Below are 104,579 nucleotides of genomic sequence, written 5' to 3'. Positions count from 1 at the left end.
GCAGGCAGCGTTTGCTTGTGAAAAGACACAAGCCAAGTGCTACAAACTTGGCGACCCTACGGGGATTCGAACCCCGGTACTCACCGTGAAAGGGTGATGTCCTAGGCCTCTAGACGATAGGGTCAAACCTGGGAACTAACCGTTCTCTAACTCTCAGTGGTGGAGGTAAACGGGATCGAACCGATGACCTCTTGCATGCCATGCAAGCGCTCTCCCAGCTGAGCTATACCCCCACTGAATGACCACATTCACACTGTGACTGTCATCATTTCCTGAGCCTTGAATTATAGACAGGTTTTTAAGGCTTCAGCAATCTCGCTGCGATTTTTTCGCGGCCTACGAGCTCGAGCACCGCATCGACCGATGGCGTGTGGGCCGTTCCCACGGTCAGCACGCGCACTGGCATGGCCAGCTGCGGCATCTTGAGCGAATGGGCGGCGAGCACTTCCTTGAAGGCGGCAGAGATTGCAGCCTTGTCCCACGCACAGGTGGTCAAGGCCTGCGACAGTGCACCGATGGCAGGCCACACGGCTTCGGTCACGTGCTTGGCGTACTCCTCGGGGTTGGGCGCCACATCGCCGTAGAACACGAAAGCCCAGTCCGCCAATGCCACGGTCGTGTCGCAACGGTCCTTGAAAAGCGCGCAGATGCGCGGCAGGCGGCCATCGGCCAGCTCTGCCGCAGAAATGCCCCGCTGTTCCAGCAGCGGCGCCACGAGGGCGGCCAGGGCGTCGTCCGCCATGGCTTTGAGATGCTGCGCGTTCACCCACCGCAGCTTGGCTTCGTCGAACTGGGCGGCGCTGCGCCCCAGATGGTCGAGATTGAACCACTGCAAGAACTGCTCGCGGCTGAAGATCTCGTCGTCGCCGTGGCTCCAGCCCAGCCGGGCCAGGTAGTTCACCATGGCTTCGGGCAGATAGCCTTCGTCCCGGTACTGGGTCACGGGCTTGGCGCCATTGCGCTTGCTCATCTTCTCGCCCTGCTCGTTGAGCACGGTGGGCAGGTGGGCATACACCGGGGGCTGCTTTCCGAGGGCCTCGAAGATGTTGATCTGACGGGGGGTGTTGTTGACGTGATCGTCCCCACGGATCACATGCGTGATCGCCATGTCGATGTCATCGACCACCACGCAGAAGTTGTAAGTCGGCGTGCCATCGGGCCGCGCGATCACCAGATCGTCGAGCTCGTCGTTGCGGATCTCGATGCGGCCCTTGACCTTGTCATCCCAGACGACGGAGCCGCCAAGCGGGTTGCGAAAGCGCAGCACCGGCTGCACGCCGTCAGGCACGGCCGGCAGGGTCTTGCCGGGCTCGGGGCGCCACGTGCCGTCGTAGCGCGGCTTTTCCTTGGCCTGCATCTGCCGTTCGCGCAGCGCGTCGAGTTCCGGCACGCTCATGTAGCAGGGATAGACATGGCCGGCCTCCTGCAGCTGGGCCAGCACTTCCTTGTAGCGGTCCATGCGCTGCATCTGGTAGAACGGGCCTTCGTCGGGCTGCATGCCGAGCCATTCCATGCCTTCCAGAATCACGTCCACGGCGGCCTGGCTGGACCGCTCCAGGTCGGTGTCCTCGATGCGCAGGATGAAGTCGCCACCCGTCGCGCGGGCGAACGCCCAGGGGTACAGGGCGGAGCGGATGTTCCCCAGATGGATGAACCCTGTGGGCGAGGGAGCGAAACGCGTGCGAACGCGCTGGGTCAGGTTGGCTTCGGTCATTGCAGGGTATCCAGGCCGCGCGCGAGGTCGGCCTTCAAATCTTCGATGTGTTCCAGCCCGACCGCCACGCGGATCAGGCCTTGCCCCAGGCCGGCGGCCTGGCGCTGCTCTTCGGTCAGGCGGCCATGCGAGGTGCTGGCGGGATGGGTGATGGTGGTCTTGGTGTCGCCGAGATTGGCCGTGATGCTGCACACCCGCGTGCTGTCGATCACATGGAATGCCTGTGCACGGGCCGAGGCCGGATCGCCCTCTTTCACCTTGACGTCGAACGACAGCACGGCGCCGCCGAGGCCGGATTGCTGGCGCATGGCCAGCGCATGCTGGGGATGGGACGCCAGCCCCGGGTAGTACACGCGCGCCACATGTGGATGCGATTCGAGCCAGGTGGCCAGCTGCAGCGCGTTGGCGCTCTGCGCCTTCATGCGGATGGACAAGGTTTCCATGCCCTTCAGAACCACCCATGCATTGAAGGGCGACAGGTTCATGCCCGCGCTGCGGATCATGGGCGCGAGCTTGTCGTCGATGAGAGCGCGGGGTCCACACACGGCCCCCGCCATCACCCGGCCCTGTCCGTCGAGGAACTTGGTGCCCGAGTGCAGGACCAGATCCGCACCCCATTTGGCGGGCTGCTGCAAGGCGGGAGAGGCGAAGCAGTTGTCCACGGCAAGCAGCACGCCGGCTTCATGGGCGATGTCGGCCAGCGCCTGGATATCGCACAGATCGGTCAGCGGATTGGTGGGGGTTTCCGCAAACATGAGCCGCGTTTCCGGGCGCAGCGCGGCCTTCCATGCGGCCGCATCGGTCTGCGGCACGAACGTGGTATGCACGCCGAAACGCGACAGTTCTCCGCCGATGAGCTTGATGGTCGAGCCGAACATCGACCGGGAGCAGATCACATGGTCGCCGGTCTTGAGCAGTGCCAGGCACATGAGCAGGATGGCCGACATGCCGGTGGCGGTGCCGATCGCGGACTCGGTGCCTTCCAGGGCGGCCAGACGCCGCTCGAAGCTCGTGACCGTGGGATTGCCGGTCCGGGTGTAGGTATAGCCCTCTTCCTCGCCGGCAAACCGGCGCGCCGCCGTCGCCGCGTCGGGCTGCACGAAGCTGCTGCTCAGGTAGAGCGCCTCGGAATGCTCGCCGTACACGCTGCGGGGAATGGCTTCGCGCACCGCCAGCGTGTCGGGGTGCAGACCTTCGGGAAGGGTTCGGGCATTTAAGGGGGAGTTCATGGCGTGAAGATCCAAGCGAATAGCGGTCAGGCGTCCTGCGCGTTGGGCAGGGCCAGGCGGGAAGTGTCTTCCTCCTGCGGCTCCTCCGCGCCCACACGCCCTTCGTTCAGCCGCGCGATGTCCTGCGCGGTGATGTCGCCCGTGACGTACACACCGTCGAAGCATGACGCGTCGAAGCCTTCGATGCGCCCGTTCAGTGCGCCCACTGCCTTCTTCATGCCGTTGACGTCCTGATAGATCAAGGCATCGCAGCCGATGGACTGCCGCACTTCTTCGACCGTGCGGCCATGGGCCACCAGTTCATTGCTCGTGGGCATATCGATGCCGTACACGTTGGGGTAGCGCACCGGCGGCGCGGCGCTGGCCAGGTAGACCTTGCGGGCGCCCGCATCGCGCGCCATCTGCACGATCTCGCGCGAGGTGGTGCCACGCACGATGGAGTCGTCCACCAGCAGCACGTTGCGGCCCTTGAACTCGCTGGCGATGACGTTCAACTTTTGCCGCACGGACTTCTTGCGAACGCCCTGCCCCGGCATGATGAAGGTGCGCCCCACATAGCGGTTCTTCACGAAGCCCTCGCGGTACGGAATGCCCAGCAGATGCGCCAGTTGCGTGGCGCTCGGGCGGCTCGATTCCGGAATGGGAATGATCACGTCGATCTCGTTGGGCGGCACCGTGGAGACCACGCGCTTGGCCAATGCCTCGCCCAGGTTCAGGCGGGCCTGGTACACCGAGATGCCGTCCAGCACCGAATCCGGACGCGCCAGGTAGACGAACTCGAAGATGCAGGGGTTGAGTTGCGGCGCATCGGCGCACTGCTGCGCATGCACCGTGCCGTCGTCCGTGATGAACACGGCCTCGCCCGGCTGGATATCGCGCTCGAACACGTGGTTGGTGCCTTCCAGGGCCACCGACTCGCTGCCGACCATCACGGTGCCTTCCGGGCTGCGGCCCATGCACAGTGGGCGGATGCCGTGGGGATCGCGGAAGGCGACCAGCCCATGGCCGGCGATCAGCGCGATCACGGCGTAGGAGCCCTTGACGCGGCGGTGGACGGCACGCACGGCCGCGAACACGTCCTCGGTCTGCAACGGCACACCGCGGGTGGCGCGCTCCAGCTCATGCGCGAACACGTTGAGCAGCACTTCGGAGTCGCTCTCGGTGTTGGTATGGCGGTGGTCGGTTGAAAACAGTTCGGCGCGCAGCGATTGCGCATTGGTCAGGTTGCCGTTGTGCACCAGCACCAGGCCGAAGGGGGCGTTCACGTAGAACGGCTGGGCCTCTTCCTCGCTGTAGGCATTGCCCGCCGTGGGGTAGCGCACCTGCCCCAGGCCGACCGTGCCCGGCAACGCACGCATGTTGCGCGTACGAAACACGTCGCGCACCATGCCCTTGGCCTTGTGCATGAAGAACTTGCGCCCCTGCTGGGTGACGATGCCCGCCGCATCCTGGCCCCGGTGCTGCAGGAGCAGCAGAGCGTCATAGACCAGTTGGTTGACAGGAGCCGTGCTGACCACGCCGACGATTCCACACATATTCGCGTTCCATCCAAAGGCGGGCGATCCCGCAATAAAAAATCAGTGCAGCGCCACCGGGGTGGCACCGCGTCCCTGTCATGAAGGCAGATGCCTTCCCAGCGCTGGCGGCAAAGCCGGCTTCAAAACTTCCAGCATCCCCGTCAATATGGGGGCGGCCTGCGACTCTTTCCACCACAGCCCCTCCTGCAAGGGGGTCCACAGCACCACGAGCGATGCCGCCAGCAGCAACACCATGCCCCGCAACGCGCCAAATGCGGCCCCGAGCGTGCGGTCCACGGGGCGCAGGCCCACCGCTTCGATCAATTTCTTGGCCAGCCAGGCCAGGAATCCACAGGCAAACAGCGTGCCGATGAACGCCAGCGCAAAGCCCGCCGCATGCCGGACGGACTCGGCCGAATCGGAAATCGGCAGCCACCGCCCCACGTCCTCGGCCCACCACTGGGCCATGAAAAAGGCCATGACCCAGCCCGCCAGCGACAGCACCTCATAAATCAGCCCGCGCCAGGCCCCCAGCACCAGGGACCCCAGCAGCACCGCCAAGAAAATCCAGTCCAGCGATGCCATGTACGCACGCGAGCCGTCGGCCGGCTACAGCGCCAGGACCGAAGCCGACAGGCCCAGGCCCTTCACGCGCGCAGCCGCCTTGTCCGCTTCGGCGCGGGAGGCATAGGGGCCGACCCTGACGCGGGTGCGTTTACCGTCCTTGGTGTCCACCACCTGGGTGTAGGTCTTGAGGCCGGCGCGCTCCAGCGACTGGCGCACTTCGCGGGCCTTGTCGGCATCGGCGAAGGCACCCACCTGCACGATCAGCCGGCCCTCTTCGCTTTTGGAGGCTGCCGCGGCCGGCGCCGGGGTATCGCGCCCTTCGAGCAAGGCCCGCGCACGCGCCGCGTCTTCCGAGCGCTGCGGTTTGGCCTCGGGCTTGGGTTCAGGTTTGGTTTCTGGTTTCGATTCGTGAACCTGCGGCTTCGGCTCCGGCCGGGGCACCGGCTTGGGCTCGGCCCGCACCTCGGGCTTGGACGCCGCTGCAGGCGCGGGCGCAGGGGCGTGCACCGGAGCAGACGCCGCCGGCTTGGGCGCGTTGCGGCTGGACGGCACGACCTCTTCGCCTTCGGCCAGCCCCCCGGCCGACGCCATGGCCGGGGCCGAAGCTGCCGGACGGGCCGGCGCGGCCTCGGGCACCACCAGGGGAGCCACCTTGTTGCGATCGGGAATGTCGATGGGAATATCGACCGGGATGGGGCGCGGCTGGGTGTCGAACAGGATGGGGAAACCCACCACCCCCAGCAACACCAGCACCGCTGCGCCGATCAGCCGGTGCCGTGCGCGCCGACGCATGGCCTCGATGCTCTCAGCCTGGGCATTGCGCGAACGCTTGCCCGCGGGTTTATCGGGTTGCTCCTTGCTGCCGGGCCACCGAAACTTGAAAAATGCCATGGAGTGCAGAATCGTGCGGACCTTATGCGCCCAGATGCTTGGCCTGCAGGCGAGGCGTCCCATTGGTCAGAACGCCGCCCACCGTGTAGAACGAGCCAAAGACCACGATTCTATCAGCCGGCTCCGCGGCATCGACGGCCGCCTGCAGTGCCTGCTGGGGGTCCACGTGCAGGCTGGTGGGCACGGTGCGGCGCCCCCCGGCCACGATCTGCAGGGCGTTCCATTTCTGCTGCAGGCCCGCGGCGCTCTCGGCGCGGGGCGTGGGCAGATCGGTGAAATACCAGCGGTCCACCAGCGGACCGATCTTGGCCAGCATGGGGCCGAGGTCCTTGTCGGCCATGGCGCCCAGCACGGCATGCGTGGTGGGGAAGAACCCCATCGCGTCCAGGTTGGCGGTCAGCGCCGCCACCGAATGGGGGTTGTGCGCCACATCCAGCACCAGGGTCGGCTGGCCGGGAACGATCTGGAAGCGCCCCGGCAGCTCCACCATGGCCAGCCCGTTGCGCACCGCCTGGGCGGTGACCGGAAGCCGGTCGCGCAGGGCCTCGAGCGCTGCCAGGGCGCCGGAGGCATTGACGAGCTGGTTGGCGCCCCGCAAGGAAGGGTAGGCCATGCCGGCGTAGCGGCGGCCCCGCCCGGCCCAGCTCCACTGCTGCTTGTCGCCCGAAAAGTTGAAGTCATGGCCGAAGCGCCACAGGTCGGCGCCGATCTCCAGAGCATGGTCGAGCACGCTCTGCGGCGCCATGGGATCGCTCACCACCACGGGGCGGCCCGTGCGCATGATGCCGGCCTTCTCGCGCCCGATGGTTTCGCGGTCGGGCCCCAGGAATTCGGTGTGGTCGATGTCGATGCTGGTGATGACGGCGCAGTCCGTGTCGATCACGTTGGTGGCGTCCAGCCGCCCGCCCAGGCCGACCTCGAGGATGGCCACATCAAGCCGCGACAGGCTCATGAGCCGCAGGATCGCCAGGGTGGTGAACTCGAAGTACGACAGCGAAATGTCCTCGCCATCCAGGGTCCTGGCGCTTTCCACGGCGGCGAAGTGCGCGACCAGATCCGAAGCGGCGACGATCTCGCCGTGGATGCGGCACCGCTCCTCGAAGTGCACCAGGTGCGGCGACGTGTACACCCCGGTGCGGTAGCCCGACTGCAGCGCCACCGCTTCGAGCATGGCGCAGGTGGAGCCCTTGCCGTTGGTGCCGGCCACGGTGATGACCGGGCAGTCGAACCGCAGATCCATGCGCCGGGCCACAGCACGCACGCGGTCCAGGCCCATGTCGATGTTTTTCGGGTGCAGGCGCTCGCAATGGCCGAGCCAGCCTTCCAGGGTGTCGAAATTGGTGTGCATACGGGGCCGGATTGTCGCCGAGCGCGGCTTGCACGATGATCTGCGCCATGAGTACCCCCACCCGTCCCCCCGCCCGTCCCCCCGCCCACGCCGCCGCCCGCCCGGCCACCACCGTGCTCTACGGCATTCCCAACTGCGACACCGTCAAGAAGGCCCGCGCCTGGCTCGCCGCCCAGGGCGTTGCGCACCAGTTCCACGACTTCAAGAAGCAGGGCGTGCCAGCCGATCGCCTGCCGCATTGGGCCGATGCGGTGGGCTGGGAAAAGCTGCTCAACCGCCAGGGAACGACCTGGCGCAAGCTGGATGCGGACACCCAGGCCGCCGTGCACGACGCAGGCAGCGCCGCCGAGGTGATGAAGGCGCAGCCCAGCGTCATCAAGCGCCCGGTCGTGGAATGGGCGGACGGCCACATCACCGTGGGTTTCAACGAAGCCGATTGGAACGAAGCCGCCACCGCGCGCTCCAAGCCCTGAAACGGCACAAATCCTTACCCAGATTTACGGCCCCCGGCTGCAGGCTTGACACGGCGACCCTAAACTTTTTCTCAGCCTGATGCGTTGTACACCGACCGAAAGGAGCTTCTCCATGAAGAAAATCATCTTGTTGACCGCGCTGGCTGCCGTTGCAGCCGGTGCCAGCGCCCAGGAACAGGGCCGCGTCCTCTCCGCCACCCCCATCACCGAGCAGGTGGCCATTCCCCAGCAGGTGTGCGGTAACGAAACCATCTACGGCGAATCCCGGCCGACCGGCGCCGGGGCGGTGCTGGGTGCCATCGCCGGCGGGGCCACCGGCAACGCGATCGGCAAGGGCAGCGGACGCGCCGCCGCCACCGCCATCGGGCTGATCGGCGGGGCCGTGCTGGGCAACAACATCGAGGGCACCCGGCCCGAGTACCAGAACGTGCAGCGCTGCTCCACCCAGACGTACTACGAGAACCGCACCATGGGCTACAACGTGCTGTACGAGTACGCGGGCCGCCAGTACACCACCCGCACGCAGCACGACCCGGGCGCCTGGATTCCCGTGAGCGTGCAGCCCATCGCCAGCGCACCGCCGGCCCCCGCCTACTCCGGCGGCTACGCCCAGCCGGGCGTGGTGGTCTCCACCTACCCTGGCCCGCCCGCCTACGTGACGCCCCCGTCCACCACGGTCATCGAATACCACGACAGCTACGGCCGCCCCTACTACCCGCCCCGCCCGCGCGATCCCTACTGGCGCTGAAGGGACCACCGGCCGGACGGCCAACCCATCCAGCAGGGAGCCTTCGGGCTCCCTTTTTCGTGGGGCGCGCCTTCGGCCCGGCGTTTTGGGGCGCCGCCTCGCACGGGGAACGGAGGGCGGCCGCAGCGTTCAACCTAGAATCTTCGGTTTTCCCCCTTCCTCTTCCTTTCAAGCGCATCCATGACCACCGAAACCATCGACGGCGTGTCCGTCACCACCCAAGCCAACGTGTATTTCGACGGCAAATGCGTGAGCCACAACATCACGTTTCCGGACGGCACGAAGAAATCGGTGGGCGTGATCCTGCCCGCCACGCTGACCTTCAATACCGGCGCGCCCGAGATCATGGAATGCGTGGGCGGCGCGTGCGAGTACAAGCTCGACGGCACCGACGCCTGGGTGAAGTCCGGCGCGGGCGAGAAATTCAGCGTGCCCGGCCAGTCGAAGTTCGAGATCCGCGTCGCCAGCGCCTACCACTACATCTGCCACTTCGGCTGAACCGCAAGGCACCGCACATGGCCACCATCCTCCAGAACCTGCCCCTGAACCAGAAGGTCGGCATCGCCTTCTCCGGCGGTCTCGACACCAGCGCCGCGCTGCGCTGGATGAAGAACAAGGGCGCCCTGCCCTACGCCTACACGGCCAACCTGGGCCAGCCCGACGAGCCGGACTACGACGCCATCCCCGCCAAGGCGATGGAATACGGCGCCGAAAAAGCCCGCCTGGTGGACTGCCGCACGCAGCTCGCCCATGAAGGCATCGCCGCGCTGCAGGCCGGCGCCTTCCACATCAGCACGGCCGGCATCACCTACTTCAACACCACGCCGCTGGGCCGCGCCGTCACCGGCACCATGCTGGTGGCAGCCATGAAGGAAGACGACGTCCACATCTGGGGCGACGGCTCGACCTTCAAGGGCAACGACATCGAGCGCTTTTACCGCTACGGCCTGCTCACCAACCCCTCGCTCAAGATCTACAAGCCCTGGCTGGACCAGCTGTTCATCGACGAGCTGGGCGGCCGCGCCGAAATGTCGGCCTTCATGACGAAGGAAGGCTTCGGCTACAAGATGAGCGCCGAAAAGGCCTACAGCACCGACAGCAACATGCTGGGCGCGACGCACGAGGCCAAGGACCTGGAGTTCCTGAACAGCGGCATCCGCATCGTGAACCCCATCATGGGGGTGGCGTTCTGGAAGGACGATGTCCAGGTCAAGTCCGAGGAAGTGTCCGTGCGCTTCGAGGAAGGCCAGCCCGTCGCCCTGAACGGCGTCGAGTACAACGACCCCGTGGCGCTGATCCTGGAAGCCAACCGCATCGGCGGCCGCCACGGCCTGGGGATGAGCGACCAGATCGAGAACCGCATCATCGAAGCCAAGAGCCGCGGCATCTACGAAGCCCCGGGCCTGGCGCTGCTGCACATCGCCTACGAGCGCCTGGTGACCGGCATCCACAACGAAGACACCATCGAGCAGTACCGCATGAACGGCCTGAAGCTGGGCCGCCTGCTGTACCAGGGCCGCTGGTTCGACCCGCAGGCCATCATGCTGCGCGAGACCGCCCAGCGCTGGGTGGCGCGCGCCGTGACCGGCACGGTGACGCTGGAGCTGCGCCGCGGCAACGACTACTCGCTGCTCAACACCGAGTCGCCCAACCTGACCTATGCGCCTGAGCGCCTGTCGATGGAAAAGGTGGAAGACGCGCCGTTCAGCCCCGCGGACCGCATCGGCCAGCTGACCATGCGCAACCTGGACATCATCGACACGCGCCACAAGCTGGGCGTCTACGCCCAGTCCGGCCTGCTGTCGCTGGGCGGCAATGCCGCGCTGGCGCAGCTGGGCGACGGCAGCGAGAAAAAGTAACGCCAGGCATCGAAAAGGCCTCCAGCGCTACCGCAACATGCGCTGGCAGCTATGAAAACAAGAGCAACCGCCCCGCCACCCGGCCGGGCGGTTTTCTTTTTTTGGCAGGCGGCGCGGATTCCTGTCACAAACCGGCCCGGCCACCCGTCTTGAAGGCATGAACGCCGACATTCCCCTCGCCCCGGACCCGCACACCGCCACGTTCCTTCAGCACCGCCCGCGCCTCCTGGGCGTGGCCTACCGCATGCTGGGCAGCCGCGCCGATGCGCAGGATGTGCTGCAGGACGCCTGGCTGCGCTGGCAGTCCACGCCGGCCGAGCGCGTGCAGACGGCCGAGGCCTGGCTGGTGACCACCGTCACCCGCCTGTGCGTGGACCGGCTGCGCGCCACCCGCACCGAGCGCGAGGCCTACAGCGGCCCGTGGCTGCCCGAACCCTGGCTGGACCGCGACGCCACCGCGCCGGCGGCCGATGCGCGTGCCGAGCTGGCATCCGATCTGTCCATCGCGCTGCTGGTGGTGCTGGAACGCCTGTCGCCCGACGAGCGCGCCGCCTTCCTGCTGCACGACGTGTTCGACAGCGACTACGGCGAGATCGCCACCGTGCTGGACCGCAGCGAGGCGGCCTGCCGCCAGCTGGTGCACCGCGCCCGCACCCAGGTGCGCCGGGAGAAGGTGCGCTTTTCGGCCACGCCGGACGCCGCGCGGGCCCTGCTGCACCGCTTCATGGACGCGATGCGCGCCCAGGACCACGGCGCCCTGCTCGCCCTCTTCGCGCCGGACGCCACCTGGACGCCCGATGCGGGCGGCAAGGTCCAGGCCGCCACCAAGGTGGTGCGCGGCCCCCTGGCCCTGGCCCGGCTGGCGGCGGGTCTGTGGCGCGTGTACCTGCGCAACCTCGCCGTGCAAGAGGTGCAGATCAACGGCACGCCGGGCCTGGTGCTACGCGAGGGCGGCACGCCGCGCGTGGCGCTGGCCTTGCAGACCGACGGCACGCACATCCACGGCATCTACGCCGTGCTGAACCCGGACAAGCTGCGCGGGCTGTAGGCCCCGCCGCCGCCCGGCCCACTTTTCACGATCCGTTCCCATGGCATGGCACCCGCGCCGAGTGCGGGCCGCGCCATGGGCCACGGTTTTCCCACCCGCTCCTTCCTTCAACCACCCACCGCCACGAAAGGCTCCCCATGTCCCAAGCCCGCATCGACCTCATGAAAAACCACCCCGCCACCGCGAACGCCATGATGGCGCTGGAGAACCAGTTGCGCGCTGGCGCCCTGCCCCTTGCCCTCAAGGAGCTGCTGAAGATGCGCGTGTCGCAGATCAACGGCTGCGCGTTCTGCATCGACCTGCACGTGGGCGTGGCCCGCCGGCATGGCGAGACCGACCGGCGCCTGCACCTGCTGGCCGCCTGGCGCGAGGCCGGCCTGTTCGATGCCCGCGAACGCGCCGCGCTGGCCTGGGCCGAATCGCTGACCCGCCTGGCCACCACGCAGGACGTGCCGGACGCGGTCTATGACATGGTGGCGGCGCAGTTCTCGGAGGCGGAGATCGTCGAGCTGTCGCTGGCCGTCGTCGCCATCAACGGCTGGAACCGGTTCCAGGTCGCCTTCCGCGCGCCACCGGCGGGCGGCGCCGGCGCCTGAGCGCCCCGTTCGGGCCGTCGCACCAAAAAAAAGAGCCCGATCGGCCTCATGCCCTAGTCAAACATGCCATTGATGCTATTAATAGCATAGCAATCTCTCCGCGACGGCTTTGCAGCCGCTTCGCGGCAGAACCGGCCGCACGCGCCGTGCCTAGACCACCACCGGCTCCGGCTCCAGCCGGATGCCGAAGCGCTCGTACACGCTGGTCTGGATGGCCTTGGCCAGCGTCATCACCTCACCACCGGTCACGCTGTCGGCGCCCCGGCCGCGGTTGACCAGCACCAGCGCCTGCTTTTCGTACACGCCGGCCTTGCCCACGCTCTTGCCCTTCCAGCCGCAGGCATCGATCAGCCAGCCCGCCGCCAGCTTGATGGTGCCGTCGGGCATGGGGTAGTGCACGATGCGCGGCTCGCGGGCGATGATGTCCGAGCACTGGTCGGGCGTGACCGTGGGGTTCTTGAAGAAGCTGCCGGCGTTGCCCACCACCGCCGGGTCGGGCAGCTTGGCGCGGCGCACCTCGCACACCCATTCGAAGATCTGCTGCGCCGTGGGCTCGGCCACCCCGGCCTCGGCCCGCTTGCGCTCCAGGTCCAGGTAGCCCAGCTCGGGCTTCCAGGGCTTGGGCAGGCGAAAACGCACGTGCGTGATGGCCGCGCGCCCCGCCAGGCCCATGCCGCGCGGCCCGCTGCCCTCGGCGGCGCCCGCGGGGGCGGCGGGGGCCTGGTGCTTGAAGACGGAATCGCGGTAGCCGAACGCGCATTGGGCGGCATCGAGCGTGAACGGCTGGCCCGTCGCCAGGTCGATGGCGTCCAGGGAATCGAAGCGGTCCTGCAGCTCGACGCCGTAGGCGCCGATGTTCTGCACGGGCGCCGCGCCCACGGTGCCGGGGATGAGCGCCAGGTTTTCCAGCCCGGGAAAGCCGTGCGCCAGGGTCCAGGCGACGGCGTCGTGCCAGGACTCGCCGGCACCGGCCTCCACGATGAAGGCCTGGGGGGTTTCCTGCACCAGCCGCAGGCCCTTGATCTCCATCTTGAGGACCACGGGCTTGACGTCGCCCGTGAGGACGATGTTGCTGCCGCCGCCCAGCACGAAGACGGGCGAGCCCGCCAGCTGCGGGTCGGACACCAGGGCGCGCACGTCATCGACCGAGCGGGCACGCACCAGCGTGTGGGCGCGGGCCACGATGCCGAAGGTATTGCAGTGCTGCAGGGGAGCGTTTTTCTCGACTAACATCGACCGGATTGTCGCACCCGGCCCCTTTTCGCGGCCGGGTTCTCCCCCAGTTTCCGAGAGTGATGCCATGCCTTCTTTTGACACCGTTTGTGAAGCCAACCTCGTAGAAGTGAAGAACGCGGTCGAAAACACCGCCAAGGAAATCGGCACGCGCTTCGACTTCAAGGGCACGTCCGCCGCCATCGAGATCAAGGACAAGGAGATCACGCTGTTCGGCGATGCCGACTTCCAGCTCACCCAGGTGGAAGACATCCTGCGCAACAAGCTCACCAAGCGCAACGTGGACGTGCGCTTTCTCGACATGGAAAAGCCGCAGAAGGTCGGCGGCGACAAGGTCAAGCAGGTCGTGAAGGTGCGCAACGGCATCGAGAGCGAGCTGGCCAAGAAGATCCAGAAGCTCCTCAAGGAAAGCAAGCTCAAGGTGCAGGCCGCCATCCAGGAAGAGAAAGTGCGCGTGACCGGCGCCAAGCGCGACGACCTGCAGGCCGCCATGGCGCTGCTGCGCAAGGAAGTGGTGGACATTCCACTGTCGTTCGACAACTTCCGCGACTGACACCGACTTCCCCGCCGCCTGCCGCATCACCGCCCTCCCCCCCAGGCTGCCCCTCCATGCTCCTGCGCGCCCTCCCCCTCGCTGCCGCCCTGGCGCTTGCGCCATGGCAGGCGCACGCCCAGGCGGTGGCGCTGTCCGGCATCCTGGGCGGCAAGGCGCTGCTGGTCGTCAACGGTGGCGCGCCGCGCGGCGTGGGCCCGGGTGAAAGCCACCAGGGCGTGAAGGTGGTCTCGGTCGGCCGCGAGGAGGCGGTGGTCGAGCTGGCCGGCGCGCGGCGCACGTTGATCCTGGGCGAGGCCCCGGTCAGCGTGGGCAGCCGCGGCGCCGCCGGCACGGGCCGGCGCGTGGTGCTCACCGCCGACAGCCGCGGGCATTTCGTGAACAGCGGCACCATCAACGGCCGGCCGATGCAGTACCTGGTGGACACCGGTGCCAGTACCGTGGCCATCGGCCAGCCGGAGGCGGAACGCATGGGCCTGGCCTACCGCAGCGGGCAGCCCGTGGTGCTCGGCACGGCCAACGGCACGGCCCAGGGCTGGCGGATCAAGCTCGATTCGGTGCGCATCGGCGACGTCGAGGTGCTCGGCGTGGACGCCGTCGTCACGCCCCAGGCCATGCCCTTCGTGCTGCTGGGCAACAGTTTCCTGAACGAGTTCCAGATGAGCCGCATCAACGACCAGATGGTGCTGGAAAAGCGCCAGTAGCCCGCGCCCCATGCCCCACAGCCCCCCCAGCGCCGGCGAGCCGTCCGACAGCGAATACGAAGACCTGCTCGGACTGTGGTCGGACCTGGAATCCGCCCTGGCGGTGATCCTCTCGCGGCCCCTGCAGGTGCACGACTTTCCCGCCAAGGTGCGCCAGTGCGACCGGTGGCTGCAGGAACTGGTGGCGCACGACATCGACGCGGCGCTGTACCTGATGTTCCAGCTGGCCTCCACCTCCACGGTAGGCTACAGCACCTCGCACGCCCTGGTGTGCGGCACGCTGTGCCACATCCTCGCGCACGAACTGCAGCTGCCTTCCCTGGAGCGCGACAGCCTGGTGCGGGCCGCGATCACCATGAACATCGGCATGACCGCGCTGCAGGACGAGCTGGCCAGCCAGCGCGAGCGGCCCAGCCCCGCGCAGCAGGAGGCCATCGAGGCGCACCCGCTGCGCAGCATGACCCTGCTGGAGCAGCTGGACGTGAAGGACCCGCTCTGGCTGGACGTCGTGGGCCAGCACCATGCGCCGTTGGCCGAGACGCAGCCGCTGGCGGGCATGCCCGCCGAGGACCGGCTCAGCCGCATCCTGGGGACGATCGACCGCTACGCCGCGATGATCAGCCCGCGCAAGTCGCGTGCGGGCCGCAGCGCCACGGACTCGGTGCGCGCCATCGTGGGCCAGGACGTGGACCGGCGCGACGAAGTCACCTATGCGCTGGTGCGCGCCGTCGGGCTGTGCCCGCCCGGCACCTTCGTGCGGCTGGACAACGGCGAGACCGCGCTGGTGCTGCGCCGCAGCGAGAAGGTCAACGCCCCCCTGGTGGCCAGCCTGCTCGACCGCGACGGTGAGCACCTGGCCCAGCCCCGGCTACACCAGACGGCCAGCGGCCGGCCACGCATCCAGTCGGCGCTGGCCCGACCCGCGGTGAAGGTGGAGATCAACCACCGCACGCTGGTGCGCCTGGGCCACTACGCGGCCCAGCACAGCAGCGGGCTGATGGGGTTGGTGAGCACGGCCGGCCGGCCCTGACCGGGCGGCTACCCCCCGCCTGGCTCCGTTCCCTTCGATTCAGGGCTTTTTCTTCTTCTGGCCCAGCCGGGATTCGGTGCCGGCCATGAGGCGGCGGATGTTTTCGCGGTGCCGCCACACCAGCAGCGCCGACATGGCGGCGATGGCCACGCCGATGGTCGCCTCGGTGTACCAGAGCACGCCGCCGAACATCACGTAGTACAGCGGCGCGAACACCGCCGCCGCGAGCGACGCGCCCGAAGAGTAGCGAAAGAAGAACGCGATGATGACCCAGGTCAGCAGCGTGGCCAGCCCCAGCCATGGGCTGATGCCGACCAGCACGCCCAGCGCCGTGGCCACGCCCTTGCCGCCCTCGAAGCGGAAGAACACGGGCCACAGATGCCCGAGGAATGCCGCCAGGCCCACCAGCGCCACCGTGCCGTCCTCCAGGCCATGGGGCTTGCCGAAGGCCTGCACCAGCACCACGGGCAGCCAGCCCTTGACCGCATCGAGCAGCAGCGTGATCACGGCCGCGGCCTTGGAGCCGGAGCGCAGCACGTTGGTGGCGCCGGGGTTCTTGCTGCCATAGGTGCGGGGATCGTTCAGGCCCATGGTGCGGCTCACGATGACGGCGAACGACAGGGAGCCCAGCAGGTAGGCGGCCAGGGTGGCCAGGAGGCAATAGACGGTGGTCAAGGTAGGAATTCCTTCAGGATGCGGGCGTCACGAGAGGCCGGTGGCGGGCGCCACGGGGGGCCGGTGGCCGGCGCCCCGAAGGCGCGGCCCCGGTTCGGCGGGGCGGCCTATTCTGCCAGCGCGCACTGCACCGGTTTGGCACCGAGCTGCTGCACGCACACCTGCGGATCGATCTGCACCAGAAAGCCCCGGCGGCCGCCGTTGATGGCGATGCGCGGCAGCGCGAGGATGCTTTCCTCGATGTACACCGGCATGTCGCGCCGCGTGCCGAACGGCGAGGTGCCGCCCACCAGGTACCCGCTGTGGCGGTTGGCCACCTCGGGCTGGCAGGGTTCGACCGACTTGGCGCCGATCTGGCGGGCCAGGTTCTTGGTTGACACCTTGCGGTCGCCGTGCATGAGCACGATGAGGGGTTTCGCATCCTGGTCCTGCATCACCAGCGTCTTGACGACGACGTGCTCGTCCAACCCCAGGCTGGCCGCGCTGTGCGCGGTGCCGCCGTGCTCCACGTAGTCGTAGGGGTGCTCGGTGAAGGCCACGCCCTGGCGCCGCAGCCACTGGGTGGCCGGGGTTTCGCTCACATGGGCGGCCTTGGCGGCCTTCTTGCTCACAGTGCCGGGTCTCGCAGTTCCCAGCGGACCGCGTCGATGGCCGCGAGCAGTTCGGGCGAGAGCACCGTGCCCCAGGCATCGAGGTCTTCGTCCAGCTGGGCCAGCGAGGTCACGCCGATGATGGTGCTGGCCACCTGCCACTTGGTGTAGCAGAACGCCAGCGCCATCTGCGTGGGCGTGAGGCCGTGCTCGCGCGCCAGCGCGTTGTAGCGGCGCGAGGCCTCCAGCGCCTCGGGGCGGCCCCAGCGCTGCTTGCGCACCGATTCGTAGCTGGCGATGCGCGCGCCCTTCGGCGCACCGGCGCCGGTCGTGCCGCTGGCGTCGTACTTGCCCGTCAGCAGCCCGAAGCCCAGGGGCGAATACGCCAGCAGCGACACGCCCAGGCGGTGGCAGGACTCGTCCATGCCGTTTTCCCAGGTGCGGTTGATGAGGCAGTACGGGTTCTGCACCGTGGCCACGCGCGGCAGGCCGTGCTGCTCGGCCAGCCGCACGAACTCGTGCACGCCGTAAGGCGTTTCGTTGGACAGGCCGATGGCACGCACCTTGCCGGCCTGCACCAGCCCGGCCAGCGCCTGCAGCTGGTCGTGGATGGGGGTGGCCGAGGTTTCCTTGGCGGGGTCGTAGTACACCGTGCCGAACGCGGGCACGTGGCGCTCGGGCCAGTGGATCTGATAGAGGTCGATCACGTCGGTCTGCAGGCGGCGCAGGCTGGCGTCGCACGAGGCCACGATGTCGGCCGGGGTCATTCCCTTGCCTTCGCGCACCCAGGGCATGCCGCGCGAGGGGCCCGCCACCTTGGTGGCCAGCACCGTCTTTTCGCGGGCGCCGGGGCGGCTGGCGAACCAGCGGCCGATGATGGTCTCGGTGGCGCCACAGGTCTCGGCGCGCGCCGGCACGGCGTACATCTCGGCGGTGTCGATGAAGTTCACGCCCCGCTCCAGCGAGCGGTCGAGAATGGCATGGGCCGTGGCTTCGTCCACCTGTTCGCCGAACGTCATGGTGCCCAGGCAGATGGGCGTGACCTGGAGCGCGCTGGCGCCCAATGGGATTTTTTGCATGGAGAGAAGACCTACAAGCTGCGGATGGGCTGGGCAGAATAATGGATTTTCCCTGTTCCCGCAGCGAGCGCACCGCATGCCCGAAGGCCCGCAGCAGGGCCCCGAACGAGCGGGCCGCCCGCTTGTCCCAGCCTTGACTGACGCCGCCGCGCCCTGCACGAATAATCGCCCGATGTACCAGCCCGCCCGCGCCTCCCAGAGCGAATTCGTCCCCGTCCGCACCCTGCAGTACCACGTTCGCCGCTGGAACGGCGAGGCGTCGCCCGCCTCCGCTTCCCCATCTTCCCCTTCTCGGCCCCCGCTGGTGCTGATGCACGGCTGGATGGACGTGGGCGCGTCCTACCAGTTCGTGGTGGACGCGCTGTCGCAGGCGTTCTTCGCCGGCCGCACGGTCATCGCGCCCGACTGGCGGGGCTTCGGCCTGAGTCGCCTGCCCGCGCCCTGCGACCACTACGTGTTCGCCGACTACCTGGCCGACCTGGACCACCTGCTGGACCACTACGCGCCCGGCCAGCCGGTCGATCTGGTGGGCCACAGCATGGGCGGCAACGTGTGCATGGCCTATGCCGGCGTGCGGCCCGCGCGCATCCGCCGGCTGGTGAACCTGGAAGGCTTCGGCCTGCCGGCCACCACGCCCGACCAGGCCCCCCGTCGCTACGCGCAGTGGATGGACGAGATCCGGGCGCTGGAGCGCGGCGAGAAATCGCTCAAGGCCTACGACAGCGCCGACGGCGTGGCCCAGCGCCTCATCAAGACCAACCCGCGCCTGTCCGCCGACAAGGCCGCCTGGCTGGCCCGCCAGTGGGCCGCGCCCGACGCGCAGGGCCGCTGGCGCATCCTGGGCGATGCGGCGCACAAGATCACCAGTTCGCAGATCTACCGCGTGGAGGAAGCGCTGGCCCTGTACGACGGCATCACCGCGCCCACCCTCGCGGTGGAGGCCAGCGACGACAGCATGGGCCTGTGGTGGAAGGACCGCTACGACCTGCCCGAATACCACGCCCGCCTGCGCCACGTGCGCGATTGCCGCACCGCCGTGGTCCAGGACGCCGGGCACATGCTGCACCACGACCAGCCCGGCGCGGTGGCGGCGCTGATCGAGTCGTTCCTGAGCACCCCTGAATAAAACAGGCCGCCAGCGCATATTCCACTAGGGCGTCTTGCTATCATTTTTGAAATAGCGGCCGGTTTTGCGCCCCGGCAACGGGGCCGGCCGGCTGCGCCCTGCGCCCCGTGGAAGGGCATTGGGGGCGTGCGGCGCATCGCGTGAGAAAATCGCCGGTTATTCCACCGAACACTCAGGACACGCACCATGGACGCAGAACGCATCAACCTCATCGGCAACACCCTCTCCGACCTGACCGTGCGCACGCAAGAGTTACGGAGGTATCTTTGACTTCGATGCCAAATTCGAACGCCTGCGCACGGTAAACGCCTCGCTGGAAGACCCCACGGTCTGGAACGACCCCAAGAAGGCCCAGGAGCTGGGCAAGGAAAAGAAGAGCCTGGACGGCGTGGTGCTCACGCTGGAGCGGCTCACGCGCGAGCTGGCCGACAACACCGAGCTCTTCGACATGAGCAAGGAAGAAGGCGACGACGACGGCCTGATGACCATCGAGGCCGAGACCGCCAAGCTCAAGCCCGAGATCGAGATGCTCGAGTTCCGCCGCATGTTCAGCAACGAGGCCGATCCGCTCAACTGCTTCGTGGACATCCAGGCCGGCGCCGGCGGCACCGAGGCCTGCGACTGGGCGGGCATGCTGCTGCGCCAGTACCTCAAGTACGCCGAGCGCAAGGGCTTCAAGACCACGGTGGAAGACGAAACCCCGGGCGACGTGGCCGGCATCAAGAGCGCCACGATCAAGATCGAGGGCGAATACGCCTATGGCCTGCTGCGCACCGAGACGGGCGTGCACCGGCTGGTGCGCAAGAGCCCGTTCGACTCATCCGGCGGGCGCCACACCAGCTTCGCCAGCCTGTTCGTCTATCCGGAGATCGACGACTCGATCCAGATCGACATCAACCCGGCCGATGTGCGCACCGACACCTTCCGCGCCAGCGGCGCCGGCGGCCAGCACATCAACAAGACCGATTCGGCCGTGCGTTTGACGCACATTCCAACCGGCATCGTCGTTCAGTGCCAGGATGGCCGCAGCCAGCACAGCAACCGCGACGTGGCATGGCAGCGCCTGCGCTCGCGCCTGTACGACTTCGAGATGCGCAAGCGCCAGGAAGAGCAGCAAAAGCTGGAAGACACCAAGACCGATGTCGGCTGGGGCCACCAGATCCGCAGCTACGTGCTGGACAACAGCCGCATCAAGGACCTGCGCACCAACGTCGAAATCTCCGCCACCCAGAAGGTGCTGGACGGCGATCTCGACGCCTTCATCGAAGCCTCCCTCAAGCAGGGCGTGTAACGCGCCCGGAAAGCCCCAAGCCATGATGAGAGAAGGACACGCCACGGCCATCCACCGTGCCGACTACACCGCCCCCGCGTTCTGGATCGACACGGTGGACCTCACGTTCGACCTGGACCCGGCCAAGACCCGGGTGCTCAACAAGATGCGGCTGCGCCGCAACGCGGACGTGCCCGCGGGCGCGCTGCGGCTCGATGGCGACGAGCTGAACCTGGCGCGCGTGCTGGTCAACGGCGCGGGCACCTCGTTCAAGATGGAAGGCGGCCAGCTGGTGCTGGAGAACCTGCCGGAGGGCCACGAGCCCTTCGACCTGGAGATCTTCACCACCTGCTCTCCGACCAAGAACACGCAGCTGTCGGGCCTGTACGTGAGCCAGGGCACCTTCTTCACCCAGTGCGAGGCCGAGGGCTTTCGGCGCATCACCTACTTCCTGGACCGGCCGGACGTGATGGCCAGCTTCACCGTGCTGCTGCGCGCCGACAAGGCCGCCTACCCGGTGCTGCTGTCCAACGGCAACCTGATCGACCACGGCCCGCTGGACGATGGCCCCAACGGCGCGCGCCATTTCGCCAAGTGGCAGGACCCGCACAAGAAGCCCTGCTACCTGTTCGCGCTGGTGGCCGGCAAGCTCGTGGCGCGCGAGCAGCGCATCCGCTCGCGCTCCGGCGCCGACCACCTGCTTCAGGTGTACGTGCGCCCGGGCGACCTGGAGAAGACCGAGCACGCCATGAACTCCCTCATGGCCAGCGTGGCCTGGGACGAGGCGCGCTTCGGCCTGCCGCTGGATCTGGAGCGCTTCATGATCGTCGCCACCAGCGACTTCAACATGGGCGCGATGGAGAACAAGGGCCTGAACATCTTCAACACGAAGTACGTGCTGGCCAGCCAGGCCACGGCGACCGATGTGGATTTCGGCAACATCGAAAGCGTGGTGGGCCACGAGTACTTCCACAACTGGACCGGCAACCGCGTCACCTGCCGCGACTGGTTCCAGCTGTCGCTCAAGGAAGGCCTCACGGTCTTTCGGGACCAGGAGTTCAGCCAGGACCTGTCGGGCAGCCCCTCGGCCCGCGCCGTCAAGCGCATCGAGGACGTGCGCGTGCTGCGCACCGCGCAGTTCCCGGAAGACGCCGGCCCCATGGCGCACCCGGTGCGGCCCGACAGCTACGTCGAGATCAACAACTTCTACACCGTCACCATCTACGAAAAGGGTGCAGAGGTCGTGCGCATGATGCACACGCTGGTGGGCCGCGAAGGCTTCGCGCGCGGCATGAAGCTGTACTTCGAGCGCCACGACGGACAGGCGGTCACCTGCGACGATTTCGCGCAGGCCATCGCCGATGCCAACCCGGACAGCGACCTGGCCCGCCTGCTGCCGCAGTTCAAGCGCTGGTATTCGCAGGCCGGCACGCCGCGCGTGCAGGCCACGGGCGTGTACGACGCCGCCGCGCGCACCTACACGCTCACGCTGTCGCAAAGCCTCGCGCCCACGCCCGGCCAGCCGCTCAAGGAGCCCGCCGTGATCCCGGTGGCCCTGGGCCTGCTGGGCGCGGACGGCAGCGCACTGCCGCTGCAACTGGAGGGCGAGGCCGCCGCGGGCGGCGCGGACCGCACCGTGGTGCTGACCGAGGCCACCCATGCGTTCACCTTCGTGAACGTGGGCTCCCAGCCCGTGCCGTCGCTGCTGCGCGGGTTCAGCGCCCCCGTGGTGCTGGACATCGACTACAGCGATGCCGAACTGCTCGCCCTGCTGGCGCACGACACCGACGCCTTCAACCGTTGGGAGGCCGGCCAGCGCCTGGCCCTGCGCATCGCTATTAAAACCATAGCGGACGAGGCAATCAATCCGCCGGCAGGCGCGCCCATCGATCAAACCATCGTGCCCGACAGCTTCGTGGAGGCCATGCGCGGCGTGCTGCGCCACCCCGCGCTGGACGCGGCCTTCAAGGAACTGGTGCTCAGCCTGCCCTCCGAGGGCTACATCGCCGAGCACCTGGACGTGGTGGACCCGCAGCGTGTGCACGCCGTGCGCGAAGCAATGCGCGCGCAGCTCGCCGTCGCGCTGCAGCCGGAGTGGGAAGCCATCTGGGCGCAGCACCACGACACGGGCGCCTACCGCCCCGATGCGATCTCGGCCGGCCGCCGCGCGCTGTCGGGCCTGGCGCTGTCCATGCTGTGCCTGGCGGCCCGCACCACGGGCGACAGCGTGTGGCCGGGCAAGGCGTACCAGCGCTTCAAGGACGCCGGCAACATGACCGACCGCTTCAACGCCCTCACGGCGCTGGTGTACAGCGGCCATGCCCTGGCCGAGCCGGCGCTCGCGCGCTTTCACGCCCTGTTCAAGGACGAGGCCCTGGTGCTGGACAAATGGTTCTCGCTGCAGGCGGGCGCGCCCGACCGCGGCGGGCAGGTGCTGGCCGCCGTGCAGCAGCTCATGAAACACGCGGACTTCAGCCTCAAGAACCCGAACCGCGCACGCAGCGTGATCTTCAGCTACTGCAGCGCCAACCCCGGGGGCTTTCACCGGCTGGACGGCGCGGGCTACCAGTTCTGGGCCGACCGGGTGCTGGAGCTGGACACGCTCAACCCGCAGGTGGCGGCGCGGCTGGCCCGGGCGCTCGACCGCTGGAAGAAGCTGGCCGATCCCTACCGCGGCGCAGCGCGCGACGCCATCGCCCGCGTGGCGGCCAAGCCCGACCTGTCCAACGATGTGCGCGAGGTGGTCACCCGCGCGCTGGCCGACTGATCACGTCCAAAAAATAGGAAACCCCCTCCATGGCAAAAACCATCAGCCTCACCCGCTACCTCGTCGAACAGCAGCGGGTGGACGGCCTCATCCCCTCGCAGCTGCGCCTGCTGCTCGAAGTGGTCGCCCGTGCCTGCAAGAGCATCAGCCACGCCGTGAACAAGGGCGCGCTGGGCGGCGTGCTGGGCACGGCCGCCAGCGAGAACGTGCAGGGCGAGATCCAGAAGAAGCTGGACATCATCGCCAACGAAGTGCTCATCGAAGCCAACGAATGGGGCGGCCACCTCGCCGCCATGGCATCTGAAGAGATGGACAGCATCTACGTGGTGCCCAACCGCTATCCGCAGGGCGAGTACCTGCTGCTGTTCGATCCGCTCGACGGCTCCTCCAACATCGACGTGAACGTGAGCATCGGCACCATCTTCAGCGTGCTGAAAAAGCCCGAAGGCCACCCCGGCGTCATGACCGAGGACTTCCTGCAGGCCGGCACCCAGCAGGTGGCCGCGGGCTACTGCATCTACGGCCCCCAGACCACGCTGGTGCTGACCGTGGGCGACGGCGTCGCCATGTTCACGCTGGACCGCGAGCAGGGCTCGTTCGTGCTGGTGGAAGAGAACGTGCGCATTCCCGAGGACACCAAGGAATTCGCCATCAACATGAGCAACATGCGCCACTGGGACACCCCGGTCAAGCGCTACATCGACGAATGCCTGGCCGGCACCGAAGGCCCGCGCGGCAAGGACTTCAACATGCGCTGGATCGCCAGCATGGTGGCCGACGTGCACCGCATCCTCACGCGCGGCGGCGTGTTCCTGTACCCCTGGGACAAGCGCGAACCCAACAAGCCCGGCAAGCTGCGCCTGATGTACGAGGCCAATCCCATGAGCTGGCTCGTCGAGCAGGCCGGCGGCGCCGCCACCAACGGCAAGCAGCGCATCCTGGACATCCAGCCCACGCAGTTGCACGAGCGCGTCAGCGTGGTCCTGGGCTCAAAAAATGAAGTGGAACGCGTGACACGCTACCATTCCGATATATAATTCGAGTCTTCGCCGGTGTAGCTCAGTCGGTAGAGCAGCTCATTCGTAATGAGAAGGTCGGGTGTTCGATTCATCTCTCCGGCACCAAATAGAAACCCCTGATTCGCAAGAGTCAGGGGTTTTTCTTTTGGGACTTGCATTGCGTGTGCCGGCGCTGCACAGCATCCCGGCATCCAGCGGCTGAGCGGCGGCGACCAACGTGCGTTGCCAGCACGATCCCCACAGCCAATCCAATGATCGATGGGGCCCATGGCACTGCCCCAGCGGCGTGTCGGCCGAAGGCGAACCCGCGCAGGCCCGTGGCTTGGCGTCCTACGGCAGGGGGTAGACCACCCGTGCAGCATGGCCTTCCCCACACACCATCGACAAGGAAATCCCATGACCACCACCCGTGCACCCCGAGACGCCTGCTCCCTGCTCGATGCGGACCATCGCGCCGTCAAGAAAATGTTCAAGGAATACGAATCGCTGATGGAGTCCCGCTCCAAGGCGGCCGCCACCCAGCGGTTCGAACTGGCGCGCCAGATCTGCCGCGAGTTGACCGTGCATGCGCAGATCGAAGAAGAGATCTTCTACCCCGCCCTGCGCGATGCCATCAAGGACACCGACCTCCTCGCCGAAGCCGAAGTGGAGCACGCCAGCGCCAAGGACCTGATCGCGCAGATCGAGGCCGCCAGCGCCGCCGATGAAATGTTCGATGCCAAGGTGACCGTGCTGGGCGAGTACATCGATCACCACGTGAAGGAAGAGCGCAACGAGATCTTTCCGAAGGCACGTGCCGCCCGCAAGCTCGACCTCGTGGCCATGCGCGAAACGCTCGAAGCCCGCAAGGAAGAGCTGATGGCGGGTGAAGAAGCAATGGCCTGACGACCCTGGCGGGTCGCCCTCCCTCAGGGCGGCCTTGCCGCGACCCGCGGGGTCGGCGCCGCGAGGCGCTTACCGCCCTCTCTGACCGCCCTGACCAAGGTCTGCCCGCATCGCTGAAAGCCTGCGGGCCGAGCCGTCAGATGCGGCCCATCTCCGCCGCCGCAGCGCTCGCATGCAGGCAGATCGCGGCCGCCGCACCCACATTCAACGACTCTTCCCCGCCCGGCTGGGCAATGCGGATCAGACGGCTCGCGCGCTCCTGCAGCGCTGGCGACACGCCCTGCCCTTCATGCCCCATGACCCAGCCGCAAGGCCAGGGCAGTTGCGCCCGGTGCAGGAATTCCCCGCCGTGCGAACTGGTCGCCAGCAGGGGCAGGCCGAGCGCATCGATGTCCGTCGCATCGAGTCCCTCCACCAGCCGCAGGCCGAAGTGGGCCCCCATGCCGGCCCGCAGCACCTTGGCGCTCCACAGCGCCGCAGTGCCCTTGATGGCCGCGATCTGACCGAAACCGAATGCCGATGCACTGCGCAGGATGGACCCCACATTGCCGGCGTCCTGCAGGCGGTCGAGCACCACGGTGGACACGCCGGGCACCAACGCGGCGGCTGCAGGCATCTCCAGCACGAAGCCCATGCGCGCTGGGGATTCGAGGCCGCTCACGTCCGCCCAGAGAGGATCGGCAATCACTATGTTTTTGATAGCAGCATGCCGGTAGCTTTCTTGCGCTTCAGGCCAAAAAGACTCCGCATACACGGCCACCGCCGGCTGCAGCCCCCGGGCCAGCGCCGCACGGCACAGGTGGTCGCCTTCCAGCCAGACCCGGCCCTGCTTGCGGTAAGCGCTGCTGTCCTGCGCCAGGCGCCGCAGGTCCTTGACGAACGCGTTGTCGCGCGACTGAACGAAGGTGACGTTGTCCGAGGTCATGCCGGCTGCCATTCCGCCTGCACCAGGCCCTGCGGCGCCGGCAACGCGTGCGCCCCATCCACGGTAGGCACCGCAGGCAGCGGGAGCACCGCCGCGTTGCCCCGTACGAGGGCCGCGGCCACGGGCGAAAACGAGCGGCGGTGGTGCGGGCAAGCGCCATGCTGCTGCAGCGCCGCCATGTGCTCGGCCGTCCCATATCCCTTGTGGCCGGCAAAGCCGTATTGGGGATATTCCAGGTGCAATTGCGCGCACCAGCGGTCGCGCGTGACCTTGGCCAGGATCGACGCCGCAGAAATGGCCTGCACCAGTGCATCGCCCTTGACGATGGCGTCCGCGGGCACTTCCAGCACGGGCAGCCGGTTGCCATCCACCAGCACACGCACGGGCTTCAGGCGCAGCCCCTGCACCGCGCGCTGCATGGCCAGCATGGTCGCCTGCAGGATGTTGATGGTGTCGATCTCTTGCACGCTGGCCTCGGCCACCGCGCAGCACAGGGCCTTGGCGCGGATCTCGTCGTACAGCGCTTCGCGGCGCGCAGCGGTCAAGGTCTTGGAATCGGCCAGACCGGCGATCGGATTCAGATCGTCAAGGATCACGGCGGCGGCCACCACCGGGCCGGCCAGCGGCCCGCGCCCAGCCTCATCCACCCCGGCCACCAGGCCCGGGGGATGCCACGGCAGGGCCGCCTGCTCAGGCGGCAAGGATTTTCTGGATCGCATCGGCGGCCAATCGGGGGGTGTCGCGGCGCAGGGTTTCGTGCAGCGCGGTAAAGCGCTGCTCCAGCGCCGCCAGCGTGTCGGGAGATTGCGTAGGCGCGTCGAGCCACTGCGTCACTGCCGCGGCCAGCGCCTCGGGGGTGGCAGCGTCCTGGATCAGCTCGGGCACGATGAATTCGCCGCAAAGGATGTTGGGCAGCCCCACCCACGGCTGCAATTGCTTGCGCCGCATGAGGCGCCAGCTGATGGGGTGCATGTGGTAGCCGATCACCATGGGCCGCTTGAACAGGGCTGCCTCCAGGGTGGCCGTGCCGCTGGCGATCAGCGTGCAGTCGCAGGCCGCCAGCACGGTGTGCGACTGGCCTTCGACGACCTGCACGGCCTCGGCCATGCCGCATTCGCGCACCACCTGCTCGATGCGCTCACGCAGCGCCGGCACAGCCGGGATGACCATGCGCAGCGCCGGGCGCGCCTGGCGCAGCAAGGCAGCCGCCCGCAGGAACGGCGTGGCGATGTAGTCCACCTCGGCCGAACGGCTGCCCGGCAGGATGGCCAACACCTCGTCGCCGGGGGCCAACCCAAGCCGGGCACGCGCCGCCTCGCGGTCCGGCTGCATGGGAATCACATTGGCCAGCGGATGGCCGACGTAAGTGGCCGCAATGCCGTGGCGGGCCAGGAGCGCGGGCTCGAACGGGAAGATGCACAGCACGTGGTCGGCGCTGCGCTTGATTTTCTCGATGCGTTCGGCACGCCAGGCCCAGATCGAAGGGCACACGAAGTGCACCGTCTTGATGCCGGCCACGCGCAGGTCGGATTCGAGCCCCAGGTTGAAGTCGGGCGCATCCACGCCGATGAAGACCTGCGGCGGGTCCGCGAGCAGCCGCCGCCTCAATTGCTTGCGGATCTGCACGATGCCCCAGAGCCGGCGCAGCAGCTCGACGCTGTAGCCGTGCACGGCCAGGCGCTCGCTGGGCCACCAGGCGGTGAAGCCCCGCCGCTGCATCTGCGGCCCGCCGATGCCCTGCCCCACCACGCCAGGCCACTGTGCCTGCAGGCCGTCGAGCAGCAGGCCCGCCAGCAGATCGCCAGAGGTTTCGCCTGCCACCATCGCGATGCGCGGTGCCGGTTGGAGGGAGGGCGCCATCGCGGTCAGCGCGCGATGCCGCGCGAGGAGTTGGCGATGAAATCCAGCAGCAGCGCGATGTCGGGCGCGGCCTCGCCGTGGACCGACGGCAGTTCGGCGATCGCCTGCCGCGCCGCGTCCAGCGTGAGGCCCTGGCGATACAGCAGGCGGTGCGCCTGCTTGATCGCGGCGAGCCGGTCGGCCGAGAACCCGCGCCGGCGCAGGCCTTCGAGGTTCAACCCGCGCACGGACAGCGGGTTGCCGTCCACCATCATGAAGGGGGGCACGTCCTGCGAGATGTGGCTGGCGAACCCCGCCATGACATGCGCGCCCACCTTGGTGAACTGGTGCACGCCCGTGAGGCCGCCGATGATGGCGTGGTCACCCACGTGCACATGGCCGGCCAGCGTGGCGTTGTTGGCCAGAACGGTGTGGTGGCCGACCACGCAGTCGTGGGCAATGTGCACATAGGCCATCACCCAGTTGTCGTTGCCGATCGTGGTCACGCCCCGGTCCTGCGCCGTGCCGGTGTTGAACGTGCAGAACTCGCGGATCGTGTTGCGGTCGCCGATGCGCAGCTCGGTGGGCTCGCCGGCGTACTTCTTGTCCTGCGGCGCGGCGCCCAGGGAGGCGAACTGGAAGATCCGGTTGTCTTCGCCGATCGTGGTGCGCCCTTCGATGACGCAGTGCGCGCCCACCGAGGTGCGCGCACCGATCGTCACGTGCGGGCCGATCACCGCATAGGGGCCGATGGCCGCGGAGGCGTCGATCCGCGCTGCGGGGTCGACGATGGCTGTGGAGTGGATGCTGCTGGTCACGTGCCGCCCTGCCCTCGCAGCGTCAGCCCACGGTGCGCATGGTGCACATGATCTCGGCCTCGCAGGCCACGCTGTCGCCCACGCGTGCCAGGCCCTTGAACTTGTAGATGCCGCCCTTGATACGGTCCAGATCCACTTCCAGGATGAGCTGGTCGCCCGGCTCCACGGGGCGCTTGAAACGCGCACCGTCGATGCCGACGAAATAGAACACCTTGTCGTCGCCGGGCGCCTCGCCCATCATGTCGAACGACAGCAGGCCCGCGGCCTGCGCCAGGGCCTCGAGCATGAGCACGCCGGGCATCACGGGCCGGCTCGGGAAATGCCCCGTGAAGAAAGGCTCGTTGATCGTGACGTTCTTGAGCGCCTGGATGCGCTTGCCCCTTTCGAGTTCGACCACGCGGTCCACCAGCAGAAACGGATAGCGGTGCGGCAAGAGCTTGAGAATTTGGTGGATATCCATCATTGGAAGATGCGGTCTAACCGTCTTTTCGAGTTTGTTCGAGGGCCTTGATCCGTTCGCGCAGGCTGTGAAGCTGCTTGAGCGTGGCCGCGTTTTTTTCCCACTTCGCATTTTCGTCGATGGGGAACATGCCGGTGTATTGACCCGGCCGGGTCAGCGATCGCGTGACCACCGTGGCCGCCGACACGTGCACGTGGTCGGCCAATTCGAGATGCCCCAGCACGATGCCTCCGCCCCCCACCGTGCAATGCGCGCCGATGGTCGCGCTGCCCGCCACCCCTACGCACCCCGCCATGGCGGAATGCCGGCCGATGCGCACGTTGTGGCCGATCTGGATGAGGTTGTCGAGCTTCACGCCATCTTCGATGACCGTGTTTTCCAGTGCGCCGCGGTCGATGCAGGTGTTGGCGCCGATCTCGACGTCGTTGCCGATGTGCACGGCCCCCAGCTGCTCGATCTTGATCCACTCGCCGCCCTGCGGAGCGAAGCCGAAGCCGTCGGCCCCGATCACCACGCCGGCATGCACGATGCAGCGATCGCCGATGTGGCAGTCCTCGCCCAGCGTCACCCGCGATTTGAGCACCGTGCCCGCGCCCACGCGCGCACCGCGCTCCACCACGCACAGCGGGCCGATGAAGGCCGTGGAATGCACCGTGGCGTCCGGGTCCACCACCGCGCTGGGATGGATGCCCTGCGGCACCGCCACGGCGTGCGCGCGCTTCCACAGCTGCGTGGCACGCGCGAAATACACGTACGGCTCGTCCGCGACGATGCACGGCCCCCGGGCCAGCCCGGCCTCGCGCATCGATGGCGCCACAATGACACAGGCCGCCCGGGAGGCGGCCAGTTGCTGCTGGTAGCGCGGATGGCTTAAAAAAGCCAGGTCACCGGGACCTGCAGACTCCAGGGGAGCGATGCGGTGGATCTCTCCGTCCCTCTCGCCCCCCTCCAGCGTGCCGCCCAGCGCATCGACGATCTGCCCCAGAGAGAGGCTCACGCCGCGCGCCCCGTCAGCCGACGGCCATCACTTGGCGGGCGTGGCAGCAGCGGCATTCAGTGCCTTGATCACTTTGTCGGTGATGTCGTGCTTGGGGTTGATGTAGACGGCTTCCTGAAGGATCACGTCGTACTTCTCGGCCTCGGCGACCTGCTTGACGACCTTGTTGGCGCGTTCCAGCACCTGGCCCAGCTCTTCGTTCTTGCGGGCGCCCAGGTCTTCCTGGAACTCACGGCGCTTGCGCTGGAAGTCGCGGTCCTGGTCGACCAGCTGGCGCTGGCGGGCCGTGCGCTGGCTCTCGGCCATCGTGGGCGCTTCGCGCTCGAACTTCTCGGTGGCGGACTTCAGGCTGTTGCCCTGCTCCACGAGGTCCTTCTCACGACGGGAGAACTCCTGCTCCAGCTTGGCCTGGGCCGCCTTGGCGGTGCTGGCCTCGCGGAAGATGCGGTCGGTGTTGACGAAGCCGGCCTTGAACTCCTGCGCCTGTGCAGGCACGGCTGCACCGAGCGTGCCCAGCAAGAGAACGAGGGGAATATGGCGGGAGAGAGATTTCATTAGAAAGACGTTCCGATCTGGAATTGCAGTTTCTGGATTCTATCGCCGGCGAACTTGCGCACCGGTTGCGCAAAAGCGAGGCGAAGCGGACCGAGCGGAGAAATCCAGCTCAGGCCCAGGCCGGCAGAGACACGCATGTCGCTGAGGGTGACCTTTTCATCTTCGCCATACACGTTGCCCGCATCCACGAAAGTGAACACGCGCAGCGTGCGGTCGTTGCCCGCACCTGGGAACGGTGCGATCAACTCGGCATTGAGCGTGACCTTCTTCGGTCCGCCCAGCGACGCACCCGTCACGTCGCGTGGACCCAGCGTGCCCTGGTCGAAACCACGCACGGAGCCCAGGCCGCCCGAGTAGTAGTTCTTGAACACCGGGAACGGCCGGCCGTTCATGCCCTTGCCCCAGCCGAACTCGCTGTTGAAGGCCATGGTGAACTTCTTGTTCAGCGGCACATACTGCTGGAACTGGTAATTGCCGCGGACATAGCGCGCATCGCCGGCCACCGACCATTCGGTGTTCAGGCGCTGGTAGCGGCCCGAATTGGGTGCCAAGGCGCTGTCGCGGTCATCGCGCGACCAGCCGATCGTGAGCGGAATCGCGGTGCTGCTGGAGCCGTAGGTCGTGGCATACGACAGGTACGCAGCGGGAATGTTGGTGCCCAGCTTGATCCGCGTCTGTTCGAGGCCGCCCCCGAAGAACACGGTATCGGTTTCGCTGAAGGGGATGCCGAAACGCACACTGGTACCCGCAGTGATCAGCTCGTAGTTGCCGCCCTGGTCCTCGTACGGCTTGTCAGTGCGGTAGTACAGATCGAGCGTGCGCGAGATGCCGTCCCGCGTGAAGTACGGGTTGGTGGTGCTGAACACCAGCGTGCGGCGGTATTTGCTGGTGTTGACGTCCACCCCGAGGTAGTTGCCCGAACCGAACACATTCTCTTGCTTGATGCTGAACGACAGCGAGACCTTTTCCGCACTTGAGAAGCCCGCGCCCAGCTGCAGCGAACCGGTGGGCTTTTCGGCCACGTTCACCACCAGGTCCACCTGATCGGCCGAGCCCGGCACTTCCTGCGTTTCCACATTGACTTCGGTGAAGAAGCCCAGGCGGTCCACGCGGTCACGGGACAGCTTGATCTTGTCGCCGTCGTACCAGGAGGCTTCGTACTGGCGGAACTCGCGGCGGATCACTTCGTCGCGCGTGCGGTTGTTGCCGCTCACGTTGATGCGGCGCACGTAGGCACGGCGGGCCGGCTCGGCGCGCAGCACCAGGGCCACGCGGTTGTTCTCGCGGTCCACTTCGGGCACCGCTTCGACGCGCGCGAACGCGAAGCCGAAATTGCCGAAGTAGTCGGTGAATGCCTTGGTGGTTTCGGCCACCTTGTCGGCGTTGTAGGGCTCGCCGGGCTGAATGGTGATCAGCGACTTGAACTCGTCGTCGCGGTCCAGGTAATTGCCTTCGATCTTCACGCCGGAGACCACATAGCGCTGGCCTTCGGTCACGTTGACGGTGATCGTGATGTCCTGCTTGTCCGGGGAGATGGCCACCTGCGTGGAGTCGATGCGAAACTCGAGGTAGCCGCGCGCCAGATAGTAGGAACGCAGGGTTTCCAGATCGGCGTTCAGCTTGGTGCGGGAATAGCGGTCCGACTTGGTGTACCAGCTGAGCCAGCCGCCCGTGTCCTGGTCGAACAGTCCTTTGAGCGTCGATTCGCTGAAGGCCTTGTTGCCCACCAGGTGGATTTCCTTGATGCGCGCGGGTTCGCCTTCGGTGACCGTGAACGTGAGGTTGACGCGGTTGCGCTCGATGGGGGTGACCGTGGTCACGACCTCGGCGCCGTACAGGCTCTTGTTGATGTACTGGCGCTTGAGCTCCTGCTCCGCGCGGTCGGCCAGCGCCTTGTCGAAAGGCCGGCCTTCGGTCAGGCCCACATCGCGCATGGCTTTCTTGAGCGTGTCCTTGTCGAATTCGCGGGCACCGGCGAAGTCCACGTCGGCGATGGTGGGACGCTCTTCCACGACCACCACGAGCACGTTGCCGCTGGCCTCCAGGCGCACATCCTTGAACAGGCCCAGCGCGAACAGCGCACGGATCGCCGCAGCGCCCTTCTCGTCGTTGTAGTCGTCACCCACGCGCAGCGGCATCGATGCGAAGATCGTGCCCGGCTCGACGCGCTGCAAACCCTCCACCCGGATATCCTGCACCTTGAACGGCTCCAGGGCCCATGCCGCATTGGCAGCAAAAACCATGGCGGCCACGGCACAAGCCTTGCGCACGCCCAAGCGATTGAATTGTTTTTTCATGAGTGAACTGGTACCGCGCGGTGAACGCGCGCGGCAAAAAGGTTAGCCAAAAAGCCGGGTGATATCGTTGAACAGGGCGATGGACATCATCAGGAGAAGCACCGCCACGCCGCCGCGCTGCAATCGCTCCATCCAGGCGTCGGACACGCCCTTGCCGGTCACGCCTTCCCAAAGATAATACATCAGGTGCCCACCGTCCAAAACCGGCAGCGGAAGCAGGTTCAGCACACCCAGACTCACGCTGATGAGGGCCAGAAACACCAGGTACTGCGTGAGCCCCATGCTGGCCGAACGGCCCGCGTAATCGGCGATGGTGAGCGGGCCGCTGAGGTTCTTGAGCGAGGCTTCGCCGATCACCATGCGCCCCATCATGCGCAGAGTCAGGGCCGACACCTCCCAGGTGCGCACCACTCCGTTCCACAATCCTTCGAGCGGCCCGTGCCGCACGGTCACGAACTCTGGCTGAGCGCCCACGAACGCTCCCACGCGTCCGACCGGGCCGGAAGGCTCGCTGTGCAAGTCCGGCAGCACATCCAGCGTCAAGGTCTGGCCGCCACGTTCGATGCGCCACGGCTGGGATACGGCCACCCCGCCACTGACCGATGCACGGATGAGCTCCCGCAGCTGCTGGCCATCCACCACATTCGTCGCACCGAGCCTGACGACCAAGTCCCCCTGCCGCAATCCAGCGCGTTGCGCCGCCCCCCCCTGGACCACCTCGCCGAGCACGGGCCGTGTCCACGGCCCCACGATGCCGATCTTGCGAAACAGCTGCGCGTCCGCTTCCCGGGCATCGAACTGGGCGAGTTCCAGCACCATCTGGCGCTGCGGCGCCCCGGGCGACGGCTGCACCTGCAGGCGGACGTCGGTGCCGTCGAGCGCACCGCGGGTCAGAAGCCAGCGCAGGTCCTCGAAGGATCGCACCGGCTCGGATTCTTCGTTGCCGAGGGCCGCTTCCAGCACGAGCTCGCCGCCTTGCAGGCCGGCTTTCTGGGCCACGGACCCGGGCACGGGGCTGGCGAGAACCGCCTTCGGCTCCTCCACGCCCATCCAGTTCACTGCCGCGTACAGCAGCACGGCGAGCAGCAGATTGGCCGCCGGACCCGCTGCCACAATCGCAGCGCGGGATCGCAATGGCTTGGCATTGAACGACAGGTGGCGCTCATGGGCATCGACGGGGGCCTCGCGCTCGTCCAGCATGCGCACATACCCGCCCAGGGGAAACGCGCCGATGACGAACTCCGTGGGCGATCCCTTGGGCTGCCAGCGCAGCAGGGGCTTGCCGAAACCCACCGAAAAACGAAGCACCTTCACGCCGCAGGCGACCGCTACGCGGTAGTGGCCGTATTCATGGACGGCGATGAGCACGCCCAGCGCGACGATGAAGGCAATGACGGTCAGCAACATGGTGTCTTTCTGCCCGGAGGCGATGGCTCAGGCGGCCAGCCGCTGCGCACTGCGCAGAGCGACGGACCGTGCTTCGGCATCCAGCGCCAGCAGGGCCCCGAGCGATTCGGGGTTGGAGGGTGTCACCGCCTCCAGAGTTGCAAGGTTCAGCCGATGAATCTGATCGAAACGGATGCGGCGCTCCAGGAACGAGGCCACAGCCACCTCGTTGGCGGCATTGAGCACCGCCGTGGTGCCGCTTTGCGCGCGCAGCGCCTGCCAGGACAGGTGCAGCCCCGGGAAGCGGGTGGCATCGGCCTCCTCGAAGGTGAGCGCGGACAGGGTGGAAAAATCCAGCCGCGGCGTTCCGCTCTCGATGCGCTCCGGCCAGGCCAGCCCGCAGGCGATCGGAACGCGCATGTCCGGCGTTCCCAGTTGCGCCAGCACCGATGCATCCACGAACTGGACCATGGAATGGATGATCTGCTGCGGATGGATCACCACCTTGATCTGCTCCGGCGCCAGATCGAAGAGCCAGCGCGCCTCGATGACCTCCAGGGCCTTGTTCATCATGGTGGCCGAATCGACCGAGATCTTTCGCCCCATCGAGAAATTGGGATGGGCGCAGGCCTGCTCCGGCGTGACATCGCGCAGCGTGGCCGGCGCCCGGGTGCGAAATGGCCCGCCGGATGCGGTGAGCAGAATGTGGTCCACGCGGCGGGCCCAGGTCTGCGGGTCTTCGGGCAGGCATTGAAAGATCGCCGAATGCTCGCTGTCGATCGGCAGCAGCATGGCCCCGCCCTCCCGGACGGCGGACATGAAGACCTCACCGCCCACCACCAGCGCCTCCTTGTTGGCGAGCAGCAGGCGCTTGCCGGCGCGGGCCGCCGCAAGGCAGGGGCCCAGGCCCGCAGCGCCGACGATGGCGGCCATCACCACGTCCACCTCTTCGTGGGAGGCAATGGTGTCCAGCGCGTCCGGGCCCTGCAAGACCCGCGTTGCCAGACCATGCGCCGCGAGCCGCTCCTCCAGCAGGCGCGCATGCGGCGCGCTGGCCATCACGGCGAAGCGGGGCTGGAAACGGACACATTGCGCCAGCAGGGCGTCGACCTGCGTGGCAGCGCTCAGGGCGAACACCTCGTAGCGCTCGGGATGGCGTGCCACCACATCCAGGGTGTTGGTACCGATGGACCCCGTGGATCCCAGGACCGTGATGCGTTGTTTCATGCGGAAGCGAAGTGGGTCAACATCATGGCCAACGGCAAGGTGGGCAACAGCGCATCCACGCGATCGAGCACGCCGCCGTGGCCCGGCAACAAACCGCTGCTGTCCTTGGCGCCGATGCTGCGCTTGACGAGGGACTCGGTCAGGTCGCCCACCACGCTCATGGCCGCCATGAACACGGCACCCAGCAACAGCAGCCACCAGCCGCGCGCGAACAGGTGGGTATAGAAACTCGCGACCGATGCACTGGCGGACGCGTCGGCGACCACCCAGGCCACCGCCAGAACCACGACACCGGCCATGCCGCCCCACACGCCTTCCCAACTCTTGCCGGGGCTGATCGAGGGGGCCAGCTTGTTCTTGGTGAAGCGCAGGCCGAAGGCCCGGCCTGCGAAATACGCAAAGATGTCTGCCACCCAGACAAGAACCAGGATCGACATCAGAAAATTGATGCCCGCCATGCGCGCCTGCACCGCGGCCAGCCACGCCAGCCACAGCACGAACACGCCGCCGACCAGCCGCACGGCCTTGGGAACCTGGGGCCAGCCCTGGACACCCGCGCGCAGCATCCAGGCGCCGACAAGCACCCAAGCGGCGCCACCCAGGGTCCACAGCCAGGCCAGCGGTTGCTGCAGCCAGCCCATTGACCAGCTCGCCGCGCAAAGCGCGACGCAAGCGGCCCCCACCCCCACGGCCGCGCCAGAGCCCAGCCCTTGAAGCCGACCCCACTCCCAGGCACCCGCGGCCATCAAGACCAGGATGACCGTGGCAAAGGGCCACGGAGACGGGTAAAAAAGCGCAGGCAGCAAAATGGCCAGCAGGACGATGGCAGTGATGACGCGCTGTCGAAGCATGGAAAAGCCCTTTCAGACCTGCAGCGAGGCAGGTGACGACGCCAATATTTGCTCGGATGTCTTGCCGAAACGGCGCTCTCGGGCATTGAAGGCGGCAATGGCCTCATCCAGGGCCTTGCCGTCAAAGTCCGGCCAAAGCCGGTCACTGAAGTAGAACTCGGAATAGGCAGACTGCCACAGCAGGAAATTGCTGATGCGCATTTCTCCACCCGTGCGGATCACCAGGTCCGGATCCGGCACGTGCGCCAGGCCCATGGCCGCATGCAGGCTGGCCTCGGTGATGGGCTCGCCCCGCGCCGCGACGGCCGCAGCGGCCTGCGCGATGTCCCAACGGCCGCCGTAGTTGAAGCAGACGTTCAGGACCAGGCGGGTATTGTGCGCGGTGTCCAGCTCGGCCTGGCGCAGGCCCGCCCGCACCTTCTCCGACAGCCCGGCTTTCTCGCCCACGAAATGCAGGCGCACTCCGTCTTTTTGCAGTTGGGGGACTTCCCGGGACAGCGCCTTGGCCAGCAAGTCCATGAGTCCCGAGACCTCATCGGCAGGCCGGTTCCAGTTCTCCGAAGAGAAAGCGAACACCGTCAGAACGGCCACGCCCCGCTCCACGCAGGCCTGCGCGCAGCGTTTGAGAGACTCCACGCCCTGCTTGTGCCCCGCCAGCCGCGGCAGGAAACGGCGCGTGGCCCAGCGGCCATTGCCATCCATGACGATGGCAACGTGGTGCGGAATGACCGAAGAGGCGGACATGCAGGGCAACGATCGATTCCCGGAACCGGGGATCAGACCGCCATGATTTCCTGTTCCTTGCCGGACACCAGCGCATCGACTTCGGCGATGTGCTTGTCGGTGACCTTCTGGATCTCGGTTTCCGAACGCTTCTGGTCGTCTTCGGAGGCCAGCTTGTCCTTGACCAGCTTCTTGACGGCTTCGTTGGCGTCACGGCGCAGATTGCGCACGGCGATCTTGGCGCTCTCGCCTTCGTTGCGCGCGAGCTTGGTCATTTCCTTGCGGCGCTCTTCGCTCATGGGAGGCATGGGCACGCGGATCAGGTCGCCCATGGAAGCGGGATTCAGGCCCAGATCGCTTTCGCGGATGGCTTTTTCGATCTTGGCGCCCATGCCTTTTTCCCAGGGCTGGACGCTGATGGTGCGCGAGTCGATCAGGGCCACGTTCGCCACTTGCGACAACGGCACGAACGAGCCGTAGTACTCGACCTGCACGGAATCGAGCAGCGCCGGATTGGCGCGGCCGGTGCGGATCTTGGACAGATTGTTCTTGAACGCCACGATGGACTGGTCCATCTTGGTTTCTGCATTCTTCTTGATATCGGCAATGGTCATGTTTTTCTCCTCAGCATGAAGCCGGGCGCGCCGGGGCGCGCCCAACGCTCAAGCGTACACCAGCGTGCCTTCGTCCTCACCCATGACCACGCGCTTGAGCGCGCCGTGCTTGATGATGGAAAACACGCGGATCGGCAACTTCTGGTCACGGCACAGGGCAAACGCCGTCGCATCCAGAATCCCCAGATTGCGCGACATGGCCTCGTCGAACGTGAGCTTGGTGTAGCGGGTCGCCGTCGGGTCCTTCTTGGGATCGGCGGTGTACACACCGTCCACCTTGGTCGCCTTCAAAACCACCTCGGCACCGATTTCGGCACCCCGCAGCGCTGCCGCGGTGTCGGTGGTGAAGAAGGGATTGCCAGTACCGGCGGCGAACACCACCACCTTGCCCTCTTCCAGGTATTGCAGGGCCTTGGGGCGCACGTAGGGCTCGACGACCTGCTCAATGGCGATCGCCGACATCACGCGCGCCGTCAGTCCCTGCTTGTCCATGGCGTCGGCCAGAGCCAGCGCATTCATGACCGTGGCCAGCATGCCCATGTAATCGGCGGTGGCGCGGTCCATGCCGACCGAGCCGCCGGCCACGCCGCGGAAGATGTTTCCACCACCGATCACCACGGCCACCTGCACACCCATGCGGGTGACCTCAGCGATCTCCTCCACCATCCGGACGATGGTGGCACGGTTGATGCCGAAGGCATCGTCCCCCATGAGCGCCTCGCCAGACAACTTGAGCAAAATGCGCTTGTGGGCTGGTGCAGCGATGGACATGGGGACTTCTCCGTGGGGCAATGGAATGGCGGGTGAGGTGGCGATGGGGTCTGCGATCAAGCGGCAGACTTGGCGGCTGCCACCTGGGCGGCCACTTCAGCAGCGAAGTCGTCCACCTTTTTCTCGATGCCTTCGCCGACCACGTACAGCGTGAACGCCTTGACCGTGGTGTTGGCGCCCTTGAGCATCTGGCCCACGGACTGCTTGCCGTCGGCGGCCTTCACGAAGACCTGGTCGAACAGGGACACTTCCTTGAGGTACTTCTGCACGCCGCCTTCGATGCGCTTGCTGACGATTTCGTCGGACTGGACGGCCTTGCCCTCGGCTTCCGCCTTGGCCTTGTCTTCCGCGGCCTTGGCAGCGGCGACCGAGCGTTCCTTCTCGATCAGGTCGGCAGGCACGTCGGCGCTGGTCAGCGCGACGGGCTTCATGGCAGCGATATGCATGGCCACGTCCTTGGCAGCGGTTTCGTCGCCTTCGAACTCAACCACCACGCCGATGCGGGTGCCGTGCAGGTAGGAGGCCAGCTTGTTGCCGGAGAAGTGCTTGAAGCGGCGGAACGACATGTTCTCGCCGATCTTGCCGATCAGGCCCTTGCGCACTTCTTCCAGGGTGGGGCCGAAGCCATCCTGGCTGTAAGGCAAGGCACCCAGCGCTTCCACGTTGGCGGGATTGTGCTTGGCCACCAGTTCGGCAGCGGCCTTGGCCAGCGCGAGGAAGCTGTCGTTCTTGCTCACGAAGTCGGTTTCGCTGTTCACTTCGATCAGCCCGCCGGTCGTGCCGTCGATGTAGCTGGCGACCACGCCTTCCGCGGTGATGCGGGCGGCGGCCTTGCCGGCCTTGGTTCCCAGCTTCACGCGCAGCAGCTCTTCCGCCTTGGCCAGGTCGCCTTCGGCTTCCGTCAGGGCCTTCTTGCATTCCATCATGGGGGCATCGGTCTTTGCGCGCAGTTCGGCGACCATGCTTGCGGTAATTGCAGCCATCTTTTTCTCCAGTCTCAGTTCAGTTCGTTACAGCATTCGGGCTAAAAAAAAGGGGGCTAACCAGGAGCCCCGCTTTCATTCGCGACAGGTCGCGCGGCCGGGAATCAGGCAGCGGTTTCTTCCACTTCCACGAATTCGTCAGAGCCTTCGGCAGCCACGGCCTTGACCACGTCGTTCACGGCATTGGCACGGCCTTCGATGATCGCGTCGGCGATACCGCGGGCATACAGTGCCACGGCCTTGGCCGAGTCGTCGTTGCCGGGGATCACGTAGTCGATGCCTTCGGGGGAGTGGTTGGAGTCCACCACGCCGATCAGCGGAATGCCCAGCTTCTTGGCTTCAGCCACGGCGATCTTGTGGAAGCCCACGTCGATGATGAAGATGGCATCGGGCAGTGCATTCATTTCCTGGATGCCGCCAATGTCCTTTTCCAGCTTTTCCATTTCGCGGGTGAAGGTGAGCTGTTCCTTCTTGCTCATGGCGTCGAGGCCGCCTTCTTGCTGGGCCTTCATGTCCTTCAGGCGCTTGATGGAGGTCTTGACCGTCTTGAAGTTGGTCAGCATGCCGCCCAGCCAGCGCTGGTCGACATAGGGCACACCGGCGCGCTGCGCTTCGGTGGCGAGGATCTCGCGGGCCTGGCGCTTCGTGCCGACCATCAGGATGGTGCCGCGGTTGGCGGTGAGCTGCTTGGCGAACTTTTGGGCGTCCTGGAAGAGCGGGAGCGACTTTTCCAGGTTGATGATGTGGATCTTGTTGCGATGGCCGAAGATGTACGGGGCCATCTTGGGGTTCCAGAAACGGGTTTGGTGACCGAAGTGGACACCGGCTTCCAGCATTTCGCGCATGGTGACGGACATGAGAATTTCTCCGAAGGTTGGGTCTAAAATCCAGCCCCAATAACTGCCGGCTTGCAAGAAGAAGGCAGCACCTTGAAAGGGCTGGTTTGCGATTTGTCTTGCCAGGTTGTCGGCCACGCACTGCGCAGCCACCAGCAAAACCCAAAGATTCTAGCATGGCAGATTGACCGAGCCCAAACGGACCCTTGCGCCATCGGCGCGGCCGGCGCCGGCAGGACCCGCCTGGAAACAGGCTCTTGGAAAACACAAAAACAGTAGCAGCCAGCGCAGTGTCCATTAGCGCTGATGCCTGAAAGAGCTCAGAAACCAAATGCACATCGCCATCGTGGGCGCCGGGATCGTCGGCGTCACCACTGCTTACGAACTGACGTGCGACGGCCACGAGGTTTCGGTTTTCGAACAACGCAGCGCCGCGGCGGAGGAATCGAGCTTCGCCAATGCCGGCCTGTGCTCGCCTGCCCTCCTCATTCCCCTGGCGGCCCCCGGCATCGGCGGCCCGCAAAGCACCCGGCTCTGGGGACGCCATGCGGCGGTGCGGCTCGCCAAGGGGGTGACGGCATCCGAGCTGCGATGGCTCTTGCGTTGGCGCAAGGCCGGCCGTTCGCCGGCCCTACCCATGACCCTTTCCGCGCTGGAGCAACTGGGCCGCTACAGCCAGGCGCGCATGCGGTGGGTGTCGGAGCAACTGCAGGTGGACGCGGAAACCGGCCGCGGCGCGCTGGTCCTGCTGCGCACGGTCGAAGACCTGGCGCACGTGCAGCCGGCCCTGCAACTGCTGCGGGACGCGGGCATGGCCATCCACGACGTGGATGCCGAGACCGCTCGCCAGATCGAGCCGGGCCTGTCGCCCGACAGCCCCCTGATCGGCGCTCTGCACATTCCCGATGGCGAGTCCGGCAACTGCCGCCTCTTCGCCCAGATGCTGCGCTATGCCGCCCAGGAGCGCGGGGCGCAATTCCATTTCAATGCCCAGGTCACCGGGCTGGATGCGGCGCCTGCGGGTCTGCGGATCGCCGGCGAGACGCTGCCGCGCCGGTTCGATGCCGTCGTCGTCTGCGCCGGCGTGGCAGCGGCGGCGCTGTTGCGCCCCTTGGGTGCCGAGCTGCCGATGGCTGCGCTCCACGGCTACTCGATCAGCGCCCCGGTGCGCGAAGACTCCCATGCCCCGCAAGGATCGGTCGTGGACCCGCTCCACCGGGTGACGATCACGCGCCAGGGCCAACGCGTGCGCATCGCGGGTGGCGCTGAACTCGGCCGGGGCGATGGCGCGCACCATGCGCCCACGCTGCAAACGCTCTACCAGGCCATCTCCGGCTGGTTTCCCGGCGGGGTGCAGGTTTCATCCGGCCAGGTGCAGGTGTGGCGTGGTGCCCGCCCCACCCTGCCGGACGGTGCCCCGGTCGTGGGTCCGAGCGGCCTGCCGGGGGTATGGGTCAACGCCGGCCATGGCGGCTGCGGCTATGCGCTCGCCAGTGGCAGCGCTCGGGCCCTGGCCGACCTGATGGCCCAGCGCGCGCCCGAGGTGGATCTGCAGCACTTCGCGCTGCGCCGCTTCTGAGCCGGATCCGACGCCATGCGCTCCGAGCCGCCCGCAGCAACAGCGCCGCAGCCCGCCCTTCGCCGGATCACGGCCGATCAGCCCCATCCCCTGTTCGATACACAGGCCACGCGCCGGATCGAACAGGCCCTGGCAGCGCAATGCCCCCCGCACACCCTGATGCAGCGGGCCGGTTGGGCGGTGGCCCGGCTGGCCCAGGCCATCGCCCCGCACGCTCGCAACGCATGGGTGGTCTGCGGTGCGGGCAACAACGGCGGGGACGGCCTGGAAGCGGCGTTCCAACTGCACCGGGCGGGGCGCATCGCCACGGTGACCTGGCTGGGCCGGCCGGACACGGTGCCACCCGATGCGCTCGCGTCCTATCGGCGTGCCGCGGCCGCGGGTGTCGTTTTTTCCGATGGCCCGCCGCCGGGCATGGGGCCCGATGACGTGTGCGTGGACGCGCTGCTGGGCATCGGCCTGGCGGGCAGCGGCAAATCCCGCGCGGCTGACCCACGCATGCAGCAACTGCTGGCCCAACTGCATGCCACACCGGCGCCGGTGCTGTGCGTCGATACGCCCTCCGGCCTGTCGGGCGACACGGGCCAGTTCGCGGCCGGACTGGCGCCGCCGCCGGGCGCCGCGGCGTCTGCGCGGCACACCCTGGCCTTGCTCACCTTGAAGCCCGGGCTGTTCACCGGGAACGGGCGCGACGCGGCCGGACAGGTCTGGTTCGACGACCTGGGCCGCGGCGCGACTGACGTGGCGCCGTGCGCTTGGCTGGCGGCAGCGCCACCGCCCGCCCACCGCGTGCATGCCAGTCACAAAGGCAGCTACGGCGATGTGGCGGTGGTGGGCGGAGAAGGGCTGCGGGCCCGGGGCATGGGCATGGCGGGCGCAGCGCTGTTGGCGGCATCGGCGGCGCTGCACGCGGGCGCCGGGCGGGTGATGGTGGCCCTGCTGGACGGGGCCGACCTGTCCCTCGACCCCATGCAGCCGGAATGCATGTTCCGGCGCTTCGACGCGCTGCACCTGGAGCAAGGCACCGTGGTCTGCGGATGCGGCGGGGGCGAGGCCATCCGGGCGGTGCTGCCGAAGGTCCTGTCCGAGGCGCACCGCCTGGTGCTGGATGCGGATGCGCTCAATGCCGTGGCGGGCGACCCGTCCCTGGCGACGGCGCTGCGCGATCGCGCGGCGCAGCCGGGCCGGCACACCGTGCTCACGCCCCACCCGCTGGAAGCGGCCCGGCTCCTGGCGGTGGACACGCCAGGCGTGCAGGCCGACCGGCTGGCTGCGGCGTCCCGGCTGGCGGACCAATTCGGCTGCGCGGTGGTGCTCAAGGGTTCGGGCAGCGTGATCGCGGCCGCGGGGCAAACGCCCTGCATCAATCCGACCGGCAACGCACGCCTGGCAACGGGCGGCACGGGGGATGTGCTGGCGGGACTGGTGGGTGCGCGGCTGGCCGCGGCGTCCGACGCGCCGAGCGCGGCCTTCGATGCGGCCATGGCAGCCTGCTGGATGCACGGCGAGGTGGCGGACCAATGGCCTGACGGCACCGCCTTGACGGCGTCGGCGCTTGCCCGGCGGCTGACGCCTGGGTGAATGGAACCCAAAACCGTTGACTTGCGTCAACGGAGCGCAACCAACCGTAACTGTCGTCGCAACAGCCTTCCAAAAGGCCTTGTCTGACAGACCCGGCCCGAAGGCAAGCGGTGTAATGCGTTCACTCCCACCGCCGTGCAGGCCCCACCCCTTTTGAAGGACTCTGTCATGAAACGCAAAATCCACTCCGGAACCCGCGCTTTCGCAGCCTTTACGGTGACAGTGCTTCTTGCGGTGGCTGCCACCGCCATGACGCTGGTACCGGACGAGGCGGTGCAGGCCGCCGACTCGCTGGTGAATCTGCCGGGCAACCTCGAGCAGATTCTTCCCGCAGAATCGTTCCTCAACTGAGTCCGGCATCCCGGCACGGCACGGCGCGGGCCGGGGCAGTCCCCTGAATCTCCGCGCCATCCCCCTCCGCCCCCTTTGGGTTTCTGCGTCAGCGCTTTTCAGCGCTGAGCCCCTGTTCCAACACCGCCAACCGCCTGCGGGCGGCGGCAGCGGCCGGCCCATCGCCCCGTTGATCGGCACGCTGCGCCGCCAGGGTCAGCCAAGCCAGCAGCGGCCGTCGCCATCCCTGCGCAGAGGCGGCCTCCACGGCGGAGTCGACCATCTGCGGCGTCTCCCGGCCGGTTTTCACCCACACCCCCGCGGCCACCAGGCGCGACAACGGATCGTCCAGGCCGGCTTGCGCAGCCGGGCCGGCCGCCCAGGCGCTGCGTTGCGGCTCGGGCAGGCGGGCGACGGCGACGCTGTCGATGGTGCCGGCCAGGTAATCGGCATAGGCCTGGTCCTGCGGGGCGGCGTCGGCGCGCAGGGCCTCGAAAGCCGTGCACGGCTCGACCACCAGGCTGGCGACCTGGGCGGCGCAGCGCATGAGTTCCACGCGCGCCAGCAGGTCGGGCCGCCCCGTGCGGGCGACTTCCGCCCGGGCCCGGTCCCACTCCAGCTGCGCGATGCGGGGCTCGCCCGACAGGTATGCCTCGGTGGCCTTGCGGGCCGCGCCGTGGGCATTCATCTGCCATTGCGGCGTGGGCGGCTTGGCCGCGCAGGCCCAAAGGGCCAGGCAGGGGAGCAGCGCGGCGGCACGGAGCACCGGTGTACGCAGCGGGGAAGACAGCAGGGATTTCATGGCAGCTTGAGTTCCGTGTCGCGCGCAAACGGCCATTTGCGCTGGATGTCGTTGACCAGGCCCTCCACCTTGCGCAGGTTGCTCTCCACTTCGGCCCGCAAGCTGCCCAGATCGGTGGTGGCTTCTCGCGCGTTCGCGCCGATGGCCTGGGCTTCGGCCAGCACGGCATCGACCTTTTTCAGGCTCTGGCGCGTGTCGGCCAGCAGGCCGTTGAGCTGCACCACCGTGGCCCGCACCTCAGGCACGAGCCCCGGATCGCCCGCCACTCCGAACACCTGCCGGTCGGCCTTGGCGGCCATGCCGTCGATGCGCGCCAGCAGCTGGTTGGTGCGGTCCAGCGTGGCGGTGATCTTTTTGGCATCCGCCTCGCTGCCCATGAGCACGTTGAGCGCGCCGCCCGGCGCGTTCAGCCGCTCGGTCAGCGTGCGCACGTTGGACAGCGTGCCGCCCAGCGCGGCGTCCTGGGCCGTCATCGCCTGCAGGTTGGACAGCAGTTCGCGCGCCGAGGCCATGAGCTGCGGGATCTCGGCCGTGGCATCTCCGCGCAGCACCGGGCGCTCGGCGCCGTCGGCCAGCAGCGGGTCGGTGAGGATGCCGCTGTAGGCCTTGATGGTGGTGCCACCCACGATGCCGCGCACCAGCGTGAAGACGCTGGACTCGCGCAGCCAGTGCGCGTCCTTGCGCGGCACGTCGATCAGGATGCGCACGTTGCCGTCGGGCGACAGCTCGATGCCGCGCACCCGCCCGATCGGGAAGCCTGAAAACGTCATGTCCATGCCGACCACCACGCCCTCGGAGTCGTCGGCCGTGAGCACCAGGCGCTGCGTGGGCTCGAACACGCCGCGTGCATACAGCAGATAGAACGCCGAGCCCACGATGAGCGCCAGCGTGAACAGGAGCAGCGCCGCGGCCTTGCGCTCCAGGTTCGCCACCGGGCGCTGGGCTTCGAGCAGCGCCTCGCTGGCGGCATCGTCCGCTTCGTGGGAAGGGGGCCGCTCAGCCATGGTGCGCACCGCCGTGGGCCCGCGGGCCGAAAGCGCCGGCGGGGAAGGTCTCTGGGTCGGGCATGAAAGCGTTTCCTCGGTGAGGCCATGGCGCGCAGCGCGGGCCATGGCCGGTGTCGGTCGTGGTATGGGTCACGGAACGGGTTAGTAGTAATTGCCCAGCAGGGACGCGACTTCGATCAGCAGCAGCACGGCGAACATGCGCGCGAGCCCGCCCAGTTCGGAGCCGTGGCGACCCCGGCCATCGCCGTTTTCGTAGAGCCCCGCCGCCATGGGAATGAGGGCCACGGCCAGGCTGAAGAACAGGGTTTTCAGCACGAACACCAGCGTGACGGCCGGCGTGAACACCTGGCCGAACATGCGCGTGTAGCTCGGCAGCCCCGCGGTGTTGAGCCCATACACCCCGAAATAGGCCATGGCGAGCGCGACCACGCACGACAGCGCCGCAAGCGTGATGCTGGCGTAGATGCCGGCCACCACCCGGGGCAGCAGCTCCACGCGGATCGGGTCGGCGCCGTGCCGGCGCAGGCTGTCCAGGCGGCCGGCCTGGCGCATGAGGGCGAGCTGGGTGCCGTTGGGGATGGTGGTGCGCATGGCGACGAACAGCGCGGCGGTGAGCGGGATCAGCTCCAGCACCAGCACGCGGATGACCATCTCCAGCGCGTAACGCGACAGGCCGTAGCTCAGCGCCGTGACGACGACGATGCGGGTGATGACCAGGCTGACCAGCGCCGCCAGCACCGTGAACCCCAGCAGGATGGGCGCCGTGTCCTGGTACATGTGCCGCGCGAGCCGCCAGCGGGTGGCGCGCCCGTAGCTGGACGGCGAAAGCATGAGCACCAGCGCCACCGACCCGAGGTGCACGATGCGCCACCAGGCCACCGCCCAGCCGCGCGCGGCGCGCCAGATGCGGTCGATCAGCGAGGGGGATGGCAGGCCGGCGATCATGCGGCCATCATAGTGGACGGGCCGGCGACGATGCGTAACAAAATTGGCCTCCAGCGCATATTCCACTAGGGCGTTCCGCTATCAATTTCATTGCAATGCAGGTAGTGACCGGGGCTGGCGCGATCTGGCGTCACACGTGCCGTTTGGCCATCGGCGCGGGCGGCGGCACGGTTTCGGCATCGGCGCGGGCGTGCAGCGCCTCGATCACGCGGCAGCGGCCGGCATCGGTGCCGTCGCAGCGGCCGCGCAGCGACAGCAGCTCTTCCTCCAGCGTGCGCAGCTCCTGCAGCCGGGTGCGCACGTGCTGCAGATGCTCGTCCAGCGTGTCGCAGGCCGCGTGGTCGGCCGCTGCGCCGCTGTGGTCCAGCGCCAGCAGGGTGCGCACCTCGTCCAGCGACATGTCCATGGCCCGGCACAGCCGGATGAAGCGCAGGCGGTGCACCTCGTCCGCGCTGTACAGGCGGTAGCGGTTGTCGGCACGGGCCTGCTGGGGCAGCAGGCCTTCCTTCTCGTAATAGCGGATGTTGGCGGCCGGCACGCCCGACAGGCGGGCGGCATCTCCGATACGGTGGCAGGGGCTTTGGGCAGACATGGCTTGACCTTCGAGCGGCTTCAAGGTTTTCAATCATGGCACGGCGGCGTCGCGCGCGCCCCGACACACCAGGAAAACCATGACAAAACACAGCCACGACCTTTCCCATGCCGGCCACGATGGCCATGACCACGCGGGGCATGACCATGTCCCTGCCCCGGCCCCGGCCCCGGCCCCGGCCTCCGCCCGGCCGGCCACCGCGCCCCGCATCGATGTGTCCTGCTGCGGCGGTGGGTGCTCAAGCACCGCGCCCCAGGCCGGCACGAAGGCGGCAGCCACCCCGGCGGGCGAAGCGCACGGCGACCACGGCCATGCCTCCGAAGGCGACCACGACGGGCACGACCATGGCGCCCTGCCCGGCTGGGGCCGCCTCGCCGCCGCCCTGGTGGCGGCCACCGGCGCCGAACTGCTGCACCTGCTGGGGCCGGACACCACGCCGTGGCGCGTGACGGGCATGGGCGTCGCCGCGGCGGCCATCCTGCTGGCGGGGCTGGGCATCTACCGCAGCGGCCTGCGCTCGCTGATGCGGGGCCAGTTGGGCATCAGCGCGCTGATGGCGGTGGCCGTGACCGGCGCGTTCCTGATCGGCCAGTGGCCCGAAGCCGCGATGGTGATGGCGCTGTACGCCCTGGCCGAGCGCATCGAGGACCGCGCCGTCGGCCGTGCGCGGGACGCCATCGGCGCCCTGCTGGCGCTCAGCCCTGACCAGGCCGACGTGCGCGGCAGGGACGGCCAGTGGCGCACGGTGCCCGCCGCCGACGTGGCCGTGGACAGCACCGTGCGCATCCGCCCCGGGGGCCGCGTGCCGCTGGACGGCGTGGTCACCACCGGCCGCAGCGCGGTGGACGAATCCAGCGTGACGGGCGAGAGCCTGGCCGTGGACAAGGCCCCGGGCGATCCGGTGTACGCCGGCACGCTCAACGCGCAGTCGGAACTGGAGTTCCGCGTGACGGCCGCGGCCGGCCAGACCACGCTGGACCGCATCATCCGCGCCGTGGAGCAGGCCCAGGGCGCCCGCGCGCCCACCCAGCGCTTCGTGGACCGCTTCGCCGCCGTGTACACGCCCGCGGTGTTCGCCATGGCCGTTGCCGTGGCCATCGGCGCCCCGTTGCTGTTCGGCTGGACCTGGCTGGATGCGATCTACCGCGCGCTGGTGCTGCTGGTGATCGCCTGCCCCTGCGCGCTGGTGCTGGCCACGCCCGTCACCGTGGTGAGCGGCTTGGCCGCCGGCGCCCGGCGCGGCATTCTCATCAAGGGTGGCAACTGGCTGGAGCTGGCCCGCGGCGTGCGCGCCGTGGCCTTCGACAAGACCGGCACCGTGACCGCCGGGCGCCCCGTGCTGGTGGGCCGCGAGTCCTTCGGCAGCGATGGCGCCCAGGATGTGGCGGCGGCGCTGGCCGGGCGCTCGGACCACCCCGTCTCGAAGGCCATCGCGGCCGGGCTGGGCACCCCCGCCGGCATCCCCGAGGTGGAGGATTTCACCGCCCTGCCCGGGCGCGGCGTGCAGGCGCGCATCGCCGGCGCCACCTGGCTGCTGGGCAACCGCCGGCTGGCCCAGGAAAAAGGCCTGTGGACCGACGCCGTGGAGGCCGCCGCCGCCGCGCACGAGGCCCAGGGGCGCAGCGTCACGCTGCTGGCCGACGGCCAGGCCGTGCGGGCGCTGTTCGCCGTGGCCGACACGCTGCGCCCACAGTCGGCGCAGGCCGTGGCGGACCTGCGCGCGCTGGGCATCGTGCCCGTGATGCTCACCGGCGACCACGCCGCAGCGGCCCAGGCGGCTGCGCGCGAGGCCGGCATCGACGAGGTGCAGGCGGGCCTGCTGCCCGAGCAGAAGCTATCGGCCATCGCCGCGCTGCAGCAAAAGCACGGCATGACCGCCATGGCGGGCGACGGCATCAACGACGCGCCCGCCCTGGCCAAGGCCGACATCGGCTTCGCCATGGGCGGCGCCGGCACCGACGTGGCGATGGAGACGGCCGACGTGGTCATCATGAACGACGACCTGCGCCGCGTGGCCGAGACCGTGCGCCTGTCGCGCCGCACGCATGCCGTGCTGATGCAGAACATCGTGCTGGCACTGGGCATCAAGGCGGTGTTCTTCGGCCTGGCGCTGGCCGGGCACGCCACCATGTGGATGGCCGTGTTCGCGGACATGGGCGCCAGCCTGCTGGTGGTGGCGAACGGCCTGCGCATGCTGCGCAGCGAATCGCTATCAAAAAAATAGCGCCCGGCACAATCGAAATCCCGGCACCGGCCGGTTTTCGCTGAAGTTGCGGCGCGCCACCGGCCGGCACGGGGAGGGACCAGCCTGTGGCCTTGCCGGCTTTCGCGATTTGAACGTCGCGCTTCGCACATTCGCGTGCGGGCGCAGGCGGCCCGTGGGGTAATCATGGGTTCGACACCCCCTAGAATCCGCCCCATTTCACCGGTACCGGGCCGCCAGCCACTCGAACGGCCCCCGGTCCCCGGCCACGCCGCCTTCTCTTCCCGCATGAGCACCCCCGCCCCGCCCACCCCGACATCCCCGCCGACCATGGTTCCCCACACCGCCACCGAAGACACCGCCGCCCTGTTCACGGGTGTGCTGCTCATTTCGGTGGGCGTGGGATTTTTCGGCAGCGCCGGCCTGCTCACGGGCGGCACGGCGGGGCTGGCCTTTCTGTTGCACTACGCGACCGACATGGGCTTCGGCAAGCTCTTCTTCCTGCTCAACCTGCCGTTCTACTGGCTGGCCTGGCGCAAGATGGGGCGCAGCTTCACCCTGAAGACCTTCGTGGCCGTGGTGCTGCTGTCGGTGCTGACCGAGGCCCAGCCGGGCCTGATGGAATTCGTCGCGCTGCAGCCGCTCTATGCCGCGGTGGCGGGCGGGCTCATCACGGGCACGGGCTTTCTGGTGCTGTTCCGCCACCGGTGCAGCCTGGGCGGCATGGGCATCCTGGCGCTGTACCTGCAGGACCGCTACGGCTGGCGCGCGGGCAAGGTCCAGATGGCGGTGGACTGCTGCATCGTGCTGCTGGCGCTGTTCACGGTGGACCCCATGCGCGTGCTCTGGTCCATCGCGGGCGCCGTGGCGCTCAACCTGGTCGTGGCGATGAACCACCGCCCGGGCCGCTACATGGCCATGTAGCCGGCGCAGGCTCCGCCCGGAACTCCCGCAGCGCGGGGCTATCATTCCCGCCTATGCGCCGCGGCATGTTCCTCTTTCTCATCGTGCTCATGGCCCTTCGGGGCCTGGCGGGCAATGCCATGGCGGCCGGCATGCTGCCGGCGGTGGGCACGGCGGCGCACGCGGCCCATGCAGCGGCCGAACCGCGATCCGGCACGCCCCCGGCGCACACCCTCCATACCGCAGCACCCTCCGATGCCGCGGCGCTGCCGCCCTGCCATGGCGAGGCCAGCGCCCCGTCGGCCGAGGCCGCGCAGGCGCCCCACGGTGGCACAGGCGATGCGTCCCCCCCCACCAGCCACCACGCCCATGACGGCGGTTGCTCGGCCTGCGGCATCTGCCACTCGGCCATGCTGACGCCCCCGCTGGCGGCCCCCGCGCGCACCGCGCTGCCCCGCGCGCCCCTGCCCCTGGCAGAGCGCCGCTTTGCCAGCGCCCTGGCCGCGCAGGCCATCAAGCCACCCATTTCCTGAGCCCCGACGCCCGAAGTGCGTCCGCGATCCGCACCCGCCACCGGCGGCGCGCGGATCGGCGGCCGCTGGTTTCGCCCTTGCTCAGGAGATCGCCGTGCGCGCCCCCTCATCCCTTTCCTTTCGTTCTTCGCTCCTGCGCGGTGCCCTGGCCGCCGCCGCGCTCTTGCCGCCATGGCCGGCCCTGGCCCAGGCCCCAGGGCCGGTAGCCGACCCGCTGGCACCGGCCGGTGCGCTGGTCCACCGCAGCGTATTCACCGCCGCCGCGCCGCCCGTCGAAACCGGCACGGTGGCCTGGCGCGATGCGCAGGCCGCCGTGGCGGCCACGCCGCGGGGCCATGCCGACATCGTGGCGTGGGAAGCCCGCCAGGCCGCGCCCTCGGCGGCATCGGTAGCGCCGGCAGCAGGCCACGGTGTGCACCACCACCCGCCTTCCGCCCCCACGCCCGCGCGGGGGACGCCATGACCGCGCCCCGCACCGCCGCCTGGGGCGCGCTGGCCGCCGCCCTGCTGCTGGCCGGCTGCGCCAGCGTGGCGCCCGACGGCCTGCGCAGCCAGGTGCAGACGCTGGCCGATGGCCGCAGCGCCGGCGTGGCCGCGCCCGCGCTGCCCTCCGCCGACCCCGCTGCGCGCGCGCAGGCCGACGCGGCCATCGCGCAATGGCTGGCCGGACCGCTCGCAGCCGACGACGCCGTGCGCATCGCCCTGCTGCGCAACCCGGGCCTGCAGGCGCGGCTGGCGGCCCTGGGCGTGGCCGATGCGCAGCGCGTGCAGGCCCTGACCCTGCCCAACCCCACGCTCACGCTGGGGCGCTTTCGCAGCGGGCACGAGCGCGAGATCGAGCGCACGCTGGGCATGGGCCTGATCGATCTCGTCACCCTGCCCTGGCGCACACGCTGGCAGGGCCAGCAGATGGAGCAGGCCACGCTGGACGCCGCGCAGGACGTGGTGCGCCTGGCCTTCGACACGCGGCGCGCCTGGCTGCGCGCCGTGGCGGCCGAGCAGGTGGCGGCCACGCAGGAGCGCATGCACGAGGCGGCCGACGCCGGTGCCGAACTGGCGCGCCGCATGGCCCGCGTCGGCAACTGGAGCCGGCTGCAGCAGGCCCGCGAACAGGCGCTGTGGGCCGACAGCGCCGCCCAGCTGGCCCGCGCGCGGCTGGACGCCGCCACCGAGCGCGAGCAGCTGTCGCGGCTGATGGGCTTGTGGGGACCGGATGCGCACTACACGCTGCCCGACCGGCTGCCCGAACTGCCGGCAGAGCCCGAGGCCAGCGAAGGCATCGAGGCCCGGGCCCTGCGCGAACGGCTGGACGTGCGCGCCGCGCGGCTGGAGCTGGACCGCGTGGCCGACACCGAAGGCTTTGCCGGCGTGGCCCCCTGGGCCGGCGGGATCGGCCTGGCCTACACCCGCAACACCACGACCGAGCAGGACACCGGCCATGCCGACGTCAAGCGCGGCTGGGAGGTGGAACTGGCCGTGCCCCTGTTCGACTGGGGCGGCGCCGCACGCACCCAGGCCCGGGGCCGCACGCTGCAGAGCGCGGCGCAGTTGCAGGACGTGGCGCTGCGCGCCCGCAGCGAGGCGCGCACCGCCTGGCTGGGCTACCGCACCGCCTACGACCTGGCGCGCCAGCAGCGCGAGGCGGTCGTGCCGCTGCGCCGCTTCATCAGCGAGGAAACCACCCTGCGCTACAACGGCATGCTCGCCAGCGTCTGGCAGATGCTCGCCGAGGCGCGGGCCAGCAGCCAGGCCGTGGCCGATGCGCTGCAGGCCCAGCGCGACTTCTGGCTCGCCGAGGCCGACCTGCAACGGGCCCTGGCCGGCACCTCGGGCGGTGCGTCCAGCGCCGTCGCATCCGCCGCCCTGCCCGGTGCCGCCGCCGGCCGCGCCGCCAACCCCGAATCCCGAGGCCACTGACATGAAACGCCGCCACTTCTTCTCCGGCGCCGCCACCGCCGTGGCCGCCGCCTCCGTGGGCCGCGCCGCCCTGGCCGCGCTGCCCGAAATCCCCCAGCACGGATCGGCCGACACCGCCGTGCCGCCCGCGCCGACCACCGGGCGCCCGTTCCGCCCCGTGGTCACCCTGAACGGCTGGAGCCTGCCCTGGCGCATGAACGCCGGCGTGAAGGAATTCCACCTGGTCGCCGAGCCCGTGGTGCGCGAGTTCGCACCCGGCTTCGTGGCCCACCTGTGGGGCTACAACGGGCAGAGCCCCGGGCCCACGATCGAGGTGGTCGAGGGCGACCGGGTGCGCATCTTCGTCACCAACCGCCTGCCCGAGCACACGAGCGTGCACTGGCACGGCCAGCGCCTGCCCAACGGGATGGACGGCGTCTCGGGCCTGAACCAGCCGGCGATTCCCGCGGGCAAGACCTTCGTGTACGAGTTCACCGCGCGGCGCCCGGGCACCTTCATGTACCACCCGCATGCCGACGAAATGACGCAGATGGCCATGGGGCTGATGGGCCTGTGGATCACCCACCCGCGGCTGGATGCGCGCGGGCGCCACCCGCTCATCGCCACGGCCGACCGCGACTACGCCTTCCTGCTCAACGCCTTCGCCGTGGAGGCCGGCACGCGCACGCCGCGCGTGAACGAGATGACCGACTTCAACATCTGGGCCTGGAACAGCCGCGTGTTCCCCGGCATCAGCCCGCTGGTGGCCCGGCGCGGCGAGCGGGTGCGGGTGCGCGTGGGCAACCTCACCATGACCAACCACCCCATCCACATCCACGGCCACGAATTCGAGGTGACCGGCACCGACGGCGGCGCGGTGCCCCCCGGCGCCCGCTGGCCCGAGGTGACCACCGACATCGCCGTGGGCCAGATGCGGCAGATCGAGTTCGTCGCCGACGAGCCCGGCGACTGGGCCGTGCACTGCCACAAGAGCCACCACACCATGGGCGCCATGGGCCACGACGTGCCCACCATGATCGGCGTGGACCACCGGGGGCTGGTGGCGAAGATCCAGAAGGTCGTGCCGGATTACATGGTGATGGGCGAGCGCGGCATGGCCGACATGGGCGCCATGGAGATGCCGCTGCCCGAGAACACCCTGCCCATGATGACCGGCACCGGCCCCTACGGGCCGCTGGAGATGGGCGGCATGTTCAGCGTGCTCAAGGTGCGCGAGCACCTGGCCGCCGGCGACTGGCGCGACCCGGGCGACTACGTGCAGCCGCCCGGCACCCAGGCCTGGGAATGGCAGGGCGCCGCGGCGGACCTGCCCCCCGCGCCGGCGGCCCCGGCCGCCTCCACCGCGCCGCAGGCCGGGGCCGCCACCGTGCGCAAACCGGGCCCCGGCGGCACCGGCCACGCCCATTGACCGGCCATGCAGGCACTCTTTTTGCTATTAATTCAATAGCAATACGCCCTAGAAGAATATGCACTGGAGCCGTTTTTTACCTAAAACCCGGGTGGACACCCCCACCCACCGAAAGGACCCTGCCATGCCCCTGACCCCTCCCGCCGCTGGCGGCACCCCGACCCCGCTGGCCGCGCGCCGCCGCGCCCTGCACGGCATCGCCGCCTGGGGCGCTTCCGCCGCCCTGCCCTGGCCGGCCTTCGCGGCCGGCCCGCAACCCACCGCCATCGAAGTCTGGAAGGACCCCAGCTGCGGCTGCTGCCAGGACTGGGTGGACCACATGCAGGCCAACGGCTTTCGCGCCACGGTGCATGAGACCGGCAACGCCGCCGTGCGCAGCCGCCTGGGCCTGCCGCAAAAGCTGGGCTCGTGCCACACGGCACTCGTCGGCGGCTACCTCATCGAGGGCCATGTGCCGGCCGCGGACGTGCAGCGCCTGCTGCGCGAAAAGCCCAAGGCCCTGGGCCTGGCCGTGCCCGGCATGCCGGTGGGCTCGCCGGGCATGGACGGCGCGATCTACGGCGGGCGCAAGGACGCCTATGACGTGCTGCTGGTGGCGCACGGCGGCGCCAGCACCCGCGTTTTCAGCCACTACCCGCCATCCAAGGAGCCCGCATGACCCGCCGCCCCTCCACCCCGGGCCGTGCCGCCCTTTCCCCTTTCATCGCCTTCATCGCCGCCATCGCCGTCTTTGCCCTGGCGGGCACGGTCCCCGCGCAGGCGTCATCGCACGGCCAGGCCGGGCACGGTGGACACGATGGACATGCCGGCCACACCGCCGCGGCAGCCGCCCCGTCCGAAGCGGCGTCCGCTGCGGCCACCGCCACCGCGGTGGACGCCGAACTGTCCCAGGGCGAGGTCGTGCGCTGGGATCCGTCAGCCGCCCGGCTCACGCTGCGCCACGGCGAACTGAAGAACCTCGCCATGCCGCCCATGACCATGGTGTTCCGCCTGCAGGACCCGGCGCCGGACCTGCCGCTCGCGCCCGGCACGCCGGTGCGCTTCCATGCCGAGAGCCAGCGCGGCGCGCTCGTCATCACCCGCATCGAGGCGGCCCGCTGAAGGCCGCCGGCGCGGCGCCATAATCGCCGCCCATATGACCGCAGCAACCCGTTCGGCCAGCGACGCTGGCAGCATCACCCGCGTGGCGGGCATCGAGGTCGGCCACTACACCGACGCCCGCCGCCCCACGGGCTGCACCGCCATCCTCGCGCGCGAGGGCGCCGTGGGCGGCGTCGACGTGCGCGGCGCCGCGCCGGGCACGCGCGAGACCGACCTGCTCGCGCCCTCCAACCTGGTCGAGAAGGTGCATGCCATCGTGCTCGCCGGCGGCAGCGCGTGGGGCCTGGAGGCCGCCACCGGCGCCGTGCGCTGGCTGGAGGAGCGCGGCGTGGGCCTGGACGTGGCCGTGGGCCGCCTGCCCATCGTGCCGGCGGCCGTGCTGTTCGACCTGCTGGTGGGCGACATGCGCATCCGCCCCGACGCCGCGGCCGGCTATGCCGCCTGCGCCGCCGCGTCGCGCGACGATCCGGCCGAGGGCAACGTGGGCGCGGGCACCGGGGCCGCGGTGGGCAAGCTCTTCGGCATCGGGCGCGCGATGAAGGGCGGCATCGGCACGGCCTCGGTGTCGCTGGACGGCATCACCGTGGGCGCCCTGATCGCCTGCAACGCCGTGGGCGACGTGGTCGACCCGCACACCGCCCGGCCCGTGGCCGGCGCACGCTCGGAAGACGGCCAGCGGCTGATGGACACGCGGCGTGCGCTGCTGGGCGGCGTGCCGCCCGAGCCCGTGCTGCCCGGCACCAACACCACCATCGGCGTGATCGCCACGGACGCGGTGCTGACCAAGGCCCAGGCCCATCGCCTGGCCGTGTCGGGCCACGACGGGTTGGCGCGCAGCATCAACCCCGTGCACACCCAATTGGACGGCGACACGCTGTTCACCCTGGCCACCGGCGCCACGGGCCGCCACGCGGGCATGCTGGTGCTGGCCACCATGGCGGCCGAGGCCGTGGCCCGCGCCACGCTGCGCGCCGTGCAGGCCGCGCAGTCCCTCACCACCCACGAAGGCCTGTACCTGCCGAGCGCGGCGGACCTCGGCCGATGAACGCCCTTGCCGCCCGCTCCCGCACCGTCACGCGACGGGTGCACACGGCGCTGCTGAACCTGCGCGACCTGATCCTGTCCGCCGGTCCGCTCGCCTTCCTGGCGGTGGGGCTGCTGGTGCTGGCCTACTGGTGGCTGCAGCCCGCGCCCCCGAAGCGCGTCACCCTGGCCACCGGGCCCGCGCAGAGCGCCTATGCGGACTTCGGCCAGCGCTACCAGAAGGCGCTGGCGGCCGACGGCATCGAGGTCGTCCTGCGCGAGACGGAAGGCTCGTCCGCCAACCTGCAGTTGCTGCGCAGCGGCGAGGCCGACCTGGCCTTCGTGCAGGGCGGCACCGGCGAACTGCGGCCGGAAGACGCCGACGCCCTGGAATCGCTGGGCAGCCTGTTCGTGGAACCGGTGTGGATCTTCTACCGCACCGAGGCCGCGCGCCGCGTGGTCAAAAGCGGCCGGCTCGACAGCCTGGCGCAGCTGCGCGGCCTGCGCGTGAACGTGGGCACCGCGGGCAGCGGCGTGCCCACGCTGATGGAAAAGCTGCTGGAGGCCAACCGCATGGAGCCCCGGGCGCTGCGGCTGTCCGAGCTGGGCCAGACGCCGGCGACGGTGGAGTTCCTCGCGGGCCGGCTCGACGCGCTGGTGTTCGCCTCGGCGCCGCAGTCGCTCATGGTGCAGATGCTGCTTCAGACGCCGGGCGTGCGTCTCATGGACTTTCCACAGCACGAGGCCTACGGGCGGCGCTTTCCGTTCCTCACGCCCGTCACGCTGCCGCGCGGCGTGGTGGACCTGGCCGGCAACGTGCCGCCCGCCGACGTGCGGCTGGTGGCCTCCACCACGTCGCTGCTGGCGCGCGAGGGCACGCACCCGGCACTGCTGCAGCTGTTCGCGCAGAACGCGCAGTCCCTGCACGGCAGCGCCGGCTGGTTCAACCGGGCTCGCGAGTTTCCGAGCACCCGCCACAGCGAGCTGCCCATCGCCGCCGAGGGCGAGCGCGCCATCAACGAGCCCGCGCCGCTGCTGCAGCGCTACCTGCCTTTCTGGATGGCCAACCTGATCGAGCGCATGTGGCTGGTGCTGGGCATCCTGCTGGCCGCCATGCTGCCGCTGTCGCGCGTGGTGCCGCCGCTCTACCAGTTCCGCGTGCGCTCGCGCGTGTTCCGCTGGTATGGCCGCCTGCGCGAGATCGAGGACGAAATGGACGCCGGACAATCCGCGCCCCAGGCGCTGCACGAGGCCCTGGACCGGCTGGAGGCGCAGGTGGAAAAGGTGAGCGTGCCGCTGTCGTATGCCGACGAGCTGTACGCGCTGCGCAACCACATCCAACTGGTGCGCAAGAAGCTGCGCGCGGCGCCGGGCGGCGCGCCGGCTAGCGCGGCCTGACGGGCTTGCCGGCGCCCTTGCCGCGCTGCGCGCGGCCGTGGGCGGCCGCCACCGCGGGCGGCGGGCCGGGCAGCACCCGCAACGCCCCTTCGGCCATCAGCTTGTCGCGCATGCGGCGCGTCATCGACTGCGTGCTGCCGTCGGCCGCGGTGAACAGGAACAGCGTGTGGTGCGGGCTCGACCAAGTCAGCTGCGTGTGCACGGCGCGCTGGTTGGAGATCAGCTCGACCCAGCTGCCCAGCGGAAAGTCGTTGGTGGCCTCGGCGCCGCTGGCGGCGGCATCGCCCCCCTCGTCGGCCACGCCGGGTTCGTGCAGCGAGCCGTAGAGCGATTCCGGCGGCACGATGGTTTCCATGCCGTCCGGCTCTTCGGCGGACGCATCGGCCGGCTGCAAGGCCAGGCTGGCGGCGCGCTCCATCGCGGCCTGGTGCAGGCCGGCGATGCGCTCGAGCACGGCGCCCGCCATGGCCTCGGCATGGCCCACGCTGTCCAGGCCCTGGCGCACGGTGCCGAGCATGCGCGTGACGGTGCCGCCCAGCCGCTCGGGCTCGGCCGCGGCCACCTCGGGCTGGGCGATCCAGAACAGCTCGGGCACCAGGGCGAGGTAGCCGCCGGGGTCGCCATCGGCACTGCCGGGGTCGTCCATCTGCGCGAGCGCCACCACGTCGGCCCAGGGGCCGGCGGCGAAATCGAGAATGTCCCGGGGCACCTGGTCAGCCCCCGCCAGCGCGCGGATGTCGGCCGCGATGCGCTTGGACAGGGCCTCGCGCTGCTGCACGCGCAGGGCGGCCTGCCGCTCGGCCTCCTGGGCCTCGCGCAACTGGCGCTCCTGCGACGCCCAGGCCGATTCGAGCGCGGTCAGCACGGTGGCGAAAGTGTCGGCGTCCTGGCTTTCGCTGGTGGCCAGGTGGCTCACCGCCTCGTCCACGAGCCGCATGAAGCGGTCGAATCGGGGGTCGGCATCGGATTCGAAGTCCAGCGCGCGCTGCGTCAGCTCGTCCAGCAGGCGGCGCGCGGGGTGTTTGTCGTCGGTGAAGAACCGCCGGTCGTGCCGCACCAGCTGCTTGATGGCGGGCCGCAGGTTCTGCACGGCCCGCTGGATGGGCGGGGGCAGCCGCTGGTCCTGCGCGATGTTGTCCATCATGCGGCTCACCACCTCGGTGGCCGTGCGCGACGGAGAGGGCGGCGCGGGGGCCGCGACCGGCGCCGGGACCGCGACGGCCGCAGCGCCGCTCCAGGCCCCCAGCGCTGCAGGCTGGCTGCCGGCCAGCCGGCCGACGAGGCGCTCCAGCTGGGCGATGTCTTCCATCGCCTCGGCGGCCGCCGCGGAACTGGGCGCGAAGTAGTCCGAGCCCCCGGCACCCATCTGCGAGCTGGCCGGACCACCGCTGCGGGCCTCGGCCCAGGCGGCCGGCTGCGAGGGCACGCCGCCGAACGCGGCGACGGGCGCCATGCCGTAGGCGAAGGCATCGCCGGAACTGGCGAGCATCTGGCGCAGCATGCCCACGGTCAGCAGGGCTTCCTCGGCCTCGGCGGCGAGCGGCATGCCCAGCGAGGCCGGGCCGCCACCGCCGCCCATGCCGCCGGGCATGCCGTACTGGCTGGGATACGCGCCGGGATGGGGCGCGCCGTAGCTGCTCGCCGGGCCGCCGTAGCCGCCGCCGTGGCTGCTGGGGTAGGCGCCACCGTAGCCGGTGGCACGGCCCGTTGACTGGCCAGCCTGACCCGCCACCGCATAGCCCACCGGGACGATGCCGTTGTCGCGAAGGCTCTGGGCGGCGGTTTTGTAGACGGAGACGAGTTCGTCGCCCAGCACCTTGCGCATGTGGGCCATCCACACCTGGCGGACCTCGGCAGACACGCCCGTGTCGCCCACCACCTGCTGCAGGGCGCGGATGTAGTTCTCGGGGCGCAGGGGATTGCGCTCGGGCTGCACGCGCTGCAGGCCCTGCGCGGAGCTGACCAGGGTGTTGAGCTCGGCCAGCGTGGCCTCGGTGGCATGCACCGCGATCTGCTGGGCCCGCGACAGCTCGACCTGGGCCAACACCTCGGACTCGTCCATGAGCGACAGCTCGCCGAAGTCCATGCCCGTTTCGTCGCCTGGTCGGGCGCGCGGGTTGGAGGGGCCTTCGGCGAACACCTCCAGCAAGGCCATGGGATAGGCCTTGGCCAGGGCGTCCTCGTGCTGCTTGATCAGCCGCAGCGCATCGGCCAGCAGCGTGCGCTGCTGGATGTTGCGCTCGGTGGACTCATCGCTGGCCAGCGCCCCCTGGGTCACGCTGGTCAGCCGTCCCATCAACGCCTCGCCCTGCCGCACCGCGTTGACGACGCAGGCACGAAAGACCGTTCTGGACCGGGACGCGGGCAGGGACATGGTGGCGGGCGAGGAAAAGCGGCAGCAGCGACGATCCTAACGGGTTGTTGCTTACTTGAGTGCCTTGTAACGCATGCGCTTGGGCTTTGCGCCCTCTTCGCCCAGGCGTTTTTTCTTGTCGGCTTCGTATTCCTGATAGTTTCCGTCAAAGAACACCCATTGGCTGTCGCCTTCCGCGGCCAGGATGTGCGTGGCGATCCGGTCCAGGAACCAGCGGTCATGGCTGATCACCAGCACGGTGCCGGCGTATTCCAGCAGCGCGTCTTCCAGGGCGCGGAGGGTTTCCACGTCCAGGTCGTTGGAGGGCTCGTCCAGCAGCAGGACGTTGCCGCCCGCGATCAGCGTCTTGGCCAGGTGCAGGCGCCCGCGTTCGCCCCCCGACAGGCTGCCGACCTTCTTTTGCTGGTCCGAGCCGTTGAAGTTGAAGCGGCCCGCGTAGGCGCGGCTGGCCATCTGGAACTTGCCGACGTTCAGGATGTCCAGGCCGCCGGAGATGTCTTCCCACACGGTCTTGTCGTTGCCCAGCTCGTCGCGGTGCTGGTCCACGAACGCCATCTTGACGGTGGAGCCCACCACCACCTGGCCGCTGTCCGGCTGCTCGCGGCCGGCCAGCAGCTTGAACAGCGTGGACTTGCCGGCGCCGTTGGGGCCGATGATGCCGACGATGGCGCCCGGGGGAATGCTGAAGCTGAGGTTGTCGATCAGCACGCGGTCGCCGAAGGACTTGCTGACGTTATGGAACTCGAACACCTGCTGGCCCAGGCGCTCGGCCACGGGGATGAAGATTTCCTGCGTTTCGTTGCGGCGCTGGTATTCGAAATCGCTCAGCTCCTCGAAGCGGGCCAGGCGCGACTTGCTCTTGGCCTGGCGGGCCTTGGGGTTCTGGCGCGACCATTCCAGCTCCTTCTTCAGGGCCTTGGCGTGGGCTTCCTCGCTCTTTTGCTCCTGCGCCAGGCGGTCGCCCTTTTGCTCCAGCCAGGTGCTGTAGTTGCCCTTCCATGGAATGCCGCGGCCGCGGTCCAGTTCCAGGATCCATTCGGCGGCGTTGTCGAGGAAGTAGCGATCGTGGGTGATGGCCACGACGGTGCCGGAAAAGCGCTTGAGGAACACTTCCAGCCACTCGACCGACTCGGCGTCCAAGTGGTTGGTGGGCTCGTCGAGCAGCAGCATGTCGGGCTTGGACAGCAGCAGGCGGCACAGGGCCACGCGGCGCTTTTCGCCACCGGACAGCAGGCCGATCTTGGCGTCCCAGGCGGGCAGGCGCAGGGCGTCGGCGGCGATTTCCAGCTGGTGCTCGGAGTCGGTGCCGGCCGTGGCGATGATCGCCTCCAGCTGGGCCTGCTCGGCCGCCAGGGCGTCGAAGTCGGCGTCCTCGGCACCATAGGCCACATAGACCTCCTCCAGGCGCGCCTTGGCCGCGAACACCGCGCCCATCGACTCTTCCACGCTCTCGCGCACGGTGTGCTCGGGGTTGAGCTTGGGTTCCTGCTCCAGGTAGCCGATGGTCAGGCCCGGCATCGGAATGGCTTCGCCTTCGATTTCCTTGTCCACGCCGGCCATGATCTTGAGCAGCGTGGATTTGCCCGAGCCGTTCAGGCCGAGCACGCCGATCTTGGCGCCGGGGAAGAACGACAGGGAGATGTCTTTCAAGATCTGCCGCTTCGGCGGCACGGTCTTGCTGACGCGGTTCATCGAATACACGTATTGGGCCATTGGCTTTCTTTCCTTAGATGGGGGCTGCGCTGCCGGGGGTGCACGAGCGGCCGGGGAGGCCTGCCGGAAAAGCGCGTTCAGGCGGATTATCGGATGCTTTGGCGCCGGCGCTTTCGGCAACCCCGCAACGCGGTGCCCGCGCGCGACAGTTTGCCCCAGGGGCGGCCCGCCCGCGCCGCCTGCGTAAAGCCCCGACCGCCGGCGGTCATCTCGTGCCACAATAGCGCCCAGCCACCGGCTCCAGTGATCGGTGGCCTCAGCAACCTGCTGGGGACGACGAAGCCGCCATGCGGTGTTCTGGCTCCCATTCGTGAATCCCATCTGCCTTGACTGGCCGCAGCCCCGACATGGGTCCTGCGACAGGCCGATGCCCCCAGCGCCCGGACAGGGCGTTTCCTTGAATGAACTTTGACGAACTGAATCTGGCCCCAGCCATTCTGAAGGCCGTGCACGAACAGGGTTACGAAACCCCGACCCCCATCCAGGCACAGGCCATCCCCGCCGTGCTCGAGGGCCACGATCTGCTCGCCGGCGCACAGACCGGCACCGGCAAGACCGCCGCCTTCACCCTGCCCATGCTGCACCGCCTCTCCCAGGGCACGGCCCCCAAGAGCAAGTTCGGCGGCAAGGGCGTGCGCGCCCTGGTGCTCACGCCCACGCGCGAGCTCGCCGCCCAGGTCGAGGAATCCGTGCGCGACTACGGCAAATACGTCGACATCTCGTCCACCGTCGTCTTCGGCGGCGTGGGCATGAACCCGCAGATCGACCGCATCAAGCGTGGCGTGGACGTGCTGGTCGCCACCCCCGGCCGCCTGCTGGACCTGCAGCAGCAGGGCTTCCTGGACCTGTCCACGGTCGAGATCCTGGTGCTGGACGAAGCCGACCGCATGCTGGACATGGGTTTCATCCACGACGTGAAGAAGATCCTCGCCCTGGTGCCCAAGGACAAGCAGAGCCTGCTGTTCTCCGCCACGTTCAGCGACGAGATCCGCGAGCTGGCCAACACGCTGCTCAAAAACCCGCAGAGCATCCAGGTCACGCCCCGCAACACCACGGTGCAGCGCATCACGCAGGTGATCCACCCCGTGGGCCGCGGCAAGAAAAAGCAGGTGCTGCTGCACATCATCCAGGAGCACGACTGGAGCCAGGTGCTGGTGTTCACCCGCACCAAGTTCGGCGCCAACAACGTGGCCGAGTTCCTCACCAAGAACGGCGTCAACGCCATGGCGCTGCACGGCAACAAGAGCCAGAGCGCCCGCACGCAGGCCCTGGCCGGCTTCAAGAGCGGCGACATCCGTGCGCTGGTGGCCACCGACATCGCGGCCCGCGGCATCGACATCGATGAGCTGCCGCACGTCGTCAACTACGAAATCCCCAACGTGTCGGAAGACTACGTGCACCGCATCGGCCGCACCGGCCGCGCGGGCGCCAGCGGCCAGGCCGTGAGCCTGGTCTGCATGGACGAAGAGGGTTTCATGATGGAGATCGAGCGCTTCACCAAGCAGGAGATCCCGGTCCAGATCCTCGACGGCTTCGGCCCCGAGCCCGGCGAGAAGGCCGAGCCCATCGCCATGGGCCGCCAGACCATCTGGGGCGGCGCGGGCAAGCCCCCGAGCCGCGAAGTCATGCAGGCCGCCGCCAAGGCCGCCCGCAGTGAAATGATGGACCGCATCCGCACCAACAAGGCCACGCAGGGCGGTGGCGGCGGCGACCGGGGCGGCAAGCCCGCAGGCGGCGGCGCACGCTCCGGCGGCGGCCCCCGCGCCGCGGCCGGCGAAGGCGGCGGCAATGGCGCTCCCCGCGGGCGCGGCGGCAACGGCCCGCGTGCCGGCGGCCCTGGCGGCAATCCCCGCGGTCCCGGCGCGCAGGCAGCCGGACGTGGCGGCCGCGGCCCTGGCGGCGGCAATGCCGGTGCTGGCGGCTACGGCGGTGGCAACGGCGGCGGTGGTGGCGGTGGCAACCGCTTCGACGACGGCCAGCCGCGCCGTGAGAACGCGCACCTGGGCACCCAGACGGGCGGCCACCTCGGCGCCCCCCGCCATGCCGGTACCGGCGGCGGCCAACCCGATCCTATGCGCACGAGCGTGGACAGCATGGCCGGCTCCGGCCGCCGCGGCGGCGGTGGCTACCGCAGCGGTGGCGGCGGTGGTGGCGGCTATGGCGGTGGCGGCAACCGCGGCAATTCCGGTGGCGGCTCGCGTGGCGGCCCCCGGGGTGGTGGCGGTGGCGGCTACGGCCGCTGAAGCACCGGCCCCGCCCGTGCACGGCCGCAGCCGGCCCGCGCCCCGATCCTGAGGAACGCATGCGCCCTGCCGATCCCGCGCGGCCCATGGACACCTTGCTGGTGTCCACCTGCAACACCCTGAACCTCGCCCTGCCCGGGCGGGTGTTCTATCCCAACCAGGACGCCTACACCCAGGCCGAATTCGAACGCAAGGTCGATTGGCTCGGCGGGCGCCTGCGCGCGCTGAATGCCGATGTGCTGGCCGTGCAGGAGGTGTGGGACGAACAGGCCCTGCAGACGGCCATCGGCCGCAGCGGCCTGCGCTACGACTTCGTGAGCGTGCCCGGCGCCGAGAACACCGGCGCCTCGCACGGCGCCCAGGGCACGCCGCGCGTGGGCATCGCCACGCGGTTGCGCGTCGAATCGCTGCGCTCGATAGCGGAGTTTCCGCCCGCGCTGGCGGTCGATGTGCCGGGCCTGGGAACGCACCACCGGTTTGAACGCCCGCCCCTGCTGGCCACCCTGCGCATGAAGCACGGCCAGACGGTGAACGTGGTCACGGCGCACCTCAAATCCAAACGCCCCAAGTTCCTGCTCGACGCCCTCGGGCAGCCACTGGAGGACCGCGACGACCGCAAGGTCGCGGCCCTGGCTTCGCTGCGCTCGCTCATCATGCGCGGCGTGGAAGCGGCGGCGCTGCGCTGCCTGGTCGTGGACCTGCTGCAGCGCACCGACGTGCCGCTGGTGCTGCTGGGCGACTTCAACGACACGCCCGACAGCGTGACCACGCAGCTCATCTGCGCGACCACCGAGGTGGCCTATGACCGCAGCGCGCGCGACGTGGCCCTGTACAACGCCTACGACGTGCAGGGCGACGCCGCCCTGAAAAAGGACGTGGCCTACTCGCACATCCACCAGGGCATGCCCGCGGTGCTGGACCAGATTCTGGTCAGCGAGGAGTTCGTGCCCAGCGCCCGGTCGGGCCCGAATACCGGCGACGTGCGGCGGGTCGATTATTTCAACGACCACCTGCACGAGGGGCGCGACCGCACGCGCTCCGACCACGGCTTCGTCCGCGCCTTGCTGCGCCTGCCGATGCCCGCCCCCACGCCCACAAGGCCCACGACGTCCGCCGTGCCGCCTGCGGCCTGACCGGCGCCCGCCGTGCGCAGCCCGGCCGCGCCGCCGCGGCCCTGCGCGAAAACCCGGCAGAGCCGCGTGTTTGGCCGACAGGCCCCGTCTGCAACGCCGGGTAACATCGGCGCAGCCCCATAGCAGCCCCCTTGGCCGGACCCACAGACCATGAAACAGCCCATTCCCCACCAACGTGCCCTTTCATCGCCTCCCCTGGCCGGCCCTGCCGGCGCGGAGCCTTGGAAAGCGCGCACCTTGTGGACTTGCAGCACGGTCCTCGCCTCGGCCGTGCTGGCGGCATGCAGCAGCACCCCGCTGCCGCCCTGGCCCTCCTCCGCGCCGCCCCAGGCCACGGTGCCCGCGGCGCCCCGGCCCCAGACCGCGCGCGTGGTGCCGCCGCCGCTGGGCACCCAGCGCGCCGAGGTCGTCACCTCGCCGGTGCTGTCCACCCCCATCATTCCCAGCGCGGAGCCCGCGCCCGGCGCCACGCCGCCCGCCGCGGCCGCGCCCCCGGCCGACCTGCCCTACAGCGCGGCGGTCGCCGCCCGCTTCCCCGCGCCGGCCGTGCACTACGACACCCCCGGCTTGGCCGATGGGCGCCGCGCCTTCACCACCAATGCCGAGGCCGCCCAGTGGCTGCGGCAGCTCGCCGCCACGCCGCAGGGCGCCACCAAGGCCACGGTGCTGGACCTGGGGATGTCCCAGCGCGGCACGCCCCTGCAGGCCCTGGTGCTCACGCACGCGCCCAACACCGACGTGGCCAGCCTGGATGCGAGCGGCAAGCCCACGGTGCTGCTCATCGGGCAGCAGCACGGCGACGAGCCCGCCGGCGGCGAAGCCCTGCTGGTGATGGCGCGCGAACTGTCGCAGGGCCTGCTGGAGCCGCTGCTGGACCGCATCAACGTGGTCGTGGTGCCGCGCGCCAACCCGGACGGCGCCGAGGCCGGCACCCGCGCCACGGCCAACGGCACGGACATGAACCGCGACCACCTGCTGCTGAACACGCCCGAAGCCCAGGCCCTGGCGCGGCTCACGCGGGACTACCGCCCCATCGCCGTGCTCGATGCGCACGAATACACCGTCGCCGGCCGCTTCCTGGAGAAGTTCGGCGCCATCCAGAAGTACGACGCGCTGCTGCAGTACGCCACCACGGCCAACGTGCCCGAGTTCCTCACCAAGGCGGCGCGCGAGTGGTACCACCAGCCCATGGCGGCCGCTCTGCAGGGCCAGGGCCTGACCAGCGAGTGGTACTACACCACCTCCACCGACCCGCAGGACCGCCGCGTGTCGATGGGCGGCACGCAGCCCGACACGGGCCGCAACGTGAACGGCCTCAAGAACGCGGTCAGCCTGCTGGTGGAGACGCGCGGCGTGGGCATCGGGCGGCTGGACATCCAGCGCCGCGTGCATGCCCAGGTGACCGCGCTGTCCAGCGCGCTGCGCAGCACGGCCGAGCGGGCCGGCAACCTGGAGCAGGTGCGTTCGTTCGTGGTGCGCGACACCGCGGCGCAGGCCTGCCGCGGCCAGGTCGCCATCGAGGCGGGGCCGACCGCCACGCAACGCGACCTCGTCATGCTCGACCCCGCGACGGGCGCGGACCGCACCGTGCGCGTGGACTGGAACTCGTCGCTCGAATTGCGCACCGTCGCCTCGCGCCCCCGCCCTTGCGGCTACTGGCTCTCGCCCACGGCGGGCCAGGCGGCCGAACGGCTCAAGCTGCTCGGGCTGCAGGTCATGCGCGTGGCCGAGCCGGGTTCGCTCCTGAGCGACAGCTACCAGGAAACCGGCCGCGAGGAAGGCGTGCGCCAGGACGTGCGCGGCACCATCGCCGGCCAGCAGGACATCACCCGCGTGCGCGTGACCACCGTGCGCACCGCCATCGACGTGCCCGAAGGCAGCTACTACGTGCCGCTGAACCAGCCCCTGGCCAACCTGGCCGTCGCCGCGCTGGAGCCCGACACGCAGAACAGCTACTTCGCCAACCACCTGATCCCGGCGCTGGGCGACACGGCCCGGGTCATGGCCACGCCGTCGCTGGTGTTCGAAGAGGCCGACTGAAGCCGGGGCAAGACAGGCGCGGGGCCAGCGCCACGGCGCCGGCCTGCAGACGACCTGACGACCTGACGGACAGACGGGCAGACGGAAAGACGAGATGAGGCGCGCCAAGGCCCCGCAGATTGCTACAAAAATAGTAGCAATATGCCCTAGTCAATCATGCCGTGGAGCCCGATTCGGCTCAAACCGAAGCGTGCCGCTCCTCCAGCGCGCCCGGCGCCGTCGCCTCGGCCTGGCGCTCGCCGGCGCGGCCCAGGACATGCGAGGTCATCGCCGCGGCCAGCGCCTCCTCGCCGAGGAACACCTTGGCCACGCCCTCTTCCTGCTCCAGCAGCCGGGCCTCGGCCTCGTTGTGGCTGCGCACCACGGTTTCGATCTCCGGGTTGAGCGTGCGCGCCGTCGCGATGATCTGGCGCACGTCCAGCGTGTTCGGCGTGGCGATCACCAGCATGTGCGCCCGGGCGATGTGCGCCTGGATCAGCACGGCCGGCTCCACCGCGTCGCCGTAGACCGCCGCCATGCCGCCGTTGCGCAGCGTCTCCACCAGGTCGCGGTTCTGCTCGGCCACGACGAAGGGAATGTCGCTCTCCGACAGCGCCGCCGCGATGCGCCGCCCCACGCGCCCGTAGCCGACCAGCACCACCTGGCGCGCGAGGTACCGGCGGTGCGTGCTCAGGGGCAGCTCCGCCAGCGGGTCGTCGCGCTGCTCCAGCCGGCGCGCCAGGGCCGAGCGGGCGCGCAGCCACTCCTGCAGCGGGGCGATGGCATGGAACAGCAGCGGGTTGACCGCGATCGAGATGAGCGCACCGGCCAGCACCAGGCTGGCCCCTTCCGGCGGCAGCAGCCCCAGCGAGGCGCCCAGGCCCACCAGGATGAAAGAGAACTCGCCGATCTGCGCCAGGCTGGCCGACACCGTGAGCGCCGTGTTCAGCGGGTAGCGGAAGGCCAGCACCAGGGCGGCCGCCGCGAGCGTCTTGCCCAGGATGATGATGGCCACCACGGCCAGCACCTGGAAGGGGCGCTCCACCAGCACCCAGGGGTTGAACAGCATGCCCACGGAGACGAAGAACAGCACCGCGAACGCATCGCGCAGCGGCAGCGACTCCTGGGCGGCGCGGTGGCTGAACTCCGACTCGCGCATCACCATGCCGGCGAAGAACGCCCCCAGCGCGAACGACACGCCGAAGAGCGCGGCGGAGCCGAAGGCGATGCCCACCGCCGCCGCCACCACGCACAGCGTGAACAGCTCGCGCGAGCCGGTGCGCGCCACCTGCCAGAGGATCCAAGGGAAAACCCGCCGCCCCACCACCAGCATCAGCGCGACGAAGCCGCCCACCTGCGCGATGGTCCAGCCCAGCGCCTTCCACAGCTCGCCCGTGCTGCCCGCCCCGGCGGTGCCGTTCAGCCACTGCGCCAGCGGCGGCAGCAGCACCAGGACCAGCACCATGGCCAGGTCCTCCACCACCAGCCAGCCGACGGCAATGCGGCCGGTGTACGAATCCAGGATGCCCAGCGTCTCCAGCGCCCGCAAGAGCACCACGGTGCTGGCCACCGACAGCGCCAGGCCGAACACCAGCGCCCCGCCCAGGCCCCAGCCCCACCACAGCGCCAGGCCCATGCCCAGCAGCGTGGCCACCGCCATCTGCACCAGCGCCCCGGGCACGGCGATCTTGCGCACCGCCAGCAGGTCGCCCAGCGAAAAATGCAGCCCCACGCCGAACATCAGCAGCATCACCCCGATCTCCGCCAGCTGGCTGGCCATTTCGCCATCGGCCACGAAACCCGGGGTGAAGGGGCCGATCACCACCCCCGCGAGCAGATAGCCCACCAGGGCCGGCAGGCGGATCCGGGTCGCGATGAAGCCCAGCACGAGCGCCAGGCCCAGCGCCGCGGCAATGGTGTTGATGAGTGAGAGGCTGTGCGGCATGGGGTGATGGGGGAGCGGGCGCACCCGATGGGCGCCTGCCCTTGCGTTATACCCGCAAGCCCCCGGTTGCCGCAAAACGCCAGGGGCCAAAAAGACCGGGAAGGCCCCGGCAGGCAGGTATCATTCACGCCTCGCACGGACCCGCCTGCCATCGTCCCGATGTGCCACACAGCGTTTGGCCCGTGCTGCAGGGCCTGAAGGCCCCGCGTCTTTTTTCTTTTTCCGTCTGCCCGTAGCTCAACCGGATAGAGCAATTGCCTTCTAAGCAATAGGTCGGGGGTTCGAGTCCCTCCGGGCAGGCCAATCCATTTTTTCAACCACCGTCGGCGCAATCCCCGGTATCGATTCAGTGCCTGCCCACGCCTTGCATCCAGTGGCGGTGCGGAAAGCGCGCTGTCGACAACCCCGGGCTTCAGCCTTGGGCCTGGGTCTCGAAACGGCAGCTGTCGCCGTATTGGTACTCGGATGCGGCAGAGCGGAAGGCCTGCTGGCCGTCTCCATCGATGGCGCCATCGCCCTGTTGCCACTGGAGGCCGAGGCCGCCGAATTCCCCCATCTGGGCGGAGGGGGCGCTTTCGCCGAAACGCAGCGGCGAGGGAACAGCCGGGTTGGAAAACATGGGGAAACCCTCCAAAAACAGACCCGTCGTCTGGGGCTGCCATTGGGCGCCCGCACCGCAGCGCAGCGCGTCGGAAGGCCGGGCCGGCCGGCGTAGGCGCAATCCGACACCACCCGCGCGCGCCCCTTCCCCCCGCCGGCTGGCGGATCAAAGGGGGATAACGGTCCGGTGGCCGGGCGGAATGCGGTGGACGGGCTACTGCGACGGGGACGGCCGTGCCGGGGCATCCGGCAGCGCCGCGCGGCGCGACTCCAGCCGCTCGACCAACTGGGCGGCCAGGAACTGCAGCATCTCCACCTGCCGGGCCTCCAGCTCACGCGGCACCCGGTCGATCACGCACAGCGTTCCGAGCGCCTGCCCGGTCGAGGTGATGAGCGGCGCGCCGGCATAGAACTTGATGTTGGGCTCGCCCGTCACCAGCGGGTTGTCGGCAAAGCGTTCGTCCCGCGAGGTATCGCTCACGATCATCACGCTTTCCGGCACCTGGATCGCGTGGGCGCAGAAGGAATGCGCGCGGGGCGTCTGCCGCGCTGCCAGCCCCACCTTGGCCTTGAACCACTGCCGGTCGGCATCCACCAGCGAAACGAGCGCGATGGGCGTCTGGCACAGGGCCGCCGCCAGCCGGGCGAACTCGTCGAAGGCCGCTTCCTCGTCGGTGTCCAGGATGCGCATGGATTCCAGTTCGGCCTGGCGCAGCAGTTCCGACTGCGCCGCATCCGCCGCGGCCGATGGGGGCAGTGCCGCGCGCACCTTGCGGCGGCGCGGCCGCGCGGCGTCCGCGCCGCGGTGGATGCTGTCGTGCAGCACCTGGGCCAGTTCGTCCAGCGAATAAGGCTTGGGCAGCAGCGTGAAGCCGTGGTCGGGGCTTTGCGCCAGCACGTAGCTGTAGCCGCTGGACAGCACGATGGGCAGAGTCGCGCCGTAGCGCTGGCGGATCTCACGGCCCAGCTCGATGCCGCTCATGCCGGTCATGACCACGTCGGAGAACACTGCCACGAAGCGGCCCGGGCCGGCCTTCAAGGCCTCCAGCGCCTTCTCGCCGCTGGCCGTGACCACGGTGGTGTAGCCCAGTTCGTGCAGGGTCTGCTCGACGGACGCGGACACTTCCGCGTTGTCCTCCACCACCAGCACGCAGCCGCCGTTGCCCAGGGCCAGCCGGTCGTCGCCCTCGGCGGCCTGCGCGTCGTAGCCGGGGCGCGCGGCACGCGGCAGGTACAGGGTGAAACGGCTGCCCTCACCCAGCGTGCTTTCCACACGGATGTCGCCGCCGGACTGCTTGGCGAAGCCGAACACCTGCGACAGGCCCAGTCCCGTGCCGTGGCCCACGCCCTTGGTGGTGAAAAAGGGCTCGAAGATCTGCGTGAGGTGCTCCGGCGCGATGCCCGTGCCGCTGTCGATGATGGACACGGCCACGAATTTGCCCGGCACCGCGGGCTGCGACTGCAGCGCGGGAATCTCGGAGACGGCCCGCACCTCGATGGTGAGCTTGCCGCTGCCCTGCATGGCGTCGCGGGCATTGACGGCGAGGTTCACCAGGGCGGTGTCGAACTGACTCGGGTCGGCGTGCACGAAGCAGGCCGTCTCCGCCAGGTTCAGCTCGATCTCGATGCGCGCGCCCGCCAGGCTGGCGATCATGTCGCTGACCGCCCGGGTGTTGTGCCCGGCATCGAACACCGTGGGCTGCAGGGCCTGGCGCCGCGCGAAGGCCAGCAGCTGGCCCGTGAGCTTGGTCGCCCGCGTCACCGCGTTGGAGATGGACTCCATGAAACGGTGGCGCCGCTCGTCGGTGAGCTGCACGCGCCGCAGCAGGTCGATCGACGTTCGGATGACCGCCAGCACGTTGTTGAAATCGTGCGCGACCCCGCCGGTGAGCTGGCCGATGGCTTCGAGCTTTTGCGACTGGCGCAGCGCCTCTTCGGCCGTGCGCTCGCGCGTCACATCGCGCGCCACCGCATGGACCAGGCCCTCCTCGGGCACGGCGGTCCAGCTCAGCAGGCGGTAGCTGCCGTCTTCCTTGCGCCAGCGGTTCTCGAACACCAGCGTGGGCGCGCCGGCCTCCAGCTTGGCCAGTTCGGCGGCCATGCCCTCGGCATCTTCGGGGTGGATGAATTCGGCCACGGCGTGGCCGGCCATCTGGGGCTTCTCCCATCCCAGAAGGCGCGTGGCGGCGGGATTGACCGCGGCGATCACGCCCTGGAAGTCGCACACCAGCATGAGTTCGCGCGAGAGCGCCCACAGGCGGTTGCGGTCGCGCACGCTTTCGGCCTGCACGAGCTTTTGCTCGTGGATGTCGGTGCTGGTGCCGATCCACCGGCTGATGGCCCCGCCCCCCGTTTGCAGGGGCAGCGCCCGCACCAGATGCCAGCGCATCTCGCCGTCCGCGCGGCGGATGCGGAACTCGGTTTCATACTGTTCGCCGGAGGCGACGCTCGCCTGCCACAGCTGGGACACCGCCGGCAGGTCTTCGGGGTGCACGAGGCTCTTCCATCCGTCGCCGTCCAGCGTGCCCGGTTCGGCCTGGCTGTACTCATACACCCGGTCGTTGAACCAGTCCAGCTGGCCATCGCTCCGGGCGGTCCACACGTGGCTGGGCAGCGACTGGGCGAAGGTGCGGAACTCCGCCGCGCTGTCGGCCACCGCCTGCAGCGCCGCCTTGCGGTCAGTGATGTCCTGCACCACACCGACCATGCGAACGATCGCACCGTCCGGGCTGCGCACGAATTCGGCCTTGCGGGCGATCCAGCGCAGGGCGCCATCGGTGGCGCGGCGGATGCGGTACTCCACATCCAGCGGGGCCGATTCGGCGTTGCGGGTTTCGCGGGCGGAGCGGACCTCGGCGTCCTCGGGAATCACCAGCGCTTCCAGCGCCTTGGCGGGGATGGTCTCGGCCTCGGGCACGCCGAAGATGCGATAGAACTCGCGCGTGCCGTACAGCAGGTCGGTGGCCAGTTCGAGGGAGAACGTGCCCACGCCGCCCGCGTTCTGCGCGCGGTGCAGGCGTTCTTCGGACTGGCGCAGCGCCTCGGCGGCGCGGTGCTGCTCGGTGCGGTCGCGCAGCACCTTCACGAAGCCGATCGGCGTGCCGTCACCATCGCGGATCGGCGTCATCTCGCCGTTGGCCCAGAAGCGCTCGCCGGATTTGCGCACGTGCCAGCGCTCGTCGGTGCCCACGCCCCGCGTGAGCGCGGCCTGCATCTCCATCTCCATGCGGTGCGCGGCGCGGTCCTCGGGGGTGAAGATCCGGGCGGCGTCGTGGCCCAGCATTTCGGATTCCGTCCAGCCGAGCACGCGGCGGGCACCTTCGTTCCACCGCGTGACCTGGCCCTGCAGGTCGAACGCGATAATGGCGTAGTCGATGGCGCTGTCCAGGATCTGGCGGTTGCGGATGTCGGTATCCGGCAAGGGTGCCGATGGCGCGGCGGCCTCGCTCCACTGCGCGATCGCGGCCTGCACGGACTGCGGCCAGTGCACGGCGGGCCCCAGGGGGGTCAGGGACCAATCGAACTCGGAGATCGCTCGCGCGTCGGGGCGGCTACCCGGGGAATCGGCAGAGCCGGCGGCCGCTGGGCCGGGGACGGTGTGCATTGAGAAAAAACCTTTGAATCGCTCGCTCGTTGGGTGTCGATGTGCAGTCCGGCCCGGCCGTTGCCGGCGGTCTCCCGAGGCTGCTCAGCCTGGCATCATGCCTTTTTTCCAAAAGGCCCGAGTGCCAGCCGGGCCGCAGCGCCGGGGCTCAGCCCGGCCCGCCGAACCGCTCGCGGTAGGCCTGCGGGGTGATCCCCAGGCGGCGCAGGAACAGCCGGCGCAGCGGCTCGTCCGACCGAAAGCCCACCCGCGCCGCCACGGTTTTGAGCGGCAGGCCGTTCTCTTCCTCCAGCAGCCGGCGGGCGCCTTCCAGCCGGGCGGTCTCGATGAAGTCCGAGGGGCTTTGCCCGCATTCCTGCAGGAACACCCGGCGGAAGTTGCGCTCGCTCATGGCCGCCCGCGAAGCGAGCTGCTGCAGGGGCAGGGACTCGGCCAGGTGCGACAGCACCCACGCCTGCACCTCGCGGATGCCCGGGTGGCGCGTGCCCTGGCTGGCCAGGTGCATGCTGAACTGCGATTGCCCGCCGGGGCGCTTCAAGTACATCACCAGGTCGCGCGCCACCTCCAGCGCCAGGGTGCGGCCGAAGTCCTCCTCCACCAGGGCCAGCGCCAGGTCGATGCCGGCGGTGACCCCGGCCGAGGTCCACAGGTTGCCGCTGCGCACGTAGATCGCGTCGGCATCCACGCGCACGGCGGGGAAACGGCGCTGCAGCAGATCGGCCACGCTCCAGTGCGTGGCCGCCTGCGCGCCGTCCAGCAGGCCGGCCGCCCCCAGGAAGAAGCTGCCCGAGCACAGTGCCACCATGTGCCGCACCCGCGGCGCCGTGGCCGCCGCCCAGGCCACCACGCCGGGGGAGGCCGCCAGCGCCGTCTCGATGTCGCGCGACCCCACCACCAGCGCGATGTGCGGATCGGGCCCCTGCCCCAGCTGGCGCGTGGCCCGTAGCGACATGGCCGTGTCGGAAGGCACGTCGCCCAGCCCTTGAGCCGCCACCGACACCGCATAGCCCGGCGGCTGGCCGCGCCGCGCCAGGTGCACGTTGGCATAGTCGAACACCGACATGGGGCCGATCGCCTCCAGGGCCTTGAAGCCGGGGTAGACGACGATATCGACGGTGTAGGGAGTGGACATGACGGGCAGAAACCAAGAAATCAAAAGACGGCGGGCGGCACGACCCGCTCCAGCGGCCAAGATGCCCGGCACGGCGGCCAAACACGGCCGGGGCCCGCGCGGCGCGCGGCGGAGCGGGCCAAACGCTTTTACGCTCGCGGCACCGGCATGCAGGACCGTCCGGGCGCCGCCCGGGCCGGATTGGCGCAGCGATTGTCGCCGGCCGATCCGGCCATGCCAGGCGGCCAGACCTGCCGCATCTGCTAGAAAGACTGCTGCAGCCGCCCGAGGCGCCGCGCCCGCCGGCATAAAACGCCGCCGTGCCCCTCCCTTTTGCGAGCCACCGAACCACCCACTGACAGGAGCCCCATCCCATGAAAACCCAAGCCGCCGTCGCCTGGAAGGCCGGAGAACCCCTCACCATCGAAACCGTGGACCTGCAGGGCCCGAAATTCGGCGAGGTGCTGGTCGAAATCAAGGCCACCGGCATTTGCCATACCGACTACTACACCCTCTCCGGCGCCGACCCGGAAGGGATCTTTCCCGCCATCCTGGGCCACGAAGGCGCCGGCATCGTGGTGGACGTGGGGCCGGGCGTGACCACGCTCAAGAAGGGCGACCACGTGATCCCGCTGTACACGCCCGAATGCCGCCAATGCAAGTTCTGCCTGTCGCGCAAGACCAACCTGTGCCAGTTGATCCGCGGCACGCAGGGCAAGGGCCTGATGCCGGACGCCACCAGCCGCTTCAGCATCGACGGCCAGCCCATCTTCCACTACATGGGCACGAGCACGTTCAGCAACTACACCGTGGCCCCCGAGATCTCGCTGGCCAAGATCCGCGAGGACGCCCCGTTCGACAAGGTCTGCTACATCGGCTGCGGCGTGACCACCGGCATCGGCGCGGTGCTGTTCACTGCCAAGGTGGAGGCCGGCGCGAACGTGGTGGTGTTCGGCCTGGGCGGCATCGGCCTGAACGTGATCCAGGGCGCCAAGATGGTGGGCGCGGACAAGATCATCGGCGTGGACATCAACCCCGCCCGCCAGGAGATGGCGCGCCAGTTCGGCATGACGCACTTCATCAACCCGAATGAGGTCGAGAACGTGGTGGACGCCATCGTGCAGCTGACCGACGGCGGCGCGGACTATTCCTTCGAATGCATCGGCAACACCAAGGTGATGCGCCAGGCGCTGGAGTGCACGCACAAGGGCTGGGGCCGCAGCATCATCATCGGCGTGGCCGAGGCCGGCGCCGAGATCAGCACGCGCCCCTTCCAGCTCGTGACGGGCCGCAAGTGGGAAGGCTCGGCCTTCGGCGGCGCCCGGGGCCGCACCGACGTGCCCAAGATCGTGGACTGGTACATGGAGGGCAAGATCGACATCGACAGCCTGATCACCCACACCATGCCCCTGGCCGACATCAACCACGGGTTCGACCTGATGAAGCGCGGCGAGTCGATCCGCGGCGTGGTCATCTACTGACCGCCCCGCGGCAGACCCCGATGGTGCCCGCCATGGACCGCATGGAACCCCTGCGCCGGATCGAGGCCGGCGTGCTCGACGTCGCGTATTTCGAGGCGGGCCCCGCCGGGGGGCCGCCCGTCGTGCTGCTGCACGGCTTTCCCTACGACATCCATGCCTATGCCGAGGTCGCGCCGCGGCTGGCTGCGCAAGGGTGCCAGGTGGTGGTGCCGTTCCTGCGGGGGTACGGCCCCACGCGGTTCCTGAGCGCGGCCACGCCCCGCTCGGGCGAGCAGGCGGCATTGGGCGCGGACCTGCTGGCGCTGCTCGATGCGCTGGCGATCGAGCGCGCGGTGCTCGCCGGCTACGACTGGGGCGGGCGCGCGGCCTGCGTGGTCGCGGCGCTGTGGCCCGAGCGGTGCGCGGGGCTGGTTTCGCTCAACAGCTACAACATCCAGGACATCGGCCGGGCCATGGCGCCCGACACGCCGGCCAACGAACAGCGCCTGTGGTACCAGTACTACTTTCACAGCGCACGGGGCGCGGCCGGCCTGGCGAACGACCGGCGGGCCCTCACCCGCCTGCTGTGGCAGTCGTGGTCGCCGACCTGGACGTTCGACGAGGCCACCTTCGAGCGCAGCGCCGCCGCGTTCGACAACCCCGACTTCGTGGACGTGGTGATCCACTCGTACCGCCACCGCTTCGGCTTGGTCACGGGCGATCCGGCGTACGCCGGGATCGAATCGCGCCTGGCGGCGCAGCCGGCCATCCGCGTGCCGGCCATCACCTTCGACGGCGTGGACGACGGGGTTCGCCCGCCGGCCGATGCCTCGGCCCATGCCGCGAAGTTCAGCGGCCTGCGCACGCACCGCTGGGTGCCCGGCGCCGGCCACAACCTGCCGCAGGAGGCCCCCGAGGCCTTTGCCGATGCGGTGCTCGAACTGGTCCGTGCCACGCCTTCTTCTTCACTTCCCACGCCATGACCCATCCCCTCCAGACCCTGTCAGAACACCGCAGCTTCGGCGGCACCCAGCGCTTTTACCAACACGACTCCACCGAGATCGGCCTGCCGATGAAGTTCTCGGTGTACCTGCCGCCGCAGGCCGCCCACGGCCCGGTGCCCGCGGTGCTGTACCTGGCGGGGCTGACGTGCAACGAAGAGACCTTCATGGTCAAGGCCGGCGCGCAACGCCGGGCCTCGGAACTGGGCCTGGCACTGATCGCGCCCGACACCAGCCCCCGCGGCGCCGCGGTGGAGGCCCTGCCGGACGCCACCGCCCGTTGGGATTTCGGCATCGGCGCGGGCTTCTACCTCGATGCGACCCAAGCCCCATGGCGCACGCACTGGCGCATGGAAAGCTACCTCGTTCAGGAACTGCTTCCCCTGCTGGGCCGGCACCTGCCGATCGACCTGGACCGCCTGGGCGTCTTCGGCCACTCCATGGGCGGCCATGGAGCGCTGACGCTGGCGCTGCGCCATCCCGGCCGCTTCCGGTCGCTCTCGGCCCTGGCGCCGATCTGCGCGCCCACGCAGTGCCCCTGGGGAGAGCGGGCGTTCACCGGCTATCTGGGCGCGGACCGCACGGCGTGGGGCGAGCATGACGCCACGGTGCTCATGGAAAACCAGCCGCTGGCCCCCTACCCGGCCGGCATCCTGATCGACCAGGGGCTGGGCGACAAATTCCTCGCCGAGCAGCTTTACCCCGAGCGCTTCGAAGCCGCATGCCAGGCCATCGGGCAGCCGCTCACCCTGCGCCGCCACGAGGGGTACGACCACGGGTACTACTTCATCCAGACCTTCATCGAGGACCATCTGGCGCACCACGCCGGGCAGTTGGCATAGGCCGGCGGGCCCACCTACCCGTTTTGTAACGCCACGGGTAAGCCCTTAATTTGCACTTAAGGCTGGCGCTCAAGAATGCGCCATGGCTCACATTCTGCAGCCGCAGTTGCGGCTTATTACAAAGACGAGCAAGGGAGCGTTGGGACATGCGGGGCTGGACCTTCGCAACGCCCTGCATCCGGCTTGGATCATCACCATCATCAGCCTCTGGCTGGCCACGGCCTGCAATGTGCCTTTGTGGCGGGCTCTTCTGCAATTGCCCAATGCCCACAGCCTGCGCGGCTGGGCGTTCCTGATGGCATTCGTCTTGGCAGTGGCCGCCGCCAATGCCGCGGTCATCGGCTTTCTCGCGTGGGGTCGCCTTCTCAAGCCCATGCTGGCCGTGGGTATCTTGCTGGCCGCTCTTGGTTCTTACTTCATGACGGCCTACGGCATCGTGATCGACACCGGCATGATCACCAACGTCCTGCAGACCGATCCGCGCGAGGCGGCCGACCTGCTCGACTGGCGCCTGCCGCTCACGATCGTGGCGCTGGCAGGGCCGCCCCTGTGGTGGCTGGCGCGCACCCGTGTGAAACCGCTCGGCGTTGCCCGGCAGATGGTGTTCCACGGCCTGCTGCTGCTGGGCTCGCTGGCCCTGGCCGCGGGCTTGGTCTTCGCCGTGTTCCAGGATTTTTCCTCCGCCATGCGCAACCACACGCAGCTGCGCTATCTGGTCAACCCCCTGAACAGCATCTATGCCGTGGGCAATGCCGCTGCGCGCCCCCTGCGCCGGGATGCCGGCCCGCTGATGCCACTGGGGCGCGATGCCAGGCTGGGGGCGTCCTATGCCGGCCAGGGCAAACCGCCGCTGCTGGTGCTGGTGCTGGGCGAGACCGGGCGCAGCGGCAATTTCGGCCTCAACGGCTACGGCCGCCCGACGACGCCCGAGCTGTCCGCGCGCAACGACCTCGCCAGTGCCCGCAACGCCTGGTCCTGCGGCACCAGCACGGCGGCCTCCGTGCCCTGCATGTTCTCCAACCTGGGGCGCACCGCCTACGAGGCCAGCCACATCCGCTCCGAGGGGCTGCTGGACGTGCTGCAGCATGCCGGTCTGGCCGTGCTGTGGGTGGACAACCAGTCGGGCTGCAAGGGCGTGTGCGACCGCGTGGCCGAGGCCAGCACCTCGGCCAAGCCCGACGACCCCCAGTGGTGCGCGGACGGTAAGGAATGCCTGGACGACGTGATGCTCAAGGGCCTGGACGCCCGCATCGCGGCGCTGCCGGCCGATCAGCGGGCGCGCGGGACCGTGGTGGTGCTGCACCAGATGGGCAGCCACGGCCCGGCGTATTTCAAGCGGTCGCTGCCTTCGCAGAAGACCTTCCAGCCCGAATGCCGGACCTCGGCGCTGCAGGAATGCCAGCGCCAGGAAGTGGTCAACGCGTACGACAACAGCATCGTGTCCACCGACCATTTCCTCAATGCCACCATCCAGTGGCTGGCCGCGCAGTCGGGCACCGCGCAGACCGCGATGATGTACGTGGCCGACCACGGCGAGTCGCTGGGCGAGAACAACATCTACCTGCACGGCATGCCCTACGCCATCGCGCCCGATGTGCAAAAGCATGTGCCGTGGATCACCTGGCTGTCGCCCGCCATGCAGTCGCGCACCCGCACGGCCACCGCCTGCCTGCAAAAGGACCTGGGCGAGCGGCGCCTGTCGCACGACAACTACTTTCACTCCATCCTCGGACTGATGGACGTGCAGACCAGCGTTTACGAGGCGTCGAAGGACATGTTCGCCACCTGCCGGAACGCTGCCGCCGCAGGCTGACCCCCCCCGCCGCGCGGCGACAATCGCGCCCATGAACCTGCGGTTTGTCGAAGCCTTCCACTGGGCCGCCTCGCTCAAGAGCATCACGCGGGCGGCCGAAAAGCTGCACATCACGCAGTCCGCCCTGTCCAGCCGCATCGCCGCGCTGGAAGAGGAACTGGGCGTGATCCTGCTGGACCGGCGCGAGCGCCTGTTCCGCCTCACCGCCGCGGGGCAGCGCTTTCAGCTGCTGGCCGTTCGCCTTCTGGAACTGCAGCGGCAGGTGAAGGAAGAACTGGGCACCAGCCCGCACGCGCCGGTGGCGCTGCGCATCGGGGCCATCGAATCGGTCGTGCACAGCTGGCTCACCGGCTGGCTGCAGGAGATGCGCAAGACCCGCCCCGACTTCGAGCTGGAGCTGACCGTGGAAACCTCGCCCGTGCTGGTGGACCAGGTGCGGCGCGGGGCGCAGGACCTGGTGTTCACCTCCCTGCCCGCCACCGACACCGCGGTGCGCACGCGGACCATGCCGCCGCTGGAGCTGGTGTTCGTCGGGCACCGCACCCTGCACTCCGCGGGGCGGTACGACCTGCAGCGGCTGGCGCAGCACGACCTCATCACATTCCAAAAGGGCTCGCACCCGCACCAGAGCCTGCTCCAGCTGTTCCAGGAATCGGGCGTGGCCGTGCCGCGCATGCACGCCATCTCGTCGATTTCAGCCATGCTGCAGCTCGTGGAAGCGGGATTCGGCATCGCGGTGCTGCCGCGCGCCGTCACCCAACGGCTGTCGCACCGCATGCCGCTGCACATCTTGCGGGCCTCGTGCGCGCTCACCGCCCTGCCCATCCACGCCAGCTATCGCGAAGACCCTGGCTCGGGAATCACCGAATCGGTGCTGGAATCGGCCCAGGCGTACGTGACCCAGACCCAGACTGCCCGAAAAAAGCGCACGCCGCGCTGACCGCACCGTCGCAGTGCACGCGCCCCCGGGAAAGCCCGGATGGCATTGGCACACTTTTCGCAATATTGAAAATTCAGTGGTCGCCATCGATTTTTTCGATGACGTGAACGCAAAATTTTGCGTTGGATTCGCCGCCGTGCGGCTTTCAGAATTCGCGGCATTGCCACCACCGCAGGCCCGCATTCCAGGGCTTTCACGACGATGCCATCCCCTGTTCTTTCCCCCGGCGCCGCCGCCGGGCTGACCGCCCGGTCCACCGCCCGAGACGTGCGCGCGGCCGCCCGCGCCGGTCAACTGGCGGACCACACGAGCGGCCTGGCCAGCGACTACGTGCAGGTCAATCTGGCCATCCTGCCCCAGGCGCTGGCCACCGAGTTCCAACGCTACTGCGAGCGCAACCCGCGCGCCTGCCCGGTGCTGGCGGTCAGCGAGCCCGGCTCGCCCGCTCTGCCCGCGCTGGGCGCGGACATCGACATCCGCACCGACCTGCCCCGCTATGCCGTGTGGCGCGACGGCGTGCAGGTGGACACGCCCACCGACCTCTTCCAGCACTGGCGCGACGACCTCGTGACCTTCGCCATCGGCTGCTCGTTCTCGTTCGAGCATGCGCTGCTGGCCGATGGCATTCGCCTGCGGCATGTGGACCAGGGCCGCAACGTGTCCATGTACCGCACCGACCGCGCCACCGAGCCCAGCGGCGCGTTCCGCGGGCCGCTGGTCGTTTCCATGCGCCCCATGGCGGCCGCGGACGCGATCCGCGCCATCCAGATCACCTCGCGCATGCCGCAGGTGCACGGCGCCCCCGTGCACCTGGGCGACCCGGCGCTCATCGGCATCCGCGATCTGTCCCGGCCCGACTACGGAGACGCCGTGGCCGTGCAGCCGCATGAGCTGCCGGTGTTCTGGGCCTGCGGCGTGACGCCCCAGGCCGCCATCGCGGCGGCCCGCCCCGCCTTCTGCATCACCCACGCGCCGGGGCACATGCTGGTCACCGATCTGCTCAACCGCGATCTGGTGACCGCCTGACGCCGCCCTTCCTGTCCCCCCCCTTCCAAGAAAGACTTCGCACCATGTGGCTCCGGCACACCTCCCCCACCGAGCGGCGCACCCTGGCCGCCACCTTCGCAGGCTATGGCGTCGATGGCTTCGACTACATGATCTACACCTTCCTCATCCCCACGCTGCTGGCCGCGTGGAACATGTCCAAGGCGGAAGCCGGCTACATCGCCACCGGCGCGCTGCTCACCTCCGCCATTGGGGGCTGGGCCGCGGGCGTGCTGGCCGACCGCTACGGCCGCGTGCGGGTGCTGCAGTGGACGGTGCTGTGGTTCACGCTGTTCACCTTCCTGAGCGGCTTCACCGAATCGTTCGGCCAGCTGTTCTTCACCCGCGCCATGCAGGGCTTCGGCTTCGGCGGGGAATGGGCGGTGGGCTCGGTGCTGATCGCGGAAACCATCTCGGCCAAGCACCGCGGCAAGGCGGCCGGGCTGGTGCAAAGCAGCTGGGCCGTGGGCTGGGCCGCTTCGGCGCTGGCGTTCTGGGGCGTCTATTCGGTGCTGCCGCCGGAGATCGCCTGGAAGGTGCTGTTCTGGATCGGCATCGTGCCCGCCGTGCTCATCATCTACATCCGCCGCAACATCCAGGAGCCGCCGGTGTACCTGGCGGCCCAGGCCCGTGCCCGCGCCGCCGGCACGCAGGGCAGCTTCCTGCGCATCTTCCACCCCTCGCTGCTGCGCACCACGGTGCTGGCCAGCCTGCTGGCCACCGGCATGCAGGGCGCCTACTACTCGGTCACCACCTGGCTGCCGACGTTCCTCAAGACCGAGCGGCACCTGTCCGTGCTGGGCACCAGCACCTACCTGCTGGTGCTCATCGCCGGCTCGTTCGTGGGCTACCTCACCAGCGCGTGGCTGTCGGACGTGATCGGCCGGCGCCGCTGCTTCATCCTGTTCGCGGCGATGGGCATGGCGCTGGTGCTGGCGTACACACAGATCCCGATCACGGACGGGTGGATGCTGGTGCTGGGCTTTCCGCTGGGGTTCTTTTTGTCAGGCATCTTTTCCGGAATGGGCGCATTTTTGTCAGAACTGTTCCCCAGCGACGTGCGGGGCTCGGGCCAGGGGTTCTGCTACAACTTCGGCCGCGCCATCGGCGCCATCTGCCCGGCGCTGGTCGGCACGCTGAGCAACACGCTGCCGCTGGGCCAGACAATCGGCTGGATCACCGCCATCTGCTACGGGTTGGTGATCGTGGCGGCGCTCGCCCTGCCCGAAACGCTGGGCCGGGAACTGAGCCCCGAGGCCGCGCCCATCCACTGAGCCACCATTGCGCGGTGCGGAAAAGGGCAAAAAGGGAGCCCGTTTTCACCGGGTGGCAGGCCGCGGGGTGCGGATCGAGCACGTAACTTGCATATGTATCCAACCGTTGCGAACACCTGACAGAAAGGGGTAGCCCGACTGCCAGACGAGGGGTGTTCACAGCCATACTGCGACCCATCCCAATGCCTTCCGTACGCCCTCCTGAAAGGACCCCTTCCATGAAAAAACTGACCTTGCGGCAAAAGCTCTGGCTCCCGCTGGTCCTCGCGTTGCTGGGGCTGCTGGCACTGACCTTCGTGAACGCGTGGCAGACCCGGCAGATCCAGTACCAGGCCCGGCAATCGGCCCTCTCCGACATCACCGACATGGCGCTGACCGTGGCCAGCGATTACGAAAAGCAGGCCCAGGCCGGCAAGATGAGCCAGGAGGAAGCCCGCAGCGCCGCCCTGGCGCGCATCGCCTCGCAGCGCTACGGCAAGGACGGCTACGTCACCGTGATCGGCTCCGACTCGATCATGGCGATGCACCCCATCAAGCCCGAGCTGAACGGCAAGAACATGATTGCCTTCAAGGATGCCAAGGGCAACCTGCTCTACGTGAACATCGCCGCCGCCGGCGCGCAGGGTCGCGGGTTCCTCGAATACTGGTGGCCGCGCCCGGGCAGCGACGCCCCCAGCCCCAAGATCGGCTACGTGGTGCGCTTCAAGCCCTGGAACTGGGACCTGGTGGCCGGCGACTACGTCGATGACATCGAACAGGCCTACCGCGCCTCGCTGTACCGCGCGATCGGCTTGCTGGCCCTGCTGGGGCTGGTGATCTCGGCCCTCACCGGGCTGGTGGTGCGCGACATCGAACGCTCCGTGGGTGGCGAGCCGCGCGCCGCCGCCGGCGCCGCGATGCGCATGGCCGACGGCGACCTGCAGGCGGAGATCCCGCTGCGCGCCCGCGACGAACAAAGCCTGATGTACGCCATCGGCTTCATGCGCGACCGGCTCGCCAGCATCCTGCACCGCATCCAGCAGGCCACCAGCACCATCGACCATGCGGCCAGCGAGATCGCCCAGGGCAACGGCGACCTGTCGCGCCGCACCGAGCAGCAGGCCTCTTCGCTGCAGCAGACCGCCTCCAGCATGGAAGAGCTGACCGCCACCGTGCGCCAGAACGCCGACAACGCCCGCCAGGCCGCGCAGTACGTCTCCAGCACCGCCCAGACCGCCGTGCAGGGCGGCCAGGTGGTCAACCAGGTGGTGGAGACCATGCGCTCCATCAGCGCCAGCTCGCGCAAGATCAACGAGATCATCGGCGTGATCGACGGCATCGCCTTCCAGACCAACATCCTGGCGCTGAACGCGGCGGTGGAAGCCGCCCGCGCCGGCGAGCAGGGCCGGGGCTTCGCCGTGGTGGCCTCCGAAGTGCGCGGGCTGGCCCAGCGCAGCGCGGCCGCCGCCAAGGAAATCAAGACCCTCATCAGCGAATCGGTCAACGAGGTCCATGCCGGCTCCGAGCTGGTCGAGAAAGCCGGCAAGACCATGGGCGAAGTGGTCGAGTCCGTGCACCGCATCTCGGGCCTGATGGAAGGCATCGCCTCGGCCAACGTGGAGCAGACGGCCGGCATCGAAGAGGTGAACCGCGCCGTCTCGCAGATGGACGAGATGACGCAGCAGAACGCCGCCATGGTGGAAGAAGCCAGTGCCGCCACCTCGGCCATGGCCTCGCAGGTGGCCGTGCTGCGCGAGGCGCTGGCCGTGTTCCAGCTGGGCGAGGCCGCAGCCCTTGCGGCCGAGCACCACCCCACGCCGGCCCCGGCGCCCAAGGTCTCGCCACGGCCTTCCACCCGCCTGCTGCGCGCCTGACCAGGCCCGCAGCGCGGGCTGGCCGGCACGGGGCCGGCGGCCCGCGGGGGGCAGATGGTTCTGGGTGGTGTGCGCAGCAGCACCCTCGCGTGAAACGGGCACCGCAGGCGCTCTAGCTCTGAGCCGGCACCGCAGGCGCACTAATTCTGAGCCGGCACCGCAGGCGCCGGACGGCGAAGCAGCAGCCAGCCGAACAGCGGCGCCGTGATGTACATCAGCACCGAGTAGATGGCCGCGGGCAGCGCCAGCGTGTAGCTGCCCAGCACGCTCAGGGCGATGAAGATGGCCAGCGTCGAGTTGTGGATGCCGATCTCGTAGCTCACCGCGGTGGCCAGCGGCTTGTCCAGCCCGGCCGCGCGGCTCAGGTAGTAGCCGGACAGCAGGCTCGCCAGATTGAACACCAGCACCGCCGGCCCGATCTCGGCGAAGGTGCTCGCGATCGAACTCCACTCCTTGGCGATGGACAGGATGGACACCACCGCCAGCACCAGCGCGCTGAAGACCTTCACCGGCTTTTCCATGCGCGCCGCGAAGGCCGGCCAGCGGGCCGCCGCGGCCATGCCCAACCCCACCGGCACCAGCACGATGGCGATCACCTCCAGGAGCTTGCCGGTCTGGATCGGCACCACCTGCCCGCTCTGGGCGAAGTGGGCGATGGCCGCGTTGGCGATGATCGGCAGCGTGACGATGGACAGCAGCGTGTTCACCGCCGTCAGCGAGATGTTCATCGCCACGTTGCCGCCGAACAGGTGGGAAAACAGGTTGGCCGAGATGCCGCCCGGCGACGCGGCCAGCAGCATGAGGCCGATGGCGAACATCGGCGACAACCCGAAGGCGCGGATGATCGCGTAGCACAGGATCGGCAGGCCGATCACCTGCAGGCCGAGCGCAATGCCCACGGCCTTGGGGCTGTGCAGCAGCCGCCGGAAGTCGGCCACCCGGAGGGTGAGGCCGAGCCCGAACATGACGAGTGCCAGCGCGCCGAACAGAAAGCGCGTGACGATGAGGGTGCTGTCCATCGGGGCCGCCGCGCTCAGTCGCGGTAGCCCGGGTCGGTGCGGTCGAGCTTGCGGATCAGCGCGGGCCAGACGAACTGCCCGCCCAGGCCGCCCGTCTGCACCTTCATCGCATGGCCCACCCCCTGCACGATCTGCGGGTGCACCCGCGTCAGCTCCCCGCCGCCCGACTGCGCGGCGATCTGGATCTGGCAGGTGGATTCGAACGTGTACATGGCCAGGAACGCATCCGCCACCGTCTTGCCGCAGGTGAGCAGGCCGTGGTTGCGCAGCATGAGGAAGTTGGCGTGGCCCAGATCGGCCTGCAGGCGGGTCTTCTCGTCGTCGCGGATCGCCACGCCTTCGTAGTCGTGGTAAGCGAGCGAGGCCAGCACGAAGGTCGACTGCTGGCTGATGGGCAGCACGCCGTCCTTTTGCGCGCTCACGGCGATGCCGGCGCGGGTGTGGGTGTGCAGCACGCACTGGATATCGTCGCGCGCCGCATGCACCGCGCTGTGGATCACGAAGCCCGCCGGGTTCACCGGGTGGGGCGAGTCGATCACCTTGTTGCATTGCGAATCCACCTTGACCAGGCTGGACGCCGTGATCTCGTCGAACATCAGGCCGTAGGGGTTGATGAGAAAGTGGTGCTCCGGCCCCGGCACCCGCGCGCTAATGTGGGTGAACACCAGGTCGCTCCAGCCGTGCAGGGCCACCAGGCGGTAGCAGGCGGCCAGATCGACGCGCAACTGCCACTCTTCGGCAGACACGAGTTGCCGGACTTCGGACGGGGAGATCGCATTCATGGACATTCCTTGGGGTGGGTGCATGGGACAGAGGGCGCCGGCAGCCGTCAGGCGGCGGCCGGCTGCGGCGGCTGCAGCGCCGCCTTGTAGAGGCTCTGGCGCGGCTGGGCCAGCACGCGCCGCAGCATCGGCATGAAGGTGTCGAGCGGCAGCGTCTCGGCATGCGGGTCGAACGCCGGGTTGTCGTAGCGCTCGCAAAACTCGGCCGTCTGCTGGTAGTGCGGGTGCCCCGCGAACTGGTCGCGCAGGTGGCGGTCCAGCCCGATGTGGTGAAAGAAATAATGGCCCTGGAAGATGCCGTGGTGCTGGACCATCCAGTGGTTGGCCTCGCTCACGAACGGCTGCAGGATGGCGGCCGCGATGTCGGGGTGGTTGAACGAGCCCAGCGTGTCGCCGATGTCGTGCAGCAGCGCGCACACCACGTACTCCTCGTCCTGGCCATCGCGCAGCGCGCGGGTGGCGGTCTGCAGCGAATGGGTATACCGGTCCACCGGAAAGCCGCCGTAGTCGCCTTCCAGGATGCGCAGGTGCGCCGCCACCCGGTCCGCCAGGCCGCGCGAGAACTGCATGAACTCGCCGCCGATGGTCTGCCAGTCCTCGCGCGTGCTGTCCTGCATGCGCACGAAAGTCGCCTTTTGATGGGTCTGCATCGTGTTGTCTCCGTGGGGGAACCGGGCCACTGTAGGCGCGCCCTGCCCCGCCAACTGTCCAATAATTGACAGTTCGACCCCTTGGTTTACCCGCCCGCGCCGGACCGCACACCGCCCTGCATGCCCCACACGCCCCCGCTGTCACCCGCCCAACGCCGCACCCTGGAAGGCAATCCCTGGTTCGCGGCCCTGCCCGCCGCGCAGCGCAATGGCCTGCTGGGCACGGCGGAACTGGTGCACCTGCAGCGTGGCGCCATGCCCTTTCGCCAGGGCGACCCGGTGGGCACGGCCGGCAGCGGGTTCTACGGCCTGCTGGCCGGCACCCTCAAGATCTCCACGCTGCGCGACGACGGGCGCGAAGCCATCCTGGTGCTGCTGGAGCCGGGCAACTGGTTCGGCGAGATCACCCTCATCGACGGCTCGCCGCGCACGCACGACGCCACCGCGCTCACCGGGGTCGATCTGCTCGTGGTGCCGCCCGCCGCCTTCGCCGCGCAGATGGCCGACCCCGTGTTCGCCAACGCCATGGCCACCCTGCTTGCCTCACGGGTGCGGGGCCTGTACAGCATGATGGAAGACGCCACCCTGCGCGGGCTGCGCGTGCGCGTGGTGCACCGCCTGCTGGCCCTGGCGCGCGGCGACGCCACCCAGTCCGCCACCTTGCGGCCCAGCGTGGCCGTGCCGCAGGAGGCGCTGGCCATGATGCTCGGCGTGACGCGGCAGACCCTGTCGAAAGAGCTCAACGCCCTGGCGCAGGAAGGCCTGATCGGCCTGCGCTACCGGCGCATCGAACTGCTGCACCTGGAAGCACTGCAGCGCGTGGGCGGCGCGAACTGAACGGGCCCGTGCCCACCGTGCTCGCCCGGCGGCGCGATGCCGTCAGCCGCTGAACACCGCCGTGCGCCGCTGCGGCCCCGCAGGGCGCAGTGCCATGCGCTCGGCCAGTGCCTGAATGCCTGCCTCCCCCTTCGCCAGGGCCGCCCGGCTGGTGTGCACCGAATACGTGCCCGTTACCAGATCATGCGGATGCGGCTCGGCGGACCCGATCACGAACACCGCGCTGCGCTCCTGCGAGGCCTGCAGCTCGATCGTGCCGGATGCGCCAAACACCGCCATCTCGCCGGTGGCCACCGCGTTGGGACCGACCAGTTGGCCGTGGCTGACCGCCAGCCAGGCCGCATCGTGCCCCTGGGGCGGCGCATACGTTCATGCCTGGCCGGGCTGCAGCGTGACGAGCAGGTAGTGAACGCCCTCCGGTGCCCGCACCGGGCTGCGAAGGCCGGCGTATTCGCCTAGGATCACCGTGACCGGGCCGCTGGCGGGCATGGCCTTGGCCTCGATGTACTGGCTGTCCACCGGGCCGTTTTCCAGTTCGGGCGGCAGGGCCAGCCAGAGCTGGAAACCCGCGATGCGCGGCGACTGCCCTGGTGAAAGCTCCTTGCCATGCCACACGCCGCCCCCGGAGCGCATCCACTCCACGCCGCCGTAGGCCAATTCCCCCTCGCCCGAGACCGCGTCGTCGAAGCGAAAGTCGCCCTCGGTCACCACCGTGACGGTGGCCAGCCCCGAGTGCGGGTGAATGGGCATGCCACCGGCAAACGACGATTCGCCCTGGAACAGATCCAGAAACACGAAAGGCTTGAGCACCTGGCCCAGGTCGCCAGGGCTCATCAGCCGGGTGATGGGACCGTGTCCACGGCCACGGGTGCGCCGCACGATGGTTCGCTGGGCGGAGGGGGAAAGCAAGGCGGACATGGTGGGGTGCTCCTGACAAAGAAGTGCTGGACAAATCTGCGCCGGTGCCACATCCGGTTTGCCGTGGCGCCGCTGCCCACCCAATGTAGAGACGCGCCCTCCATCTGCGAAGCCTATTTGATTGAATATGATCCATCTGCTTTAACGATGGATTGAGGACATCACCATGCTCGATGGCGTCTCCCTGGACCACCTGCGCATCTTCGTCGCCGCGGTGGAAACCGGCAGCTTCTCGGCCGCCGGCCGCCGCGTCGGCCGGGCGCAGTCGGTCGTCAGCCAGGCCATCGCTGGGCTGGAGGCGCAACTCGGCGTCACGCTGTTCACCCGGGCGGCGCGACTGCCCGCCCTCACCCCGGAGGGTCAGGCCCTGGCCGGCCGCGCTCGCGACATCGTTCGCGCGGCCGACACGCTCAAGGCCGAGGCACGCTCGATGGCCGCCGGCCTGGAGCCCGAACTGTCGGTCGTGGTCGATGTCATGTTCCCCATGGCGGCGCTGACCGACGCCATCGGCGCCTTTGCCCTCGCCTTTCCCGGCACCACGCTGCAACTGCAGGTGGAGGCACTCGGCGCCGCGGCCCAATGGGTGCTGGACGGGCGCTGCCGCGTGGGCGTGATGGGTTCGCTGCCCGTCATTCCGCCCGAGTTCGAACAGGTGCCGCTCATGGGCGTGCCCATGGTCACCGTGACGGCCCCGGGATCGCCGCTGGCCCAGCAGCCGGGCCGGCTGACTCGCCAGCAGCTGAAAGGCCATGTTCAGCTCGTCCTCACCGACCGCTCGCCCCTCACAGCCGGCCGCGACTTCGGCGTGCTGGGCGACACCGTGTGGCGCTTGGCGGACATCGGCGCCAAGCACGCCTTCCTGCGCGCCGGCCTCGGCTGGGGGCACATGCCCCGGCCCATGGTGGAAGACGACCTGCGCGACGGGCGGCTGGTGCGCATCCAGGTGGAGACCGGCGTGCAGGGCGATCCCATGCTGGAGATGAAAGCGGTCTATCGGCGCGACGCGCTGCCCGGGCCTGCGGGCCGATGGCTGATCGAGCGGCTGCGGCAATACCCGGATTGCGGCGAAGCGCGCGCGGCCCCGGCGGCTTGAGGACGGCGCGGCGCGCCCTCTCACCAGCACCGAACGGTCCGCCGCCTAACCGTCCACCGGATCGAGCGGCGTCTCCAGCGTGAGCTGGTAGAACGCCGCATCCAGCCACCGGCCGAACTTGAACCCCACCTGCGGCATCGTGCCCGTATGGACGAACCCCAATTGCCGGTGCAGCCGGATGCTCCCCTCGTTGGCCGCGTCGATGCAGCCCACCATCGCGTGCAGGCCCGCGGCCCGGGCCCGCTCCACCAGCGTTCGCATCAGCAGCGCGCCCAGCCCGCGCCCACGGCAGTCCTTGTGCACGTAGACGCTGTGCTCCACCGTGTACTTGTAGGCCGGAAACGCCCTGAACGTGCCCCACGAGGCAAAACCCATCAACGCGCCTTGCGCGTCGACCGCTCCCACCACGGGAAAGCCGTTCGCGCGCTTCGTGGCGAACCAGGCAGACATCGCCGATGGCGGGCGTGCCGCATAGTCGTAGAGGGCCGTCGAATGAGCGATGGCCTCGTTCAGAATGTCGAGAATTGCGCCCGCATGGGCGGCCTCGTCGCAGTCGATCAGTCGAACCTCGGGGATGGGGGTGTGATTCATGGGGAACATGCCGAACGGCGGGCGGACTTCAGCGCTTTGGAACAATCCGGCGGCATCGGCAGAACGCCCTGCGAAAGCGGCCCGCCGGCCCTGTTGCCTTTCATGCCACCATCGCCCCGTCCAGTAAAGTGGAATATGTTTCCATCTTAATGGAATCTGCGCACCATCCTGCACCAGAACCAAAACCGCGGACCCGGCTTCTTCGCCGGTGCAGCCGCCTGAAGGAGCCCGCACCATGCCCATCGCCCCTGCTTCCGACCCCACTCCCGCACCCGCTTGCGCCGCACCCGGCACATCCGTTTTGTTCTGGCGCGGAACGGCCAATGCCAGCCTGGAGCGGCTGGCGCTGCACGTCGCGCAGGACGGCATCACCGCATCGTCCACGGTGATCGGCCTGGAGGGCGGCGGCTTCCAGCTCACCCATCGCTGGCGGATCACACCCGACTGGCGCACGCAGTCGGTCGAGGTCGAGCGCTGGAACGCCAACGGCCACCGGCGGTTGGCGCTCGAGCGCAACGGCAGCGGCTGGACCGTCGACGGCAAGCCGCGCACCGATCTGGACGGCGCCGAAGAACCCGACCTGTCCGCGACCCCTTTCTGCAACACCTTCCCGATCCTGCGCACGCCGCTGTCCACCGGCAAAAGCCTCCGCCTGCAAACCGCCTTCATCGACGCACTGGAGTGGACCGTCACCCGGTCGCGGCAGCGGTACGACCGGCTCGGACCGAGGCAGCTGCGCTATGTGGACCTGGGCCTTTTCAGGGGATTCGAAGCTCTCCTGACGGTGGATGCCAACGGTTTCGTCGAGCGCTATGAAGGCCTCTTCGAACGCATCCGACCAGCCTCCTGACCCTGGTGCAGCGCGGGCTGCCGCGCCGGGCGGCGGCGCCTTCAGGCGCCCGTGCGGGCCAGGGGCAGCACCACCGTGAACTCGCTGCCCAGGCCCAGTCCCTGGCTCTCGGCCACCACCTCGCCCCCGTGGGCCAGCACGATCTTGCGCACGATCGCCAGTCCCAGGCCCAGCCCGCCTTCCGCATTCGATGCGGCGCCCGGTGCCTGGACGAACGGCTCGAACAAGTCGGCTACGGAGCCTGGAGGCAGGCCCACGCCGTTGTCCCGGATCGCCACCGCCACCTGGCGCTCGCCGCGCCATTGCACCTGCAGGGCGATCTCGCCACCGGGATCGGTGTACTTGGCGGCGTTGGTCAACAGATTGGCGAACACCTGGACCAGCCGCAGCGCATCGCCAGTGACCACCACGGGCGCATCGCCCAGATCGGCGTCGAGCCGGTGGCCCTTCTTGGCCACCAGCGGCGCGCTCTGCTCGAGCGCCTGTCGCAGTACCTGCTGCAGATCCACCGGCATCTTCGGCGGCGGGCTTGCGCGCATCAGCCCGGACAGGTCGAGCAGGTCGTCCGCCATGCGCGTGAGTTGCGCCACCTGGCGGCCAATCATCTCGCTGGCCCGCAGCACCCGTTTTTCATCGCCGGGCGAGCGCTGCAGCACCGCCTGCGCGGAATGGATGGCGGACAGCGGGTTGCGGATCTCATGGCCGAGGATGGCCATGGCGTTGTCCTTGGCACGGTTGCTGGCCTTGAGCTGCTGCATCTTTTCCGCCAGCGCCACGCGCGAGCGCCGCAGTTGCCCGCCCATCAGACCGATGCCCAGTCCGATCGCCAGGAAAAGCAGAAGCCGGGCCACGTTCTCTGGCTGCAGCACCTCGCGCAAACCAGCGCCGCGCTCGATGAACAGGTACGTGCCCACCGACGTGCCCAGCACCGTGGCCAGCAGTGCCGGGCCGAACCCGCCATAGATCGCGGCCACCACGATCGGCACCGTCAAAATGAGGTACGGCCCCTGCTGCCCCAGCACCGGATTGAGCAGGTAGCGCAACAGCAGCGCTGCCGCCACGGCGGCGACGGCGGTCAGATAGTGGCGATTCATGCACGCGATGATGCCAGGGCCTTGGCCCCTCTTTGCCGTGCCGCGGGCGCTCTGCGGCTTCTGCCGCAAAATCGGTCTCCCAACCCCTGCCCGCACCATGTCCGTCCACGAAACCCTGAAGGCCTGGGCCTGGCGCATCAAGCGAGACGGCGTCACGCTCTGGTTCGCCTGCAAGAGCCCCGCCACGCCGTGGCACGCGAAAGCCCTGGGCATGTTCGTCGTGGCCTATGCGCTCAGCCCGATCGACCTGATTCCGGACTTCATCCCCGTCCTGGGCTATGTGGACGACGTCCTCTTGCTGCCGGCGCTGATCTGGCTCACGGTGAAGCTGCTGCCCGCGCCCGTGCTGGCTTCCTGCCGAAGCCAGGCGGAAGAATGGATGCGCACGGAAGGCAAGAAGCCTCGCAGCCGAGCAGGGGTGTTTCTGGTTCTGGGGGTCTGGCTGGGGGCCGGCGTTGCGGGGTACCTGCTGGTTCAGCGCTGGTGGTAGCTCTATCGCTTTGCCTGCCGGTGCAGGCGAGCGGGCGGCGCTTTTTGCCTTTTCGGGCTCCAGCGCAATCAGCACTAGGGCATTACGCTACATATTTTATAGCAAACGCCTGCAAGCCCGATGGGCTAGCTAGCCCTTGGCGATACCCGCAGTGCGGACCATGCCCACCCGGCCGGATGCCTGCCGCTTGTCCCTGGTGGGAGGCTGACCATGCATGCGGGCGTATTCGCGGCTGAACTGCGAGGCACTCTCATACCCCACTTCGAAAGCGACCTGGCGCATGCTCTTGCCCTGCGACAGGATCAGCCGCCGCGCCTCCATCAACCGCAGTGCTTTCTGGAACTGCAGCGGCGACAGCGAGGTGATGGCCCGAAAGTGAAGATGGAATGCCGAGCGGCCCATGCCGGCCGCCGCTGCCAGTTGCTCGATACGCACCGGCCGCGCGGGCTCGGCCCGCAGGATCGCCACCGCGCGCGCGATGCGGCGCGCGTGGCTGTCGGGCAAGCCCAGGTGGCGGATCGCAGCGCCCTGGCGGCTCCGCAGCAACCAATGGTGGATCTCCCGGACCAAGCCCGCTTTGAGCACCGCGAGCGATTCGGGCCGGTCCAGCAGCCGCACCAGCCGGCGCACGGCATCGCGCAGATCCTCCTCATCGCCCGTGTCGGCCGCGTCGGGCGTGGCGGGAGGCGCATCGCACGCCGGCGATCCCAGGACCAGATCGCTGATCACCGCCGGGTCCAGCTCCAGCGCAACGGCCAGATAGGGCTGGGCAATGCTGGCCTGGCTGATGCGGCTGGCCGTGGGCACGTTGGCCGTGACGATCATCGTGTCGCCCGCCGCATAAGACACCGTGCGGCTGCCCATGGCGACCCGCTTGCGGCCCTGCAGCACCAGGCACACCAGAGGCTGCTCCACCGCATGCTCCAACGCGCTCGGCGCCGTGCGCCGAACCAGGTACAGGCCGCGCACCCGCGTGGCGGTGATGCCGCCCGTCCGTTGGTGCGTGGTGCCTGTGTAGCGCAAGACCGCTTGCGTCAAATCGTCGTCCGCCATGGCGCATTCTGGCCAGGAAGGCCGGCCCGGCACAACCGGCCTGGACGATCAGGCAAGGAATGCCGATCTTCGGGCACGCAACGGCGTGAGCGCGACCCTACAGTCGTTGCGTTGCACCGAACCCCGAAAGGCACCCATGACTCCGCTGTCGCCCCCGCACAAGAACCCGCCCGCCGCCGAACAGGCCCGCGCACCGCACCGGGGTGTGCAGGTGCTGGGAGAGCAAGGCGCCGAGGGCCGCAAGGCCTTCTTCATCGAGATCGAAGCCCGCCCCGGCCAGGAGGAGGCGGTGGTGCAGATGCTGCGCGACATCCGGGCCTGCGTCGAGGCCGAGCCCGCCACGGGTCCGTGGTTCGCCGTTCGGTTTTCGGAAAGACGATTTGCGATCTTCGAAGCGTTTCCCGATCTGGCGGGGCGGCAGGCGCATGTCGATGGCGGAGGGGGCGATATCTTTCGCGACGTGGCGCGGATGAACGCGATCCTTGCCGAGGCGGCCCAGGTGCATCGCGTGGATGTGTTGATGAGCAAGGACTATTTTTCTTATTGCCGGGATGAGTAAAAAGCCGTAAGGCTGACTGTCAAAGAAGGCAAAACAGGCTGGTTGGGGTCATCTGTTCAGCAAACGTGGACGCATTTCACATCCATCGAGAGTTCACCGATCTGCTTTGGCGTTGCGCGCACTCAGCAGACAAGCCGCCAAGTCACGCACGATGCGTGACTTGGGAAGATCCGGCCGAAAGATCAGCAAGGTTCGAAAGTGCAGCGCTGCAGAGAATGGGCGAAACACCACGCCCCGGGCCGCATAGCCGTCTGTGGCATAGGGGTTGACCAGCCCCACGCCCAGCCCTTCCATCGCCAGCGCGCACACGGTGGATGAATTGGGGGTCTCTGCCACCACCTTGGGCCTGACGTCGCTTGCCTCCAGAATTCGCGTCAGTTTTCTGCGCACAGTGTCCTCCGGCGAGAGCGCGATGAAGGCCTCCTCGTGAAGGTCATCCGGCTTGACCACCTTGCGCGCGCACAGCCTGTGCCCCTCGGGCATGGCACAGACTGCTTTGGGCGTGGCGAACAACTGGTGCTCCAGTCCCGCAACATCGATTTCGTCAGCAGCCAGACCGACCTCGAAACGGCTGCTCACCACCAACTCGCGCACGGTGGCTGAGCTGGCCACCTGCAAGGTGACGGCAATCGACGGGTGCTTTTGCCGAAACAAGCGCAGCGCATGGGGCACCAGGGTCGATCCCATCGCCGCCAGGCTGGCAATGCGGATGTCGCCCGTCCCAAAGTCCCGAATACGCGCTGCGCTGATCCGCAGTCTGTCCAGGCCCTGGAACGTGGTCTCCACATCACGAAAGAAGAGATGGCCTTCGGCGGTGGGCACCAACCGACCACGGACCCGGTCGAACAGCGCGAACCCGGTGGTCTTCTCCAACTCCAGAATGCTGCGGCTGATGGCCGGTTGGCTGATCTGCAGCAGGTCTGCAGCGCGGGACGCAGAGCCCGTCACCATCACCGCGCGAAAGGCTTCGATCTGACGAAAGTTCATTCACCACCTATCAGCTTTGTGCATAGACCCCATTGATCGCATCATTGATTGTTATCGATCTGGATTCTAAAGTTCTCTCATTCACCGGCCTACGAAACACGCGCACTGCCCCATGGTGCTGGTGGGTCGGCCCCACCAACATTGAAAGGACTACAGCCATGGATCGCAGATCGTTGTTGCAAAAGGGGGGTGCTGCCAGCGCAGCGATGTTGCTGCCCGGTGCTTCGCTGTGGGCGCAGGCGCCATACCCCGACAGGCCCATCAAACTGATCGTGCCCTGGTCTGCGGGCGGCAGCACCGATGTGCTGGCCCGTGCAGTCGGCCAGAGCATGGCCGATGGGCTGGGCAAACCGGTGGTGATCGACAACCGTCCCGGCGCTGCAGGCCGCCTGGGTGTGGACGCAATGGTGAAGTCGGCAGCGGACGGGTACACGCTAGCCATCATCGAACTGGCGCACGCGATTGCACCGTCGATTTATCAGAAGATGCCCTACGACATCATGAACGACTCGGCGGCGATCTCCACCCTCGGAGTCTCTCCCTTGGTCCTTGTCGTGGATGCGCAGAAGTACCAGGCTGGGCAGCACCAGAAATTTGTGGCCGATGCGAAAAAGGCGGCAGAGCCTCTGAGCATCGCCACCAGCGGCACGGGCAGCATCAGCCATCTGGCGGCGGGTCTGTACGCCAAAGAGGCCAAGCTGGAATTGCAGATGATTCCGTACAAAGGCTCAGCGCCCGCATTGACCGATGTAGCGGCGGGTGTTCTGAGCGGTCACTTTTGCACCTTGGCAAGCGCGAGCAGCCTGTTCAGTGCTGGAAAAATCGTGCCCCTGATGGTGACGGGCAATCGGCGCGTGCCACAGCTTGCGAATGTGCCCTCTGCCAGCGAGCTGGGGCTGAACACCATGGACTTTGGACAGTGGTGGGCGTTGGTGGCGCCGGTCAAAGTGCCCAAGCCCATCATCACCGCGCTGCACAAGGCGACGGCCACTGCGCTGGCGGACAAGCAGGTGCAGTCCCGGATCTCCAGCCTTGCCATCCAGCTGGGCAGTTGCTCTCCCGATGAGGCCCAGGCCTTCATACGCGCCGAAGCCATCAAATGGGCCAAGGTGGTCAACAGCCTGGGCATCAAGCCCGAATAAGCAGCCAGCAAGAGCCATCCGCATGCCCCCACAAGCCCACGTTTCTCCCGAAGCGCCCAACGACCAGTTTCGCAGCCTGTCACCCGCCGTCTGGCGCGCCTCCACCGTCCTGTTCGACACCGTCGCAGACTTCACTTCCCGCAAAGACCGCCTGTTTGACGGCTACACCTACGGCGTCACTGGCACCCCCACCACGCGCGCGCTGGAAGAAAGGGTGGCGGCGCTGGAAGGAGCCCACCATTGTGTCGCCGTGCCCTCCGGGCAAGCGGCGCTGTGCTTGATCGCCCTTTCCCTGCTCGAGGCGGGAGACCATGTGCTCATCGCAGACTCCGCCTATGGTCCACTGCGCACCTTCGCCCGCGACTACCTGCAGCGCTTCGGCATAGAACACGACACATTCGATCCCTTGGCCGGGGCCGGCCTTGCGAGCTGGCTGCGCCCCCAAACCAAGCTGGTGTTTCTCGAATCCCCAGGCTCTATCACGATGGAGATGCAGGACATTCCGGCCATCGTGGAGGTGACCCGGACAGCGGGCGTGCGCACGGTGCTCGACAACAGCTGGGCCTCCCCCCTCGGGTTTCGCGGCATTCCAGTGGGCGTGGACATCGTGGTGGAAGCTGCATCCAAACTTTTGAGCGGTCACTCCGATCTGCTCCTCGGCACCATCGCAACGGACAGCCGATCGCTGTACGAGGCGTTTCGGACCACGCAGAGCGTTCTGGGGCAGGCGGTGAGTGCCGAAGACTGTTTCCTCGCCCTGCGGGGCATGGACACGCTGGAAGTGCGCTATTCCCACCAGTGCGCCAGTGCGCTGGCCGTGGCCTCGGCGCTCACCAGCCATGACGCGGTGACAGAGGTCCTCTTTCCGCCGCGCCCCGGAGACCGTAGCCACACGCGCTGGGCAGCTTCGTTCACCGGTGGTGGATGCGTGCTGTCTTTTGTTCCGCACTTCCACAGTGATGCAGCCATTCACCAGTTCTTCTCGGCACTGCGGGTGTTCCAGATTGGGGCCAGCTGGGGCGGAGTTCATAGCCTGGCGGCGTACTACCCCGAAACAGAGCAACGCAAACGCAAGCACTGCGCATTCAGTGCGGGCATCGTCCGACTGTCCATTGGGCTGGAGCCTTCGGGCAAGCTCATCGCAGACCTTGAGCAAGCGCTGCATGCCGCTGGCGCACTGCCGTCCTGACCTCCAAGCCCTAGAGAGAAAAGAGCCATCCATGATTGAACGACGCCACTTTTTCCGCTACGCCACCGCCAGCTCACTGGCGGCGGCCATAGGCACTGCATCCGCAACGACGCCTGCCATAACAGGCACTGGCGCCACTTCGATGTCGGCCGCCGCAGGCTCCAGCGCACTGCAAATGGAACTGGCCGGGCTCTACGACGTGGACCGCACGGTGATCAACCTGGACGCGGCGTACTACGGGGCCATGACCCGTGAGGTTCAAGCCCATTACTTCGAGCGTTCGATGTGGGTGAACCGGTACAACTCCACGTTCCTGCGCAGCGCGGTACAAGGCATTCCGCGCGATCCCGAACTCAACAAGTCGCGCGCAGCAGTGGCCCACCTCATCGGCGCCACACAAGACGAGGTCACGCTGTGCGGCGGGGGGACGGAGGCCCTGTATTCACTCATCGTCAACTACCGGCCACTCAGCGCGGGTGACGCGGTGATCTATGCCGACACCGACTATGACGAAATGCAGTACGCCATGGACTATCTGGAACAAAGCCGGGGCGCCAAGGTCGTGCGCTTCAATCTGCCTGAGCCCCACACCCGCGCCAATGTGCTGCAAGCCTATGACAGCATCTTGCGCAACACACCGCGCGCCAAGTTGCTGCTGCTGACCCATGTCTCCAACCGCAACGGCCTTGTGCCACCAGTCGCCGAGATCGTGGCCATGGCCAAAGCGCGGGGCGTCGATGTCATTCTGGACAGTGCCCAGGCGGTGGGCCATATGCCCTTCGATGTAAAGACCTATGGCGCGGATTTCGTCGGTTTTTCGCTGCACAAATGGGTGGCCGCGCCGCTGGGTACCGGCGCCATCTACATCAAGAAGGAAAGACAGGCAGACATCCAGCAGTGGCTGGGCAACAAGATCTACAAAGCGGAGGACCTGCGCTCGCGCATTCCGACAGGCACCGTGGACGTGGCAGCCCGGCTCAGCATTCCCAAGGCCTTGGCCGTGCAAGAGCGCATCGGCCTGGAACGCAAGTTCGCCCACTTGCGTGCCTTGCGCGACTACTGGGTCAGCAGGGCGCGGGATGTGCCTGGTGTCGAGCTCATGCTGCCGCAGGAGCGCGACAACTATGGCGCGATCAGCGCATTTCGCTTAGCGGGCCTGCGCACCATGGAGCAGGCGCGCAAGGTCCAGGAGCGCTTCATCTCAAAGCACGGCGTTCTGGTGGTCGCGAAGTCAGGGTTAGCCTCCGGGCCTGTGATGCGGGTGACACCATCGCTGTTCAACACCAACGAAGAGCTGGACCGCTTGGTCGCAGCCATTCAGGCGGAGCGAAATCTGTTGGCTTGAGTTGCAGATGCTGCGGGACATCCGGGCCTGCGTCGAAGCCGAGCCCGCCACGGGTCCGTGGTTCGCCGTTCGGTTTTCGGAAAGACGCTTTGCGATTTTTGAAGCTTTTCCCGATCTGGCGGGGCGGCAGGCGCATGTCGATGGCGGAGGGGGCGATATCTTTCGCGACGTGGCGCGGATGAATGCGATCCTTGCGAAGGCGGCTCAGGTCCATCGCGTGGATGTGTTGATGAGCAAATATTACTTTGCTTATTGCTAGGCGGGATATTTAACAAGCCATGAGTGCGGTGCGGTGGTACCGAAACTCTTAGGGCCGGTTTCTGTTTGCTTCGGTGCCAAGCCAGGGAGCAATTGAGTGAAAAAGAACCATAGCTGTCAGGTCGGAATACCGACAACGACCTCCTCGGGACTGAACCACTCCTCCTGAAGCACAAAATTCTGGACTCGGTCCGGGGCTGAAGAATATGCAACGAGTGCGAGACTTTCCTTTGCCCGGCTTGTCGTCACATAGAACAGCCGCTTGGTGCTTTCAACGGTTTTTTCGCCCGCAGCCTTGCCCCCGAACAGATCTTCGTACTTGAAGAGAAAGCCCCTCGCCTCTGCGTCATCCATGATCACCATGACACGATCAAATTCAAGCCCTTTCACGCCTTGATGCGTGTCGAAATGCGCGTCCCCCGACAGGTATTCCATCATTGGCCTGATCTGAGAGAACGGCGCATTTAGGAAGGCTTGAATGGCTAGCGCTCGCTCGGTCCGCCGATCCTCGCGCTCATCTTCGTCGGAAGCCGCGGCTTCAGCACTTGCCTTTGACGTGCTGACTTCAAGGGATTCAGGAATTTCGAGGAGATTGTGTTCTGCGACGCAGCGCAGAACCTGTAGCAAGGTCGGATCGGCACCGTCTTTCCAAAGCTTCATCAACACGTCAATGGAAGCATTGACTTGCTTGAGGTGTTCCTGGGTGTCTTTAGCTACGCGCAATGCTTCTTGCGTGAGGCGCGGGGAATAGGCCTTGGCAATACGCGCGACGGCAAAGGGATCATCGCTATGCTTTGCATTCACAAGAGAAAGCACTTGTTCAGAAAAGAACCGCGATGCAGGCAGCGTCCCTTGGAGGAAGCTGGTACGCCAACCTTCCACGTCATAGAGTGGAGAGAAAGCATCAAGGAAGCCCAAACGAGATGCTGCCATCCGATGTTCAAGTGTCAGAGTCTTGATCGCCTTGGGCTCGTTCCACTTTTCATCACCCGTCGTCCTTGACATGTAGGCTGAGATCTTCTGCTCTGCGGCGGGCTTATTTGCTAAGTCGCTTGGCAGGATGAAGAGACGAACGACGCCATCAACTGCGGCGGAGATGGGCAGCTGGTGTTGCTGGTCTGTCGAACTACGGACCTTGTTGATCAGGGCGACCACCCGTTTGGGGCAACGGTAGTTGAGCTGCTTTCCCGGTGTCGCCCAATCTGGAGGGAGTCCCTGCCCCAGCCCTTCTTTCCCGTCGTTATAGATGCGCTGCATCATGTCTCCGAGCAGGCCAAGAAGGAACTTCCCTTTAAGCTTGGCTTGAACTGCAAAGAGCGCATCAATCAAATGCTTGTTGGTGTCCTGGCTCTCGTCGATGAGAAGGATTGGGTAGCGGCCCGTGAGGATGCTTTGCATGGCAGGCTTGGTCTGAAGGAAATTCGCCGTGAGCTGCAAGACTTCAGAGTGATTTAAAGCATCGCGCCCGCGGTTATCCCCGGTCGGGCTATACGTGAATGACTTGACGTTCGGGAGGTTCTGGAGGCGCTTGTTTTTAGACTCAATTTTTCTTAGGCGATCCGTCGATGCCTTTGTACCCTTTTTACCCTTGGCCTCCTCCACATTCAGCTTCGTGATGTCTTCCTCTAGGTCAACGCGCAGCCATTCACGGATATCGCGATTAAGACCTTCGATCAAAGACCAAGCGAAGCTATGAATTGTGCGAACGTCGATCAGCGGATCAAACAGCAGCCGTCTCTTGATTTCGTCACTGGCCGCGTTTGTGAAAGTGATGACTCCCACTCGTTGTCCTTTCACCCGAAGACGCCCGCTCAAATGCGTCTGCACGTGCTGTAGCGCGGCCACAAGAGAGCGCGTCTTCCCAGAACCTGCACCAGCGAAAAGAAAGAAGCTCTTCGGAGAGTCCAGACTCAAGCAAGCCGCGATCTCTTCATCAACATGAGCATCAGTGGTATCGGTCCTGGCTACGGTTGTCTGGGAACTCATACGGCGGCCTTCGTAGGCTCGGCGGCGCTTTTCGGCACCTTCTCTGGTTCAGTTGCTTTGCCTGAGATACCGTCTTCCTTGCGCTTAAGCTGGGCTGCAAGCCAGAGCAATCCGCTGTCGATGTAAGTCGGAACTTTCATCATGTCGATCTCGACACTGTCGAGAAGATCCATAGTGAATTCCGCCTTGCCGCCTTTCGCCAAGGCAACAAGCATTCCCTTGGCAAGATCGCCGATATCAGTAGCCTCATCAAGGCTTTTGCGAATCCGACCCAACAGTCCCGTGCCATCCATCTTCTGGAACAGGTCGAGATTTTCATAGACCAAGGCGTCTTCAAACGTATTGGCGAGTGCCTCTTTCTCGTCCGTGGATTTGAACTTGGCTGAGATGGGCTGCTGGTAGGCGACGCGAATACCATAGCCGCTTGGGTCGTTAAGGACGATCTCTTCGGGCTTCTTATCTAGCAGTGTGTCCAGATCCTCTGCCGCAGGAACCCAAGTCTTGAGCGTCTCATTGCGGGCCTTGAGGCTTGCGCCGCGCACAGGAGGGACTGCCGCTCCGGTCGCATCCTTCGCATCAAGGTCTGTGATGATCAACGTGTTCAACCCCAGATGCTCAAGCAGGGGCTTAAGCCTGTGCGCGTGACTTCCGCCGATCTCAAGCCAGGTGATGTAGCAACGGCGCAGATACTCATATTGATCACGCTTGCGAACAAAGTGCGGAACAAGAATGCGCTCGGCCGGTCCTTCGACCAGCACGGCACCATCCGCAAAGAACAGATCACAATGCGTTGCTTTGAGGTATCGCTTGACGAAGCGGCCCGTCTCCTTTCCGATTCCGAAGGTCTCGGATAGATTGACAACACATGACACCGGAACAGACCCGCCCACCGACTTGACAGGAAGCCGACGGAAGTACCGCAAGGAGGCGAAGTCGGCTTCATGCGCGAGATGGCTTGAGTGTGTGCTGACGACAAGCTGCGTGCGGAGGTCTGTCGCGCCCTTGAGCTTGTCGTGCTTGCGCAAAACGTCATAGGCTTGCTTGATGAAGACCTGTTGGACCTGCGCATGCAAATGCGCCTCCGGTTCTTCAATCAGGACAAGATGAAGAGGTGGAATTAGGGCTTCTTCAGGGTCCGTCGACTTGGAAGCCTTGCCAACCTTCATCCACTTATCGCGGAAGCTCATCAGCGCAAAGACTATTGAGACCAGATTCTGATATCCAAGCCCGTTTGAGTCTTCGGGGAGGCGATGTGCAAAACCTTCCCCCTCCTTCAGATGCGTGGGAACTTCGTACTGAACCGCCGAAGCATGGTTCAAACCATCAATGGGCTTGATGCTTGTGGTTATTGTGAGTTTCGGGTCAGTGACACCGGGATAGCCGATGTCCTCAAGTTCTTTCAGAGCTGCTGAAAAGCAGCTCGCCAAACGCTTGCCGAAAGCAGCTTGTGCACCGTGAAGCGCTTGCAAGGCCTGTAGGTCCTTCGGCTCGGGTTGATCAAAGGGATCAAGATGTTGGGCGTAGTAGTTGCGAAGCTGGCTGGATAGCTTTTTGCCACCCCGCAAGTTCCCATCCTCCTGTAAGTCGTCCCCTCGATTTGAAGCTTTAACAAATCCAAATCCGCGTTGGGCGCTGATTTCATCAATGCGAATGATTTTCTTGAACGGGTCTCCATCGATTGGCTCATTGCTAACGGGAAGAGTCTGAGGAATGGCGATGCCGTTCTTCGGCGCTACCAGCTTTTTGGGGTCTAGGAGATAGGCACGGACCTCAAAGGATGGCCGCAGGCGAAGCGACAGGAAGTCCATCATCGACTTCGGCCAGAGAGCGAAACCTTCCACGACAGGGATTGCTTCTGCCGTGTTCCCCTCTGTCAAAACTGGTATAGCGCCCATGACCGAAGCAGCAGCGAGCTTGGCCGCTAAGTACTGTTGTTTCAGGGCTTGGATGTCCTTGGGTTCGTAGCGCAAGCGAACGCCGATATATTCTCCTGCCCAATCAAGTGTGGGAAGGATCTTCTGAACATAGTGAAGCTCCTCTGTCGGAACACTCAGCCAGACATCGAGGTGCGGCAGAACTTCACCCCAATCGAACTCTGCTTCCTCCTCTCCGGGAACGGGGGCCTCCCACGCGATGGCCATCGCATCAAGCTTGGCCCAATGGGACAATGTGAAGTCATTGATGGAGAAGTCTGTCCGGTCAATAAGGAAGTGGCGAAGCGCCACCATGGCCGATGTTTTCCCACTGTTGTTCGCGCCAACGAAAACAGTTGTTGCCTCGGCAAAGTCCACTCGTACGGCGTGGAGCTTTCGAAAATTGCCGATTTCGACGTGTTGAATATGCATGGTGCCTCCCTGTATGTTCTAGCTCGACAGGCCCTTGAGTCAATGGGGTCACCGTCAAAAGTGTTATCCCCCGAGCGTGTATGTAACGAGATATTAAGACACTATCTTGCCGCCGTCCCCACGCCTAAACCAATGACTGCAATAAGTCAGCTATTGTTGGGTAGCGGTTACCAGCAACGACGGTTGCTACTCCGCTTTGGGTCATAAAACGAGAGTTCGAACAGCACTGAAGCAGTCACCGGCGCGACACAAGCCGTTTTGTGGGAGTTTTATGGCTGCTGCACCTTATATAACCACCATTCAGGCCTGCGACTCTCGCACACCAATGACAGCTTGGAGCCAGGTAGCGTGAATAAGAACGGCGGCAGCCACCGACGGCACTAGTGGCTTGGGAGAAGCCCAATACGCGTTAAATATTCACCCGGCTGCCGAAATGAACATGGCCTGCCATAGACGGGGCATGCATCTCTCTGAAGAGAATACGCATTTACGGCGCCCTCCCCCGTCAGCCCAGCCCCCCCTGGCACACATACTTCGTGTGCAGGTAATCCTCCAGCCCGTGCGTCGATCCCTCGCGCCCGTAGCCCGACTCCTTCACGCCCCCGAACGGCGCCGCCTCCGCCGCCAGCGCCCCTTCGTTGATCCCCACGATCCCCGTCTCCAGGGCCTCCGCCACGCGCCAGATGCGGCGCACGTCCTGGCTGTAGAAGTACGCGGCCAGCCCGAACGGCGTGTCGTTGGCGGCGGCGATCACTTCTTCTTCATTGTCAAAGCGCGTGAGCGGCGCCACCGGGCCGAACGTCTCCTCGCAGGCGCAGGCCATGGTCGCGTCGGCGTTCTCCAGCACCGTGGGGGCGTAGTAGGTGGCGCCCAGGTCGGCCAGGCGCTTGCCGCCCG

At 68.0% G+C, this 104,579-nt stretch carries 95 protein-coding genes and 4 tRNA genes (1 of these 99 running past the window's edge); 49 read left to right on the top strand and 50 right to left on the bottom strand.

Annotated elements, in window-relative coordinates; all coding sequences use genetic code 11:
- Window positions 1–48 precede the first annotated feature (48 nt).
- The 8 genes from AVME950_RS22395 to folC form a co-directional block, all read right to left on the bottom strand.
- A tRNA-Glu gene (locus AVME950_RS22395) sits at window positions 49–124 on the bottom strand.
- Between the two features lie 33 nt (window positions 125–157).
- Window positions 158–233, bottom strand: a tRNA-Ala gene (locus AVME950_RS22390).
- A 65-nt stretch (window positions 234–298) separates the two neighbouring features.
- A complete protein-coding gene (gene gltX / locus AVME950_RS22385) occupies window positions 299–1,714 on the bottom strand; it encodes a glutamate--tRNA ligase (protein WP_284431510.1) in 1,416 nt (471 codons plus the stop codon).
- Window positions 1,711–2,943, bottom strand: coding sequence for an O-succinylhomoserine sulfhydrylase (locus AVME950_RS22380; RefSeq protein ID WP_284431509.1), 1,233 nt, complete (start codon window positions 2,941–2,943; stop codon window positions 1,711–1,713). The genes gltX and AVME950_RS22380 overlap by 4 nt, the downstream gene beginning before the upstream one ends.
- Before the next feature lie 26 nt (window positions 2,944–2,969).
- Window positions 2,970–4,478, bottom strand: a complete 1,509-nt coding sequence (gene purF, locus AVME950_RS22375) for an amidophosphoribosyltransferase (RefSeq protein WP_284431508.1) — start codon at window positions 4,476–4,478, stop codon at window positions 2,970–2,972.
- Between the two features lie 78 nt (window positions 4,479–4,556).
- Complete coding sequence (locus AVME950_RS22370) at window positions 4,557–5,045, bottom strand: CvpA family protein (RefSeq protein ID WP_284431507.1); 489 nt, start codon at window positions 5,043–5,045, stop codon at window positions 4,557–4,559.
- A gap of 24 nt (window positions 5,046–5,069) precedes the next feature.
- Window positions 5,070–5,918, bottom strand: a complete 849-nt coding sequence (locus AVME950_RS22365) for an SPOR domain-containing protein (protein WP_284431506.1) — start codon at window positions 5,916–5,918, stop codon at window positions 5,070–5,072.
- A 22-nt stretch (window positions 5,919–5,940) separates the two neighbouring features.
- Entirely contained in the window at window positions 5,941–7,266 is a 1,326-nt protein-coding gene (gene folC / locus AVME950_RS22360; protein ID WP_284431505.1) for a bifunctional tetrahydrofolate synthase/dihydrofolate synthase, read from the bottom strand.
- A gap of 47 nt (window positions 7,267–7,313) precedes the next feature.
- Here folC and AVME950_RS22355 point away from each other — a divergent pair, with 47 nt between their 5' ends.
- From AVME950_RS22355 to AVME950_RS22330, 6 genes are all read left to right on the top strand, one after another.
- Window positions 7,314–7,739, top strand: coding sequence for an ArsC family reductase (locus tag AVME950_RS22355; RefSeq protein WP_284431504.1), 426 nt, complete (start codon window positions 7,314–7,316; stop codon window positions 7,737–7,739).
- Window positions 7,740–7,851: 112 nt separating this feature from the next.
- Window positions 7,852–8,487, top strand: coding sequence for a glycine zipper 2TM domain-containing protein (locus tag AVME950_RS22350; protein ID WP_272568547.1), 636 nt, complete (start codon window positions 7,852–7,854; stop codon window positions 8,485–8,487).
- 180 nt (window positions 8,488–8,667) lie between these two features.
- Window positions 8,668–8,985: a pyrimidine/purine nucleoside phosphorylase gene (gene ppnP, locus AVME950_RS22345; protein WP_272568545.1), complete on the top strand. Its 318-nt coding sequence runs from the start codon at window positions 8,668–8,670 to the stop codon at window positions 8,983–8,985.
- 17 nt (window positions 8,986–9,002) lie between these two features.
- Entirely contained in the window at window positions 9,003–10,346 is a 1,344-nt protein-coding gene (gene argG / locus AVME950_RS22340; protein ID WP_272568543.1) for an argininosuccinate synthase, read from the top strand.
- A 157-nt stretch (window positions 10,347–10,503) separates the two neighbouring features.
- Entirely contained in the window at window positions 10,504–11,394 is an 891-nt protein-coding gene (gene sigJ / locus AVME950_RS22335) for an RNA polymerase sigma factor SigJ (RefSeq protein ID WP_284431503.1), read from the top strand.
- 137 nt (window positions 11,395–11,531) lie between these two features.
- Window positions 11,532–11,990: a carboxymuconolactone decarboxylase family protein gene (locus tag AVME950_RS22330; RefSeq protein WP_284431502.1), complete on the top strand. Its 459-nt coding sequence runs from the start codon at window positions 11,532–11,534 to the stop codon at window positions 11,988–11,990.
- Between the two features lie 150 nt (window positions 11,991–12,140).
- On the opposite strand, the gene murB is transcribed toward AVME950_RS22330, so the two are convergent.
- Window positions 12,141–13,223 (bottom strand): UDP-N-acetylmuramate dehydrogenase, encoded by a 1,083-nt coding sequence (gene murB / locus AVME950_RS22325; RefSeq protein ID WP_284431501.1) that lies wholly within the window; start codon window positions 13,221–13,223, stop codon window positions 12,141–12,143.
- Window positions 13,224–13,290: 67 nt separating this feature from the next.
- On the opposite strand from murB, the gene AVME950_RS22320 reads away from it, so the two are divergent.
- Genes AVME950_RS22320 through AVME950_RS22310 form a run of 3 tightly spaced genes read left to right on the top strand, consistent with a single transcriptional unit; the run spans window position 13,291 to window position 15,510 of the window.
- Window positions 13,291–13,776 (top strand): YajQ family cyclic di-GMP-binding protein, encoded by a 486-nt coding sequence (locus tag AVME950_RS22320; protein ID WP_272568536.1) that lies wholly within the window; start codon window positions 13,291–13,293, stop codon window positions 13,774–13,776.
- A gap of 56 nt (window positions 13,777–13,832) precedes the next feature.
- Window positions 13,833–14,480, top strand: a complete 648-nt coding sequence (locus AVME950_RS22315; protein ID WP_284412005.1) for a retropepsin-like aspartic protease family protein — start codon at window positions 13,833–13,835, stop codon at window positions 14,478–14,480.
- Between the two features lie 10 nt (window positions 14,481–14,490).
- The gene (locus tag AVME950_RS22310; RefSeq protein ID WP_284398701.1) at window positions 14,491–15,510 is read left to right on the top strand and encodes an HD-GYP domain-containing protein; all 1,020 of its coding nucleotides are present in this window, start codon (window positions 14,491–14,493) and stop codon (window positions 15,508–15,510) included.
- 39 nt (window positions 15,511–15,549) lie between these two features.
- Here the strand turns inward: AVME950_RS22310 and plsY are convergent, their stop codons facing one another.
- From plsY to AVME950_RS22295, 3 genes are all read right to left on the bottom strand, one after another.
- Complete coding sequence (plsY, locus tag AVME950_RS22305; RefSeq protein WP_284431500.1) at window positions 15,550–16,185, bottom strand: glycerol-3-phosphate 1-O-acyltransferase PlsY; 636 nt, start codon at window positions 16,183–16,185, stop codon at window positions 15,550–15,552.
- A 107-nt stretch (window positions 16,186–16,292) separates the two neighbouring features.
- On the bottom strand, window positions 16,293–16,796 hold the full coding sequence (locus tag AVME950_RS22300; protein WP_284412002.1) for an aminoacyl-tRNA deacylase: 504 nt from the start codon (window positions 16,794–16,796) through the stop codon (window positions 16,293–16,295).
- Complete coding sequence (locus AVME950_RS22295; RefSeq protein WP_284431499.1) at window positions 16,793–17,854, bottom strand: aldo/keto reductase; 1,062 nt, start codon at window positions 17,852–17,854, stop codon at window positions 16,793–16,795. The genes AVME950_RS22300 and AVME950_RS22295 overlap by 4 nt, the downstream gene beginning before the upstream one ends.
- Before the next feature lie 172 nt (window positions 17,855–18,026).
- Here AVME950_RS22295 and AVME950_RS22290 point away from each other — a divergent pair, with 172 nt between their 5' ends.
- The 6 genes from AVME950_RS22290 to AVME950_RS22265 all read left to right on the top strand — a co-directional run bounded on the left by AVME950_RS22290 (window position 18,027) and on the right by AVME950_RS22265 (window position 24,921).
- Entirely contained in the window at window positions 18,027–18,980 is a 954-nt protein-coding gene (locus AVME950_RS22290; RefSeq protein ID WP_284431498.1) for an alpha/beta fold hydrolase, read from the top strand.
- A 186-nt stretch (window positions 18,981–19,166) separates the two neighbouring features.
- Window positions 19,167–20,271 (top strand): peptide chain release factor 2 gene (prfB, locus tag AVME950_RS22285; RefSeq protein WP_272552141.1). Its coding sequence is split into 2 segments (ribosomal slippage): window positions 19,167–19,247 and window positions 19,249–20,271, totalling 1,104 coding nucleotides; the frame shifts between segments, so codons are not numbered across the junction.
- A gap of 25 nt (window positions 20,272–20,296) precedes the next feature.
- Window positions 20,297–23,017 carry an aminopeptidase N gene (gene pepN / locus AVME950_RS22280; RefSeq protein ID WP_284431511.1) on the top strand — a complete coding sequence of 907 codons (2,721 nt, stop codon included), beginning with the start codon at window positions 20,297–20,299 and terminating at the stop codon, window positions 23,015–23,017.
- A gap of 29 nt (window positions 23,018–23,046) precedes the next feature.
- Window positions 23,047–24,054, top strand: a complete 1,008-nt coding sequence (locus AVME950_RS22275) for a class 1 fructose-bisphosphatase (RefSeq protein WP_272568522.1) — start codon at window positions 23,047–23,049, stop codon at window positions 24,052–24,054.
- 11 nt (window positions 24,055–24,065) lie between these two features.
- Window positions 24,066–24,141, top strand: a tRNA-Thr gene (locus AVME950_RS22270).
- A gap of 291 nt (window positions 24,142–24,432) precedes the next feature.
- Entirely contained in the window at window positions 24,433–24,921 is a 489-nt protein-coding gene (locus AVME950_RS22265) for a hemerythrin domain-containing protein (protein WP_284431497.1), read from the top strand.
- 136 nt (window positions 24,922–25,057) lie between these two features.
- Here the strand turns inward: AVME950_RS22265 and AVME950_RS22260 are convergent, their stop codons facing one another.
- The 16 genes from AVME950_RS22260 to rpsB all read right to left on the bottom strand — a co-directional run bounded on the left by AVME950_RS22260 (window position 25,058) and on the right by rpsB (window position 40,224).
- Window positions 25,058–25,846 carry a TrmH family RNA methyltransferase gene (locus AVME950_RS22260; RefSeq protein ID WP_284431496.1) on the bottom strand — a complete coding sequence of 263 codons (789 nt, stop codon included), beginning with the start codon at window positions 25,844–25,846 and terminating at the stop codon, window positions 25,058–25,060.
- A complete protein-coding gene (rnhB, locus tag AVME950_RS22255) occupies window positions 25,843–26,565 on the bottom strand; it encodes a ribonuclease HII (RefSeq protein WP_284431495.1) in 723 nt (240 codons plus the stop codon). Before rnhB ends, AVME950_RS22260 begins: the two co-directional genes overlap by 4 nt.
- Window positions 26,537–27,706 carry a lipid-A-disaccharide synthase gene (gene lpxB / locus AVME950_RS22250; RefSeq protein ID WP_284431494.1) on the bottom strand — a complete coding sequence of 390 codons (1,170 nt, stop codon included), beginning with the start codon at window positions 27,704–27,706 and terminating at the stop codon, window positions 26,537–26,539. Before lpxB ends, rnhB begins: the two co-directional genes overlap by 29 nt.
- A 5-nt stretch (window positions 27,707–27,711) precedes the next feature.
- Window positions 27,712–28,503, bottom strand: a complete 792-nt coding sequence (gene lpxA, locus AVME950_RS22245) for an acyl-ACP--UDP-N-acetylglucosamine O-acyltransferase (protein ID WP_284411994.1) — start codon at window positions 28,501–28,503, stop codon at window positions 27,712–27,714.
- A 22-nt stretch (window positions 28,504–28,525) separates the two neighbouring features.
- Complete coding sequence (gene fabZ / locus AVME950_RS22240; protein WP_092744676.1) at window positions 28,526–28,966, bottom strand: 3-hydroxyacyl-ACP dehydratase FabZ; 441 nt, start codon at window positions 28,964–28,966, stop codon at window positions 28,526–28,528.
- A gap of 13 nt (window positions 28,967–28,979) precedes the next feature.
- Window positions 28,980–29,960, bottom strand: coding sequence for a UDP-3-O-(3-hydroxymyristoyl)glucosamine N-acyltransferase (gene lpxD, locus AVME950_RS22235; RefSeq protein WP_284431493.1), 981 nt, complete (start codon window positions 29,958–29,960; stop codon window positions 28,980–28,982).
- Window positions 29,961–29,987: 27 nt separating this feature from the next.
- Complete coding sequence (locus tag AVME950_RS22230; protein WP_272568495.1) at window positions 29,988–30,515, bottom strand: OmpH/Skp family outer membrane protein; 528 nt, start codon at window positions 30,513–30,515, stop codon at window positions 29,988–29,990.
- Window positions 30,515–32,812 (bottom strand): outer membrane protein assembly factor BamA, encoded by a 2,298-nt coding sequence (gene bamA, locus AVME950_RS22225; protein ID WP_272568493.1) that lies wholly within the window; start codon window positions 32,810–32,812, stop codon window positions 30,515–30,517. Before bamA ends, AVME950_RS22230 begins: the two co-directional genes overlap by 1 nt.
- Window positions 32,813–32,854: 42 nt before the next feature.
- Window positions 32,855–34,219, bottom strand: coding sequence for an RIP metalloprotease RseP (gene rseP / locus AVME950_RS22220; RefSeq protein ID WP_284398743.1), 1,365 nt, complete (start codon window positions 34,217–34,219; stop codon window positions 32,855–32,857).
- A gap of 27 nt (window positions 34,220–34,246) precedes the next feature.
- Complete coding sequence (gene ispC, locus AVME950_RS22215) at window positions 34,247–35,425, bottom strand: 1-deoxy-D-xylulose-5-phosphate reductoisomerase (RefSeq protein ID WP_284431492.1); 1,179 nt, start codon at window positions 35,423–35,425, stop codon at window positions 34,247–34,249.
- Window positions 35,422–36,276, bottom strand: coding sequence for a phosphatidate cytidylyltransferase (locus AVME950_RS22210; RefSeq protein ID WP_284431491.1), 855 nt, complete (start codon window positions 36,274–36,276; stop codon window positions 35,422–35,424). The genes ispC and AVME950_RS22210 overlap by 4 nt, the downstream gene beginning before the upstream one ends.
- A gap of 12 nt (window positions 36,277–36,288) precedes the next feature.
- Window positions 36,289–37,020: a polyprenyl diphosphate synthase gene (gene uppS, locus AVME950_RS22205; protein WP_284431490.1), complete on the bottom strand. Its 732-nt coding sequence runs from the start codon at window positions 37,018–37,020 to the stop codon at window positions 36,289–36,291.
- Window positions 37,021–37,052: 32 nt separating this feature from the next.
- On the bottom strand, window positions 37,053–37,613 hold the full coding sequence (gene frr, locus AVME950_RS22200) for a ribosome recycling factor (RefSeq protein WP_272568485.1): 561 nt from the start codon (window positions 37,611–37,613) through the stop codon (window positions 37,053–37,055).
- Between the two features lie 48 nt (window positions 37,614–37,661).
- Complete coding sequence (pyrH, locus tag AVME950_RS22195; protein WP_272568484.1) at window positions 37,662–38,384, bottom strand: UMP kinase; 723 nt, start codon at window positions 38,382–38,384, stop codon at window positions 37,662–37,664.
- 56 nt (window positions 38,385–38,440) lie between these two features.
- The gene (gene tsf / locus AVME950_RS22190; RefSeq protein ID WP_284398757.1) at window positions 38,441–39,367 is read right to left on the bottom strand and encodes a translation elongation factor Ts; all 927 of its coding nucleotides are present in this window, start codon (window positions 39,365–39,367) and stop codon (window positions 38,441–38,443) included.
- A gap of 104 nt (window positions 39,368–39,471) precedes the next feature.
- Window positions 39,472–40,224, bottom strand: coding sequence for a 30S ribosomal protein S2 (rpsB, locus tag AVME950_RS22185; protein ID WP_272568482.1), 753 nt, complete (start codon window positions 40,222–40,224; stop codon window positions 39,472–39,474).
- A 310-nt stretch (window positions 40,225–40,534) separates the two neighbouring features.
- Between rpsB and AVME950_RS22180 the strand changes: the two genes are divergently transcribed.
- The 3 genes from AVME950_RS22180 to AVME950_RS22170 all read left to right on the top strand — a co-directional run bounded on the left by AVME950_RS22180 (window position 40,535) and on the right by AVME950_RS22170 (window position 43,714).
- Complete coding sequence (locus AVME950_RS22180) at window positions 40,535–41,782, top strand: FAD-dependent oxidoreductase (RefSeq protein WP_284431489.1); 1,248 nt, start codon at window positions 40,535–40,537, stop codon at window positions 41,780–41,782.
- 15 nt (window positions 41,783–41,797) lie between these two features.
- On the top strand, window positions 41,798–43,363 hold the full coding sequence (locus tag AVME950_RS22175) for an NAD(P)H-hydrate dehydratase (protein ID WP_284431488.1): 1,566 nt from the start codon (window positions 41,798–41,800) through the stop codon (window positions 43,361–43,363).
- A gap of 168 nt (window positions 43,364–43,531) precedes the next feature.
- Window positions 43,532–43,714: a hypothetical protein gene (locus AVME950_RS22170; RefSeq protein ID WP_272568478.1), complete on the top strand. Its 183-nt coding sequence runs from the start codon at window positions 43,532–43,534 to the stop codon at window positions 43,712–43,714.
- 88 nt (window positions 43,715–43,802) lie between these two features.
- Here AVME950_RS22170 and AVME950_RS22165 read toward each other — a convergent pair whose 3' ends face one another.
- The 4 genes from AVME950_RS22165 to AVME950_RS22150 form a co-directional block, all read right to left on the bottom strand.
- Complete coding sequence (locus AVME950_RS22165) at window positions 43,803–44,495, bottom strand: hypothetical protein (RefSeq protein ID WP_284431487.1); 693 nt, start codon at window positions 44,493–44,495, stop codon at window positions 43,803–43,805.
- On the bottom strand, window positions 44,492–45,499 hold the full coding sequence (locus AVME950_RS22160) for an MlaD family protein (protein ID WP_284431486.1): 1,008 nt from the start codon (window positions 45,497–45,499) through the stop codon (window positions 44,492–44,494). Before AVME950_RS22160 ends, AVME950_RS22165 begins: the two co-directional genes overlap by 4 nt.
- A gap of 144 nt (window positions 45,500–45,643) precedes the next feature.
- Window positions 45,644–46,447 (bottom strand): MlaE family ABC transporter permease, encoded by an 804-nt coding sequence (locus AVME950_RS22155; RefSeq protein ID WP_284398774.1) that lies wholly within the window; start codon window positions 46,445–46,447, stop codon window positions 45,644–45,646.
- A 130-nt stretch (window positions 46,448–46,577) separates the two neighbouring features.
- Window positions 46,578–47,039: a MerR family transcriptional regulator gene (locus AVME950_RS22150; protein ID WP_272568473.1), complete on the bottom strand. Its 462-nt coding sequence runs from the start codon at window positions 47,037–47,039 to the stop codon at window positions 46,578–46,580.
- Window positions 47,040–47,118: 79 nt separating this feature from the next.
- Between AVME950_RS22150 and AVME950_RS22145 the strand changes: the two genes are divergently transcribed.
- The 10 genes from AVME950_RS22145 (at window position 47,119) to AVME950_RS22100 (ending at window position 57,525) form a co-directional block, all read left to right on the top strand.
- Complete coding sequence (locus tag AVME950_RS22145) at window positions 47,119–49,263, top strand: heavy metal translocating P-type ATPase (RefSeq protein WP_284431485.1); 2,145 nt, start codon at window positions 47,119–47,121, stop codon at window positions 49,261–49,263.
- Window positions 49,264–49,530: 267 nt separating this feature from the next.
- Window positions 49,531–50,166, top strand: coding sequence for a YitT family protein (locus tag AVME950_RS22140; protein WP_284431484.1), 636 nt, complete (start codon window positions 49,531–49,533; stop codon window positions 50,164–50,166).
- A gap of 65 nt (window positions 50,167–50,231) precedes the next feature.
- Entirely contained in the window at window positions 50,232–50,678 is a 447-nt protein-coding gene (locus AVME950_RS22135; protein WP_284431483.1) for a hypothetical protein, read from the top strand.
- A 94-nt stretch (window positions 50,679–50,772) separates the two neighbouring features.
- The gene (locus AVME950_RS22130; RefSeq protein ID WP_284431482.1) at window positions 50,773–51,141 is read left to right on the top strand and encodes a hypothetical protein; all 369 of its coding nucleotides are present in this window, start codon (window positions 50,773–50,775) and stop codon (window positions 51,139–51,141) included.
- Window positions 51,138–52,595 (top strand): TolC family protein, encoded by a 1,458-nt coding sequence (locus AVME950_RS22125; RefSeq protein WP_284431481.1) that lies wholly within the window; start codon window positions 51,138–51,140, stop codon window positions 52,593–52,595. Before AVME950_RS22130 ends, AVME950_RS22125 begins: the two co-directional genes overlap by 4 nt.
- A 1-nt stretch (window position 52,596) precedes the next feature.
- Window positions 52,597–54,003, top strand: a complete 1,407-nt coding sequence (locus AVME950_RS22120; protein ID WP_284431480.1) for a multicopper oxidase domain-containing protein — start codon at window positions 52,597–52,599, stop codon at window positions 54,001–54,003.
- 124 nt (window positions 54,004–54,127) lie between these two features.
- Window positions 54,128–54,661, top strand: coding sequence for a DUF411 domain-containing protein (locus AVME950_RS22115; protein ID WP_284431479.1), 534 nt, complete (start codon window positions 54,128–54,130; stop codon window positions 54,659–54,661).
- Window positions 54,658–55,104 (top strand): copper-binding protein, encoded by a 447-nt coding sequence (locus AVME950_RS22110; protein WP_284431478.1) that lies wholly within the window; start codon window positions 54,658–54,660, stop codon window positions 55,102–55,104. Before AVME950_RS22115 ends, AVME950_RS22110 begins: the two co-directional genes overlap by 4 nt.
- A gap of 34 nt (window positions 55,105–55,138) precedes the next feature.
- Entirely contained in the window at window positions 55,139–56,149 is a 1,011-nt protein-coding gene (locus AVME950_RS22105) for a P1 family peptidase (RefSeq protein WP_284398801.1), read from the top strand.
- The gene (locus AVME950_RS22100; protein ID WP_284406152.1) at window positions 56,146–57,525 is read left to right on the top strand and encodes a TAXI family TRAP transporter solute-binding subunit; all 1,380 of its coding nucleotides are present in this window, start codon (window positions 56,146–56,148) and stop codon (window positions 57,523–57,525) included. The genes AVME950_RS22105 and AVME950_RS22100 overlap by 4 nt, the downstream gene beginning before the upstream one ends.
- Here the strand turns inward: AVME950_RS22100 and AVME950_RS22095 are convergent.
- Window positions 57,512–59,899 carry a DUF1631 family protein gene (locus tag AVME950_RS22095; RefSeq protein ID WP_284431477.1) on the bottom strand — a complete coding sequence of 796 codons (2,388 nt, stop codon included), beginning with the start codon at window positions 59,897–59,899 and terminating at the stop codon, window positions 57,512–57,514. The genes AVME950_RS22100 and AVME950_RS22095 overlap by 14 nt on opposite strands.
- Before the next feature lie 51 nt (window positions 59,900–59,950).
- A complete protein-coding gene (gene ettA / locus AVME950_RS22090) occupies window positions 59,951–61,612 on the bottom strand; it encodes an energy-dependent translational throttle protein EttA (RefSeq protein WP_284431476.1) in 1,662 nt (553 codons plus the stop codon).
- A 401-nt stretch (window positions 61,613–62,013) separates the two neighbouring features.
- Here ettA and AVME950_RS22085 point away from each other — a divergent pair, with 401 nt between their 5' ends.
- The 3 genes from AVME950_RS22085 to AVME950_RS22075 all read left to right on the top strand — a co-directional run bounded on the left by AVME950_RS22085 (window position 62,014) and on the right by AVME950_RS22075 (window position 67,028).
- Entirely contained in the window at window positions 62,014–63,855 is a 1,842-nt protein-coding gene (locus tag AVME950_RS22085; RefSeq protein ID WP_284431475.1) for a DEAD/DEAH box helicase, read from the top strand.
- A gap of 59 nt (window positions 63,856–63,914) precedes the next feature.
- On the top strand, window positions 63,915–64,988 hold the full coding sequence (locus AVME950_RS22080) for an endonuclease/exonuclease/phosphatase family protein (RefSeq protein ID WP_284431474.1): 1,074 nt from the start codon (window positions 63,915–63,917) through the stop codon (window positions 64,986–64,988).
- 150 nt (window positions 64,989–65,138) lie between these two features.
- Entirely contained in the window at window positions 65,139–67,028 is a 1,890-nt protein-coding gene (locus AVME950_RS22075; RefSeq protein ID WP_502869440.1) for a M14 family metallopeptidase, read from the top strand.
- 178 nt (window positions 67,029–67,206) lie between these two features.
- Here the strand turns inward: AVME950_RS22075 and AVME950_RS22070 are convergent, their stop codons facing one another.
- The gene (locus AVME950_RS22070) at window positions 67,207–68,952 is read right to left on the bottom strand and encodes a cation:proton antiporter domain-containing protein (RefSeq protein WP_284431472.1); all 1,746 of its coding nucleotides are present in this window, start codon (window positions 68,950–68,952) and stop codon (window positions 67,207–67,209) included.
- A gap of 226 nt (window positions 68,953–69,178) precedes the next feature.
- Here AVME950_RS22070 and AVME950_RS22065 point away from each other — a divergent pair.
- A tRNA-Arg gene (locus AVME950_RS22065) sits at window positions 69,179–69,255 on the top strand.
- 109 nt (window positions 69,256–69,364) lie between these two features.
- Here the strand turns inward: AVME950_RS22065 and AVME950_RS22060 are convergent.
- The 3 genes from AVME950_RS22060 to AVME950_RS22050 all read right to left on the bottom strand — a co-directional run bounded on the left by AVME950_RS22060 (window position 69,365) and on the right by AVME950_RS22050 (window position 74,288).
- The gene (locus tag AVME950_RS22060) at window positions 69,365–69,571 is read right to left on the bottom strand and encodes a hypothetical protein (protein ID WP_284406146.1); all 207 of its coding nucleotides are present in this window, start codon (window positions 69,569–69,571) and stop codon (window positions 69,365–69,367) included.
- Between the two features lie 195 nt (window positions 69,572–69,766).
- Window positions 69,767–73,156, bottom strand: a complete 3,390-nt coding sequence (locus AVME950_RS22055; protein ID WP_284431471.1) for a PAS domain S-box protein — start codon at window positions 73,154–73,156, stop codon at window positions 69,767–69,769.
- A 148-nt stretch (window positions 73,157–73,304) separates the two neighbouring features.
- Complete coding sequence (locus AVME950_RS22050) at window positions 73,305–74,288, bottom strand: GlxA family transcriptional regulator (protein WP_284431470.1); 984 nt, start codon at window positions 74,286–74,288, stop codon at window positions 73,305–73,307.
- A gap of 353 nt (window positions 74,289–74,641) precedes the next feature.
- On the opposite strand from AVME950_RS22050, the gene AVME950_RS22045 reads away from it, so the two are divergent.
- The 8 genes from AVME950_RS22045 (at window position 74,642) to AVME950_RS22010 (ending at window position 84,494) form a co-directional block, all read left to right on the top strand.
- Complete coding sequence (locus tag AVME950_RS22045; protein ID WP_092744641.1) at window positions 74,642–75,748, top strand: S-(hydroxymethyl)glutathione dehydrogenase/class III alcohol dehydrogenase; 1,107 nt, start codon at window positions 74,642–74,644, stop codon at window positions 75,746–75,748.
- 32 nt (window positions 75,749–75,780) lie between these two features.
- Complete coding sequence (locus tag AVME950_RS22040) at window positions 75,781–76,710, top strand: alpha/beta fold hydrolase (protein WP_284431469.1); 930 nt, start codon at window positions 75,781–75,783, stop codon at window positions 76,708–76,710.
- A complete protein-coding gene (gene fghA, locus AVME950_RS22035) occupies window positions 76,707–77,570 on the top strand; it encodes an S-formylglutathione hydrolase (RefSeq protein ID WP_284431468.1) in 864 nt (287 codons plus the stop codon). The genes AVME950_RS22040 and fghA overlap by 4 nt, the downstream gene beginning before the upstream one ends.
- Before the next feature lie 82 nt (window positions 77,571–77,652).
- Entirely contained in the window at window positions 77,653–79,383 is a 1,731-nt protein-coding gene (locus tag AVME950_RS22030) for a phosphoethanolamine transferase (protein WP_284431467.1), read from the top strand.
- Between the two features lie 31 nt (window positions 79,384–79,414).
- Complete coding sequence (locus AVME950_RS22025) at window positions 79,415–80,323, top strand: LysR family transcriptional regulator (protein WP_284431466.1); 909 nt, start codon at window positions 79,415–79,417, stop codon at window positions 80,321–80,323.
- A 201-nt stretch (window positions 80,324–80,524) separates the two neighbouring features.
- Window positions 80,525–81,349, top strand: coding sequence for a putative hydro-lyase (locus AVME950_RS22020; RefSeq protein ID WP_284431465.1), 825 nt, complete (start codon window positions 80,525–80,527; stop codon window positions 81,347–81,349).
- A 44-nt stretch (window positions 81,350–81,393) separates the two neighbouring features.
- Window positions 81,394–82,641 carry an MFS transporter gene (locus AVME950_RS22015; protein ID WP_284431464.1) on the top strand — a complete coding sequence of 416 codons (1,248 nt, stop codon included), beginning with the start codon at window positions 81,394–81,396 and terminating at the stop codon, window positions 82,639–82,641.
- Between the two features lie 218 nt (window positions 82,642–82,859).
- Window positions 82,860–84,494, top strand: coding sequence for a methyl-accepting chemotaxis protein (locus AVME950_RS22010; protein ID WP_284431463.1), 1,635 nt, complete (start codon window positions 82,860–82,862; stop codon window positions 84,492–84,494).
- A 140-nt stretch (window positions 84,495–84,634) separates the two neighbouring features.
- On the opposite strand, the gene AVME950_RS22005 is transcribed toward AVME950_RS22010, so the two are convergent.
- The 3 genes from AVME950_RS22005 to AVME950_RS21995 are packed head-to-tail and all read right to left on the bottom strand — an operon-like array spanning window position 84,635 to window position 86,945.
- Window positions 84,635–85,513 carry a bile acid:sodium symporter family protein gene (locus AVME950_RS22005; protein WP_284398860.1) on the bottom strand — a complete coding sequence of 293 codons (879 nt, stop codon included), beginning with the start codon at window positions 85,511–85,513 and terminating at the stop codon, window positions 84,635–84,637.
- 14 nt (window positions 85,514–85,527) lie between these two features.
- Entirely contained in the window at window positions 85,528–86,295 is a 768-nt protein-coding gene (locus tag AVME950_RS22000; protein WP_284431462.1) for a class II aldolase/adducin family protein, read from the bottom strand.
- 47 nt (window positions 86,296–86,342) lie between these two features.
- Window positions 86,343–86,945 (bottom strand): HD domain-containing protein, encoded by a 603-nt coding sequence (locus AVME950_RS21995; RefSeq protein ID WP_284431461.1) that lies wholly within the window; start codon window positions 86,943–86,945, stop codon window positions 86,343–86,345.
- 120 nt (window positions 86,946–87,065) lie between these two features.
- On the opposite strand from AVME950_RS21995, the gene AVME950_RS21990 reads away from it, so the two are divergent.
- Complete coding sequence (locus AVME950_RS21990; RefSeq protein ID WP_284431460.1) at window positions 87,066–87,782, top strand: Crp/Fnr family transcriptional regulator; 717 nt, start codon at window positions 87,066–87,068, stop codon at window positions 87,780–87,782.
- A 42-nt stretch (window positions 87,783–87,824) separates the two neighbouring features.
- Here the strand turns inward: AVME950_RS21990 and AVME950_RS24340 are convergent, their stop codons facing one another.
- Both AVME950_RS24340 and AVME950_RS24335 read right to left on the bottom strand, forming a co-directional pair.
- The gene (locus AVME950_RS24340) at window positions 87,825–88,076 is read right to left on the bottom strand and encodes a hypothetical protein (protein WP_349817247.1); all 252 of its coding nucleotides are present in this window, start codon (window positions 88,074–88,076) and stop codon (window positions 87,825–87,827) included.
- A 75-nt stretch (window positions 88,077–88,151) separates the two neighbouring features.
- Complete coding sequence (locus AVME950_RS24335) at window positions 88,152–88,700, bottom strand: pirin family protein (protein ID WP_349817246.1); 549 nt, start codon at window positions 88,698–88,700, stop codon at window positions 88,152–88,154.
- Between the two features lie 166 nt (window positions 88,701–88,866).
- Here AVME950_RS24335 and AVME950_RS21980 point away from each other — a divergent pair, with 166 nt between their 5' ends.
- Complete coding sequence (locus tag AVME950_RS21980; protein WP_284431459.1) at window positions 88,867–89,793, top strand: LysR family transcriptional regulator; 927 nt, start codon at window positions 88,867–88,869, stop codon at window positions 89,791–89,793.
- A 45-nt stretch (window positions 89,794–89,838) separates the two neighbouring features.
- On the opposite strand, the gene AVME950_RS21975 is transcribed toward AVME950_RS21980, so the two are convergent.
- Entirely contained in the window at window positions 89,839–90,384 is a 546-nt protein-coding gene (locus AVME950_RS21975) for a GNAT family N-acetyltransferase (protein WP_284431458.1), read from the bottom strand.
- 235 nt (window positions 90,385–90,619) lie between these two features.
- Between AVME950_RS21975 and AVME950_RS21970 the strand changes: the two genes are divergently transcribed.
- Window positions 90,620–91,234 carry a putative glycolipid-binding domain-containing protein gene (locus AVME950_RS21970; protein WP_284431457.1) on the top strand — a complete coding sequence of 205 codons (615 nt, stop codon included), beginning with the start codon at window positions 90,620–90,622 and terminating at the stop codon, window positions 91,232–91,234.
- A gap of 41 nt (window positions 91,235–91,275) precedes the next feature.
- Here AVME950_RS21970 and AVME950_RS21965 read toward each other — a convergent pair whose 3' ends face one another.
- Window positions 91,276–92,328, bottom strand: a complete 1,053-nt coding sequence (locus AVME950_RS21965) for a sensor histidine kinase (RefSeq protein WP_284431456.1) — start codon at window positions 92,326–92,328, stop codon at window positions 91,276–91,278.
- A 97-nt stretch (window positions 92,329–92,425) separates the two neighbouring features.
- Between AVME950_RS21965 and AVME950_RS21960 the strand changes: the two genes are divergently transcribed.
- A complete protein-coding gene (locus AVME950_RS21960) occupies window positions 92,426–92,818 on the top strand; it encodes a YkvA family protein (RefSeq protein ID WP_284426678.1) in 393 nt (130 codons plus the stop codon).
- Between the two features lie 129 nt (window positions 92,819–92,947).
- Here the strand turns inward: AVME950_RS21960 and AVME950_RS21955 are convergent, their stop codons facing one another.
- Window positions 92,948–93,871 carry an AraC family transcriptional regulator gene (locus tag AVME950_RS21955; RefSeq protein ID WP_284431455.1) on the bottom strand — a complete coding sequence of 308 codons (924 nt, stop codon included), beginning with the start codon at window positions 93,869–93,871 and terminating at the stop codon, window positions 92,948–92,950.
- A gap of 205 nt (window positions 93,872–94,076) precedes the next feature.
- On the opposite strand from AVME950_RS21955, the gene AVME950_RS21950 reads away from it, so the two are divergent.
- Window positions 94,077–94,430, top strand: coding sequence for a putative quinol monooxygenase (locus AVME950_RS21950; protein WP_284431454.1), 354 nt, complete (start codon window positions 94,077–94,079; stop codon window positions 94,428–94,430).
- Between the two features lie 93 nt (window positions 94,431–94,523).
- Here the strand turns inward: AVME950_RS21950 and AVME950_RS21945 are convergent, their stop codons facing one another.
- On the bottom strand, window positions 94,524–95,417 hold the full coding sequence (locus AVME950_RS21945; protein WP_284431453.1) for a LysR substrate-binding domain-containing protein: 894 nt from the start codon (window positions 95,415–95,417) through the stop codon (window positions 94,524–94,526).
- A gap of 44 nt (window positions 95,418–95,461) precedes the next feature.
- Here AVME950_RS21945 and AVME950_RS21940 point away from each other — a divergent pair, with 44 nt between their 5' ends.
- The 4 genes from AVME950_RS21940 to AVME950_RS21925 are packed head-to-tail and all read left to right on the top strand — an operon-like array spanning window position 95,462 to window position 99,352.
- Window positions 95,462–96,559: a Bug family tripartite tricarboxylate transporter substrate binding protein gene (locus AVME950_RS21940; protein WP_284431452.1), complete on the top strand. Its 1,098-nt coding sequence runs from the start codon at window positions 95,462–95,464 to the stop codon at window positions 96,557–96,559.
- A 22-nt stretch (window positions 96,560–96,581) separates the two neighbouring features.
- The gene (locus tag AVME950_RS21935; RefSeq protein ID WP_284431451.1) at window positions 96,582–97,748 is read left to right on the top strand and encodes a trans-sulfuration enzyme family protein; all 1,167 of its coding nucleotides are present in this window, start codon (window positions 96,582–96,584) and stop codon (window positions 97,746–97,748) included.
- A 31-nt stretch (window positions 97,749–97,779) separates the two neighbouring features.
- Complete coding sequence (locus AVME950_RS21930) at window positions 97,780–99,093, top strand: aminotransferase class V-fold PLP-dependent enzyme (RefSeq protein WP_284431450.1); 1,314 nt, start codon at window positions 97,780–97,782, stop codon at window positions 99,091–99,093.
- Window positions 99,094–99,100: 7 nt separating this feature from the next.
- On the top strand, window positions 99,101–99,352 hold the full coding sequence (locus AVME950_RS21925) for a hypothetical protein (protein ID WP_284431449.1): 252 nt from the start codon (window positions 99,101–99,103) through the stop codon (window positions 99,350–99,352).
- A gap of 116 nt (window positions 99,353–99,468) precedes the next feature.
- Here the strand turns inward: AVME950_RS21925 and AVME950_RS21920 are convergent, their stop codons facing one another.
- The 3 genes from AVME950_RS21920 to AVME950_RS21910 form a co-directional block, all read right to left on the bottom strand.
- Window positions 99,469–101,337: a UvrD-helicase domain-containing protein gene (locus AVME950_RS21920; protein WP_284431448.1), complete on the bottom strand. Its 1,869-nt coding sequence runs from the start codon at window positions 101,335–101,337 to the stop codon at window positions 99,469–99,471.
- A complete protein-coding gene (locus tag AVME950_RS21915) occupies window positions 101,334–103,682 on the bottom strand; it encodes an AAA family ATPase (RefSeq protein ID WP_284431447.1) in 2,349 nt (782 codons plus the stop codon). Before AVME950_RS21915 ends, AVME950_RS21920 begins: the two co-directional genes overlap by 4 nt.
- A 505-nt stretch (window positions 103,683–104,187) precedes the next feature.
- A protein-coding gene (locus AVME950_RS21910; protein WP_284431446.1) for an NAD-dependent succinate-semialdehyde dehydrogenase crosses the window boundary here: on the bottom strand, window positions 104,188–104,579 show its 3' portion. The gene runs 1,078 nt beyond the window's last position; 392 of the gene's 1,470 nt are visible here — the last part of the coding sequence; the start codon falls outside the window, past its right edge; its stop codon occupies window positions 104,188–104,190.

Source organism: Acidovorax sp. SUPP950, from assembly GCF_030158935.1.
Taxonomy (GTDB): domain Bacteria; phylum Pseudomonadota; class Gammaproteobacteria; order Burkholderiales; family Burkholderiaceae_C; genus Paracidovorax.
Note: the sequence above shows the minus strand (reverse complement) of the source record. Positions and strands in the feature narration are given on the sequence as shown.

Excerpts from the sequence above, each read along its gene's own strand:
- AVME950_RS22165 (WP_284431487.1), bottom strand. The coding sequence starts at position 44,495 with ATGAAATCCCTGCTGTCTTCCCCGCTGCGTACACCGGTGCTCCGTGCC.
- gltX (WP_284431510.1), bottom strand. The coding sequence starts at position 1,714 with ATGACCGAAGCCAACCTGACCCAGCGCGTTCGCACGCGTTTCGCTCCC.
- AVME950_RS22010 (WP_284431463.1), top strand. The coding sequence starts at position 82,860 with ATGAAAAAACTGACCTTGCGGCAAAAGCTCTGGCTCCCGCTGGTCCTC.
- AVME950_RS22120 (WP_284431480.1), top strand. The coding sequence starts at position 52,597 with ATGAAACGCCGCCACTTCTTCTCCGGCGCCGCCACCGCCGTGGCCGCC.
- rpsB (WP_272568482.1), bottom strand. The coding sequence starts at position 40,224 with ATGTCCGTCACCATGCGCGAAATGCTGGAAGCCGGTGTCCACTTCGGT.
- AVME950_RS21930 (WP_284431450.1), top strand. The coding sequence starts at position 97,780 with ATGATTGAACGACGCCACTTTTTCCGCTACGCCACCGCCAGCTCACTG.
- AVME950_RS22100 (WP_284406152.1), top strand. The coding sequence starts at position 56,146 with ATGAACGCCCTTGCCGCCCGCTCCCGCACCGTCACGCGACGGGTGCAC.
- purF (WP_284431508.1), bottom strand. The coding sequence starts at position 4,478 with ATGTGTGGAATCGTCGGCGTGGTCAGCACGGCTCCTGTCAACCAACTG.
- ispC (WP_284431492.1), bottom strand. The coding sequence starts at position 35,425 with ATGAAACAACGCATCACGGTCCTGGGATCCACGGGGTCCATCGGTACC.
- AVME950_RS22025 (WP_284431466.1), top strand. The coding sequence starts at position 79,415 with ATGAACCTGCGGTTTGTCGAAGCCTTCCACTGGGCCGCCTCGCTCAAG.
- AVME950_RS22105 (WP_284398801.1), top strand. The coding sequence starts at position 55,139 with ATGACCGCAGCAACCCGTTCGGCCAGCGACGCTGGCAGCATCACCCGC.
- AVME950_RS22330 (WP_284431502.1), top strand. The coding sequence starts at position 11,532 with ATGTCCCAAGCCCGCATCGACCTCATGAAAAACCACCCCGCCACCGCG.
- AVME950_RS22045 (WP_092744641.1), top strand. The coding sequence starts at position 74,642 with ATGAAAACCCAAGCCGCCGTCGCCTGGAAGGCCGGAGAACCCCTCACC.
- argG (WP_272568543.1), top strand. The coding sequence starts at position 9,003 with ATGGCCACCATCCTCCAGAACCTGCCCCTGAACCAGAAGGTCGGCATC.
- AVME950_RS21975 (WP_284431458.1), bottom strand. The coding sequence starts at position 90,384 with ATGAATCACACCCCCATCCCCGAGGTTCGACTGATCGACTGCGACGAG.
- AVME950_RS22180 (WP_284431489.1), top strand. The coding sequence starts at position 40,535 with ATGCACATCGCCATCGTGGGCGCCGGGATCGTCGGCGTCACCACTGCT.
- AVME950_RS22155 (WP_284398774.1), bottom strand. The coding sequence starts at position 46,447 with ATGATCGCCGGCCTGCCATCCCCCTCGCTGATCGACCGCATCTGGCGC.
- AVME950_RS22230 (WP_272568495.1), bottom strand. The coding sequence starts at position 30,515 with ATGAAATCTCTCTCCCGCCATATTCCCCTCGTTCTCTTGCTGGGCACG.
- AVME950_RS22015 (WP_284431464.1), top strand. The coding sequence starts at position 81,394 with ATGTGGCTCCGGCACACCTCCCCCACCGAGCGGCGCACCCTGGCCGCC.
- pepN (WP_284431511.1), top strand. The coding sequence starts at position 20,297 with ATGAGAGAAGGACACGCCACGGCCATCCACCGTGCCGACTACACCGCC.
- AVME950_RS22320 (WP_272568536.1), top strand. The coding sequence starts at position 13,291 with ATGCCTTCTTTTGACACCGTTTGTGAAGCCAACCTCGTAGAAGTGAAG.
- AVME950_RS22150 (WP_272568473.1), bottom strand. The coding sequence starts at position 47,039 with ATGTCTGCCCAAAGCCCCTGCCACCGTATCGGAGATGCCGCCCGCCTG.
- AVME950_RS22135 (WP_284431483.1), top strand. The coding sequence starts at position 50,232 with ATGTTCCTCTTTCTCATCGTGCTCATGGCCCTTCGGGGCCTGGCGGGC.
- AVME950_RS22050 (WP_284431470.1), bottom strand. The coding sequence starts at position 74,288 with ATGTCCACTCCCTACACCGTCGATATCGTCGTCTACCCCGGCTTCAAG.
- fghA (WP_284431468.1), top strand. The coding sequence starts at position 76,707 with ATGACCCATCCCCTCCAGACCCTGTCAGAACACCGCAGCTTCGGCGGC.
- AVME950_RS22265 (WP_284431497.1), top strand. The coding sequence starts at position 24,433 with ATGACCACCACCCGTGCACCCCGAGACGCCTGCTCCCTGCTCGATGCG.
- AVME950_RS22030 (WP_284431467.1), top strand. The coding sequence starts at position 77,653 with ATGGCTCACATTCTGCAGCCGCAGTTGCGGCTTATTACAAAGACGAGC.
- AVME950_RS22355 (WP_284431504.1), top strand. The coding sequence starts at position 7,314 with ATGAGTACCCCCACCCGTCCCCCCGCCCGTCCCCCCGCCCACGCCGCC.
- AVME950_RS22160 (WP_284431486.1), bottom strand. The coding sequence starts at position 45,499 with ATGGCTGAGCGGCCCCCTTCCCACGAAGCGGACGATGCCGCCAGCGAG.
- AVME950_RS21970 (WP_284431457.1), top strand. The coding sequence starts at position 90,620 with ATGCCCATCGCCCCTGCTTCCGACCCCACTCCCGCACCCGCTTGCGCC.
- AVME950_RS21995 (WP_284431461.1), bottom strand. The coding sequence starts at position 86,945 with ATGCAGACCCATCAAAAGGCGACTTTCGTGCGCATGCAGGACAGCACG.
- AVME950_RS22115 (WP_284431479.1), top strand. The coding sequence starts at position 54,128 with ATGCCCCTGACCCCTCCCGCCGCTGGCGGCACCCCGACCCCGCTGGCC.
- AVME950_RS22005 (WP_284398860.1), bottom strand. The coding sequence starts at position 85,513 with ATGGACAGCACCCTCATCGTCACGCGCTTTCTGTTCGGCGCGCTGGCA.
- AVME950_RS22080 (WP_284431474.1), top strand. The coding sequence starts at position 63,915 with ATGCGCCCTGCCGATCCCGCGCGGCCCATGGACACCTTGCTGGTGTCC.
- tsf (WP_284398757.1), bottom strand. The coding sequence starts at position 39,367 with ATGGCTGCAATTACCGCAAGCATGGTCGCCGAACTGCGCGCAAAGACC.
- AVME950_RS22365 (WP_284431506.1), bottom strand. The coding sequence starts at position 5,918 with ATGGCATTTTTCAAGTTTCGGTGGCCCGGCAGCAAGGAGCAACCCGAT.
- AVME950_RS22370 (WP_284431507.1), bottom strand. The coding sequence starts at position 5,045 with ATGGCATCGCTGGACTGGATTTTCTTGGCGGTGCTGCTGGGGTCCCTG.
- AVME950_RS22085 (WP_284431475.1), top strand. The coding sequence starts at position 62,014 with ATGAACTTTGACGAACTGAATCTGGCCCCAGCCATTCTGAAGGCCGTG.
- uppS (WP_284431490.1), bottom strand. The coding sequence starts at position 37,020 with ATGTCCGCCTCTTCGGTCATTCCGCACCACGTTGCCATCGTCATGGAT.
- AVME950_RS22140 (WP_284431484.1), top strand. The coding sequence starts at position 49,531 with ATGAGCACCCCCGCCCCGCCCACCCCGACATCCCCGCCGACCATGGTT.
- AVME950_RS22315 (WP_284412005.1), top strand. The coding sequence starts at position 13,833 with ATGCTCCTGCGCGCCCTCCCCCTCGCTGCCGCCCTGGCGCTTGCGCCA.
- AVME950_RS22075 (WP_502869440.1), top strand. The coding sequence starts at position 65,139 with ATGAAACAGCCCATTCCCCACCAACGTGCCCTTTCATCGCCTCCCCTG.
- AVME950_RS21960 (WP_284426678.1), top strand. The coding sequence starts at position 92,426 with ATGTCCGTCCACGAAACCCTGAAGGCCTGGGCCTGGCGCATCAAGCGA.
- folC (WP_284431505.1), bottom strand. The coding sequence starts at position 7,266 with ATGCACACCAATTTCGACACCCTGGAAGGCTGGCTCGGCCATTGCGAG.
- AVME950_RS21945 (WP_284431453.1), bottom strand. The coding sequence starts at position 95,417 with ATGAACTTTCGTCAGATCGAAGCCTTTCGCGCGGTGATGGTGACGGGC.
- rseP (WP_284398743.1), bottom strand. The coding sequence starts at position 34,219 with ATGTTGCTGACCGTCATTGCCTTCATCGTCGCGCTGGGCGTGCTCATC.
- AVME950_RS22070 (WP_284431472.1), bottom strand. The coding sequence starts at position 68,952 with ATGCCGCACAGCCTCTCACTCATCAACACCATTGCCGCGGCGCTGGGC.
- AVME950_RS21955 (WP_284431455.1), bottom strand. The coding sequence starts at position 93,871 with ATGGCGGACGACGATTTGACGCAAGCGGTCTTGCGCTACACAGGCACC.
- AVME950_RS22175 (WP_284431488.1), top strand. The coding sequence starts at position 41,798 with ATGCGCTCCGAGCCGCCCGCAGCAACAGCGCCGCAGCCCGCCCTTCGC.
- AVME950_RS22125 (WP_284431481.1), top strand. The coding sequence starts at position 51,138 with ATGACCGCGCCCCGCACCGCCGCCTGGGGCGCGCTGGCCGCCGCCCTG.
- AVME950_RS22275 (WP_272568522.1), top strand. The coding sequence starts at position 23,047 with ATGGCAAAAACCATCAGCCTCACCCGCTACCTCGTCGAACAGCAGCGG.
- ettA (WP_284431476.1), bottom strand. The coding sequence starts at position 61,612 with ATGGCCCAATACGTGTATTCGATGAACCGCGTCAGCAAGACCGTGCCG.
- murB (WP_284431501.1), bottom strand. The coding sequence starts at position 13,223 with ATGTTAGTCGAGAAAAACGCTCCCCTGCAGCACTGCAATACCTTCGGC.
- AVME950_RS21915 (WP_284431447.1), bottom strand. The coding sequence starts at position 103,682 with ATGCATATTCAACACGTCGAAATCGGCAATTTTCGAAAGCTCCACGCC.
- AVME950_RS21965 (WP_284431456.1), bottom strand. The coding sequence starts at position 92,328 with ATGAATCGCCACTATCTGACCGCCGTCGCCGCCGTGGCGGCAGCGCTG.
- AVME950_RS22145 (WP_284431485.1), top strand. The coding sequence starts at position 47,119 with ATGACAAAACACAGCCACGACCTTTCCCATGCCGGCCACGATGGCCAT.
- fabZ (WP_092744676.1), bottom strand. The coding sequence starts at position 28,966 with ATGATGGATATCCACCAAATTCTCAAGCTCTTGCCGCACCGCTATCCG.
- AVME950_RS22055 (WP_284431471.1), bottom strand. The coding sequence starts at position 73,156 with ATGCACACCGTCCCCGGCCCAGCGGCCGCCGGCTCTGCCGATTCCCCG.
- AVME950_RS22310 (WP_284398701.1), top strand. The coding sequence starts at position 14,491 with ATGCCCCACAGCCCCCCCAGCGCCGGCGAGCCGTCCGACAGCGAATAC.
- sigJ (WP_284431503.1), top strand. The coding sequence starts at position 10,504 with ATGAACGCCGACATTCCCCTCGCCCCGGACCCGCACACCGCCACGTTC.
- AVME950_RS22020 (WP_284431465.1), top strand. The coding sequence starts at position 80,525 with ATGCCATCCCCTGTTCTTTCCCCCGGCGCCGCCGCCGGGCTGACCGCC.
- ppnP (WP_272568545.1), top strand. The coding sequence starts at position 8,668 with ATGACCACCGAAACCATCGACGGCGTGTCCGTCACCACCCAAGCCAAC.
- lpxB (WP_284431494.1), bottom strand. The coding sequence starts at position 27,706 with ATGGCGCCCTCCCTCCAACCGGCACCGCGCATCGCGATGGTGGCAGGC.
- AVME950_RS21925 (WP_284431449.1), top strand. The coding sequence starts at position 99,101 with ATGCTGCGGGACATCCGGGCCTGCGTCGAAGCCGAGCCCGCCACGGGT.
- AVME950_RS22110 (WP_284431478.1), top strand. The coding sequence starts at position 54,658 with ATGACCCGCCGCCCCTCCACCCCGGGCCGTGCCGCCCTTTCCCCTTTC.
- AVME950_RS22170 (WP_272568478.1), top strand. The coding sequence starts at position 43,532 with ATGAAACGCAAAATCCACTCCGGAACCCGCGCTTTCGCAGCCTTTACG.
- pyrH (WP_272568484.1), bottom strand. The coding sequence starts at position 38,384 with ATGTCCATCGCTGCACCAGCCCACAAGCGCATTTTGCTCAAGTTGTCT.
- AVME950_RS22260 (WP_284431496.1), bottom strand. The coding sequence starts at position 25,846 with ATGACCTCGGACAACGTCACCTTCGTTCAGTCGCGCGACAACGCGTTC.
- rnhB (WP_284431495.1), bottom strand. The coding sequence starts at position 26,565 with ATGCGATCCAGAAAATCCTTGCCGCCTGAGCAGGCGGCCCTGCCGTGG.
- AVME950_RS22060 (WP_284406146.1), bottom strand. The coding sequence starts at position 69,571 with ATGTTTTCCAACCCGGCTGTTCCCTCGCCGCTGCGTTTCGGCGAAAGC.
- bamA (WP_272568493.1), bottom strand. The coding sequence starts at position 32,812 with ATGAAAAAACAATTCAATCGCTTGGGCGTGCGCAAGGCTTGTGCCGTG.
- AVME950_RS21920 (WP_284431448.1), bottom strand. The coding sequence starts at position 101,337 with ATGAGTTCCCAGACAACCGTAGCCAGGACCGATACCACTGATGCTCAT.
- AVME950_RS22380 (WP_284431509.1), bottom strand. The coding sequence starts at position 2,943 with ATGAACTCCCCCTTAAATGCCCGAACCCTTCCCGAAGGTCTGCACCCC.
- AVME950_RS22295 (WP_284431499.1), bottom strand. The coding sequence starts at position 17,854 with ATGCAAAAAATCCCATTGGGCGCCAGCGCGCTCCAGGTCACGCCCATC.
- AVME950_RS22350 (WP_272568547.1), top strand. The coding sequence starts at position 7,852 with ATGAAGAAAATCATCTTGTTGACCGCGCTGGCTGCCGTTGCAGCCGGT.
- AVME950_RS22290 (WP_284431498.1), top strand. The coding sequence starts at position 18,027 with ATGTACCAGCCCGCCCGCGCCTCCCAGAGCGAATTCGTCCCCGTCCGC.
- AVME950_RS21980 (WP_284431459.1), top strand. The coding sequence starts at position 88,867 with ATGCTCGATGGCGTCTCCCTGGACCACCTGCGCATCTTCGTCGCCGCG.
- AVME950_RS22095 (WP_284431477.1), bottom strand. The coding sequence starts at position 59,899 with ATGTCCCTGCCCGCGTCCCGGTCCAGAACGGTCTTTCGTGCCTGCGTC.
- frr (WP_272568485.1), bottom strand. The coding sequence starts at position 37,613 with ATGACCATTGCCGATATCAAGAAGAATGCAGAAACCAAGATGGACCAG.
- AVME950_RS22210 (WP_284431491.1), bottom strand. The coding sequence starts at position 36,276 with ATGCTTCGACAGCGCGTCATCACTGCCATCGTCCTGCTGGCCATTTTG.
- AVME950_RS24335 (WP_349817246.1), bottom strand. The coding sequence starts at position 88,700 with ATGTCCGCCTTGCTTTCCCCCTCCGCCCAGCGAACCATCGTGCGGCGC.
- AVME950_RS22040 (WP_284431469.1), top strand. The coding sequence starts at position 75,781 with ATGGACCGCATGGAACCCCTGCGCCGGATCGAGGCCGGCGTGCTCGAC.
- AVME950_RS21990 (WP_284431460.1), top strand. The coding sequence starts at position 87,066 with ATGCCCCACACGCCCCCGCTGTCACCCGCCCAACGCCGCACCCTGGAA.
- AVME950_RS21935 (WP_284431451.1), top strand. The coding sequence starts at position 96,582 with ATGCCCCCACAAGCCCACGTTTCTCCCGAAGCGCCCAACGACCAGTTT.
- AVME950_RS22000 (WP_284431462.1), bottom strand. The coding sequence starts at position 86,295 with ATGAATGCGATCTCCCCGTCCGAAGTCCGGCAACTCGTGTCTGCCGAA.